Genomic DNA, 113,167 nt, shown 5'->3' on the forward strand with positions numbered 1-113,167 from the left:
GACCGAGACGACCAACAAGTTCTTCAACAACGCGCCGACCGGTGAGATCCTCGCCGACCGCGCCGAGGCCGTCGAGTTCATCCAGCACAAGGGCCCGCGCTACGCCGACGTCAACACCGCCTTCCAGCAGGCCATCCAGCGTGTGGACGAGGGCAAGGAGTCGCCGGACGAGGCGTGGGAGTCCTTCCTCGCCGACCTCGAGCGGATCCGCTGATCCCTCATGGCCACGGTCCTGCACGACACCCGCTCCGGGGGCCCCGACCAGGGGTCCCCGGGGCGGGGGCGGCGTAACGGCCGCTTCCTCTCCCCCGAACGACGCTCCCGCTGGGACGTCAAGTTCTCGCCCTACCTCTACATCTCGCCGTTCTTCATCCTCTTCGCCGTGGTGGGCGTCTTCCCGCTGCTCTACACGGCGTACGTCTCGGTCCACGACTGGGACCTGCTCGGCGGCCAGGGCGAGTTCGTCGGCTTCGGCAACTTCGCCACCGTGCTCGAGGACCGCTTCTTCTGGAGGGCCCTGCGCAACACCTTCAGCATCTTCCTGCTGTCGTCGGTCCCGCAGATCCTGATCGCGATCTGGCTGGCGTTCCTGCTCGACTCGCAGCTCCGCGCCCGCACGTTCTGGCGGATGAGCATCCTGGTCCCGTTCGTCGTGGCCCCCGTCGCCGTGTCGCTGATCTTCGGCAACCTCTTCGGCGACCGCTACGGCCTCGTCAACGAGGTCATCCAGCTCATCGGCCTCGACCCCATCGCCTGGCACGTGGACACGCTGCCGAGCCACCTGGCGATCGCGACCATGGTCAACTGGCGGTGGACCGGCTACAACGCCCTGATCTTCCTCGCCGCGATGCAGGCGATCCCGCGCGACCTGTACGAGGCCGCCGCCATCGACGGCGCCTCGAAGTTCCGCCAGTTCCTGCACATCACCGTGCCGATGCTGCGGCCCACGATCATCTTCGTCGTCATCACCTCGACGATCGGCGGCCTGCAGATCTTCGCGGAGCCCCGGCTCTTCGACAACCAGGGCCTCGGCGGCTCCGACCGGCAGTACCAGACCGTGACGATGTACCTCTGGGAGCTCGGCTGGCGGGTCCGTGACCTCGGCACCGCCGCGTCCGTGGCCTGGCTGCTGTTCCTCATCATCGTCGGCTTCGCAGTGATCAACCTGCTGCTCACCCGGCGCATCGCGAGCAGTGGAGGTGCCCGATGACCCGTCGCCCCGGCTTCCTGACCTACGGACTCCTCGCCGCGTTCGTCCTCGGCTCGGTGTTCCCGCTCTACTGGTCCTTCCTCGTCGGCTCGCACGACGCGGAGGTCATGACGCAGCGCCTGCCACCGCTGGTGCCCGGCGGCAACTTCTTCGAGAACGCCTCGCGCGTTTTCGAGACGGTGGCCTTCTGGAAGGCGCTGGCCAACAGCGTGATCGTGTCGTCGGTGGTGACCGCCTCGGTGGTCTTCTTCTCCACCCTGGCCGGCTTCGCGTTCGCCAAGCTCCGGTTCCGCGGGCGCGACCCGCTGATGATCTTCGTGGTGGCGACGCTCGCCGTCCCGACCCAGCTGGGCGTCATCCCGCTGTTCATCATGATGTCCAAGCTCGGCTGGACCGGGTCCCTGCTGGCGGTCATCGTCCCGGGCCTCGTGACGGCGTTCGGCGTGTTCTTCATGCGCCAGTACCTCGTCGACGCGCTGCCCTACGAGCTGATCGAGTCCGCCCGCGTGGACGGCTGCTCCATGATCCGGACCTTCTGGCACGTGGCCGTCCCGGCCGCGCGGCCGGCGGCCGCGGTGCTCGGCCTGTTCACCTTCATGTTCACCTGGACCGACTTCTTCTGGCCGCTGATCGTGCTGCCGGCCAGCAACCCGACCGTGCAGATCGCCCTGCAGCAGCTGCAGAGCGGCTACTACGTCGACTTCAGCCTGGTCCTCGCGGGGGCGGTGCTCTCCACCATCCCGCTGCTCGCCCTCTTCGTCGTCGCCGGCCGCCACCTCGTGGCCGGCATCATGCAAGGAGCTGTCAAGGGATGACCCCCGACCCCACGACCCCCCTCTCCCCTGCGGCCGCCCTGGCTGCCGGGACCCGGGAGCCGGTCACCTTCCCGTCCGGCTTCGTCTGGGGCGCCGCCACCGCGGCGTTCCAGATCGAGGGCGCCACGGACGCCGACGGCCGCACCGACAGCATCTGGGACGCGTTCTGCCGCATCCCCGGCGCCGTCATCGGTGGCGACACCGGCGAGCGCGCCTGCGACCACTACCACCGGGTCGACGAGGACGTGGAGCTCATGTCCTCGCTGAACCTCGGCTCCTACCGGTTCTCCGTCGCCTGGCCCCGGGTGCGCCCGGACGCCGGCCCGGTCAACGCGGCCGGCCTGGCGTTCTACGACCGCCTGGTCGACCGGCTGCTGGAGCGCGACATCATGCCGTGGGTCACGCTCTACCACTGGGACCTGCCGCAGGCGCTCGAGGACCGGGGCGGCTGGACCGACCGCGACACGGCGTACCGGTTCGCGGAGTACGCCGTGTCGGTCCACGACGCCCTCAGCGACCGGGTCGACCTGTGGACCACGCTCAACGAGCCGTGGTGCTCGGCCTTCCTCGGCTACACCGGCGGCCAGCACGCCCCGGGCCGGCAGGACGAGGCCGCCGGCCTGGTCGCCGCGCACCACCTGCTGCTGGCGCACGGGCTGGCGACCGAGGAGATCCGTCGCCGGCAGCCGGGCGCCCGCACCGGGATCACGCTGAACCTGTCCCCGGTCTCGGCCGCCGACCCGGACGACGCCGCCGACCTCGACGCCGCACGCCGCATCGACGGCTTCCAGAACCGGGTCTTCCTCGATCCGCTGCTGCGGGGCGCCTACCCCAAGGACCTGCTCGAGGACACCGCCCACCTGGACTGGCAGGACGCCGTGCACCCGGGCGACCTCGAGACGATCGCGGCTCCGATCGACGTCCTCGGCATCAACTACTACACGGGCGCCCACGTGTCGGGACGGCCGGACGCTGGCGAGCCCGCGCCGGCGGCGGCGGTACCCGAGCGGCCGACCCGGTCGCCGTTCCCGGTGTCCGACGACATCACCTTCCCGGGGCGTGGCCTGCCCACCACCGCCATGGGCTGGGAGGTGCAACCCTGGGGGCTGCGCGACCTGCTGGTCCGCCTCAAGGACGACTACCCGACCCTCCCGCAGATCTACATCACGGAGAACGGCGCCGCCTACGACGACACCGTCGACGAGGACGGCGAGGTGCGCGACCAGGACCGCATCGACTACGTCGACGCGCACCTGCGGGCCCTCAAGGAGGCCATGGACGAGGGTGTCGACGTCGGCGGCTACTTCGTCTGGTCGCTGCTCGACAACTTCGAGTGGGCGTACGGCTACGAGAAGCGCTTCGGCGTCGTCCACGTCGACTACGAGACGTTCCAGCGCACGCCGAAGTCGAGCGCCCTCTGGTACGCCCGCGTGGCAGCGAGCGGAACCCTCTCCGGCGAGTAGCGTGAGACCGATGACCAAGACCGATCGACGTCCCGCGGGGGCGGCGCCGACGCTGGAGGAGGTGGCGCGCGCGGCCGGGGTCTCGCGTGCCACCGCCTCCCGCGCGATCAACGGTGGGACCCGGGTGAGCCCACGGGCCCAGGCGGCCGTGGCCGCCGCCGTGCGGTCGCTGGGCTACTCGCCCAACCCGGCCGCGCGGTCGCTGGTCACCCGGCGCACCGACTCGGTCGCGGTCGTCGTCCCCGAGCCGGACGAGCGGGTCTTCTCCGACCCGTTCTTCTCGCTCACCCTGCGCAGCGTGCACCGGGTCCTCGACGAGCACGGCCTGCAGATGGTCCTGCTGCTCGCGCGTCGCGGCACCGCCGCCAAGCAGACCCTGCGCTACCTCAGCGGCCGACCGGTCGACGGCGCGCTCATCACGTCGCACCACCGCGACGACGGGCTGGCCGGCCACCTGGCCGACATCGGGCTCCCCTGCGTCTTCGGCGGCCGGCCGTGGGACCACGCCGACCGGGTGTCGTGGGTGGACGTGGACCAGGCCGAGGGTGGCCGGCTGGCCGCGGAGGCGCTGCTCCAGCGCGGGCGCCGGGTGCTGGCCACCATCAGCGGCCCCGACGACATGACCGCAGCGGCGGACCGTCTCGCCGGCTGGCAGCAGGCCCTGGCCACCGCGGGCGTCGACGCGAGCCGGGTCGCGAGCGGCGACTTCACCGAGGAGGGCGGCGAGGCGGCGGCCCGTCGCCTGCTCGCCGACCACCCCGACATCGACGGCATCTTCGCCGCCTCCGACCTGATGGCTGCGGGGGCGCTTCGAGTGCTGGCCGAGCTCGGCAGGCGGGTGCCGGAGGACGTCGCCGTGGTCGGCTTCGACGACGTCGGCGGCGCCGAGCACACGAGGCCGCCGCTCACCACGCTGCGCAATCCCGTGGCCGAGATGGCCGAGGAGGCGACCCGGATGCTGCTGCGCCAGATCAATGGTGAGGGACCCGAGACCCCGGTGCGCCTGGTGATGCCGACGCGACTGGTGCGGCGCGAGAGCTGCTGAACCCGGCTCAAACGGGTACACCCACGGCCCAGGGTCCGGACCGTGGCCACCGCGAGCGTCCGGGTGGACAATGGGACCGCCTACACATCCGATCAGCTGGGGGCAGCGTGGACTGGTACCTCACCCGGGAAGACCCGGCGGCCGTGACTGCCCTGCGCCACCAGGTCACCGACTACCTCACCCGCCACGCCGACCCCGGCAGCGACATCGGGGACGCGGAGCTGGTCTTCCAGGAGCTCGTGGTCAACGCGCTGCGGCACACGGACGGTCCGGCGTGGGTCCAGCTGACCTGGGTCGAGGAGCAGCCCGACGTGGTCATCCGCGACCTCGGGTCCGGCTTCGACCTCGACTCGGACCTCACCGGCCGCGCGGTGGCGGCTTCCGACCTCGACCCCTCGGACACCGGCGGCGCGCCGTACGACGAGGACCTGCCCGACCTGATGTCCGAGGGCGGCCGCGGTCTGTTCCTGGTCAGCCACCTCGCCGAGGAGCTGGCGGTCGCCGTCCGGGACGGCGGGGGCAGCCGGGTCCAGGCCCGGCTCCCGGTCCGCCGCGCCGCCTCGCGCAGCATCCACCCGCCCCGCCCGCTCACCGGTGCGCTCCCGGCCCTCGACGAGGCGCAGCCGAACGGCGGCTTCGACAAGGAGTCGTTCCTGCGGGCGCTGGTGGTGCAGCTCTCGCAAGCGGTCGAGCACGCCGGCGGGCCGGAGATGGGCGAGGAGACCGTGGCCGAGGTCGGGATCGCCGTCGGCGGCCAGATGGAGGCGGAGTTCCGCGCCGCACGCCAGGTGCTGGACCGGCTCTCCCCCGAGCAGATGGCCGAGTGCTTCGTGCGCCTGAAGCACGCCATCGACGGCCGCTTCTACGTGATCGAGGTCAGCGAGGACCGGATCGTCCTGGGCAACGAGCGCTGCCCGTTCGGCAACGCGGTTCGCAAGTCGCCGGCGTTGTGCCGGATGACCAGCGCGGTGTTCGGCGGCATCGCCGCCCGCAACCACCCCGAGGGCTCGGCGGTCGTGCTCGAGGAACGCATCGCGGTCGGGGACCCGGGCTGCCGGGTGGTCGTCCACCTCGGCGAGGCGCCGGAGTCGTCGAGACGGTTCGCCCACCGCTACCAGGCGCCGTCGTCGGAGCCTGCTGCCCCGTAGCCCGACGCGGTCAGCCCCCGGCCGCGAGATCCAGCTTCACGACGAGCATGGCGACGTCGTCCTCGGAGCGCTCCGGCAGCATCTTCTCGAGCAGCACGTCGCGGACCGTGTCCGCGTCACACCCGCGCAGCTCGCCGAGAGTTTGCTGCAACCGGTCGATGCCGTCCTCGGCCGCCTGGTCGCGGCGCTCGACGAGCCCGTCGGTGTAGAGCACCAGGACGGCGCCGTCCTCGAGCACGCACTCGTGGCGCTCGCGACCCTCGTGGCCGATGCCGAGCAGCGGGTCGACCGGGTCCGGCTCCAGCAGCTCGACCCAGCCGTCGGTGTGCAGCACCAGCGGCGGCGGGTGGCCGGCGACGGCGTAGGCCAGGGCCAGCCCCGAGGCCCCGGGACCGGTCGGGCGCAGGTGTCCGACGAAGACCGTGGCGATGGTGTCCAGATCGAGCTGGCGCATCACCCGCTCCGTGTCGTCCAGGGTGCGGGCCGGGTCGCCGTGGTGCTGGGCGGCGACGCTGCGCAGCAACGTCCGGGTCTCGCCCATGGCCGCCGCCGCGAGCAGGTCGTGGCCCATCACGTCGCCGATGATGAGCGTGGTCGAGCCGTCCGGCTGGTTGAAGGCGTCGTACCAGTCGCCCCCGACCTGGGCCACCTCCGCCGCGGGGACGTAGGCCACCGCCATGCTGACCCCGGCTCGGGCCTGCGGCTCCCGCAGCAGCGACCGCTGCAGCGTCTCGGCCACGGCCCGTTGCTGGCGGTAGAGCCGGGCCCGGTCGAGGACCAGGCCGGCCCGAGCCGCCATCTCGCGCAGCACGCGCAGGTCGTCATCGTCGAACGCACCGCGCGCTGAGCCGTTCACCACGGTGAGCATGCCGACTGGCTGCTCCTGCCCGGCCAGTGGCAGCACGACGGCGGAGTCGACGTCGAGCTCGCGCAGCAGCGCCAGATGCCGGGAGCCCGCCTCGTACATGCTCTCGGCGGTGGCCATCGCGGTCCCGTTGAGCACCTGCGGCTCGGCGATCTCGACCGCCCTCTGGACGACGGCGTGGTCGGTCATGTGCTCCAGGCGGTTCTCGGCGTACTGCTGGGTGAGCCCTCGCAACCGGGGGTCGCTGTGCCACCCGAGGGACTCACCGAGGCCCTTGCGCGTCCCCGCGCTCCGATCGTCCTCGATCAGGCTGACGACGCACCAGTCACAGATCGCCGGCACCACGATCTGCGCGAGCCTGCGCATCGCCTCGTGACGCTCCATGGTCCCGGCGAGCTCCTCCCCGACCCTCGCGAGGAGACCTGCCTGACGGATGGCCCGCTCCGCCACCTCCTGAGCGGCCTTGCGCTCGGTGATGTCGAGGAAGTAGACGGCCAGCCCGTCCGGCCCCGGCCAGGCCCGGACCTCGTACCAAGCGTTGAAGGGCGCCGGGTAGTACGCCTCGAAGTCGACGGGTTCGCCCGTCTCCATCGCGCGACGGTAGTTGCGCTCGAACTCGCTCCCCGCCGACTCCGGGAACTCGTCCCAGAAGGACCGACCCAGCAGGTCGGCGCGCGACCGGCCGGCGATGCGCTCCGCCTCGCCGTTGACGAACCTGAACCGCCACTCGGTGTCGACGAAGAAGAACCCGGTGGACAACGAGTCCAGGATCCGCGCGACCTGCGCCTGCGCGTCCCGCACGCTGGTCGTGTCCTGGGCGGCACCGAGCATCCGCGCCGCCGTGCCGGTCCGGTCGGTGACGCACCGGCCCCGCGCGGCCACCCAGCGCAGCCGGCCGTCGGGGAGGACGATGCGGTACTCCGCCTCGTAGCCGACCCCCTCCTCGACCGCGCGGTCGAGGAGCCCGCCCACGCGCTCGCGGTCGCCGGGGTGCACCGACGCGAAGAAGTCGTCGATGGTCATGGCCCGGTCCCGGTCCTCGATCCCGAAGATGTCCAGCAGCTGCTCGTCGTACACAAGCGCGCCAGTGCGCAGGTCCCAGTCCCACGTGCCGACACCGGCCGCGTCCACGGCGAGCTCGAGACCGAGCCGTCGCGCCGCCTCGTTCTGCAGGCGCAGGCCGAGGGCGTCGGCACGGCTCCGGTCGATGAGCAGCGCCACGGTCCCGGCCAGGACGTCGACCATCGCGAGATCTGCCGCGCTGGGCGAGTGCGGAGTGCGGTAGTAGAAGGCGAAGGTGCCGAGGAGCTCCCCGACGCTGCCGAGGATGGGGGTGGACCAGCAGGCCCGCACCCCCGCCTGGCGGGCGAGCTGGCGGAACGGCGCCCACAAGGGGTCCCGCTCGATGTCGGAGACCACGACGCGCGTGCGACGGTGCGCCGCCGTCCCGCACGACCCCGCCACCGGCCCGATCGGCAGCCCGTCGACCGCGGCGTTGTACTCCGGCGGCAGGCTGGGCGCCGCGCCGTGACGCAGGTGGGCACCGTCCTCGTCGAGCAGCAGGACCGACGCCAGCACGCCGTGCGGTGAGGCCTCCTCGACCGCGCGGAGCAGGGTCTCGAGAACACGGACCAGCGGCTCCCCGGAGATCACGGAGGCCAGGGCGTCGGCCTGCGCCGTGACGAGCGCGAGCTCGCGGCGCCGCTGCGTCTCGACCAGCGTGGTGGCCCGGTCCCGCTCGATGGCCTGAGCCAGGGTGTCCGCGATGGCGGTCACGAACTCGCGTTGCGCGGAGTCGGCGAGCGTTCCCGGCTCGAACGCGAGAGAAAGCAACCCGATCACGTTGTCCTGGATGCGCAGCGGGACGAGGTGCAGGCTCTGGTCGGACGGGTACGGCGCCACCGCCGCGTAGTCGGGGAAGCGCGCGTAGAGCTCGGCGAAGGCGACCGCGTGGATGGGCACTCCGGTCCGGATGGACTCCGCGGCCGGGAGGTCTGCGTCCAGCGGGAACTCCTCGAAGGCCTGGGTGACAGCCGGCGCGCCGTACCAGGCGACCGACCGCACCCGGTCGCTCTCACGCAGGAAGACCCGGGCGCTCGCGACACCGGGCTGGCTCATGGCGGTCGACGCGACCACGTCGGCCATCTCGTCGGCGCTGCGCAGCGACACGAGCTCGTGGGCGATCACCTGGAGCAGCCGCAGCCGGGAACCGCTGTCGGCCGCGGCCCGTATGCCGATGCTCTTGCCCACGTCTCGCGCGGTCACGGGCTCTCCTTCTCTGGTCGCGCCAGTGCGACCCCGCGCACGTCACCGGCGGAGACACCGGCCCCGAGCCCCTCCCGTGCGCGCACCACGGCCTCCTGGTTCCCCTGCATTGTGCACTGCTCGTCGCCCCTGCGACAGCAGAACTTTGGAGCCGGTTGCGACCCGCAACCGTACCGCCTCCGCGGCGAGTCGCAGGCCAGGACACTCGCCCCTGGGGCCGGCGAGAACTTCAGTCTTGATCGAGTCAAGAAAAGACGGCATAGTGCGCCGCGTGACCTCCACCCCGGACTTCGAGGGCATGCTGCGTGCGGCCACCCTCCGCGTGACGCGTCCGAGGCTGGCGGTGCTGGCTGCCGTGCACGGGCACGCGCACGCCGACACCGACGCGATCATCGGCGCCGTGCGCCGCGACCTGCCCACCGTCTCGCACCAGGCCGTCTACGACGTGCTACGCGCGCTGACGGAGGCGGGACTGGTCCGTCGCATCCAGCCGTCGGGCTCGGTAGCACGCTACGAGGCCCGGGTGGGCGACAACCACCACCACGTCGTCTGCCGGTCCTGCGGGACCATTGCCGACGTCGACTGCGCCGTCGGCGGGGCCCCCTGCCTGACGGCGTCCGAGGACCACGGCTTCGCCATCGACGAGGCCGAGGTCATCTACTGGGGCCGGTGCGCCCGCTGTGCCGCCACCCCGGTCAGCCCGTGAACTGCCCCCCCACCGAACAGGAGAAGCACCGACGTGTCCGCACCCGGCAGCGAGAGCGAAAACCCGGTCATCGACGCCCCCACGCCGACCGCTCACCGGCCCCGCACCAACCGTGACTGGTGGCCCAACCAGCTGAACCTGAACGTCCTGCACCAGAACTCCCCGCGCGGCAACCCGATGGGTGAGGACTTCGACTACGCCGAGGAGTTCGAGAAGCTCGACGTCGAGGAGCTCCGCAAGGACGTCCTCGCCCTCATGACGGACACCCAGGACTGGTGGCCGGCCGACTACGGCCACTACGGCCCGCTGTTCATCCGCATGAGCTGGCACGCCGCCGGCACCTACCGCATCGAGGACGGCCGCGGCGGCGGCAGCGACGGCTCGCAGCGGTTCGCCCCGCTCAACAGCTGGCCCGACAACGCCAACCTCGACAAGGCCCGCCGCCTGCTGTGGCCGATCAAGAAGAAGTACGGCAAGAAGATCTCGTGGGCCGACCTGCTGGTCTTCACCGGCAACGTCGCGCTGGAGTCGATGGGCTTCAAGACGTTCGGCTTCGGCTTCGGACGCCCGGACATCTACGAGCCCGAGGAGATCTTCTGGGGCACCGAGGAGACCTGGGTCGGCGACGAGCGCTACAGCGGCGACGCGCCGCTCGACCTCGAGGGCACGCCGTTCGGCAACGTCACGATGGGGCTCATCTACGTCAACCCGGAGGGCCCGCAGGGCAGGCCGGACCCGCTCGCCGCCGCCCACGACATCCGGCTCACCTTCGGCCGGATGGCGATGAACGACGAGGAGACCGTCGCGCTGATCGCCGGCGGCCACACCTTCGGCAAGGCCCACGGCGCCGGCAACCCGGACCTCGTCGGCCCCGAGCCCGAGGGCTGCCCGATCGACCACCAGGGCCTCGGCTGGATCAGCAGCCACGGCACCGGCAAGGGCAAGGACACCATCACCAGCGGCCTCGAGGGCGCCTGGACCCCGACCCCGATCGAGTGGGACAACTCCTACTTCGAGACCCTGTTCGCCTACGAGTGGGAGCTCACCGAGAGCCCTGCGGGCGCCAAGCAGTGGCGACCCAAGGACGGTGCCGGCGCGGACACCGTGCCGGACGCCCACGACCCGTCGGTGCGCCACGCGCCGATGATGGCGACCACCGACCTCGCACTGCTGGCCGACCCGGAGTACGCCAGGATCTCGCGCCGGTTCATGGAGAACCCCGACGAGCTGGCCGACGCCTTCGCCCGCGCGTGGTTCAAGCTGCTCCACCGCGACATGGGCCCGGTGGCCCGCTACCTCGGTCCCTGGGTCCCCGAGCCGCAGATCTGGATGGACCCGGTCCCGGCGGTCGACCACGAGCTGGTCAGCGACGACGACGTCGCGGCCCTCAAGGCGAAGGTCCTCGAGTCGGGCCTGTCCGTCCAGCAGTTGGTGACCACGGCATGGGCCTCGGCCTCCACCTTCCGCGGCACCGACAAGCGGGGCGGCGCCAACGGCGCCCGCATCCGCCTCGAGCCGCAGCGCGGCTGGGCGGCGAACGACCCGGAGACCCTCGCCACGGTCCTCGAGACCCTCGAGGGGATCCAGCGGGACTTCAACGACGCCCAGACCGGCGGCAGGAAGGTCTCGCTGGCCGACCTGATCGTCCTGGCCGGCGGCGCCGCGGTCGAGAAGGCCGCGAAGGACGCCGGGGTGGACGTCACCGTCCCGTTCACGCCGGGCCGGACCGACGCCACGCAGGAGCAGACCGACGTCGACTCGTTCGCGGTGCTCGAGCCGCGGGCCGACGGGTTCCGGAACTACGTGCGGCCGGGCGAGAAGCAGCACCTCGAGACGCTGCTCCTCGACAAGGCCAACCTGCTGACGCTGACGGCGCCGGAGATGACGGTGCTCGTGGGCGGCATGCGCGCCCTCGGCGCCAACGCCGGCGGCTCGCAGCACGGCGTCCTCACCGATCGGCCGGGCATCCTGACGAACGACTTCTTCGTCAACCTGCTCGCGCCGGGCGCCGAGTGGAAGGCCTCGGCCGACGTCGAGAACGTCTTCGACATCAAGGACGTGGCCTCCGGTGAGACCCGCTGGACCGCGACGGCAGCCGACCTCGTGTTCGGCGCCAACTCGCAGCTGCGAGGCATCGCGGAGGTCTACGCGGCCGACGACGCGCAGGAGAAGCTCGTGCGTGACTTCGTCGGCGCCTGGGTGAAGGTCATGGAGCTCGACCGCTTCGACCTCGCCTGAGCCCGACCCGGCAGCAAGCAGGCCCCGGCCGCCCACGAGGCGGCCGGGGCCTCGCCCATTTCGGGCCGATTGCCGGGCCGGCTCGGGACCGGCGCCGGGTGTCAGTCGGCCAGGGCCCCGAGCAGCTCGCCGATTCGGTGGTGGGCCTCCAGCGGATGGCGCAGGTGGCGCTCCGGGTCGATGTCGTAGCGGTTGCGCCGCCCGACCTTGGTCTTCTGGAGGTACCCGGCCTCGACGAGGTCGTTGAGGATGCTCTGGGTGGCGCGCTCGCCGATGCCCACCCGGTCGGCGATCTCGCTGATGCGGAGGTCGCCGTTGCCGGCGATGCAGATCAGCACGTGCGCGTGGTTGGTCAGGAACGTCCACCCGGGCTGCTCCACGGTCGTGGTCATCGACGCTCCTTTCTCTCGGTCGCAGTACGCGTCACCCAGCGTACAAAACATGCACTACAAACCATGCTTTGTCGGCCACGTCACATTGACAGCGGCCACCGGCGACCGGTGGAATGCATGCAGCGCAAACCATGCTTTCGGACGCAGGCTTCCTGAGCTGCCGACCCAGGGGCCTCCCCGGAACGGACTCCTCCATGTCAAGCATCGACCTGGCCCTGGCCAACCTCACCCACCCGGCGATCCTGGCTTTCCTGCTCGGCATCCTCGCCGTGCTGGTCCGCAGCGACCTGCACATCCCGACGAACGCGGCACGGCTGCTCTCGGCGTACCTGCTCCTCGCGATCGGCCTCAAGGGCGGGGCCGCCCTGGTGGATGCCTCCCCCGGCGAGCTGGCCGGTCCGATCGCCGCCACGCTCGCCCTCGGCGCCGTGATCCCCATCGTGGCCTTCCTGGTCCTCGAGCGGTGGGGCAAGTTCTCCGTCGTCGACGCCGCCGGGATCGCGGCCCACTACGGCTCGGTCTCCGCGGTGACCTTCGCCGCCGCGCTGGCCTTCGCCACCACGGTCGGGGTCGGCCCGGCCCCCGAGGCGTTCCTCCCGGCCCTGTTGGCCGTGCTCGAGGTGCCCGGCATCCTGATCGCGCTCGCCCTCGCCCAGCGGGCCCGCGAGGGCGGCGGCAGCCTCCGGGCAGCGGTGGGCGAGGTGCTGGCCGGCTCGAGCATGCTGCTGCTCCTCGGCGGGATCGTGATCGGCGCCGTGGCGGGCGACGCGAACCGCGCGCTGGTCGAGCCGGTCTTCGTCACCCCGTTCGCCGGCGTGCTGGTCATCTTCCTGCTGCACCTGGGCATCACCGCAGGTCACCGGCTGCGCGAGGTCCGGGAGTCCGGGGTCTTCCTGCTGGGCTTCGCCATCCTCATGCCGCTGGCGGCGGGAAGCCTGGGCGCCGTGATCGGCACGATGGCGGGACTGTCGGTGGGCGGAGCAGCGGTCTTCGGTGCGATGGCCGGCAGCGCGTCCTACATCGCGGCTCCGGCGGCGGTCGAGGTCTCGCTGCCGGAGGCCAACCTCGGCCACGCGCTGACGGCCTCCCTCGGGATCACCTTCCCGTTCAACCTCGCGCTGGGCATCCCGCTCTACCACTCGTTGGCGAGCGCGCTGGCCTGACGCCGGTCAGGCGCTGCCCCACCATCCCGGAAGGTCGGCGACCGAGTCGAGGACGGCGTCGGGCACGACGGCGCCGTCCAGGTCGGCGGACGAGAACTTGCCGGTCCGGACCAGGACGCCCACCAGGCCGGCCGCCTGGGCGCCACCGACGTCGCCGCGGACGTCGTCACCCACCATGACGGTGGCTGCGGCGGTGCCAGGGCCCTCGAGCCCGAGCGCGGACACCGCGGAGCGGTAGAACCCGGCGTCGGGCTTGCCCAGCACGACGGCCTCGCGACCGGTGGCGTACTCCAGCGCCCGGACGTAGGGGCCGGCGTCGAGCCGCAACCCGTCCTCGGCGCGCCAGTAGCGGGTGAGGCCCAGGGCGACCAGCGGCACGGCCGGGTCCGCCATCAGCAGCCGGAACGCCCGGTTGAGCGTGTCGAAGTCCCAGCCCCGGCCGAGGTCGCCGACGACGACCGCCCCAGCTCCCCCGGCGGTCCCGTCGAGACCGTCCGGCAGCGGCGACAGCATCGCGAACTCCGCCGCGGTCGCGCCGGGCACGAACAGCGCCGGCCGTTCGATCGCGCGCTCCCGCAGCCACGCCACGGCCGCGACCGCCGGGGTGATCACCTCGTCGGCCCCGACCTCGAGCCCCATGCTCGCCAGCTTCGCGACGATCGCCTCGCGCGGGCGGGAGGTCGTGTTGGTGAGGAACCGGTGCGGTACGTCGTGCTCGCGGAACCAGCCGACCGCCTGAGCGGCACCGGCGACCGGCTCGTCACCGACGTACAGCACGCCGTCGAGGTCCAGCAGCAGGCCGCGCACACGGTCCATGATGCCGCGGCGGGGCCACGCAGGTCAGCGGGCCAGCAGCCCCGCCTCCCGGTCGGCGACGATCTCCGTAGCGTCAGCCGCGAGGGCGTCCACGACGGCCTCCACCACGCGCGAGGCCGGCATGGGCGCCGGCAACCGCGGCGGCTCGCCACCGAGGGCGCGCTGGTCGAGGCCGGTGTCGAGGTGCGGCGGACGTACGTCGAGCACCCGCAGCCGCCGCCGGTTCTCGCGCCGCAGCACGCCGAGCCAGGTCGACAGCGCGGTCTTCGCCGCCGAGTAGTCGGCCATCCCCGCCGTGGGCAGGTCCGCCAGGACGGCGGACAGCACGCAGATCGTGGCGCCCTCCGAGAGGTGTGGCGCCGCGGCCCTCACCAGCGACATCGGGCCGAGCACGTTGACGGCGAACAGCTCCTCCGTCAGCGCGGCCGAGGTCTCGAGCGCCTTGCCGAAGCCGGCGGCGCCGACCGTGACGACCAGCAGGTCGAGCCCGTCGAGCTGCTCCACCGCCTGCTTCGTGGCGGCCTCGCAGGAGTCGACGTCGACGGCGTCGAACATGACCCCGGTGGTGCCGCAGCGCCCGGCGACCTCGGCGAGCCGGTCGGCGTCCCGCCCGCCCGGCACGACGCGGGCACCGCGCTCGAGCAGGGCGTCGGTCAGTGACCCGCCGAGGGCGCCCGTGGCGCCGGCGACGAAGGTGCGCGCTCCCTGGAGTTCCATTTCCCCATTGTCCGGGGCGACTCAACGTCCCGCCGTCGCTAGCGTGCGAGGAGGCGCACAGCGACCTGGGAGGCCTGATGACCAGGAGACACCTGCGACACCGCACGGCCGTGGTCTCGGGACTGGTGGTGGGGCTGTGTCTCACCGGGTGCGGCGGGGGCGACGGCACCGGCGACACCGGCGCCACCGCCGACGGCGGCGAGACCACTGCCTCGGAGGAGTCACCGCCGGCCGACCAGGCTGCGGGGGACGTCCGGGAGGGTGAGCCGACCCTGACGGCGGATCCGGCGACCGCTTGGGCCGACGTCGACGACGGCCGGCTCGACTACGAGGCGGCCGGGTCGGTGTCCCACGTGTGTGACATCGGCCCCGACCGGATCCAGGTCGGCTTCCAGACCGCCGAGGGGCAGGACCTGCTGCTGCAGGTCGTCCGCCAGGGCGACAGCTGGACCGGCAGGCTGGCCTTCCAGCAGGGCGGCGGCGCCAACCTGCAGTACTCCGCGACCCTGCCGGCGGACGCCGCACCGCTCGTGATCGGCGAGGACTCGCTCAGCTTCGAGGGCACCGTGAGCCGGGTCGAGGACTTCGACGCGGCCGGAGCCACGCGGGTCCCCGCCGCGGTCGCGGTGAGCTGCGCCCTGCCCGGAGGCGTGCCGACCGCGACGGTCGGCGGGACGACCTACTCCTTCGCTCCCGGCGGCGCGCAGAGCTTCGACTGCTCGGTGACGGACGACGCCATCGAGGTGCGGGTCAACCGGCTCGCCGTCGACGGACTGCAGCTCGAGCTGAGCGCCCGGCGGGAGGGTGGCGACTGGGTCGGCGCGGCGGTCGTCACCACCCCCGACGCGACGTTTACGTCGACGCTGCCCCCCGACGGCACCGGCCTCTCGCTCGACGGCACCGCCGTCGACTACGAGGGCACCTTCAGCAGCGAAGACGAGGAGCAGCCGGGCACGGTGTCGGTCACCTGCCCGTGACGCCGGCCGGGGTCTCCAGCAGGTGCTCGGCGAACCAGTCGGTGGCGTGTCCCGCCGCCTCGGAGAGGGTTCCGGGCTCCTCGAAGAGGTGCGTCGCCCCGGGGACCACCGCCAGCCGGCTCGGGCAGCGCAGCAGCGCCTGCGCCTCCCGGTTGAGGTCGAGGACCAGCTCGTCCCGGCCACCCACCACCAGCAGCGTCGGCGCCGTCACCTCGGCGAGGCGCTCGCGGGCGAGGTCGGGCCGGCCGCCGCGCGAGACGACCGCGGCGACCACCGGCCCCAGCTCGGCGGCAGCCACCAATGCGGCCGCGGCGCCGGTGCTGGCCCCGAAGTAGCCGACCCGGGCGCCCGCGACCTCCGGCCGCGAGCGCAGCCAGGCGGTCGCTGCGACCAGCCGCGACGCCAGCAGGTCGATGTCGAAGACGCGGCGTCGGTCGTGCTCCTCCTCGGGCGTGAGCAGGTCCATCTGCAGCGTGCCGCAGCCGGCCTGCTGCAGCACCGAGGCGACGTACCGGTTGCGGGGGCTGTGCCGGCTGCTGCCGCTCCCGTGCGCGAAGACGACGACCCCGCGCGCCCCGGCCGGCAGGTGCAGCCGCCCCGGCAGGACGACGCCGCCCGCGGGCACCTCGACCTCGAGGTCGTGCTCGAGCGTGAGCCGCTCCTCGGCCACGCGCCGGTCCGCCGCGTCCAGCAGGACGACCACCTCGTCGTCGCTGGTGGGAGCGAAGTCGTCGTAGTGCTGGCCCACCGAGCCGAACGGCTCCGGCGTCCCGACGCAGACGAAGCGGTCGACGTCCGCGAACATGCCCGACGCGTCCACGGGGGCGACCGGCACGGCGAGCACCACGCGGGCGGCCCCGAGGTGGCGCGCGACATCACAGGCGACGCGCGCGGTCGCTCCGGTCGCCACCCCGTCGTCGACGACCACCGCGACCCGACCGTGCAGGTCGACCCGGTCGCGGCCGCGCCGGAACCGGGCGACCCGTTTGGCCAGCTCCTGGCGCTCCCGCTCCTCGACGACCCGCCACTCGCCGGCATCGATGCCGGCCCTGTTCACCAGGTCGCGGTTCTCGACGGTGAAGCCGCCCTCGCCGATGGCGCCCATCGCCAGCTCCGGCTGGAAGGGCACCCCCAGCTTCCGGACGACGATGACGTCGAGCGGGGCGTGCAGGGCGGCGGCCACCTCGGCCGCCACCGGCACCCCGCCGCGCGGCAGGCCGAGGACGACGACGTCGTCGTTCCGCAGGTCCTCGAGTCGTCGGGCGAGCTGTCGACCCGCGTCGGGCCGGTCACGGAGCACCATCCACCCCACGATGGGCGTGCGCCGACCAGTGCGACAGGGACCTAGGGACCGGGCCGCACGGGCCGAGGGCCCGGCCCGTGCCGCGTCACCCGGCGTCGCAGCTGCGGGGCAGGCTCAGGGTCACCGTGGTCCCCTCCCCGGGTCGGCTGGTGATGTCCACGCAGCCGTGGTGCGCCGAGACGATGTCCTGCACCAGGGTCAGCCCGATCCCGAACCCCTGGATCGCCTCGCGGTGGGCCCGTTCGGAGCGCCAGAAGCTGTTGAAGGCCTGCGCCACCTCGTCCTCGGCCATGCCGACCCCCGTGTCGGTGACCAGGACCCCGATGGTGTCGCCCTTCGTGAGGACGGAGACCGTCACGTGCCCGCCGGACGGGGTGTACTTGAGCGCGTTCGACACGAGGTTCTCGAGGGCCTGCTCGATCCGGCGCGCGTCGACGACGGCCCAGTGGGGGTCGGCGGCCTCCACACGCAGCGCGACACCGGCGGTCCGCGCCTGCTTGCGGAAGGTCGACGCCAGCCGCTGCGCCAGCAGCGAGACGTCGGTCGAGCGCAGGTCGAGGTGCCTCCGCCGGTCTGCGGTGTCGAGCAGCTCCCCGATCCGCTCCTGCAGCTGGACGCCGCCGCGCCTCATCGTCTCCAGCGCCTTGGCCACGAGCGGACCCGGCGCCTCGAGCTCGTCCTCGAGCAGCTCGAGGTAGCCGAGGACCGAGGTGAGCGGCGTGCGCAGCTCGTGGGACACGGTGGCCACGAACTCGTCCTTGACCTGCAGGGACCTGGCGAGGTCCGTGACGTCGTGGGCCGCGACGAGTGTGCCCCACGGCACCCCGTCGGCCCGCACGACCTGCTGCGAGGACGCGACCACGGCTGTCTGACGCCCCGGCGGCCCGACCCACTCCATCTCGTGGCCCACCAGGTCGCCGCGCAGCGCCCGCGGGATGATCTGGTCCGGCGGCGGGATCGGGGTCCGGTTGTCCGCCCGGCGCACGTGCGCCCCGGCGTACGGCGGCTCGTCGAGCCGGAAGCCGGCCCGATCGGCGAGGCGCTCGGCCAGCTCGTTGGCGAGGACGAGGTCGTGCTTCTCGTCGTAGAAGATCATGGCCACGTCGACGGCGCCGAAGATGGTCCGGGCCAGCTGCTCGCTGTCCTCGCGCAGCCGCTGGGCCTGCCGGAGCTCGGCGGAGCAGGCGAGGGCGAGGTCCTGCAGCACCTGGAGGTCCTCGTCGGTCCACGCCCGCGGCTCGCTGTCGATCGCGCACAGCGAGCCGACCACCCGGCCCGTCCCGTCGCGGAGCGGCCAGCCGGCGTAGGCGATCACGTCGAGCTCGCTGACCGCGGGGCTGTCCGCCAGCCGGGTGTCGCACCGGGCGTCGGGGACGATCAGCGGCTGCTGGTCCCCCACGACGTGCTTGCAGAAGGAGTACGAGAGCGGGGTCTCCCGGGTCGCGGCGAACCGCTCGGCGAGCCCGACGGCGCCCGGGAAGACCTGCCGGTGCGTCTCGACGATGGAGACCAGCGCGGTCGGCACCTGCAGCAGGCGGCACACGAGGCGCGCGTAGTGGTCGAACGACCTGTCCTCGCCACACAGTCCACTCTCGACCATGCCATCCCCCCGAATGACTCCCCCGAGCCGATCCTTGAAGGGACTGTAGCTCCGGGTGGCCCCGGTTCTGCGGCTTTCGGACGAGCGCGCGCCCCCCACTCGAGCGACCGGGGTCGAGACGCAACCTTGTGACCGCGGTCACGCCTGTGCCAAGGTGGCCGCTCAGTGTGAGAGCGCTCTCATGCACGACTCGGCGACAGGAGAAGCCATGCCCCGCACCCCCCACGACCCGATGCCCGGACGCGCCCGGACACCGTTCGTCGGTGCCGCCGCCCTGGGAACCGCCGGCCTGCTGCTGGCGGCCCTCTCCCCCGCGACCGGCGCGACCGGCGGGACCGGCAGGTCCGCGCCACCGCCGTCCGGTGCGCCCGACCTCGGCGGCAACGTGGTCGTCTTCGACCCCTCGATGCCCACCAGCCGGATCCAGGCCGTCGCCGACGAGATCCATGCGCAGCAGGTCGACGCGGAGATGGGCTCCGACGGCTACAGCCTGCTCTTCCTGCCCGGCGAGTACGGCAGCCCGGCCGTGCCCCTGCAGATCAAGCTCGGCTACTACACCGAGGTCGCCGGGCTGGGGGCGTCGCCGGCCGACGTCCGGATCAACGGCAAGGTCGAGGTCTACAACCGCTGCTTCGACGGGGAGGGCCGGCCGGCGGAGCCGGGCGGCGAGAGCGTCGAGTGCTTCGCGCTGAACAACTTCTGGCGGAGCCTGTCCAACCTGACCATCGACGTGAACGGCGCCGGCCAGGACGGCTGCCGCGGCGGGAACAACTTCTGGGCGGTCTCGCAGGCCTCCTCGATGCGCCGGGTCGACGTCACCGGTGGCGGCCTCACCCTCATGGACTACTGCTCCAACCCCGCCTTCGCCAGCGGTGGCTTCATCGCCGACAGCCGGGCCGAGACCGTCATCAACGGCTCGCAGCAGCAGTGGCTGACCCGCAACAGCGAGGTCGGCACCTGGACCAACGCGGTGTGGAACCAGGTCTTCTCCGGCGTCGACGGCGCGCCCGACGACGCGACGTTCCCCGACCCGCCGTACACCACGCTGGAGCAGACGCCGCTGAGCCGGGAGAAGCCCTACCTGTACGTCGGCGACGACGACGGCTGGCAGGTCCGGGTCCCCGCCGCCCAGCGCGGGACGGCGGGCGTCAGCTGGGCCGACGGCCCCACCGCCGGCCGGTCGGTCTCGCTGGACCGCTTCTTCGTGGCGCGGCCCGGTGACTCGGTGGAGAAGATCAACGAGGCGCTCGCCCGGGGCCGGCACCTGCTCCTCACGCCCGGTGTCTACGACATCGGCGAGACGATCCACGTCGGCCGCCCGAACACGGTGGTGCTCGGGCTCGGCCACGCGACGCTGACCGCGACCGGCGGCGCCGTGCCGCTCGAGGTGGCCGACCGTCCGGGCATCGTGGTCGCCGGCGTGACCGTCGACGCCGGCCTCGAGGAGTCGCCGGTGCTGCTGCAGGTGGGCGGCGGCGACTCGGGCAAGGGCCGGTCCCGCTCGTCGGCGGGCAACCCGCTGACCCTGAGCGACGTCTACTTCCGGGTCGGCGGCCCCCACGTCGGCAAGGTCGACACCGCCCTCCGCGTCGAGAGCGACCACGTCCTCATCGACCACACCTGGGTGTGGCGGGCCGACCACGGAGTCGAGGACTTCGACCTCGAGGACGGGTTCCTCGGCGACAACGAGCGCTGGCGCACCAACGTCGGCCGCACCGGGGTCGTCGTCGACGGCGACGACGTCACGGCCACCGGCCTGTTCGTCGAGCACTTCCAGGAGCACAACACGATCTGGAACGGCGAGCGCGGCCGCGTCGTGCTCTACCAGAACGAGCTGCCCTACGACCCGCCCACGCAGGCCGAGTGGACGGCCTCGGACGGCAGCCTGGGCTGGGCGGCGTACGTCGTCGGCGAGGACGTCCGGCAGCACCGGCTGTGGGGCGGCGGGGTCTACGTCTACAACCGCAACAACCCCGACATCGTGACCGAGAACGGCTACCTGGTGCCGCGGCGGCCGGGGGTCCGGCTGGAGCACGTGATGACCAAGAACCTCAGTGGGCCGGGCACGATCCGCCACGTCGTCAACGGGGTCGGCGCGACCGTGGACGGCGTCCCGGACGAGGGCGACCCCGACAACTACGAGGACCCGAGCTACGTGGTCGGCTACCCCTGATCCCCAGGTGCGTGATGCGTGGGCCCCAGCGGCTGCCGGGGCCCACGGCGCTTACTCGGTGAGGATGCCGAGGCGGTAGCGCGATGCCGCCTCGAGCAGTCGCTCGACGTCGACCTCGCCCGGCGGCGGGATCACCAGCTCGGGCGCCGGCTCCCCCACTTCCCGTGCGAAGTGGTCGAACTGCCCGGGGGACGTGAGGTGGATGAATCGCGCCGGCGCCTCCCAGGGCACCACGAAGCCGTGCGGGATGCCCTTGGGCAGAAGCACGAAGTCCCCAGGTCCCACCACGCCCTGCACGTCACCAGCGGTCACGTGCATGGTGCCGTCGAGCATGTAGAAGGCCTCGGTCTCGTCGTAGTGGACGTGCGGTGGTGGGGCGAAGCCGGGCGGGCAGTGCTGCTCCATGAACGTGAATGCCCCCTCGGCCTCGTCGGCCCCGGCCTTCACCGTGAAGAGGGTGTTCAGGAACCAGATGCCCTCGCCCTCCCCCGCGCGGCGGATCAGCGGGCTCACCTTCAGGTCGGTCATGTCGTGCGTCCTCTCGCGTCTGGACCGGTTCGGAGGTGTCGACGCTAGGAACTCGGAGCCGTCCCTCCCAGACCAGAAAAGTGGGTAGCGCAGACCGGGGCAGGCGGGCGTACCGTCGAAGCGTGCTGATCGAGGACCGTCGCCGCCTGGTGCGGGACAAGGTCGAACACCTGGCGCGCGCCGGGCACTCCACCGAGCGGTTCTGGCAGGAGGCCGCGAACGCGCTCCGCCTCGTCGTGCCGTTCGACTTCCACCCCTGCTGGTTCACGCTCGACCCCGAGCACCTCGTGATCACGGGGCACTTCAATCCCGGGATGACCGAGACCCCGCACGAGATCGTGCGCAGCCAGTACGCAGAGACCGACGTCAACGCGTTCACCGACCTGGCCCGGCGACGGGTGCCGGCTGCCACGGTGACCGGCGAGACCGGAGGCGACCCGGCGGCGAGCTGGCGGTGGCAGCACCTCCTCGCACCCCGGGGCTTCGACGACGCGCTGGACGCCGTGCTGCGGGTCCGCGGGACGGCGTGGGGCGCCCTGTCCCTGCTCCGCGCCGCCGGCGAGCAGCCGTTCCGCGACGCCGACGTGCGGTTCGTCGCCCAGCTCTCCCCCGCACTCGCGGCCGGGACCAGGCTCGGGCTGATGCTCCACCCGGCCCAGTCCCCGGCCGACGACACCTCGCCGGCCGTCCTGCTGGTCGCGGGTGACCTGTCCCTGACCTCGGCGACCCCGGGCGCCGAGCGGTGGCTGGCCGACCTCCCCGACACCTCCCCCCACCGCCCCGGGCGGCTTCCCGTACCGGTGCAGGTGGCCGTGGTCCGGGCCGTGACCGCGGCGGACGGCGAGACCGCGCTGCGGCTGCGCGCCCGCAGCGGCACCTGGGTGCGGATCCACGCGGCCACGCTCACCGGCGACCAGGCCGGTCAGGTCGCGGTGGTCGTGGAGCCTGCCCAACCCGGGCTGGTGGCGCCACTGGTGCTCCGCGCGCACGGGCTGTCCGAGCGCGAGCGCGACGTCGTCACCCTCGTGCTCCGCGGGCTGTCGACCGAGCAGATCGCTCGCGCCCTCTTCGTGTCGCCCTACACCGTGCAGGACCGGCTGAAGTCGGTCTTCGAGAAGGTGGGCGTCCGCAGCCGACGGGACCTCGTCGCCCGCCTGCGTCTCGAGTGGGCCGGTCAGGCGCTGTCTACGTCGGAGCCCCGGGAGCCCTGACCTGGCGGATCGGGACGCCGAACGGGTCAGCTGATCCATGACGCTGGGACGCAGGGAGCCCTCCTCGGGTGACCACCCCGATCGCGTGACGGGCCTTGCCGTCGAGCGTGGCTCTGGACAGGGTGGAGTGACCATGCCTCCCACGTCGCCGGCCCTCCTGCTGCTCGCTGCCCTGAACCTCGCGGTTGCCGGCTGCTCGACGGGGACCGTATCGGCTGGACCGGACCCCTCGGCAGCGTCGACCTCGACCGCCCCGACTGTGGCCGCGTCACCGCCTGAGGCCGCCGGGGCACCGACCAGGAAGCCCGGCGGGAAGGACCAGTCCTTGCCTCCGAGGCTCACCGCGGCCGAGCAGGCCGCACTCGACGAGAAGCTCCGGGACGCTGCCTGGGCGAACCGCGTGCGGCGGGCCGCCGCACTCATCGAGCGCGGTGCGGACGTGAACGCGAAGGACGGGACCCAGCAGTCGGCGTACCTGATCGCCACCAGCGAGGGCTACCTCGACCTGCTCCGGCTCACCCTGGAGCGCGGCGCCGACGTCCGGTCCCGCGACAGCTTCGACGGCACCGGGCTCATCCGGGCCGCCGAGCGCGGGCACCACCTCGTCGTGGGCGAACTGCTGCAGGCCGGCGTCGAGCGGGACCACGTCAACCGGCTCGGCTGGACGGCGATCCACGAGGCCGTGTGGCTCGGCGAGGACACTCTCAGCTACGAGGACACGGTGCGCGTCCTGGTGGCCGGGGGCGTCGCCCTCGACCTCCCCTCGGTGCGGGAGGGGCTCACCCCGCTGCAGATGGCCCGCAGCAGAGGCTTCACCCGCCTCGAGACGGTCCTCGAACCAGCCCTGACCGCGCGTCGGCCCGCGGAGCCCGACGCCGCGTTGCTGCGGGCGGCGCGCACGGGAGACGCCGACCACGCCGCCCGCGCCCTGCGGGCAGGTGCTGACCTGGAGGCACGCAACGCGCGGGGCCAGACCGCGCTCCTGCTCGCCGCGACCCACGACCACCTCGCCGTCGCCCGGCTCCTGGTCGCCCTCGGCGCCGACCCCGACGCCCGCGACCACCAGCAGGACACCCCGTGGCTGGTCACGGGCGTGACCGGCAGTGTCGCGATGCTCGAGGCACTGCTGCCCGCCGACCCCGACCTCGCCCTGCTCAACCGGTTCGGCGGCACCTCCCTCATCCCGGCCAGCGAACGGGGCCACGTCGGCTACGTACGCCGCGTGCTCACCACCGGCATCGACGTCGACCACGTCAACCGGCTCGGCTGGACCGCCCTCCTCGAGGCGGTGATCCTCGGCGACGGCGGCCGCGACCACCAGCGGATCGTGCGGCTGCTCCTCGACGCCGGCGCCGACCCGTCGATCCCCGACGCTGACGGCGTGGCCGCCCTCGAGCACGCCCGGGCCAGGGGCCAGGACGAGGTGGCGCGGCTGCTCACCGGCTGACTCGGTCTCCAGGCGCCGTGCACAAGTGCCAGTTCGCCGGACACGTGTCGGCGGCGCCTGCGATCGTCGTTGCATGCGTTCCACCTGCTCCCTGTACGTCGATGCCGGCTACCTCCTCGCCTCCGCTGCAACCCGAGTGACGGGGACCTCGCTACGCAACGGAGTCCACGTCGAGTACGGACGGCTGATCGCCTCGCTCATCGCGGAGGCCGAGGAACGCACAGGACTTCCGGTCCTCCGAGTCCACTGGTACGACTCGGCCCGCAACGGTGTGCCCGACGCGCAGCAGGAGCGCATCGGCGAGCTTTCGAAGGTGAAGCTGCGGCTCGGCAGGTTCGGCGTGGACGGACAGCAGAAGGGCGTCGACCTACGCATTGGTCTCGATCTGGTCGCCCATGCACGCAACGGCGCAGCCGACGTCTTCTTCCTGGTGTCGGGCGACGACGACTTGACCGAGGCAGTCGAGGAAGCACAGGTCCACGGCGTCCAGGTGGTTGTCCTGGCCGTGCCGAGCGCCAACGGCAGGCCACACGGCGTCAGTCGACACCTGATCCGCGCAGCCGATGAGCTGGACGTACTCTCCCCTGGGGCGATCGACGACGCGGTCATGAAGATCGAGGTGCCACGCCAACCGGAGCCGGCCGTCGCCGTCAGCGTGCCCCAGCCGCCGACGCGCACGTCATCCGGCGCCAACGGGCTCCCCATGCCGTCGCCGCTCGACCTCGCCGCCATCCCCCGGCCCGGCCAGCCGACCGCCCCGGCCGCCGTGCTGGCCTATAGGGCGACGACAGGCGAGCAGCCGGTCGCCATGCCGGGCTACGAAGACCTGTCGGACCACGACGACCAGATCAGCGCGGTCGTCACCAAGGTGCTGTCCTCCTTCCGCCAGAGCGCGTCGCCAGAGGACCTCGCTGCGCTGAAGTCTGCGAGGCCGTCGATCCCGCGTGACATCGACCGCGCGCTGCTGGTCGACATGAGCGACGCACTCGGCGTCTACGACCTCAACGAGCAGATCCGCTACCGCCTTCGTGAGCGCTTCTGGGACCAGCTCGACTGAGCGTCCCCGGTTGACCCGGTCGCTGGCCCACTCTGCGCCAGTCCAACGTCGGCCCGGCTCGGGGCTCACCGCGAATAGACTGCCCACGTGAGCGGGACCGGCGCCTCGAGGCGGGTCCGGCAGCGGGTCGAGGCCGCGGCCGCGGCCCCCCTGGTCGGCCGGGCGGAGGAGCGGCAGCGGCTGCTCGATCTGGTCCGCGGCGACCCCGCCGTGGTCTTCGTGACGGGCCCCGGCGGCATCGGGAAGTCGGCGCTGGTGCACGGCACGCTCGGTGGCGCCGGGCTAGGTGCCGTCGTCGTACGGGGCCGCGAGACCGCGCCGACCGTGCCGGGCTTCCTGGCGGCGCTGGCCGAGGACCTGGGCGCGCCGGTGCCGAGCTCCCCGGACGAGGCGGCCGACCGGCTCGACCGGTCCGGCGCCGACGTCCTGGTGCTGGAGAGCTACGAGCGGCTGGCCCCCATCGACGACTGGGTGCGGGGATCGCTCGTCCCCGCCCTGCCCGACCGCGTGACCACGGTCGTGGCCAGCCGCCGCGCTCCCGAGCTCGGCTGGCGCACCGCTGCCGGGTGGCGGCACCTCGTCGGCGAGCTCGCCCTCGGCCCGATGTCAGCGGCCGACGTCGACGCCCTCCTGGCCCGGCGCGGAGCGACCGAGGTCGTGGCCGAGCGCGTGCGGGCCTTCGCACGCGGCCACCCGCTGGCGATCGAGCTCGCGGTGGAGGCGTTCGGACGTCGTCCGGGCCTGGCCGTCGGCCCGGGGCCGCTCCCCGACGTCGTCGAGGAGCTCTTCGAGGTGCTCCTCGACGACCTCACGCCCGCGGAGCGGGAGGTCGTGGAGGCGGCCTCGGTGCTGCCGGTCGTCACGCGACCGGGGCTCGCGGGGGTGCTCGGCGGGCTCGCAGGAGCCGCCGTGGAGGACGCGTGGCAGACGCTGCGCCGGCTCCCCTTCACCGAGGTCACGCCGCGAGGCCTCGAGCTGAACGGGATCGCCGGGACGGTGGTTCGCGAGGCCGTGGCGGCCCGCGACCCCGACCGGGTTGCCGCACCGCCCGGCGCGCAGGGCCCGTTGGCGTCGCTGACTCCTCGGGAGCGTGAGGTCCTGCTGCTGCTGGCAGAGGGCCGCACGAACCGGCAGCTCGCCGCCGAGCTGTTCATCAGCGAGCGGACGGCCAACCGGCACGTCACCAACATCTTCGCCAAGCTCGGGGTCGGGAGCCGGGCAGCGGCCGCCCGGACAGCGGCCGAGGCCGGGCTGTCCCGGGGCTGACCCGACCGCTCGCCACCCCGGCGCTCCATGATCCCGATGCCACGGATGGAGCGGCACGTGGAGCGTTCGCCCGATGAGGAGCGGCCGCCCCGCGCCTAGCGTCGGTTCCATGACCGAGACCCCCCTCGCCCGCCTCCTCGGCGACCCGAGCGGCCTCGTGGCACAGCAGCGTGCCCGCTTGCTGGCCCTGGGCATCGACGTCGCCGGGATGGCCGCGAGCCACCTCGCCTTCCGGACCTCGACGGCTGACGAGTACGTCGCGGTCCGCACGGCCCTGGAGCGCTTCAGCACCGCGAACGTCGAGAACGTCTGGAACGGGCGCCCCATCTCGAAGCTCCTGCTCACCGAGCCGCTCCGGGTCGCGGACGACCTGACCGTGCCGATGGTCGAGCTGATCCCGCCGCCGCACCAGAGCGTCTACCGGATGGGGCTCGAGCACGTCGGTTTCGTGGTCGGCCCGGGCTTCGACGAGTTCGCCTCCCGGCACCGGGAGGCCTTCACGGGTCGGCAGGACCAGGGGCCGTGGTGCCGGCCCTGGTACGTCACGTTCGACGACCACACCAACGTGAAGTTCTACCGGCGGTCCTTGCGCCGGGTCTGTGTCCTGGAGGGCCGACGCTTCGACGGCTTCCACCACGCCTCCGCCGCGGCCCGATGACCGCCACGACCGCCCTGACCGCCGTGACCGCCCTGACCACGCCGGCCGCGGACCGACTGCTGGACCTCAGCGGCGAGGTCGCCGTGGTCACCGGCGCCTCGCAGGGCATCGGAGCGGCCGTGGCCCGTCGACTGGCCGAGGCCGGCGCCGCGGTGGTCGTGCACCACCGGCGCAACCGCGCCGGTGCCGAGCGGGTGGTCCACGCGATCGACGCAGCCGGAGGCCGGGCCGTCGCCGCGCCCGCCGAGCTGACCGACCCCGACGCCGTCCGCACGCTGCTGACCGAGGCCCCCGACCGTCTCGGTGGGCTCAGCGTGCTCGTGAACTGCGCCGGCACCTACCCGAGCCGGGCGCTCGCGGACCTCGACCCGGACGCGTGGGTCGCCACGCTGTCCGACAGCCTCACCTCCACCTTCCTGACCACGCGTGCGGCGATCGCGCCGATGCGACGGCGAGGGGGCGGCTCGATCGTGAACGTCGCGTCCCTGTCCGCCCTGGTCCCCGGCCCGGCCCACAGCCACTACAACAGCGCCAAGGCGGCGGTCGTGATGCTCACCCGGTCGAGCGCGCAGGAGCTCGGCGCCGACGGCATCCGGGTCAATGCCGTCTCCCCCGGCCTCGTATCCCGCCCCGGCCTCGAGGACGAGTGGCCCGACGGCGTCGCCCGCTGGCGGGCGCGGGCTCCGCTGGTCCGGGTGGGCGACCCTGCCGACGTGGCCGACGCGGTCCTCTTCCTCGCCTCCCGGGCCGCCCGGTGGATCACCGGGCACAACCTCGTCGTCGACGGCGGGATGACCGCGGCGCCGCCGTACTGAGCAACCGGCGAGCCCGCGGCGTCCGTCAGCCGCGGCGGACGAGCCGGCGGACGGATCGCGTGGCGCTCGTCCGCACCAGCCGCGGATCGACGGAGAAGAGGATCGGCAGGCTGACCCCGTCGCGCCACTCGGGGTTGAGCTCCTCGTAGCGGCGGACGAGGGCCCGGGCGTCGGCCGAGCGCGGCAGCGACTCGCTGTCGGCGACGTTCCCGCCGCGCACGACGCCGCCCTCCGGGTCGAACGACATCGGGTAGAAGGTCTCGGCGAAGGCCACCAGCGCCTCCCGCGCCCAGGCCGGCGCGGCCTCGTCGCGCAGCGACCAGGTGCGGCCCGAGGTGCGGGTCAGGGAGACGTAGCTCTGCGGGTAGGCCGTGGTGACGAAGTGCAGGCTGCGCACCCCGAAGCGGCGTACGGCGACCGGCAGCAGCCGCCACGGCGCCAGGATGGTCTTCGGGTGGCCACGGTAGGCACGGCGGAAGTAGAAGTACTTCGAGAACATCAGGAGCATCCGCCGCCGGCCGAGGTCGACCGGCAGCATCGCGATGGTGAAGAAGCCCTGCGCCGTGTCCTGCGGGTCGACGAAGACGAACACGAAGCGGTCCGGTCCGACCACGGCGCTGCGGAACTCCTCCCAGTCCTGCTCCTCGGGACGGGTCAGGGTGAGCATCTCCAGGCGCAGTCGCCAGATCTCGCGCAGGCGCGCCTCGTCGAGCTCCTCGCTGGGGACCATCAGGGCGCGGAGGGGACGGCTCACGGTGGGGCTCCTGGGGCAGGAGGGGCGGGGCACCGGAATGTACCGACGACTCCCCTAGGCTCGTGCCCGTACCCGTGGCTGGAGGTGTCGGTGATGTCCGGGGTGACGGACAGGTGGCGTCCCACGCTCGCCTCGCTGAGCCGTCCGGACGTGCAGACCGACCTGCTCCAGGTCGCCAAGGCGTCGATCGCGACCGTGGTCGCCTGGCTGCTGGCGGCGCGGGTCCTCGGCCTCGAGCAGGGCTTCCTCGCGGCCTGGGCGGCCCTCCTCACCATCCACGCCACCGTCTACCGGACGTTCTGGCGGGGCGCCCAGTCGGTCGTGGCGACGCTGCTCGGCATCGTCCTGTCGTACGCCGCGACCTCCCTGATGGGGTACGGCGCGGCGAGCCTCGGGGTCGCCGTCCTCGTCGGCCTGCTGCTCGCCCGGACCCCGTTGATCAAGGCGGAGGGCGTCGCGGTCGCGACCACGGCGCTGTTCGTCATCACCTCCGGCTACCAGCGGGACGAGGTGCTGCTGGTGGACCGGTTCCTCGACACGCTGATCGGCGTCGCCGTGGGCGTCGTCGTCAACGTCGTCCTGCTCCCGCCGCTCGACGACCGGATCGCCGAGCGCGCCCTCGACCGGGCGACCGTCGACCTCGGACGCCTCCTGGAGGAGATGGCCGACGGCCTCGGCGAGGACCTGGAGCCGGAGACCCCGAAGCAATGGATCGAGCAGACCCGCGGCGTCGATGCCCGGCTCGACGCAGCCCAGGAGCAGCTCAGCTTCACCCAGGAGAGCCAGTGGGCCAACCTGCGCCGGCACCGGTCGTGGCGCACCGCCGACGTGGACCGGGAGACCGAGCTCCTGGTCCGGCTCGAGGAGGGCGTGGCCCAGGCCCGGGCGATCGCCCGCGTCGTCGACGAGTCCGTCGTGCAGTCGACGACGTGGGACGAGGAGTTCCGCGAGCGGTGGACCGACCTGCTGCGCCGCGTCGGCAGGCGCGTCGCCGACCCCGAAGGAGAGGTGGAGGACCTCGTGCCCGAGCTCGACCGGCTCGTCCACGACCTCTCCCACGAGGAGCTGCCCAGTCGGCACTGGCCGGTCTACGGCTCCCTCATCACCTCGCTGCGCCACATCACGACCGTGGTCGACGACGTCGCCTCCCACCGCGACGCGCTGCGCCCGGCCGCCGAGTGAGACACGAACCCGAACCACCGTTTGGTAACGGATGACCAATCGGTAGCATGCGGGCATGCCCAGGCCGCGGACCGTCGAGGACGATCAGATCCTCGTGGCTGCCGCACAGGCAGTCGGCGAGGTGGGCCCGGGCGGTCTGACGCTCGCCCAGGTAGGCGAGAAGGTCGGGCTGTCGCCAGCCACGCTGGTTCAGCGGTTCGGCTCCAAGCGCGGCCTGCTGCTGGCGCTGGCGGTGCACGACGCCGATGCCATGCCGAGCAGGATCCGGTCCGCCGCGCAGGCCGAGGAGCCCTTGACGGCGCTCGTCGAGGTCCTTGCCGGATTCGCCTCCTCGATCGGCTCCGCGCGTAGCTTCGCCAACCACCTGTCGTTCCTCCTCATGGACCTCTCGGACCCCGACTTCCAGGAGGTGAGCCGGAGGCACGCCACGGCGATCCAGCAGGCGACTGCCGAAGTTCTGGCAGCTGCGGTCGACCGCGGCACGGCGAACCTCCACCTCCCCGTGACCGAGACCGCCAGACTCGTGCACACGGTCTACAGCGGGGCGCTGGTGACCTGGGGCATGGATCCTCGAGGTTCTGCGCGGAGCGCCGTGTCCTCAGCCCTGTCCGCCGTGCTCGGCTCGCTGACGCGGTGAAGGCTGGTCTTCAGTACCCGACGGGCTCGTCGATGAGGATGATCTGCGTGCGACCCGGCGTCGGCTCACCGAAGACCGTGAGGACCTTGTTGACGGCGCTCCCCTGCCCGTACGCCGCACGGGCCCGGGCGTCCTCCAGGGGCAGGCAGTGCTCCCGGATCCTCAGCATGCCGTCGGCAAGGTCAGGGACGAGCTTCTGCATGCCCACCAGCCAGATGACCCGGTCCGCCCCGTAGCTGTAGCCGGCCAGCTGGCTTCCGCTCGAGGAGGCGACCAGTACCTCGCCGTCGTGCGTCACCGCGTTGACACTGCCGATGAGGACGGACGGCGCCCCCGCCAGCTCCTTCATCCGCCGCCGGTCACGCTCGTAGTCCATGGACCCGAATGCCTGCCGGACGGACCGGTGTCCAGCGGCGACCAGCCGATCCTCGAGGCCGGCCAGTCGCACCGTCTCCGAGGAGGCCGTGAAGAAGTCGGCGGGGTCAGGGAGGAGCTCGAGGGCGAGGTCGGCTCCCGCCCCGACCGTGGCGACGCGGTGCACCTCGTGCCCTCTCCTCCGCAGGGCCGTGACGGTCTTCGTGGCCGGATTGTCATGCTGGGCGAGCAGCGACGTAGCGGTCATTCTGGTTCCTCCTGAGGATCTGGGTGGTGGCGGCAGAGGACGGGCGGCAGCGCCCACAGGAGCGTGGGCGCCACCGCGTGCCGTGCACTCACTCGACGAGGTAGCGGGCCGCGGCGATCACGCGGCGGGGATCATGGCGTTCGACCACCGCCGTGAGCCGACGGAGGGTCTCAGGGCGATACGCCCGGGCCGCCGTGTCGCGGTCGTGGGGAGGCCCGAAGTTCGGCCAAACACCACCCGTGTCCCATGGGGCCAGAGCCTGACGAAGCCGCTCGTGGCTCTCCCGTACCCCGGGTTGTGCCAGCCCGACCGTCAGAAGGCTGTACCGCGCGGCGCGGTGGTCGAAGGCGTCGGGGACGTCGGGCGGGGCGGCGTAGGCGCCACCGAGGTGGCGGATCTCGACCATCACCTGCGGACAGTCGGCTCCGGGCCCGGCCTGGGCCAGAAGGCTCGCAGCCGCTTCATCCGTGAACTCGTGCAGCAATCCACCGAGGTCGATCATCGGCATGGGGTCCACCGGGTCGGCGTGCACCGAGTCGACGGCGGCGAACGGCTTCGGCCCGGCGTCGTCGAGGATCACCGGGGCGACGCCCCGGAGCTCGTCGAGCCAACGGCGTCCCTCGGCGGGGTCCCCCGCCCACAGGAAGCGCACGCCGAGCGTCAGCCTTCCGCGGAGCTCGTCCGGCACGCTGTCGAGCGGAGGGAGCCGCAGGAGCACGAATGAGGTGTTGCCACCGTCCGGCAGCCGGTCGGCCCAGCGTCGCCAGACGTCGATGACTCGCGGGGCATCGTCGCCGTCGAAGTAGAGCGCGCCACCGTAGAAGGAGGAGAGCCGGACGAGGTCGATGTCGACGGACGTGACGATGCCGGCGGCGCCCTTGCCGCCCCGGAGGGCCGTGAAGAGGTCCTGGCCCTCGACCGCGGAGACTCGCCGCAACCGACCGTCGCCCGTCACGACCTCGAATGCCCGGACGTGGTCGGACGCCAGACCGTAGGTACGCGCCAGAGGACCCGCGCCACCCCCGGTGATGAACCCCACCGCTCCCACGCCGCTCGAGGACCCGGTGAGCGGTGCCAACCCGTGTGGGGCGGCCTCGTCGATGACCCGGGCCCAGGATGCTCCCGCGCCGATCCGCGCCCATCCCTCGGGGTTCACCGACACCTCACGCAGTCGAGACGTGTTGACGAGCAGGTCCCCCGCGAGACCGGACTGCGTCCCGTGTCCGGTGGCCATCACTCCGACGGTGAGCCGGTGCTCGCCGGCGTACCGGACGGCCAGCGAGACGTCCTCGGCGGTCCTGGGATCGACCACGGCACGCGGGCGAAGGTCTGTGGCGAGGTTCCAGGCTTTCCGCAGGCGCTCGTGGTCCGAGTCGCCGGGGAGACAGGTGATGGCCGCGAGCTCGGGTGGCATCGGCGGGAGGGCGCCAGGTTGTGCAGTCCGTGCGGACGCTTCGGGGGCGGTGGTCATGTGGTGCAACCTTCGTTCTGGGATCGTCGTGCTGGCTGGCGGAGTCAGATGATGGGTCGGATGATGGAGTCGCACGGTCACTGCGGAACCAGTGCCGGCCCGCTGTCCTCGATGTCATCCGCATCGCGCCCCTCCTCGCTCCGGTCCGGGACACGGCCGAGCGCTCGAGGAACGCGTAGGGCCACCAGCAGGCCGGCGGCGGTGAGTGCGGCGGACACCAGTAGGCCGGTTCGGTAGCCCGCCACCAGGTCGCCGGCCGCCCCCACGCCTCCGACGAACGCCGTGGCCGTCGAGGCGATGGCGGCCAGCCCGATGGCCGGACCGAGCTCCTGGGAGGTGTTCAGCAGACCGGAGGCCGCGCCCTGGTCCTCGGGCCGGACCCCAGCGGTGGCGGCGATGTAGGTGGGTACGTAAGTCAGCGCACTTCCCACTGCCACGAGGAGGAGCGCCGGGAGCACGTCGCTCCAGTAGGACCCGTCGGTGGACATGCGGCTCAGCAGCAGCATCCCGAGCGCGCCGGTGGCCAGTCCCAGCAGCAACGGGTCGCGCGCGCCGCGACGACTGACGAGCTTCCCACTGAGCGGCGCCAGACCCATGATCAGCAGCGTGATGGGAGCGAAGGCCAGTCCGACCATCATCGCCGAGTGCCCCAGCACGAGCTGGAGGTAGAGGGTGGTGAAGAACAGGCTGGCGGTCACCGTGGCGGCCGACAGCGCGATCAGCGCGTTGGCCGGGCGAACACCGGCGGCGCCCAGCAGCGTGGGCGGCACGAGGCGATCGGTCGTCCGGCGCTGCTGGAGCATGAACACGGCGAGACAGCTGAGGGCGACACCGAGGCACCCGATGACGAATCCGCTCGTTCCGCGGTCCGGAAGCCAGGCCAGGGCCAGCACGGTCGGGGCGAGGGCCCCGACGAGCAGCAGGGAACCGAACGGGTCCAGCCTCCGCGCCTCACCGACGGACCGGTGAAGGGTGGCCGCCGCAGCCACCAGGGCGACGACCCCGATGGGCACGTTGAGGAGGAAGACCCAGCGCCAGCCGAGTGTGCTGACGACAACACCTCCCAGCACCTGACCCGCGATCGCTCCGCCTGCACCGACGGCACCCCACACACCCATCGCCCGGTTGCGCGTCACAGTGTCCTCGAAGCGGCTGAGCAGCAGCGCCAGGGCGTTGGGGCTGACCATGGCAGCACCGACTCCCTGCACGGCCCTGGCGGCGAAGAACTGCCACGGCTCCTGAGCCAGTCCGGCGACGAGGGAGGCGGCGGTGAAGACAGCGATTCCGGCGAGGAACACTGGTCGACGTCCCCAGACGTCACCAGCCCGGCCGGCGGTGATGAGAAGGGCACCGAAAGTGGCGGTGTACGCCACGGCTGTCAGGAAGAGCTGCGCGTCGGCGAGCCCGAGAGAGGCTCTCAGGGTGGGCAACGCGACGTTCACGATGACGACGTCGACGATCAGCATGAACTGTGCGACGCACAGCACCGCGACAGCGATCTTGTCCCCGGGGCCCATGCCCTGGGGTCGGGCGATACTCATGGAAGTCTCCTGGAGGTGAGTGATGGTCAGGCTTTCGTGGCGAAGCCCGCGATGTGGCGGCCCCAGTGGGGACGCCGACCGTCGACGTCGGTGAACCCGTACTCGTCGCTCAGGTCCCAGCTGGTGAGGACCGCTCCCGACTTCGAGAGCAGGTCGGGATCGGCGGCCAGGGCCGCCACGGCGCGGCCCACGAAGCGTGGTGTCTCCGAGGCGAGGAAGTGGGGGTCGCGCGACGCCCCGTCGCGCCAGTTGGCCTCGGTGACGCCGAAGATGTCGAGCATGGCCTCGGACCTGAGGAAGCCTGGCGTCACGGCGACCGAGGCGACGCCGTGGCTCCGCAGCTCGTGCGCCATGGCGTAGGCGAGGCGGCTCGTTGCGGTCTTGACCAGGTCGTAGCCCAGACTTCCGCGGTAGTGCTCACCGGTCCCGTCGGTCACTTCGACGACCAGTCCGCGGCCAGGGCGCTCGATCAGGAGGGGCACCAGGTGCCGGCTGGTCACGATGTGCGTGCGCACCGCCTGCTGCCACAGGCGGTCCAGTTTGCCTCCGTCCAGCTCCCAGAAGGGCGTGCCCCACTGCGTCAGGCGGTCGCCGCCCCAGATGTCGTTGACGAGGACGTCGAGTCCCCCGAGCTCTGCTCGTACCGTCTCGGCCAGACGCACGACCTGCGCGTCGTCCTCGTGGTCCGTCACGAGCGCCAGCCCTCGTCCGCCGGCTGCGGTGACGAGGTCGGCCGTCTGCTCGATGGTCTCCGGCCGGTCCATGTCGGACCGGCGGCCTCGATGCGACCTCCCGGTCACGACGACGGTGGCACCGGCAGCGCCGAGCTCGACCGCGATACCTCGCCCGGCGCCGCGCGTTGCTCCGGCGACCAGCGCGACGCTGTTGCGAAGAGGCAGTTCCTTGGACATGCCGTAAACATAAACGACTGTTCATTTATAGTCAAACGGATAGAGATGCCATGGGCACCGGTCCGCAGCGGGCGGCAAGCCCAGGGTCAGATCACCGCGCCCGAGTCCTCGGGGTCGCGCTGCGTGCGCCGCCTGACCGGAGCGGTCCTCGGCAGCGGCCAGCGCTCGTGGAGCAGCAGCGAGAGCGGCGCGGCGGTGAAGACGGACGAGTAGGTGCCGATCCCCAGCCCCAGCAGCAGCGCGATCGCGAAGTCGCGCAGCGAGTCGCCGCCGAGCACCGCCAGCGCGGCGAGGATGAACATCGCGCCGAGGCCGGTGTTGACGGTGCGGGGCAGGGTGTCGAGGACGGCCCGGTTGGCGACGGCGGTCATGTCCTCCTCGCGACTGGCGCGCCACTGCTCGCGGATGCGGTCGAAGACCACGACGGAGTCGTTGACCGAGAGGCCGATGATCGTCAGCGCGGCGGCGAGGAAGACGCCGTCGATGGGCTTGCCGAGCCACGCGAAGATGCCGACCACCAGCACGACGTCGTGGAACATCGCCAGGACGGCGGAGGCGCCGATCGTCCACTTGAACCTGATCGCCAGGTAGATCATCTGCATCAGCAGGGCGATGCCGAACGCGATCAGCGCCTTCTGCCGCAGCTCGTCGCCGAGGCTGGGGCCGATCAGCTCGTCGCGCTCCTTGGTGGCTCCCCCTGCCTCCTCGGCGAGCGCCTCCTCGATGGTGACGACGTCCTGGTTGCTGATGGTGCCGGTGCGCACGGCGATCTGGCCGCGGTCCGCCTCCTGCACGACGGCAGTGGGGAAGCCGGCGTCGGAGACCGCCTCGCGGGCCTGGTCCACGGTGATCGGCTGGCTGGTGGAGTACTGGATCAGCCGGCCGCCGGTGAACTCCACCCCGAGGTTGAGCCCGTTGACGACGATGCCGGTGATCGCCACGACCAGGGCGACGGCGGACACGGCCAGCCAGCGGCGGCTGCGGCCCAGGATGTCGGGGTTGGAGCGGCGCAGCCACTGCCGCACCCGGCCCTCGGTGGCCAGGCCGGTGATGGCGGGCCGACGGCGCAGCCACGTGGTGCGGGCGGCCTGCTCGGTGAGGACCCGGGCCACGATCAGCGCCGAGATCATCGAGGCGAGCACGCCGATCGACAGGGTCACACCGAAGCCCTTGACGGGCCCGGAGGCGAGGAAGAACAGCAGTGCCGCGGCGAGCAGCGTGGTGACGTTGGAGTCGATGATCGCCGACCAGGCCTTGTTGAAGCCGGTCCCGAGGGCGCGGACGAGCCCGGTGCGCTCGGAGCCGGTGAACTCCTCGCGGGCGCGCTCGAAGATGAGCACGTTGGCGTCGATCGCGAGGCCGATCGCGAGCACGAACCCGGCGAGGCCGGGCAGCGTCAGCGTGGCCCCCAACGCGGTGAGCGCCGCGTAGGAGATGACGGCGTACGTCGCCAGGGCGAACGTCGCGAGCAGGCCCATCAGCCGGTAGACGATCGCGATGAAGAGGCCGGTCAGGATCAGGCCGATCACGCCCGCCCGGGCGGAGGCGTCGATGGCGTCGGCGCCGAGGGTGGGGCCGACGGTGCGCTGCTCGATGATCTCCACGGGGACCGGCAGGGCGCCGCCCTCGATGAGGATGGCGAGGTTCTGCGCCTCCTCGAGGGTGAAGTCCCCGGTGATCTGGGTCGAGCCGCCCGAGATGCCGGCGCCGCAGCCGACGTCGGCGACGACCTGCGGCGAGGAGATGATCTCGTCGTCGAGCACGATGGCGATGCGGCGCGCGGGGTCGCCGAGCGGGGCGCACGCGGCCTCGGCGGTGAGGTCCCGCCAGGCGCTGCGGCCCTCGCTGCCCCGGAAGTCGACGGTGACGAACCAGCCCGTGCCGCGGGACGGGTCGTTGCCGGGGTCGGACCCGGACACGAGGTCGCCGGGGACCGCTACGGGTCCCAGCCGCAGTCGCTGGCCGTCCTCGTCCGTCAGGATCCGTTCGCCCTGCTCCGGCTCGGCCCGCTGCCCCACCGCCTCGATGACGGGGTGGAAGCTGAGCTGGGCCGTGCGGCCGATGACACGCGCCGCCTCCCGCGGGTCCTGCAGGTCGGGGAGCTCGACGATGATGCGGTTCTCCCCCGCGCGGGCGAGCGTGGGCTCGGCGACGCCGAGGGCGTCCACCCGGCCGCGGAGGATCTCCAGCGTCCGGTCCGTGGCCTCGGCGTCGGCCTTCACCGTGGGCGAGTCCTGCGTCTCGAGGACGATCTGCGTGCCGCCCCGCAGGTCGAGGCCGAGCCGCGGCTCGGCGGTGAGCGCCAGCGCGGCGGACCCGCCGAGGATGAGCAGGGCGAGGACCAGACGGACGAGAGCAGCACGGGGCACGCGCCCATCCTCGCAGCGTCGTCCGCGGGAATGCGGAGAGGCCCTCACAGGCGATCCTGTGAGGGCCTCTCCATCAGTAGCGGGGGCAGGATTTGAACCTGCGACCTCTGGGTTATGAGCCCAGCGAGCTACCGAGCTGCTCCACCCCGCGCCGGTGACTCAACCGTCACACACGAGGCCCGCCGGACACAAACCGGGGGCGCTGTCGGCGCTGTGGTGGGGGTGTCCGCCTACGCTCGACGCGTGGCTCCTGACGTGCTCCTTGTCGGCTGCGGTGACCTCGGGTCCCGGATCGGGCTCCGGCTGGCCGAGCAGGGGCACCGGGTGCTCGCGCTGCGGCGCCGCGCCGACCTCGTGCCCCCACCCCTGCAGGGCCTGTCGGTCGACCTCACCCGGGAGACTCCCGAGTTTCCCTCGCTCGACCTGCGCTACCTCGTCGTTGCCCTCACCGCGCGACCGCGCACCGAGGACGTCTACCGGGCGACGTACGTCGAGGGTATGCGGCGGGCGCTCGACGCCGTGGAGGCGACCGGACAGCGCCCGGACCGGGCGGTACTGGTCTCCTCCACCGGCGTGCACGGCGACGTGCCGGACGGCATCCTCGTCGACGAGGACCTGCCGCCCTCCCCCGCCGACGGGCCGGCGCGGGTGCTGCTCGAGGCGGAGCAGCTCTTCGCTGGGCGGGTGCCCGGCGGGACGGTGCTGCGCTGCTCCGGCCTGTACGACGGTGAGGGTGGGCGGCTCGTGGCCAAGGTGAGGTCAGGCGAGGTGGGCGACCCGGACCGCTGGACCAACCGCATCCACCGCGACGACGCCGCGGCCGCGGTGGTGCACCTGCTCACCCGCCCGGACCCCCCCGAGCCCGTCTACCTCGGCACCGACGACGAGCCGGCGCTGATGGGCGACGTCGCGGCCCACCTCGCGCACCGCTTGGGCGCCCCCGCGCCGCCTCCGGCTGACCGGGCGCGGGCGCACGGCAAGCGGATCTCCAACGTCCGGCTGCGGGCGACCGGCTGGGTGCCGGCGTACCCGACCTACCGCGAGGGGTACGCCGCGTCGCTCACCGACCGGTGACCGCGTCCGCCGAGGCGTGACCGAGACGGCGCAGGACCAGGGTGGTCACCCCGCACACCGTGGCCGACAGCACCGCACCCCACGTCAGGTCGATCGGGACCAGCGCGGCCGGGAACCCCTCGAGCACGGCCAGGCTGGTGAGGTCCCAGGTGGCGTAGGTGACCAGGCCGAAGAAGGCCCCTGACCCGAGCGCCCAACGCACGCTGTCGCGGGCGAGCGCGGGCAGGACCACGAAGTGCACCAGCCCGGCCACGAACAGCGCGTAGAACAGCACCGCCGCCCCAGGGCGCGGCGACTCGGCCATCAGCGGCCCCAGCTGGTCGGCGTACAGGTCGTCCGCCACGACCGTCAGCCACACCAGGTCGACGGCGAGGAAGACGACCGCGGCGACGGCATAGGACAGGAGCGCACGACGCACGGAGGGGCCCATGACCGCGAGCCTACGCAGGCGGTGGCCGAGTCACAGGCCGAGCTGCCTCATGATCAGGCCGGGGTCGAAGTAGTCGCGTTCCTCCACGATCTGACCAGTCCCGGGATCGATGTCGAGCGCCCACACCATGGGCACCTCGATCCGTCGGCCGGTCGCCTCGACCGTGCCCTGGCCAAGATCCAGGGGACCGTCGTTCACGGCGGTCATCACGACCTCGGCGAGCACCTGGTCGATCGTGGAGACGACGTTCCTGACGCGGACCTCGATGTCGCCGAAGGCTGCGAGCAGGGCGCTCTCGCCCGCGATGATCGCGGTCCGGCCACGCGCCGGCTCGGGGCGCATCGGCTCGTGCATGACCGCCGCGTCGGCGAAGAGCCTGCCGAACGCCTCGAGGTCCTGTTCCTGGATGGCGTGGACCAGGTCCGCCAGCACCGCCGTGACCACCGGCATCAGGCCTCCCTCGCTCGCAGTCGCCGTGGTGGACGCCCCGGCACGAGACGTCGTGACCGACGCTACGCCGCGTCGGCGCGGGACGGGAGGGGTCCGAGAGGCGCTGCCCGACGGGAGGGCCGCCCCGGCGCACGGCCGCCGGAACGACAGAAGGCCCGGACCTGATGGTCCGGGCCTTCTGTGACTGGTAGCGGGGGCAGGATTTGAACCTGCGACCTCTGGGTTATGAGCCCAGCGAGCTACCGAGCTGCTCCACCCCGCGTCGGTGAACACAACCTTACGGGATCGCTCTGGGGGCACCAAATCCGGGTCGGGGCCCTGCCTTCGCTCACGGGGTTTCGAGGCTCGGCGCTGACGCGCCCCACACCTCAACCGCCGGCGCCGGCGGCTTCCTCCCCTTCGGCCTCCTGCTCCTCCTGCTGCTGCTCGGCGAGGGCGACCGCGCGCTCGATGAGCCGCTGGGCCTCCTCGGTCTTCTCGGCCCAGGTGACGGTGTCGCCGGAGCGCTGTGCCGCCTCGGCGTCGTCGAACGCCCGCTGCGCCTGGATGAGCAGGCGGCGGATCTGCTCGTCGACCGTGCCCGTCGGCTCCTCGTCGTCCGGCCCGCCGTCACCGGGCCGCGGGGGCTCGGGGCTCGGCGGTGCGCTGGTGTCGACGCCGAGGACGTCACCGAGCGCGGCGGTGAGGGTGTCGCCGATGCCGACGCGGTCGCCGTACGACACGATCACGAACTGCAGCTCGGGATAGCTGGCGTCGGAGAGCTCCCGGATCGCGTAGACCGGCTGGACGTACATCAGGCCGTCGCCGACCGGCAGCGTCAGCAGGTTGCCGTAGACCGGCCGCGAGCCACCCGACTGGAAGGCCAGCAGCTCGTTGCGGACCTCCTCGTCGGTGGTCATCTGGTTCTTGATGAGGCCCGGGCCCGGCGTCTGCTCGTTGGGCAGCTGCAGCACGCGGATCTTGCCGTAGTCCTCGTCCGTGGCGTCGGCGTTGACCGACACGAACGACGCGAGGTTGTTCTTGTTGAACGGCACGTAGACCGACGTCATCGAGAAGGTCTGGCCCTCGCCGTCCTCGTCGTTGATGAAGAGCCGGTACGGCGGCTGGAAGTTGCCCGGCGCCTCCGGGTCCTCCGGGACCGCCCAGCGGTCGTTGCCCTGGTACCAGTCGCGCTCGTCGGTGACGTGGTAGCGCGCGAACTGGTAGCGCTGCACCTTGAACATGTCCTCGGGGTAGCGCAGGTGCTCGAGCACCGAGTCCGGGATCGCGTCACGGTCCTGCACGACGTCGGGGAAGGCACCGCGCCAGGCCTGCAGGATCGGGTCCTCCTCGTCCCAGGCGTAGATGTTGACGGTGCCGTCGTAGGCGTCGAGGGTCACCTTCACTGCGTTGCGCATGTAGTTGATCTCGTCGGTCGGCAGCGCCCCGAAGGCGGTGCCCTCGTCGAGCGAGTCGCTGGTCATCTCCTCGAAGGACTCGCGCTGCGACAGCGGGTAGCGGTCCGTCGTGGTGTAGCCGTCGACGATCCACAGGATCCGGCCGTCGACCACCGCGGGGTACGGGTCCTTGTCCAGCGTCAGCCAGGGCGCGAGCTTCTCGACCCGCTCCAGCGGCTGGCGGTAGTAGAGGACCTTGCTGTTCTCGTTGACCCGCTCCGACAGGATGAAGTTCGGGTCGCCGAACCGCACGGCGTAGAGCAGCTGGCGCATGAGGCTGCCGACCTCGACGCCGCCCTTGCCGTCGTACGTCGTGGTCTGCCCCTCCTCAGGGTCGGAGGCGGCGTTGCCGAGGTCGAGCTCGACGTCGGGACCGCCCTCGACCTTGCCGACGATGGAGTACTCGGGGCTGGTCTCGCCGAAGTAGACCCGGCTCTCGTAGCCGTCGGGGAAGAGCCGGTAGAGCACGTCCTGGTTGGACTGCTGGCCCTCGGCCCACTGGATGGTGCGGCTGCGCTCGGAGCCGTTGTCCTCGGGACGCTGGTTGGCGAAGGCGGCGATGACGCCGTTGCCGTGGGTGTAGACGGTGTGGAGGTTCGTCCAGTTGCGGTCGCCCTGGTTGAGACCCGACTGGTCGAGCTCGCGGACGCCGAGCACGAGCGCCCGCTCCTCGCCCTGGATGGTGTAGCGGTCGACGTCGAGGACGTCGGCCACGGAGTAGTAGGCGCGGACCTGCTGCTGCTGCTCGAAGAGCTGGCGCACCAGGTTGGGGTCGACCAGCGGCACCTTCTCGGTCTCCGAGGTCACGCGGGCCGGCTTGGCGTCATCGAGGCTCACCGAGCTGACGAAGGGCTGTTTCTCGACGCCGTCGAGCTCGTAGGCCTCCCGGGTCGCCGAGATGTTCGCCGCGATGTACGGCGCCTCCTTGTCCGCCTCGGTCGGGTCGACCTGGAACTGCTGCACGATGCCGGGCCAGATCAGGCCCAGCAGGATCGCCGACAGCACCAGCAGCGCCAGACCGACGGAGGGCAGCATCCAGGTGCGGCGCCACACGTTGAGGAAGAACAGCACCGCGCAGATGATCGCGATGCCCATCAGGATGTTCTTGGCCGGGATGACGGCCTTGTCGTCGGTGAACGTGATGCCGGTGATCAGCCGCCCGCCCTGGTGGACCAGGTCGAACCGGTCGAGCCAGTAGTCGGCCGCCTTCGCGAGCACGAACACGCCGAGCAGCACCGACAGCTGCACCTGCGCCGCCCCGGAGAGCCGGTCGTGCTGCGTCTGCAGCCGGATGCCGCCGTACAGGTAGTGGACGAGGCCGGCCATCAGCAGCGCGACGACGCTGAACGCCATCACCGAGTCGGTGAGGTAGTGCAGCCACGGCAGGTCGAAGACGTAGAAGCCGATGTCGCGGTCGAAGTACTGGTCCTGCTGGCCGAACTCCTGGCCGTTGCGCCACAGCATGTACTCGCGCCACTGGCCGGCGGCCGAGCCGCCGGCGAAGAGGCCGAGGAGCACCGAGACGCCCACCAGCAGCCAGGTCCGGATCGGGGTCACGGCGTCGCGGTAGCGGTCGAGCCCGGTCTGCTCGGGCGAGCTGGGCCGGAACAGCGGCCGGAACCGGTAGGCCAGCCACATGTTGGCGCCCACGACCAGCGCCATCAGCGCGGCGAAGACGAGGAAGAGCCCGGTGCGGGTCCAGAACAGCGTGCTGAACACCGACGAGTAGCCGATGGCGCCGAACCAGAGCCGGTCGGTCAGGAAGGACGCGATCGTGGTCAGCGAGAAGAAGCCCACCACCAGCACGGCGCCGGTGATGATCAGCGCGCGCGACCTCCGGGTCGGCGGGGCGGGCGGCATCGGGCGTGGCTGCCGCGACCCCTCGTCGAACAGGTCGCTCACCGCTCGGCTCCGTTCACTGCTGGGCTCACTGCTGGTACTCCCCCAGGTCTGTCGGGTGGGTGCTTGCTTCGATCATGCCTCGCCACCCGTGGGACCGCCGTCGGACGAGTCGTCCTCGAGGGTCGCGGCGAGCATCTGCAGGAGGGCCGGCACGAGGTCGCCGCCGCCCACGACCGACTGGTCGTCGTCGTGGGCGCGCAGCCGCAGCGCGCAGTACGTCGCGCCCGCGCGGGTGGCGCCGGCGACGATGCGGACCTCCTGGCGGTCGGGGTGCTCGCGGGCGAACGCCTCGGCGGCCGAGGCGTCCTCCGGGAGCTCGTCGTCGGCCCCGGGCGGCAGCACGAGCCGCTCGACCACCGCCGCGCAGCCGGCCACGCCCTCGGGCCAGGAGATCGACTCCAGCACCTGCTCCAGCGGGCGGTCCGGCGACAGCTGGTCCTGCTCGATCGGGGTGAGCGAGCCCTCCGCGGCCGCGTCGTCGAGCCCCATGGCCCGGGCCAGCGCCGGCTCGTGCGCGACGAGGCTGGCGGTCTCGACCAGGGCGTAGAGCCGGGCTGGCTGGTCCCAGCCGTGCGCCGCGACGTGGCTCTCGATCTCGAGCACCGCCGACGCCAGGGCCGGGTCGACGTCCAGCTCGTCGAGCCGGTCGGACAGCTCGGGCTGGTCAGGCTGGTCGGGCTGGGCAGGCTGCTCGGGGGCTGGGCCGGTGGTCACGTCCGGTTCTCCTCGCATCGGGGCAGGTCGGCGTCCTCGTCGTCCACCCACGCCTCGAGGGCGTCGACGGCGTCGGGCATGGTGTCGGCACGGACCAGCTGCATGTCGCCGGGCGACGCGCCCAGCGCCTCGGCGCAGTTGTCGGGCGGCACGAGGAAGAGGTCGGCGCCAACGTCGCGGGCGGCGGCGATCTTCTGCTGGATGCCGCCGATCGGCAGCACCCGGCCCTCCGGGTCGATCGAGCCGGAGCCGGCGACGCTGCGGCCGCCGGTCAGCGAGCCGGGGGTGAGCGTGTCGTAGATGCCGAGCGAGAACATCAGGCCGGCGCTCGGGCCGCCGATGTTCGGGTCGATGTCGACGGTGACGTCGAACGGGAAGCGGTAGCCGGGCGTCATCTCGATGCCGATGTACGGGGTGCCGTCCCGGTCGCGGGGGGTGACGGTGACGGTGCGCTCGGTGCCGTCGCGCACCACGGTGATCTCGAGCGGCTCCCCCGCCGCGGCCGACCGCACGGCGCCTCCGACGGCGTCCATGCTGTCGACCTCCTCGCCGCCGACGGCGACGATCGTGTCGCGGGGCTCGAGCCGGCCGTCGGCGGGCGCGTCCTCGGTGACCCGGAAGACCTGCGGCGCGACCTCGACGTCGTACCCGAGCTCGGTCAGCGCGACCGCGACCGCGGCGTCCTGGGAGGACACCATCTCCAGCGCGCCCTCCTGCTCGTTGGACTCCCTCGTCTCCTCCGGCTGGTAGACGGCCCGGTAGGGGTAGACGGCGTCGTCGGGGCTGAGCCAGCCGGCCATCAGGCTGAAGAGGTTGACCTCGGCGCCGGGCTGGGTCACGTAGACGGTCGTCATCCGCAGCTCGCCGTCGTCGCGGTAGGTCTCGGCACCGCTGATCTGGATGGTCTCCCGGCCGTCCGGGGCCGCCAGCACGTCGACGGTCATGCCGGGCTGGTAGGTGACGTAGGGCAGCGGCTGGGTGACCGCCACCGCCCAGAGCGCCAGGAGCAGCGGAACAGCCAGCGCACCGGCCAGGGTTCGCTGCGTCATGGGGCCAAGACTCTCACCCGGCGAAAGTCAGGCGGAGCGGCGGGGGCTGTGGCCGCCCGAGGGCGGCTGCGGGGTGACCCGGGACGGCCGGACCGCGATGCCGGTGCTTCGGTCGCGCGCCGGACGGGGCCGGTGGGACGCGTGGGACGGCGGCTCCTGCTGCAGGGCCTGGGCGAGCCGGCGCACCGCGACCTCGCGGTCGACCTGGCCGCGGCCCTCCCGGCCGAGCCAGGACACCCACACCATCGCCACCAGCGTGACGACGGCCGGGGGCACCAGCCACAGCAGGATCTCCACGGGCCGAGCCTAGGCGCGCCGGGCGCGATGGCCGCGGAGGCACGCGGGACTCCCGCCGGGATGCCCGGGACGGTGAGGCGCCTCAGGGTGTCCCGACCCACTCGTCGGAGCCGTCGGCGAAGCGCTGGTGCTTCCAGATCGGCACCTCGGCCTTGAGGGTGTCGATGAGGGCGCGCGAGGCGTCGAACGCCTCGCCGCGGTGGGCGGCGGCGGTGGCGACCACGACCGCGGCATCGCCGATGGCGAGCGTGCCGACCCGGTGCACCGCGGCGACGCCGTGCACGTCGTGCTGCTGGGCGATGCGCTCGCACACGTCGCGCAGCCGGTCGAGGGCCGAGGGGTGCGCGGAGTAGTCGAGGCCGTCGACGCCGCGGCCGCCGTCGTGGTCGCGGACCCGGCCGACGAACAGCGTCACCCCGCCGGAGGTGTCGTCCTCGACGGCGGCGAGCACCTCGGCCACGTCGAGCGGCTCCTCGCGCAGGTCGACCAGACGGACGACCTGGCCGGCCACCCGGTCGGGCGCCTCGGGGCGGGGATCTCGGGACTCGCTCACCCCCCTGACCCTACTTGCCGGTCACGCGTACGGTTTTCCCATGAGCAACAACCCCGGCGACGGCGACGATCAGAACCCGTTCAAGGGCACGCCCTTCGAGCAGCTCTTCGGCGCGGGCGGCCTCGGGGGCCTCGGCGGTCCTGGCGGCCCCGACCTGGGCGCCCTCTTCAGCCAGATCCAGTCGATGATGCAGCCCCACGAGGGCGCGCTGAACTGGGACGTCGTGCTCGACCAGGCCCGCCGGCAGGTGGCCCAGTCCCCCGACCCGTCCCCGACGCAGCGTCAGAAGGACGCTGTCGCGGACGCCGTTCGGCTGGCCGACCACTGGCTCGACGAGGCCACCGCCTTCCCATCGGGCGTCTCCTCGGCGACGGCGTGGAGCCGGGCCGAGTGGGTCGTCGGCACCATCGACGTGTGGAAGGTGCTCGTGGAGCCGGTCGCCGAGCGGTCGGTCTCCTCGCTGGGCAACGCCCTGCCCGAGGACGCCAAGGCGATGGCCGGCCCGATCATGGGGATCCTCGGCCGCGCCGTCGGCGCGATGCTCGGCTCCCAGGTGGCCGCGGGCATCGGCGGCCTCGCCGGCGAGGTGCTCACCGCCTCCGACATCGGGCTGCCGCTCGGCCCCGCCGGCCGTGCCGCGCTCGTCCCGGCCAACGTCGCCGCCTTCGCCGAGGGCCTCGACGTCAGCGACGACGACGTGCTGCTCTACCTCGCGCTGCGCGAGGCCGCCCACCAGCGGCTCTTCGGCCACGTGCCGTGGCTGCGCGAGCACCTCCTCGGCGCGGTCACCGACTTCGCCAGGGGCCTCGAGATCAACACCGAGGCGATCCAGGAGCGGGTCGAGGAGCAGATGCGCAACCTCGACCCGACCAACATGAACCCCGAGGCGCTCCAGGAGCTGCTCGAGGGCGGCCTGTTCGACCTCCCCCGCTCGCCGCAGCAGGAGGCCGCGCTGCAGCGGCTCGAGATCACCCTGGCGCTGGTCGAGGGCTGGGTGGACGAGGTCGTCGGCCAGGCCACCGCCGAGCGGATGCCGTCGGCCGGAAAGCTCCAGGAGGCCGTACGCCGCCGCCGCGCCGCGGGCGGTCCCGCGGAGCAGACCTTTGCCTCGCTCGTGGGCCTCGAGCTGCGGCCGCGACGGCTTCGCGACGCCTCGACGCTCTGGGGCTCGCTGCGCACCCGCCAGGGCACCGAGGCCCGCGACGGCGTGTGGATGCACCCCGACCTGCTGCCGACCGCCGCCGACCTCGACGACCCGCTGGGCTTCCGCGAGTCCGCGGGCGCGCCGTCGGAGATGAGCGAGGAGGACTTCGACGCGGCGCTGCGGGACCTGCTCGAGGGCCGGTCCGGCGGGCCCACCGACGACTCCGCCGGCGAGCAGCCGGACGAGGGTCCCTCGGGCGGCCCCTCCGGCGACCGCGACGAGGAGTGAGCCTCCACGCCGACGCGCTGCGCAGCCTGACCGACTGGCAGCCGCCCGACGCCGACCAGGAGCGACTGCGCGACCGGTACGTCGCACACCTCCGCGACCACGCCGACGGTCAGGAGCGCGGGTGCTTCCCGACCCACCTGACCGCCGGCACGCTGGTGCTCGACGCGTCCCTGGACCGGGTGCTGCTCAACCTGCACCGCAAGGCGGGCCGCTGGTTCGCCTTCGGCGGCCACCTCGAGCCGGGCGACCGGACGCTGGCCGGCGCCGCGCGGCGCGAGGCCCGCGAGGAGTCGGGCATCGCCGACCTCGAGGTGGACCCGGAGCCGCTGCACCTCGACCAGCACGCGGTCGACTTCTGCGACCCCCGCGGCACCGTCCACCACCTCGACGTGCGCTACGGGGCGGTGGCGCCCGAGGGTGCCGCGCACGCGGCCAGCGAGGAGTCGCTGGCGGTGCGCTGGTGGCCGGTCTCGGCGCTGCCGGACCTCGAGCCGGAGATGCACCGGCTCATCGGGCTGGCCCGGGAGCGGTTCGGGACGCGGCAGCCCGGCTGAGGCTGCTGGCACAGGGCGGGGGCTGTCGGCGGCCCTCAGGCCTGACCGTCCTCCGGGTCCTCGTCGCCCTGGCTCGGCGGGACCTCCATCCGGGCCGAGGCCGACCAGCCCAGCAGGTAGCCCTGCGCGCGCTCGGCCTTGGGGTAGCGCTCCACCCACGACCAGAACTTGTCGTCGTGGCCGGGCTCGAGCAGGTGCGCGAGCTCGTGGACGAGTACGTAGTCGACGACCCACTGCGGCATGCCCTGCAGCCGGTCGGAGAGCCGGATGGTGCGGTCGCCGGGTGTGCAGGAGCCCCAGCGGGACTGCTGGTTGTCGACCCAGCGCACCGTCTCCGGGTCGGCGAGCCCGCCGAGGTAGCGGTCGCTGAGGTCGCGGGCCCGGGCGAGCAGCGCCTCGTCGGAGGGGCGGCGCCGCTTCTCGGAGCGCTCGAGCCGGTCGACCATCTTCTCGATCCAGCCGGCCTCCTCGGCCGCGCTCAGCGAGGCGGGGACGAGCACGACGATCCGGTCGCCGTCGCGGTACGCCGAGACCGTGCGGCGGCGTCGCCGCGAGCGGCGTACCTCCACCTCCGGCGCGATCGACATGCCCCCACGCTAGCGGGTCAGAGCCGCGCGGCGGCCCAATCGAGCAGTCGGGCGCGCGCCCAGGTGTTGACGATGCGGTCCGGGTCGATGCCCGCCGCCTCGGCCCGCTCGCAGCCGTAGTCGAGGAAGCCGAGCTGGCCCGGGGCGTGGGCGTCGCTGTCGATCGAGAACAGGCAGCCGGCGTCCCGGGCGAGCTCGAGCAGCTTCGTCGGCGGGTCGCGCCGCTCGGGACGGCTGTTGATCTCGACGGCCACGCCCTGCTCGGCGCACGCCTCGAAGACCGCGCGGGCGTCGAACCGGCTGCCGGGGCGGGTGCCCCGGTTGCCGGTGACCAGCCGACCGGTGCAGTGCCCGAGGACGTTCACGAACGGGTTGTGGATCGCGGCGACCATGCGGCGGGTCATCGCGTCCGGCTCCATCTTCAGCTTGGAGTGGACGCTGGCGACGCGGACGTCGAGCCGGCCGAGCATCTGGTCGGTCTGGTCGAGGCCGCCGTCGTCGAGGATGTCGACCTCGATCCCCTTGAGCAGCGTGAACCCGCCCTCCGCGTGGCCGCCGGCCTGCCCGCCGCCGCGGCCGGCAGCGAGGTGCTCGTTGACCGCGTCGACGACGTCGAGCTGGCGCGCGAGCCGCTCGGCGGAGAGGCCGTGGGCGACGGTGAGCCGCGGCGAGTGGTCGGTGAGGACGAGGTAGTCGTGGCCGAGCTCCATGGCGGTGAAGGCCATCTCCTCGATGGGCGAGCCGCCGTCGGACCAGTCCGAGTGGGAGTGCAGGTCGCCTCGCAGCCGGGAGCGCAGCTCGCGGCCCCCGGTGGTCAGCGGGCCGCCGTGCTCGCGTTCGAGGACGGCGAGCCGGTCGGGCAGCTCGCCGCGGACCGCGGCGGCGATCACCTTCGCGGTGCTCGCCCCCACCCCGGGCAGCTCGGTGAGCGTGCCCTCGTCGACGCGCCGGCGCAGCTCCTCCTCGGGAAGCGGCAGGATCGCCGCGGCCGCCGCGCGCCAGGCCTTGATCTTGAAGGTGTCCTCGCGGGCGCGCTCGAGCAGGAACGCGATCCGGCGCAGCGCCGCGACCGGCCCGCCGTCGTACGGCTCCTGCATGTCTCCCCTTCCGGAGCCGGTCCGACACGCGCGCGGCGGACCGGATTTCTTTCGTCCACACCCGGTGGACAGCCATTCTGGCTGGTCAGCGCTCCGACGGGCCCGGAGGCCGGCGGCTCGTCCACAACGTCGTCCCGGCCGGGGCCGCCGCCGTGCACAGCCTCCCAGCCCTCCTGCACAGACTTGTCCACAGCGTTGTCCACAGTAGGGGACGGCGGCGGTGGCGGAGGCGTTGACCGAGGTCCCAGGAGGCTCCTACGGTTCTCGGCAGACGAGGCCCCGCGGGCCGGACCGTCGTTCGCAAGGGGAAGGCGTGCGGCGTGACGGTTCCGCGGGGCCTCTTCTACTGCCCTCCTCCTAGCGCCCCGTGAACCGCGGGGGCCGCTTCTCCTGCGCCGCGCGGATCCCCTCCTGCAGGTCCTCGGTCGCGAGCGTGAGCGGCTGGGCGAGCGCCTCCCACTGCAGCCCGGCCTCGAAGTCGGCGTGGCCGCCGTCGCGCAGCGCGAGCTTGGTGAGCCGGCTCGCCACCGGGGCGGTCGCCGCCACCTGGTCGGCGGTGGCGAGCACCTCGTCGAGGAGCCCTTCCGGCTCGATCACCCGCGAGACCATCCCGAGCCGCAGCGCCTCGTCGGCGTCGACGACCCGGCCGGTCAGCAGCAGGTCGCGCGCCGCCGCCGGCCCCACCACCTCGGGCAGCAGGTAGGTGCCGGCCATGCCGGCGTGCATGCCGAGCCGCACGAACGGCACTCCCAGCCTGGCCCCCGCGGCGGCGTACCGGATGTCGCAGGCGAGCGCGAGGCACAGGCCGGCGCCGATCGCCGGCCCGTTGATCGCCGCGATCGTCGGGACCTCGAGCCGCCGGACCGACAGCCAGGCACGGTAGAAGGGCAGCATCCGCTCACGGAGGTGGTCGACGGTGGCGTCGGGCTCGCTGGCGATCCAGGAGGTGTTGCCGCCGGAGCAGAACGCCGACCCCTCCCCCGTGACCACGACGGCGCGGACCGAGCGGTCGGCGGCGAGCTCGTCGATCGCCGCGACCCACGACGAGGTCATCTGGTCGGACATGGCGTTGCGCTGGTCGGGGTTGTCGAGGGTGAGCAGCGCGACGCCCTCGGAGGGGCGCTCGAGGCGGAGGTGGGTGTAGTCAGCCATGCGCGCAGGCTACTGACCGGTTACCGGGCGGTATGGACGGGCCCGGTGCGCCTACCACGCCTGAGGCTCGGCGTGTCGTAGGGTCGAAGTGGTCCGAAAGGCTCGCCCCGAGGACCTCCGACGGGTCTTCCCCACCACTCCCCGTCGCGGCTACCGAGAGAACCAGACAAGGAGGCCGTCATGGCGGAGACCTGGAGCGGCGAGTTCTACTGCGTCAAGTGCAAGGAGAAGCGCGAGGCGGAGGGCGAGGTCAAGGTGAACGACAAGGGCACCCGCATGGCCAAGGCCACCTGCCCCGTCTGCGGCACCAACCTCAACCGGATCCTCGGGAAGGCCTGACCCCCAGAGACGCCACACCGCGACGGCGGCGCCACCCGGACGGGGGCGCCGCCGTCGCCGTTTCCTGCCGCTGCGCCGGGGCTGTGGACGGCCGGCGCCGGCGGCGCCCGCCGCGGGGCAGGCTGTCGCCATGACCGCCGCCGCTGTCCCACCCCGCCTGGTGCTGCGCCCCGGCCTGCGAGTCGCGCGCCGGGCCGACGGCCTGCTGCAGGTCGGCACCGAGCCCGGGCTGCGCGTGACCCTGCCCGACCGGCCCGAGGTCCGGTCCGGCCTGGCCGCACTGGCCACCGGCCACCCCGGGCCGGCGCCGGCCGGGCCGTGGGTCGACCTGCTGCGGGACCGCGGGCTGCTGCTGGACGCCGACCGGGTCGCGGCCGACATGGCCGGGCCGGTCCCCCGCGACGCGGTCGCCGCGGCGTACGCCGCCCACGGCGCTGCCGCGACCCGGCGACTGGCCCGACGGGCCCAGGCCAGGGTCGGGATCGACGTGCCCGCGGACTGGCTGGCGTCGGTGGACCGGTTGCTGGCGCGCGCCGGCCTCGCCCCGGCCGATCCGGGGGCTGGCGGGTCCGGGGCGCAGCCCTGCGCCGTCGTGCTGCTGGTCGAGCCCGGCGGCGAGCCCGACCGCGAGTGCTTCGACCGCTGGCTGCGGAGCGGCCAGCCGCACCTTCCGGTCCGCAACCTCGCCGGACGCGTGGAGGTGGGACCGTTCGTGGTCCCCGGCGAGACGGCGTGCGTGCGCTGCGTCGACGCCCGCCGCTGCGAGGCCGAGCCCGGGCGGGCGCTCCTGCTCGAGCAGCACCAACCGCGGGCCGGCGAGCCGCTCGACCCCCTGCTGCTGGAGCTCGCGTTGGCGTGGGCGGTGCGTGACCTCGTCACCTACGTCGAGGGTGGCGCCCCCGCGACCTGGTCCGCGTCGGTGGAGCTGACCGACACACTCGTCGCCACCCGCCGCGAGTGGCCCCGCCATCCCCGGTGTGGCTGCTGCTGGGGCGACGCCGTGGCCTGAGGTGGCGCTTCGCCCGGGCCCGGTGGCGTGGTGCCGCGCGTCGTTGGGCAGGGTGGGGCCGTGGACGAGTGCGGGGACACCCTGTCGGCGCGAGCGATGGACTTCGAGAGCTGGGACCGGGTGCAGCCGCTCGCGGGAGGCAGGGGCGACAGCGCCCGCCTGGCGTGGAAGGACGGCCGTCCCCACGTGGTGAAGTCCTACGGACCCGGCCGCCTCGACGGCGTGCGCGAGCGGGCGGCGTTGGAGGCACTGGCCGGCAGGGCCGGTACACCCACCCTGCTGGCGGAGTCGGACGAGCCGCCGTTCGTGGTGATGTCCTACCTCGACGGCTCGGGCAGCCTCGCGGACGCGCTGCTCGGCACCGACGAGGACGACGCGGTCACCGCCCTGCTGCGCTGGGCGGAGGCGCTGGCCGACCTGCACTCTGCTGGAACGACGGACCGGCGCGAGGCCTTCGTCGAGGGGCTGGCCAGGCGGGCCCCGGACCTGAGCCCGCGGTCCCTGGCCGGTGACTTCGAGGTCGCGGCACAGAGGTACAGCGAGGTCCTGGTCGAGCTGGGACTCCCTCCGCACTACCGCGCCCTCGAGGACCTGCGCGCGCTGCCCGCAGCGCTGGGCGACCCGGCCGACGAGGTGCTGAGCCCGGCCGACACGTGCCCGGACAACAACGTGCGGGCCACCGACCGCCTCCACCTCATCGACTTCGAGTACGCCGAGCTGCGCCACCCTGCTTGGGACGTGGCCTACCTGCGCGCCCCCTGGCCCAGCTGCTGGTGCGCGTGGCGGCTCCCGGACGAGTCCGCCGAGACCGCCGTGGCCGGCTACCGGCGGGCGGCCGGCACGGCGTGCGGCACCGACTTCGAGACCGACCTGGCCGTGGCCACGCTGGGCTGGCAGGCGATGACGCCCGCCCTGTTCCTGGCGGGCGCCCTGACCAGCGACGACGCCGCGGCAGCCCCGGGGCGGCCGACTCGCCGGGCGTTCGTGCTCCACCGCCTCGCAGCGGTCGCGGCCAACGAGTCCCATCCCGCGCTCGGGGCCATGGCCGCCGACCTGCACGGCGCCCTGCGCCAGCGCTGGGGTGACGTGCCGCTCGAGCTGGCGCCGGCGTTCCGTCCGCCCCGCTGAGTCCGGGGTCGGGCCGACACCGTGTCGGGTCAGGTCACCAGAACTCGCTGTCGAGCTTGCCCTCCATCGCCCGCAGGTTGGAGCGGGAGCACTGCTCGCAGAAGACCCGCTGCCGGCCGTTCTCGACGGCGGTGCTCCAGGTGAGCGTCTTCGCGGGATCGGACTCCTGGCGACCGCAGAAGTCGCACGTGGTCGGCTCGTCCGTCATGGGCCCACGCTAGCGCCGGACATGGGACGAGCCGGGTACGACGACCCTGGGGTCGTCGTACCCGGCTCGGGATTCCCCTCGCGATCAGGTCATCGGTAGGGGCCACCGGAGAGGTCCGGACGGCGCCGCCCGGTGCGGGCCACCCGGCCTGTCACGGATCAGAGCGCGCGGGCGAGGGCCAGCCGCGCCTGCTGCGCGGCCTGCTCGGCCTTGCGGCTCAGGCGGCGGACCTGGGCCAGCTGGTGTCCACGCCGCAGCTGCTGCGCCTCTCCCAGGCGCGCGGCCATTTGTGCGCGGGCCAGGTTTTCGTGCATGAGTTCCATCTCGAGGCTCCGAATCGGGTTGTTGTTCATGGGTGTGTGGTGTCTTTCCGTGTCGAGTCAGGCGCTCAGAGCGCGCCGGCGAGGGCGGTACGGGCCTGCCGTGCGGCCTGCTCGGCCTTGCGGCTGATGCGGTGCGCCCGGGCCACCTGGTGCCCCAGTCGCCGCTGCTGCGCCTCTCCCAGGCGCGCGCTCATCTGAGCGCGGGCGAGACTCTCGTGCATCGTGTGCAACGTCTTCTCCTTGTTCTCCGGTGGTTGGTGCTGCTGGTGGTTGGTGCTGCTGTCAGGACGTGCTGCCGGCCGGCTGGGTTGCTCAGGCGGCGACCTCGTTCTTGCGCGGACGGCCGCGGGGCCGCTTGCGGGGGATCACCACTCCCTGGAGGAAGAGCTCCCCGCCCCAGACGCCCCAGGGCTCACGCCGCTCGAGCGCGCCGTCGAGGCACAGGGTGCGGACCGGGCATTCCACGCACAGCGTCTTGGCGTACTCCACGTCCGAGGGGGATTCGGCGAACCAGAGCTCCGGGTCGTTCACCCGGCACGGCAGCTGGTCGGCCGCCACCTTGCTGGCCTGGTCGTGGAGCTGTCCGAGACCGACCTCGGGGGTAGTCCCCTCGACGCTGTCGAGAACGCTGATGGTCATTCGTGTCACCTCCTTCTGACCTGATCGCTTGGATGAAGCTCGGGAAACAGAAAGGCCGCGGATCCCGGTGAGGGTCCGCGGCCTGGAGGCGCCGAATGCTGGGTGTCAGCTGATCGGTGGTCTCCAGGCAGAGGTCCCCGGGAAGAAGCCCTGGACGAGCGTCCGGACGTCGGCAACGCGGCCATCACGCACCACGGCACCGAGGGCGCACTTCGCCTGAGAGGCGACGGTGGCGCCGAAGGTGTAGCCGTCGATGGGCATGCCGAAGCGCACGACGTCGGTCGCGTTGCGGATCGTGTTGCTGAACATCAGGCCACCTCCTTCAGGTGCTCGGGCGCGGGCCTTGCCAGGGCCTTCTGCGCGGGACAGTGAGAGGAAACTACTCCGCCGCATAGGTAATGGGCAAACGATTTTGTGGGTATTTCGAGATTTTTCCTGCTTTCGTCTAGTCCACCAGCGCGATGACCTCGTCGCCGTAGCGCTCGAGCTTGCTCCGGCCGATGCCGTTCACCCGCAGCAGCGCCTCCGCGCTGCGCGGCTTGTGCTCGGCGATCAGCTGCAGCGTGGCGTCGGTGAAGACGACGAACGCCGGAACGTTCTCCTCCTCGGCGCGGGTACGCCGCCACTCGCGCAGCCGCTCGAAGAGCTCCTCGTCGTAGGAGGCCGGGCAGTCGTGGCAGCGGCCGCGCTTCTTCTCGGCGCCGCTCATCAGCGGCTTGCCGCACTCGCGGCAGCTCGCGAGGCCGCGTCGGGGCTTCGGCGCGGGCGCCCGCTTCTCCGCCGGCAACAGCGGGTCGAGGAACCGCGACGGCTTGCGTCCCGCGCGCCCGCCGGGGTTGCGGGCGAGGCTCCACGAGCCGTGCAGCTCGAGCCGGGCCCGGGTGAGGCCGACGTAGAGCAGCCGCCGCTCCTCCTCGATCTCGGCGGGCGACTCGGCGTAGGAGAAGGGCATGGTGCCCTCCTGCAGACCGACGAGGAAGACGGTGTCCCACTCGAGGCCCTTGGCGGCGTGGAGCGTCGCGAGCGTGACGCCGTCGGCGACCGGGGCGTGCTGCTCGGCGGCCCGGCGGTCGAGGTCGTCGACGAAGCCGCCGAGGTCGGCCGGCCCCGAGCCGCCCGAGGCTTCCGCGGAGGTGCGGGCGAAGTCGACCGCCTGGTCGACCAGCGCCTGCCACGACTCCCATCGGTCGCGGGTCTGGCCGCGAGCCGAGGGCGCCTCGGGGCTCCAGCCGAGCCCGGCGAGGGTGGCGCGCACGGTCTCGACGAGGTCGTCGCCGCCGGTCCCGGACCGGGCGGTGCCGCGCAGCAGGGTCACGGCCTGCCGGACCTCCGGTCGGTCGAAGAACCGCGCCGCGCCGCGGACGACGTACGGGACGCCGCGGCTCGCCAGCGCCTCCTCGAAGCTCTCCGACTGGGCGTTGATGCGGAACAGCACCGCCATCTCTCCCGGCGACCGGCCCTGGCGCACGAGCGCGGCGATCTGGTCGGCCACGCCGTCGGCCTCGGCGACCTCGTCGGGATACGGCGTCCACGTCACCTCGGCGCCGGAGGGGCGCTGCGCCCGCAGGTCCACGCCCCGGCTCGGCGACCCGGCCAGCAGCGTGTTGGCGGCGGCGACCACCTCGGGGGTGGAGCGGTAGTTGCGGACCAGCTCGATCGAGGTCGTGCCGGGGTAGCGCCGCGGGAAGTCGCGGAGGTAGTCGGCCTTCGCGCCGGCGAAGGAGTAGATCGTCTGAGCGGGGTCGCCGACCACGCACAGCTCGTCGCGGCCGCCGAGCCACAGGTCGAGCAGCGCCGACTGCAGCGGCGACACGTCCTGGAACTCGTCGACGACGAACCGCTTGTACTGGCGGCGGACCTGGGCGGCGACCCGCTCGTCGTCGGCGAGCAGGCCGGCGGTGAAGAGCAGGACGTCCTCCATGTCCATCCGGCCCTGACCACGCTTCACGTCCTCGTAGGTGCTGAAGACGCGGGCGACGGTGTCGAGGTCGTGGCCGGCGACCGAGCGGCCCCGCCGTGCGGCGATCCGGGCGTAGTCGTCGGGGTGGACGTTGCTGACCTTGGCCCACTCGATCTCGGAGGCGAGGTCGCGCAACAGGGCCTGGTCGGGCTCGAGGCGGGTGCGCCGGGCGGCCGTCGCGAGGATGCCGAGCTTGGACTCGGTGAGGGTGGGCAGCTCGGTGCCGTGGACGCGCGGCCAGAAGAAGCGCAGCTGGCGCAGCGCCGCCGAGTGGAACGTCCGCGCCTGCACCCCGCCGGCGCCGAGGCCGCGCAGCCGGACACGCATCTCGCCGGCGGCGCGGGTGGTGAAGGTCACCGCGAGCACCTCGGTGGGCTCGTAGACGCCGGTGGCGACGCCGAGGGCGATCCGGTGGGTGATGGCCCGGGTCTTGCCGGTGCCGGCGCCCGCGAGCACGCGCACCGGGCCGCGGAGGGTCTCGGCGACCCGGCGCTGCTCGGGGTCGAGCCCGGCGAGGAGGTCGTCGGGACGCGGGGAGCCGGGGACGGGCCCGGGACGGGACATCGGGAAGAAACTCCTGGGTGGCGGGTGTTACGGGTGTGTCGCTGCAATCCTTGCGCCTGCGCCGACGCGCGCGAACGAAGCGACCGACTGCCGTTTCACCCTAGATGCCGAAGGGGACACTCCTGCCCATGACCTCGTTCACGATGTACACCACGCCCTGGTGCGGCTACTGCCACCGGCTCAAGAGCCAGCTCGACCGCGAGGGCATCCGCTACGAGATCGTCGACATCGAGCAGGACCCGAAGGCCGCCCGCATCGTCGAGGCCGCCAACCGGGGCAACCAGACCGTGCCCACGCTGGTCTACAGCGACGGCAGCGCGCAGACGAACCCGTCGCTGCGCCAGGTGAAGGCCAAGCTCGAGGAGCTGGAGGAGCTCGCCTCCTGACCCGCGACCTGCCACCAGTTCCCCACGCGTGAGGCGCGAGCTGCCACCAGTTCCCCACGCGTGAGGCGCGAGCTGCCACCAGTTGCCCGCTCTTGAGGCAAGTGGTGGCAGCTCGGCTCCGTTGAGGGGGTAACTGGTGGCAGCTCGGCTCCGTTGAGGGGGTAACTGGTGGCAGCTCGTCACCAGCCGCCGGCCGGGAGCTCCTCGCCGTACCAGTGCTCCACGAGCGAGCTGGAGATCGACAGGCCGCGCGGCAGCACCAGCGAGCCCGCATCGAGCTCGGCGCGCATCTCGGCCCGGGTGAACCACCGGGCCACCTCGATCTCGTCGCCGTCGACGTCGATGTCGGTGGTCTCGGCGCGGCCGAGGAAGCCGATCATCAGGCTGGCCGGGAGCGGCCAGGGCTGGTTGCCGAAGTAGGTGACCTCGCCGACCCGCAGCCCCACCTCCTCGGCGACCTCGCGGCGTACGGCGTCCTCGAGGGTCTCCCCCGGCTCGCAGAAGCCGGCGAGGGTGGAGTAGCGGCCCTCCGGCCAGGCCCGCTGCCGCCCCAGCAGGCAGCGCTCGTCGTCGGCGCCCGGCTCGCCGTGGGTGATCAACATGATCACGGCCGGGTCGGTGCGCGGGAACTGCGGCTTGCCGCACTCCGTGCAGACGAGCTCGTGGCCGGCCTTGCGCGGCTCGAGCCGGCCCGCGCAGCGCGGGCAGAACCGGGTGGCCCAGTGCCACTCGGCCAGCCCGATGGCGTGGAAGAGCATCGGCGCGCCGTCGGGGTCCGCGGCCAGCGCCGGCAGCGCGCCGCGCAGGCTGAACCACTCCGACTTCTCCCCCGTCGCGGTCGCCGGGTCCACGATCACCGCGAACCAGGCCGCGCCCTCGCGCTCGCCCAGCAGCACCCGCGTCCCCTCCGGGGCCTTCGCCGGGCTGACCCAGGACAGCCGACCGTCGACCGGACGGATCCGGGTGCCGGACACGACGAGGACCCGGGTGCGCGGGTCACGCCACCGCTCCTCGAGCCAGGTCTCGTCGTCGCGGTGCAGGCCGTGCCGCATGTGAGGGTTGGCCGCGAGCCGCAGGTGGGGGAACGTCACGGGGGTCACGCTAGCGCCGCCCCGGGCACTAGGCTGCCGGGCGATGAGCACCCACATCGGCGCCGCACCCGGCGACATCGCCCCCGTCGTCCTCATGCCCGGCGACCCGCTTCGCGCGAAGTGGATCGCGGAGACGTTCCTCGAGGACGCGAAGGTCTACAACGAGGTCCGCGGGATGCTCGGCTACACCGGTACCTGGCGCGGCCACCGCGTCTCGGTGCAGGGGTCCGGCATGGGCCAGCCGTCGTTCGCGATCTACGCCAACGAGCTGTTCGACTCCTACGACGTGCAGACCATCGTGCGGGTCGGCTCGTGCGGTGCCCTGACCGAGAAGCTCGCCGTGCGCGACCTCGTCATCGCCTCCGGTGCCTGCACCGACTCGTCGATGAACCGCATCCGGTTCGAGGGCCTCGACTACGCGCCGGTCGCCGACTTCGGCCTGCTGCGCGCGGCGTACGACGCCTCCGAGGAGCTCGCCGACGGGGCCGGGGTCCACGTGGGGCTGATCTTCAGCAGCGACTCGTTCTACAGCCCGCGGCCCGAGCTGACCGCGCGGATGGTCGACTACGGCGTGCTCGCGGTCGAGATGGAGGCGAGCGCGCTCTACACGCTGGCCGCGAAGTTCGGCCGCCGGGCGCTGGCGATCTGCACCGTCTCCGACCACGTCGTCACCGGCGAGGAGACCTCGTCGCAGGAGCGCGAGCAGAGCTTCGGCGCGATGGTCGAGATCGCGCTGCAGGCAGCCCTCACCGGGGACTGACGGCACGGGTTTAGTCCCCCGGTGGACTAAACCCGGCGCCACCGGCGTTGGGGCAGCGTGGAGATCCTCGACGCGGTGGTCATCGGGGCCGGCCAGGCCGGCCTCTCCGCGTCCTACCACCTGCGACGACGCGGGATCGACCACGTCGTGCTGGACTCCGAGGAGGCGGCCGGCGGCGCCTGGCAGCACCGCTGGGACTCGCTGACGATGACCGACGTCCACGGCGTCGCCGCGCTGCCGGACTCCCCCGCCCCCACCCGGAGCGAGGACCGGGCCAACGTCGTGGTGCCGGCGTACTTCTCCGACTACGAGCGGCAGCACGCCCTCCCGGTCCTCCGGCCGGTCAAGGTCGACCGGGTCACCGACGACGGCGGGCTCCTCGTCGTCCACGCCGGCGACCGGGGGTGGCGCACCCGCACCCTCGTCAACGCCACCGGCACCTGGTCACAACCCCACATCCCGGCCTACCCCGGGATGTGGACCTTCCGGGGCGAGCAGCTCCACACCGCGAGCTACCGCGGACCCGAGCCCTTCCGGGACCGTCGAGTGGTCGTGGTCGGCGGCGGCCTCTCCGCCGTCCAGCACCTCGGCGAGCTCGCCCCCGTGGCCGAGACCCTGTGGGTCACCCGCCGGGACCCGGTCTGGCGCACCGACGACTTCACGGCCGAGCGCGGCCGGGCGGCGGTGGCGCTCGTCGAGGACCGCGTCCGCCGCGGCCTGCCGCCGCGCAGCGTGGTGAGCGTGACCGGGCTGATGCTGCGACCGCAGGAGCGCGAGGCGGCGGCGCTCGGCGCCTACCAGCGGCAGCCGATGTTCACCCGGGTCGAGCCGGACGGGGTCCGGCTCGCCGACGGCACGCTGTGGCGGGCCGACGTCATCCTGTGGGCCACCGGCTTCCGGCCGGCGCTGGGCCACCTCGCGCCGCTGCGGCTGCGCACCCGCACCGGCGGAATCGTGCTCGACGGGACCACGGCGGTCGCGGACCCGCGGGTCCAGCTCGTCGGCTACGGGCCGTCGGCGAGCACCATCGGCGCCAACCGTGCCGGACGGGTCGCCGCACGCAGCGTGGCGGCCCGGCTCGGCGGCACCCTCGGGGGCCCGACCGCGGGCCACGGCCCGTCCGGTGCCGCCGCGCCGAACATGATGGCCGAGAGCGCCTGACGGGCCGGCCGGCTCGACGAGCCGTCCGGTGGCGGCTGACTCAGCGGCGCGCCTGCCCACGGAGCTCGTCGAGGAGCTCGACGAGGCAGGGGACGTCGGCGGCCAGCGGCCACGGCAACGTCAACCACCGCCTGCTGCGCCGCAGGCGGGTGTGCCACGGGACCGGCCGCTCCCGGAGCACGTGGTCGCGGAAGGCGGCCTCGAGCCGCACCTCGACAACGACGACGTGGTAGCCGTAGCGGCGCGCCGTGACGTCGCTGATCCCCGACCACGGGACACGGAGCTTCAGCCTGGTGAGCTCCAGCCCGTCGGGGCGGACCACGAGCACCGGCCCGGGCCGCAGGCAGTGGGCCAGCAGCCGCAGGCCACTCAGGGCCAGCAGTGCACCGGAGCAGGCGCACACTCCGGCGACGAGCACGCCCTCGGAGTCGGCGAACCCGAGGACGGCGGCCCAGACCATCAGCGGTCCGAGCGACGCACCGAAGAGTCCCAGCAGCAGCGCCGGCCAGCGCCGCACCGCGATCTCGAACCGACCCTCAACCGCCAGCCGGGTCCGCCAGTCGTCGAGGTCGAGCAGGCCCTGCCAGCTCACGGCCCGACCGCCATCAGCCGGGTGAGCTCGTCCCGGCCGGGCAGGTCGGCCGGCTCGACGAGCTGCCCGGTGCGGACGTAGTAGAACGCGGCCCGGACACGCTCGAGCGGCACCTCGGCGAGCTCCGCCCAGGCCAGCCGGTAGAGGGCGAGCTGCAGCGGGTCGGCGCTGGCGGTCCGGTTGGTCTTCCAGTCGACGACGAGGAAGTGCACCTCGCCGTCGACGCGCTCGGCATAGACGGCGTCGATGCGGCCGCGGACGACCTGCCCGTCGAGCACCAGCGCGAACGGTGCCTCGACCTGGTGGGGCACCCGGTGGGCGAACGGACCCTGCTCGAAGGTTGCGATCAGCTCCTTGAGGTCGGTGTCGTCGTCGATCCCGGCGTCGGCCCGGCCGGGCAGCTCGTCGTAGTCGAAGAGGTCCTGCTGGCCGAAGCGGGCCTCCACCCAGGCGTGGAAGCGGGTGCCGAAGCGGGCCGCGGACGACGGCGTCCGCGGCATCGGCCGGGCCAGCTCGCGGGCGAAGCCGTCGGGGTCGTCGCGCAGCCGGGCCACGGCGGTCGCGGACAGGCTGCTGGGGAGCTCGACCGCCACGTCGCCGCTGCGGTCGCGCCGCGCCTCCTCGAGCAGCCGGTCGAGCTCGGTGTCCCACTCGGACACCACGGCCGTCTCGATCATGTCGAGGCCGGTGTCACCGGCGTCCGGGTCGGCCTCCGCCACGCGCCGGGCCGCCTCGATCCGCAGCTCGGCCTCGCGGCCGGTGCCGGTGGCCGGCCACGGCTTCGACGGGTCGACCGCTGCGTAGGGGTTGGGGTCGCCCTTGGCCGGCTTGTCGAGCCAGTGCTCGCACGGCTCGCCCCACTCGGCGAGCTGGTCGCGGACCACCGCCTGGTAGGCGGAGGGGCCGAACGGCGTGGCGCGCGGCGTCCAGCAGTAGGAGGTGACCGACAGCCGGTGGGCGGCCCGCGTGAAGGCGACGTACCCGAGGCGGAGCTCCTCCTCGGCGTCGTGGGCGCGGGTGTCCTGGCGGTAGGTCTCGAGGGCGTCCTTGTCGAAGCCGTGCAGCTGGGGCAGGTCGTGGGCGTCGCCGCGCAGCGGTGCGGGGAGGATCGACGGCGAGGAGACCCACAGCGTGCGGGAGCGGCCGGAGGGGAACCGGCTCTCGCAGACGCCGACCAGGAAGACGCCGTCCCACTCGAGGCCCTTGGAGCGGTGGACCGTCAGCAGCTTCACCGAGTCGGCCTCGGTCGGGGTGGCGACGTCGAGGCCGTTGCCCTGGTCGTCCTCGGCGGTGAGGTAGGCCAGCAGCGCCGGCAGCGTCACGTCGCCGTCGACGGCCTGGAACTCCGCGACTGCCTTCACGAAGAGGTCGAGGTTGTCGCGGCGGGCGGCGGCGGCCGGGCTGACGGCGGAGGCCAGCTCGACGTCGGCGCCGGTGGTGTCGATGATGCGCCGGACCGTGTCGAGAAGCGGCTCGCCGACGTAGCCGCGCAGCATCCGCAGCTCGCCGGCCAGCAGGCCGAACCGCTCCAGCGCCTCCGGGGAGTACGGCGCGTCGCCGGGGTCGGCGAGCGCGTCGTCGAGGCAGGCGATCTCGGCGGGGTCGACGCCGTCGGCCACCGCCAGCAGGTGGTCGTCGACGGAGCCGAGGTCGGTGCCGCGGACCTGGTGGCCCGCGATCTCCGCGGCGCGGCGGCTCAGCAGCCGCAGGTCGCGGGGGCCGATCGCCCACCGCGGCCCGGACAGCAGCGTGAGCAGCGCGGCGTTGGCGGTGACGTCGTGGAGCAGGTGGAGGACCGCGACGACCTCGGCTACCTCGGGCAGCCGCAGCAGGCCGGAGAGGCCGACGATCTCCACCGGGATCCCGGCGCCGGTCAGGGCGTCGAAGACGTCCTCGGCGTGGGCGTTGTCGCGGGTCAGCACGCCGATCTTCGACCAGGCGGGCTTGTCGGGGTCGGCGGCGGCGAGCCGGGTGCGGGTCGCCCTCACCTCCTCGGCCAGCCAGGCGAGCTCGTCGGCGTGGGTCTCGAAGACCCGCGCGGTGACCGCGCCGGCCTCGGCGCCGGGCGCGGGCTCGAGCGGGGCGACCTGGTCGTACTTCTCCAGCAGCGGCGCCGCCAGCCGGTTGGCGACCTCGAGGATCCGCCGGTCGGAGCGGCGGTTGACGGTGAGGGGGTGGATGGGGACCGGACCGCCGTCGGCGGCCGGGAAGGTCTCGGAGAAGTTGAGGATGTTGGAGACCGACGCCCCGCGCCAGCCGTAGATCGCCTGGTTGGGGTCGCCGACGGCGGTGACCGCGTGGCCGCGGCCGCGCGCCGGGTCGGGGCCGGAGAAGAGCCGCGACAGCATGATGGCCTGCGCGACGGAGGTGTCCTGGTACTCGTCGAGGAGGACGACCCGGAACCGCTCCCGCTCCACCGCGCCGACGTCGGGCTGCTCGTCGGCGAGCCGGGCGCCGAGCTCGATCTGGTCGGAGAAGTCCATCAGGCCGAGGTCGCGCTTGAGGCGGCGGTAGGCCTCGACCAGGCCGAGCAGCTCCGCGCGGCGGTCGATCGCGGAGATGGCCTTCTCGACGGCGTCGCGGTGCCCCTTGCGGTTCTTGCCGGCGACCTCCTCGGCGAGCGCCCACTCGAACCCGCGCCGCGCCTCGTCGTCGACCCGGCGCACGTCGGCGGCGGAGACGAGGTGCTCGGACATGGCGCTGTCGAGCGCGAGGAGGTTCTGGATGGCGGTCTCGGGGTGGTCGGTGAGGTGGCGGACCTCGCCGGTGTAGCGGTCGACCGCGCGGGCGCCGAGCTGGTAGCGGGCGGCGTCGGTGATCACGCGGGTGTCGGGCTCGTGGCCGATCCGCAGGCCGTGGTCGGTGAGCAGGCCGGCCGCGTAGGCGTTGTAGGTGGCGACGGTCGGCTCGAGCACGTCGTCGTCGGCGTCGCGCGCCTCGAGCGCCCCGGCAGTGCGCAGCGCCTCGCGGATCCGCTGCCGCAGCTCGCTGGCGGCCTTCGTGGTGAAGGTCAGCCCGAGCACCTGGTCGGGGCGGACCTGGCCGGTGACGACGAGGTAGACGACCCGGGCGGCCATCAGCGTGGTCTTGCCGGAGCCGGCGCCGGCGATCACGACGGCCGGCGACAGCGGCGCCGAGATGGCGGCCCACTGCTGCTCGCTGGGGGCGTAGGGGGTCCGCATCACCCGGGCGAGGTCCTCGGGGGTGTCGAGGCGCACCGCCGGCCGGCCGTCGGTGGCCTGGCCGGTCGCGGCTGCGGGGCTGGTCGTCTCTGTCACTGGCTGGGTCACTGGCTGATCACCGGTCCGGCGCTCTTGACGGGGCAGAGGGGCACGAAGCTGCAGTCGCGGCAGTGCTGGCCGGCGACGGCGGGGAAGGACTCGGCACGCAGCAGCGAGGCGGTGCGGGCGAGCTGCTCGCGCAGCGCCTCGCGGCCGGTGCCGTCGTCGGGCTGCGGCGGCTGCGGCTGCACCACCGCCGAGTCGGGACCGTCGACCAGGCCGAGCTGCACCAGCTCGGCGCCGCCGGCGGCCGCGGGCTCGCCGGTCACCGGGGTGGCGACCTCGTCGACGGCGCCACGGTCGACGGCGTACTGGTAGAGGCCGAGCTGGAGGTGGCCCTCGACCGACTTGTGGGAGGGCGCCCGGCGGCCGGTCTTGAGGTCGACGACCACCACCCGGCCCTCGGCGTCGAGCTCGAGCCGGTCGGCGTACCCGGTGAGCGTCACCCGCTCGCCGTCCTCCAGCTCGATGACGGTGCTGAACCGCTGCTCGGTGGCCAGCACGCGGCGGGGGTTGGCGTGGTGCCAGCGGAGGAAGCGGTCGAGCGCCTCGCGGACCCGCTCGTGCTCGCGGGCCTTCGACCACGGCGTGCGGAACTCCAGCCGGTCCCAGACCCGGTCGACGTGCTCCATGAGCCGGTCGACGTCGTCGGGGCCCGCGTCGAGCTCGCCCTCGGCGACCCGCTGCGCGAGGGCGTGGACGAGCTCGCCGAGGTTGGCGGACTGGTGGGCCCGGGAGGCGCCGCCGGCCTCGCGCTCGAGGAACCACTGGGTCGGGCAGACCTGCATCTGGTCGAGCACGCTCGCCGAGACCGGGACCGGCTGGTCGGGGTCGCGCAGCGGCTGCAGGGAGCGGCTGGCCGCGCGGGTCCCCCACCAGGTGGACGGGTCGGCGGCCGGGACCAGCGCCCGCTGACCGGCGGTCTCGCGCGCCAGCCGGGCCAGCCGGCGGGCCGCCGCGTCGCGCAGCGGCTCGCTCGTGGCCGGGTCGGCGAGGGTGCGCCGCAGCTCGGCGACGAGGCCGGGCATGGAGAGCGGCCGGAGCGGCCGGCCGACGACGTGCTCGACGCTGACGCCGAGCTCGTCGAGGAACCGGGACGGCTGCTCGCCCTCGTCGTCGGCGGACTTGACCGCGGTGACGACCAGCCGCTGCCGGGCGCGGGTGCAGGCGACGTAGAAGAGCCGCCGCTCCTCGAGCAGCAGCTCGCGGCTGCTGACCGGCGGCACGACGCCGTCGGTGCCGATGCGGTCGGCCTGGAGCAGCGTGGACCGCCGGCGCAGGTCCGGCCAGGCGTCCTGCTGGACGTGGGCGACGACCACGAGCCGCCACTCGAGGCCCTTGGAGCGGTGGGCGGTGAGCAGCCGCACCGCCGCACCGCGGGCGCCCCGGTCGGCGAGCGTGTCGGCCGGGATCTGCTGGGCGACGAGGCCGGCAAGGAAGGTGCGGACGCCGAGGTGGTCGCGCTGCTCCTCGGCGCGGGCGGCCACGTCGAACAGCGCGCAGACGGCGTCGAGGTCGCGGTGGGCCCGGCGGGCCGCTCCCCCGCCGGCGTCGACGGCGCGGCGCAGCCGCTCGGGCCACGAGGTGCGCGACCACAGCAGCCACAGTGCCTCCTCGGCGGTGGCGCCGGACGCCAGCTCGGCGCGGGTGTCGCGAAGCAGCTGCACCAGGGCCCGGGCGCGACCGGCCTCAGGCCCGTCGAGGCCGTCGAGGAAGCCGTCCTCGGTCACCGCCCGGCGCACCAGGTCGCGGGAGGACCGGGGGCTGCGCCCCTCCGCCTGCGCCGCAGCCTTCTCGCGGGCACGCAGCAGCCGCGACAGCCGGCGCAGGTCGCCGGCGTCGAGCCCGCCGAGCGGGCTCAGCAGCAGCGCCTCGACCCGGCCCGCGTCGAGGTGGTCGACGTGGTCGGGGTCGTGGTTGTCGAGGTTGAGCACCGCGCGCAGCCCCTCGAGCAGCGGCAGCACCGCCGGGTCGCGCACCAGCGGCACCTCGTCGCGGGCCACCTCGACCGGCACGCCGGCGGCGCCCAGCGCCCGGCGCAGGGGCGGGATCGAGCCGCGGCCCGAGCGGACCAGCACGGCCATCTCGTCCCACGCGATGCCGTCCTCGAGGTGGGCGCGGCGCAGCAGGTCGGCGAGGTGCTCGGCCTCGGCCCGCTCGGTGTCGAAGGTGCGGACGTGGACGCGGCCCTCCCCCAGCCCGCCGGCGTCGGCGACCGGGTCGAGGAACGCAGCGCGCGCCTCGGCCGGAATCGAGCCGGGCAGGGCGAGCCGGCCCGCGATCCGCTGCGAGGCCACCAGCAGCCGGGGACCGAACCGCCGGGTGGTGCGCAGCGCCACGACGTCGGCCGGCCGGCCGTCGAGGTGTCGGAAGGCGGCGGGGAAGTCGAGGATGCCGCGCACGTCGGCGCCCCGGAAGCCGTAGATCGACTGGTGGGGGTCGCCGACCACCGTGAGGTCGCGGCCGTCGCCCGCCAGCGCCCGCAGCAGCGCGACCTGGCCGGGGTCGGTGTCCTGGTACTCGTCGACGAAGACGTGGCGGAACCGGGCACGCACCTCGTCGCGGTGGGCCTCGGCCTCGAGGGTGGCCCGGCGGATCAGGTCGGCGTAGTCGGTGGCGCCCTGGGAGTCGAGGTTGGTGAGGTACTGGTCGAGGAAGACGCCGGCGGCGACCAGCTCCGGCAGCCCCTCCTCCTCGCCGAGGGCGCGCAGCGCGCCGCCGTCGAGCCCCTTCTCGCGGGCGCGCGACAGCACGGCGTGGACCTCACGGGCGAAGCCGCGGGTGCCGAGGGCGCGGGCCAGCGAGTCGGGCCACGTGACCGCCTCGGGGTGGTCGTGGAGCAGCTCGCGCAGCACGACGTCCTGCTCGGGGGCGCTCAGCAGCCGCAGCGGCGCCTCGTAGAGCTCGGCCGGGGCGTAGCGCCGGATCAGGGCGTAGGCGAAGGAGTGGAACGTCGAGCACATCGCCGTGGACATGGTCCGGCCGACCCGCGCGGTGACCCGGTCGCGCAGCTGCTCGGCGGCCTTGCGGGAGAAGGTCAGCGCCAGCACCTGGTCGGGCCGCGAGCCGCGGCCCTCGATGCGCTCGGCGATCGCCTCGACCAGGGTCGTGGTCTTGCCGGTGCCGGGCCCGGCGAGCACGAGCAGCGGCCCGCCCGGGTGGTCCACCACCTGCTGCTGGTGCTCGTCGAGCACCGGCACCCCCGGACCGGCGGCGTGCGGCACGAGGCGGTACGTCGTCGCGGTCATGGCGGACATTCGATCATCAGCCGCCGACACCCCGGCCGAGGCGCCCTCGGCGAGCCGGCGTCCGACCGGGAGCGGGTCCCGGCAGCTAGGGCCTAGCGTCCCTTCTCGCGCCACCGGCGCCGACCTACGGTGGCGGTGAGGAGGACGTCATGAGCACCCAGACCGACACCCACCAGTCCGTGGTCCTGCTGTCCAGGGCCCTCGACCAGGCCGGCGACGTCATCGCCGCCGTCCACGAGGACCAGCTCGACCAGCCCACGCCGTGCGCCGACTGGGACGTCGGCCGGCTCGTCTCCCACCTGGTCGCCGACCCGCGCCACTTCCTCGAGATGGCCAGGGGCGGGCGGCCGGCGTGGACCGGGGAGCCGGAGCGGGTCCTCTACCCCGCAGCCACGTTCCGGTCCGCCGGCGACGACCTCATCCACCACTGGCACCAGCAGGGCGACCCGGAGGACCCGGGCGCGGTCGACTGGCAGACGGCCGAGTTCGCGGTCCACACGTGGGACCTCGCCACAGCCGTCGGCTACCCGGTCGGTCAGCTCGACGCCGAGGTCGCCGAGCGGGCCCTCGCGTTCATGACGGCGACGCTGACGGCCGAGAACCGCGGCGACGCGTTCGGCCCGGAGCAGCGCCCGCCGCACGGCGCGGACGCCTACGCCCGGCTGGCGTCGTACACCGGCCGGACCGTGTCCTGACAGCACGACCGGCCCGGGACCAGCTGGTCCCGGGCCGGCCGCCCGGACTGAACCCTCCGGGGGTGGGTCAGCCCAGGTCCACGATCGCCGCGACCGGGCCGCCGCCCTCGGGGCCCTGGTGGGCGGCGGAGACCGACACGAACACGGCCGGGTCGCCGGTCACGGCTGCGGTGACGCCGCCGACGCACGCCTTGATCTGGCGGTGCCAGTGGACGTCGGAGTCGTCGAGCATCGCGTTGCGGCGGCCCCGGACCTCGCCGTCCTGCGACGCCTCGCACTTGAGGAAGACGTTGACGAGCCGGCCGTCGAGGTCGCTGGTGTGCGGCCGCTCGGGCAGGTCGAGGCCTGCGGAGCGGATGGCGTCCCAGATGCCGTCCTGGTCGAGCGCGTCCTTCATGACCGAGTGGCCGATCCGGTAACGGCCGCCGACGCCGGTCGCGTTGCCGACCACGACGACCTGCGCCTGGTCGAGCTCGACGCCCGAGGAGCAGGACGCGACGGCGGAGTACAGGTCGCGGTTGTGCATGACGTCCTCGTCGGAGGGCATCTCGATCTCGCCCAGCGCGACGGCGATGCCGAGCGCGGTGACGCCGTTGGAGAGGTCCATCGACTCGTGGGTGTGCTCGGTCCACACGGTCTTGCCGCGCGACTTGGCGTCGCGGATGGTGTGGATCGTGAGCAGCGGGGTCTTGGTCTGCACGTAGTGGACGTCGGCGGGGTCGGTGATGCCGGCGCGCTCCATCGCCACCTTCACCGCGTCGGCGACCTTGGAGATCATCGGGGTGCGGCCGATCTCCTCGGGCAGCAGCTGCTCACTCATGGCGAAGCCGACGGTGAGCCGCGGGTCGTCGGTGGGCTCGGCGTCGGTGGTCGCGAAGATCGTGGCGTGGGGGCTGATGACGCCGTCCGTGCCGCCCGACCACACGATCGGGATCTCCTTGACCTGGTCGGCCGGGGCGCCCTTCTCGATGAGGACCTCGCGGAACGCGCGGTCGGCGATGATCCGCGTGTAGTCGTTGACCCCGCCGTTGCCCTCGGTCTTGCCGATGATGGCGATGACCCGGTGGGCCTCCATGACGCCGTCGTCGATGAGCTTCGCGAGCTCCGAGGCGTCGGCGACCGAGTGGATCGGGACCTTGCGGACTTCGATGGCTGAGGGCACTGCGGCTCCTTTCGGTGGGACCCGGTCCGGTTGGACTGACCGGGTCGGGTGTTCGGGTCGGGTGTTCGCGTCGGGTGTTCGGGTCGGGTGTCAGTCGGGGACGACGACGGTGCCGGAGTCGCCGGTGACCGCGGCCTTGATCTGGTCGAGGCTGGTGATGACGGACCGGCTGCCACCCTGCTCGACGAAACGACAGGCGGCGTCGACCTTGGGGCCCATCGAGCCGCTGGCGAAGTGGCCCTCGTCGGCGTACCGGCGCAGCTGGCCGACGGTGACCGTGCCGAGCGGCTCGGCCTCGGGCGTGCCGAAGCGGAGGACCGCCTGCGGGACGTCGGTCGCGACCACGAGCACGTCGGCGTCGACGGACGCCGCCAGCAGCGCCGCGCCGAGGTCCTTGTCGATGACGGCCTCCACGCCGCGCAGCGTCCCGTCGGCGCCGCGGACGACGGGGATGCCGCCGCCGCCGTTGGCGACCACCACGAAGCCGGCCTCGACGAGGGCGCGCACGGCGGGTGCGTCGACGATCTCGAGCGGCTCCGGGGAGGCGACCAGCCGGCGCCAGCCCTTCTCGCCGCGGTCCTCCCAGGTCTCGCCGTGCTCGACGAGGACGGCCGCCTCCTCGGCCGGCAGGAACCGGCCGATCGGCTTGGTCGGCTCGGTGAAGCCGGGGTCGTCGGCGTCGACGCGGGTGCGGGTCACCACGGTCGCCGTACGCCGGTCGAGGCCGCGGGCCGCGAGCGCCTCGTCCAGCGCGTTCATCAGCGTGAAGCCGAGCGTCCCCTGCGTCTGGGCGCCGCACCAGTCGAGCGGCACCGGCGGGACGACGTTGGCGGCGAGCTCGTTCTTGACGAGGAGGTTGCCGACCTGGGGGCCGTTGCCGTGGGTGAGCACCACGTCGACCTGCTGCTGCAGCAGGTCGGCGACGGCGGCCATCGCCACCTTGGCCGCGGCGACCTGGTCCTCGACGCGGGCGCGGCCTTCGGCATTGGTCATGGCGTTTCCGCCGAGCGCGAGCAGCACCTTCATGCGTCGAACCTAGTGACCTGCGCTACACCCTGGGCACCGCCAGATCCGCCCAAGGCGACCCGGATGTGCTGGCAGGAGTTGCCAACCCGGGGGTCTCGACGAGCTCGACCACCGTTGGGTCGCTGCCCTGCCTTCCCTCGCCGGGTCTCGACGGGCTCGACCGGCGGGCGGCGTCCAGTTGTGCGCATCCGCAGGTCGGGAGCCGCGCGAGGGCTGCGTTTGCGCACAAGTGGGGCGCGGATCGCTGCCCGGCCTTCCCTCGCCGGGTCTCGACGTGCTCGACCACCGTGGGTCGCCGCCGTACCGCCGTGAGAGGGGTCAGCGGGCGACGGAGTCCTCCTCCTCGTCGAAGCGGGGGTCGGCGAGGAAGTACTGCGCGACGAGGCCCGGCTTCTTGCGCTTCGGGCGCGCCGGGCTCGGCGCCATCCGGCCCTCGACGGTGTCCCAGAAGGCGTCGACGACGTGCAGCACCTTGCGGGCCACCAGGCCGGGGAAGCCGGTGTGCGGGGCGTAGGGGTGGGGCCGGGTAGGCGCGTGGGACTCCGCGGCGTGCAGCCGCTCGGTCAGCTCGTCGAGCTCGCGGTCGTCGAGGACGCCCGAGAGCTGATCGGCGAGGTGGGCCTCGCTGTCCTGCTGGTGGTCCAGGGCGGTCTCGACGTCCGCCCAGACGTCGTCCCAGTGGAAGCCGGTCTCGAACACCGAGCCGTACGCGCGGGCCTTCACGTGCGCCAGCACGACCTCGAGGTCGCGGGCGGCGGCCAGGTAGTCGTGGACCGCAGCGGCCCCTCCGGGAAGCTGCTTGCGCGCCACCGGCAGCAGCACCTCGTCGACCGCGGAGAGGTGCTTGCTCGCGATCGCCAGGAAGGTGTCGATCGCCTCGTAGCCCTTGCGCGGCTGTCCCGGCGTCACCACCCGGGTGCTCGCGTCGGCGAGCCGGTCCGAGAGGTTCTCGTGGGTGTGCTGCACGGTGCCGCGCAGCGCGTCGACGGTGGTCATGGGCCTCACCTCGGTGGATTCAGGGCCCCGTCTTCCATCGTGCGCGGGCGTGTCGTCCGGTTCAAGGACCGGGCCGGACCGCCTGGCCCAGACCCGTCGGCGGGCGCCCGAGCAGGGCCGCCATCGGGAGCGTGCCGACGGGGAGCCCGTGGCGGTCGTAGTAGTCGAACATCGCGCGCAGCCAGTCGCGCTCGCGCGGCTCGAGGGCGGCGCCGGCGGTCGCGGCCCACTCCTCCGGACTGACGACCTGCACCTCCGCCCCGGCAGCGGCCGCCACCTCAGCGACGGTGGCGCGGAGCGAGGCCAGCTCGTACGTCGCCCCGTCGTGCTCCCCGTCCAGCAGCCCGAGCAGCACCCTCGCCGCGGCCTCGCCGAGGTCGGGCAGGTGGGCGAACCCGAACGGCGCGTCCGCCCGGTAGGCGACGGTCATCGGCGACCCGTCGAGCGGCAGGTTCCGCAGGTAGGCGCCGGGCTGCAGCACCGCCCAGACGAGCCCGGAGCGGCGCACCAGGTCCTCCGCCCGCGCCTTGCCGAGGTGGTGCGGCATGTCCGGCGCGTACGGCGACGCCACCGAGTGCAGGACCACCCGTGGTACGCCGGCGGCGCGGAGGGCCTCGAGCACCTCCGAGACGTACGCCGGCTCGTCGGGGTGCAGGTTGGGTGCGATGACGTACGCCGCGTCGCAGCCGGCGACCGCACCGGCCAGGTCGGCCCAGTCGGCCCGCCCCAGCGGCCGCGGGGACGCGCCGAGGTCGGCCAGCGCCGCGGAGACCGCCCGGCCGGTCTTGCCGGACCCGCCGACGACGGCCACCCGCGCGCTCATGCCCGGGACCGTTCGACGAGCCGGCGGTGCAGCTCGCGCACCTCGGCGGCCAGCTCCGGGACCGGACCGTCGACCGGCACGCCGGGCGCCACCTCGGTCACCGGCAGCGGCGCCACCCGGCCGGGGTCGACGCCCCAGTCGTCGAGCCAGCCGCGCAGCTGCGCCGTGGAGGCGGCGTACACGATGCGGCCGAGGCCTACCCAGCCGTGGGCGGCCGCGCACATCGGGCAGTGCTCGCCCGAGGTGTAGACCGTGGCCGCCGCCCGCTCCCCGGGGTCGAGGTGGGCGGCAGCCCAGCGGGCGATCGCGAGCTCGGGGTGGCGGGTGTGGTCACCGTCCTTCACCCGGTTGCGGTCCTCGAACCGCACCCGGCCGTCGGCGTCGACGAGCACCGACCCGAACGGCTCGTCGCCGTCCTCCAGCGCCTCTCGCGCCAGGTCGACGCAGCGCCGCAGGTGGACCAGGTCCGTCCCGGTGACCGTCACGCGCTCAGCCCCGATCCACCCAGGTCACAGCACGTCGACGCCGGCGTAGAGGGCCCCGTCGGCGAGCCGGGCGTAGCCCGGGCCGCGGTGGAAGAACGCCTCGGCCGACCGCTCACGGGAGCCCCGCTCGGCCACGGTCGCGGCCTCGTCGAAGCCCAGCGAGTCGTCGTCGAGCGACCCGGTGAGGACCACGCCGTAGTCGGCGAGCGCCGCCTCCGGGGAGACCTTGCGCCACACGACGTCGCGCACCACGAGCGCCGGGTCGCGGTCGAGCGGGTCGCCCCAGCCGCCGCCACCGGTCGTCCGGATCCGGATCACCTCGCCGGCCTTCACGGGCTCGGCGTCGGCGAGGGCGTCGACCTCGCGCTTGTTCGGCCCGCCCGGGTCGATGGTGACCTCGAACGGCTTGCCGGCGTGGCCGCCCTTGACGCCCCAGCACGCCAGGATCGACCGGTCGGCGATCGACATGAAGTGGCCGTCCTTGAGCATCCGGATGTGCTTCTCGTAGCCGAGTCCGCCGCGGAACTGGCCGGGGCCGCCGGAGTCCATCGCGAGCGAGAGCGACTCGACCCGGAACGGGAAGCGCGCCTCGGTGAACTCGGTGGGCAGGTTCCGGGAGTCCGGCACGACGTGGATGGTGTCCTCGCCGTCGGCGTAGTAGCGGCCGCCGGAGCCGCCGCCGAGCACCTCGCGCATGAGGTACGGGCGACCGTCCATGTCCTCGCCGTAGACGCCGGTGTAGCGGATCGTCTCCTGGTCGGCGGGCATCCGGCCGTCGACCGCCTTGGCGACCACGCCGGCGAGCACGCCGAGCAGCCGCAGGATGACGAACGTGCGGGCGTTGGTGGGCGCCGGGAAGACCGGCGTCAGCAGTGTGCCCGGCGGCGGGAACCGCATCTCGATCAACGGCACGATGCCCTCGTTGACGTCGAGCTCGGCCATCCGCTCGGGGGTGTCGGCGAGGTTGCGCAGGATCGGCGCCAGCCACTTCTTGAGGAAGACGCCGTCGCTGTAGTCGCCGCAGTGGTTGATCGGGCCCTTCGCCTGCGGCGAGGTGCCGTCGAAGTCCAGGATCAGCCGCTCGCCCTCCGGGTCGTCGGCGGGCGTGCGGGTGAGCGTGATCCGCTGCGTGTGCAGCTTGGGGTCGTCGACGCCGTCGTGCTCGGCGTAGTCCTCCCAGGTCCACGAGCCGACGGGGATCTTGGAGAGGATCTCGCGCCGGTACGTCGTGGTGGTGCGGTCGATGATCGCGTCGAAGCAGGACTCGACGGTCTCCACGCCGTACCGGTCGAACAGCTCGCCGAGCCGGCGCGCACCCATCAGGCAGGCGGAGCACTCGGCGTCGAGGTCGGCGGCGAGGCTCTCGGGCATCCGGGAGTTGCGGGTCATGATCGCCAGCGCCGCGCGGTTGGGCTCGCCGGCGTCCCAGAGCCGGATCGGGGGGACCATCAGGCCCTCCTCGAAGACGCTGGTGGCGTTGGAGGGCATCGAGCCGGGGACGGCGCCGCCGATGTCGTCGTGGTGGCCGAAGGCCTGGACGAACGCGACGACCCGCCGCTCCCCCTCGGGGCCGGCGAAGACCGGCACCGTGACGCACAGGTCGGGCAGGTGCCCGATGCCGCCCTCGGAGCGGTAGACGTCGTTGTGGAAGAAGACGTCGCCCTCGCGCATCTCCTCGATCGGGAAGTCGCGCGCGATCGGGTGCACCAGCGCCGAGTAGGAGCGGCCGGTGAGCTTGCGCAGCAGCCGGTCGTGGATGCCGGCGCGGAAGTCGTGCGCGTCGCGGATCATCGGGCTCCGCGAGGTGCGGGCGATGGCGGTCTCGACCTCCATCTCGACGCTCGCGAGCGAGCCCTGCACGATCTCCACGAGCACCGGGTCGGCGCTGGCGCCCGCGTCGGCGGTGAGGCTGCCGAAGGGGAACTGGGTGGGGGCGCGCCGGCTCCCACCGTCGTTCGCCTCCGGCGCAGCGGTCACCGTCACGCCGGTGGATGAGGTGCACATCAGTTGGTCTCCCTCGTGACGATGATGTTGAGGTACTGGTCGATGCGGGCGCTGAAGCCCGGGTGCAGCGGCACCGTGGAGCCGAACTCCTCGATGATCGCCGGGCCCTCGACGACGGTGCCGGGGGCGAGGTCCGGCCGCCACAGCACGGGGGTGTCGACGTAGCCGTCGCCCGCGTCGAAGCAGACCCGGCGCACCGTCGAATCGGTAGTTGTGACGGTCGAATCTGCCGAATCGACCACAGCAGGTCCCGACTCGACGTCGTGGCGCTTGATGTCGGGGCGCTGGATCGGGCCGATGCCCGAGACCCGCAGGTTGACCCACTCGACCTGCTGCGAGTCGTCGCCGGCGAAGTCGTAGCCGTAGAGCGCGCGGTGCTCGGCGTGGAAGCGGCGGGCCACCTCGTCGAGGACGTCCGCGTCGACCGGGCCGTCGGGCACGGCGACCCGCACCTCGAACGCCTGGCCGAAGTAGCGCAGGTCGGCGGTGCGGACGAAGGTGTGCTCCTCGGGCTCGAAGCCCTCCGTCGCGAGGGCCCGCGCGGCCTGCTCGGTGAGGCCGTCGTACACCTCGGCGACGCCGGCCGGGTCGAGGTTCTCCGCGAGCGAGACGTGGGTCTGCACGTAGTCGTTCTTGACGTCGACGGTGAGCAGGCCGAACGCCGAGACGTTGCCGGGGTTCGGCGGGACCAGCACGGTCGGCAGGCCGAGCACGTCGACCAGGCGGCACAGCAGCAGCGAGCCGGAGCCGCCGAACGTCGTCAGCGTGAAGTCGCGGACGTCGAGGCCTCGCTTGACGGTGACCTGGCGCAGCGCGTTGGCCTGGTTCCACGCGGAGATCTCGAGGATGCCGGTGGCGCACGCCTCGGGGCTCAGCCCCAGCTTGGAGGCGAGCTGCTCGATGCCGTCCTTCGCCGCCTGCACGTCGAGCGGGATCTCGCCGCCGAGCAGGTGGGGAGGGATCCGGCCGAGGTAGACGTGGGCGTCGGTGATGGTGACCTCGGTGCCGCCCTTGCCATAGCAGAGCGGGCCGGGGTCGGCGCCCGCCGACTGCGGGCCGACCTTGAGGGTGCCCTCCGGGGACAGCCAGGCGATCGAGCCGCCGCCCGCGCCGACGGTGACGACGTCGATCATCGGGATCTTGGACGGGAACGCACCCACCGAGCCCTCGGTGGTGAGCGTCGGCTCGCCGTCGATGACGACGCTGACGTCGGTGGAGGTGCCGCCGCCGTCGCTGGTCAGCACCTTGTCGAAGCCGGCGACCTTCGCGATCAGCGCGGCACCGAGCGCGCCGGCGGCCGGGCCGGACAGCACGGTGGTGATCGGCTGGTGGACCACCTCGTCGGCCGAGAGCACGCCGCCGTTGGACTTCATGACGTAGAACGGCAGCGGCTTCTCGCCGTACTCGGCGAGGCGGGTCTTGATGTTGTTGACGTACGCCGAGAGGCGCGGCTTGACGGCCGCGTCGACGAGGGTGGTCATCGCCCGCTCGTACTCGCGGTACTCGCGCAGCACCTCGCTGGACAGCGACACGACGGCGGCGGGGTGTTCCTCGGCGAGGATCTCGCGCATCCGCTGCTCGTGGTCGGGGTTGGCGTAGGCGTGGAGGAAGCAGACGCCCAGCGTGGTGATGCCGCGGTCGCGGAACCAGCGGGCGACGGTGCGGGCGCCGTCCTCGTCGAACGGGCGCACCTCCGCACCGGTGAAGTCGAGCCGGCCGCCGACGCCCTTGACGAGGTCGCGCGGGACGATCCGGTCGGGCTTCACCCAGAAGTAGGAGTTGCCGTAGCCGTCCGGCACGGACTGCCGGGCGATCTCCAGCATCGCCTCGTAGCCCTCGGTCGTGATGAAGCCGAGCCGGTCGACCTTGCCCTCGAGCAGCTGGTTGGTGGCGACGGTCGTGCCGTGGCTGACGGCGTCGATGAGCTCGCCCTGTGCGGGCCGCTCGAGGTCGCCGAGGCCCATCAGGCCGAGGACCTTGTCGATGCCCGCCAGGAAGCCGTCGGCCGGGTTCGAGGGGGTGGAGGGGGTCTTGGTGGTGACGAGCTCGCCCGTCGCCTCGTCGAAGGCCACGACGTCGGTGAACGTGCCGCCGGTGTCGATGCCGATGCGGATTGCCATGGCCTTGATTCAAGCGGTCCGCGCGTGGCCCGGGCCACGGCAGATCCTGCCGACGGAACCGCAATCCGTCGGCAACCTCTGCCAGTCCCTCGCTGACTGTCGACGATCGTTGGTCGAGTAGCTTGCGCAGCAAGCGTGTCGAGACCTGGGCGGGTCGGCGTTCAGGCGTCGGGCGCCCTCTCGTTGTAGACGCCGGCGGGCTCCTGCCCGGACAGCTCCTGGATGGCGGCCATGATCTCGTCGGTGACCTCGCGCCGGGCCCGGCCGGGCGGTACGCCGTCGTACCGTCCGGCGACCTCGATGGGCTGCCCGAACGCCACCGAGATCGGCACGACCCGCGGGCGGTTGGACCCGACCGGCTGGACCTTCTCGGTGCCGCGCAGCCCGACGGGGACCACGGGGCACCCGGCGGTCAGCGCGAGGTGGGCGACGCCGGTGCGGCCGCGGTAGAGCCGGCCGTCGCGGGAGCGGGTCCCCTCGGGGTAGATGCCGAACGCCTCACCCCGGCCGAGCACCTCGAGCGCGGTGTCGAGGCTGGCGAGGGCGGCCTTCCGGTCGTCGCGGTCGACGGGCAGCATGCCGAGGCCCTCGAACCAGGCCCGCGACAGCGCGCCCTTGACGCCGGTGCCGGTGAAGTAGTCCGACTTCGCGAGGAAGACCACCTTGCGGGGCACCACGACCGGGATGACCACGCTGTCGACGAAGCTCAGGTGGTTGCTGGCCAGGATCACCGGGCCCGTCGCGGGCACGTTCTCCAGGCCGGTGACCGTCGGACGCCAGATCGCCCGAGCCACCGGCGGCACGACCCGGTGCAGGACGCCGTACATCACCGACACCTGCCACATCCTGTCGGATCCCGCGCCGGGCTGCGACGACCGGCCCGATGCGTGGGCGCGTCGGCCGCGAGCCCCGGCTCCGGCCCTCAGGTCCAGCCGAGCATCCTGGAGACCTCGTCGGCGAGGGTCATCGGGTCGAACGGCTTGGGGATCACGCCCGCGATCGCCAGCCCGTCCCAGACCGGCCGCGGCCCCGACTGGACCTTCGCGGTCACCAGCACGACGGGGATGTCGCGCGTGGTCTCGGACTCCTGGAGCCGGCGGAAGGTGGTGAGACCGTCCATGTCCGGCATCATCACGTCGAGCAGGATCGCGTCGGGACGGTGCTCCTCCGCGATCACGAGCGCCGTCGAGCCCCCGTCGGCCTGGAGCACCTCCCAGCCGGCCACCGCCTCGAGCGCCATCTGGGAGACCTCGCGGATCATCGCGTCGTCGTCGACGACCAGCACCCTGCGCGACCCCTGCGGCATGTCACTCTCCTCCCCCGTCGGCGGTGGCCGAAACCCCGGCAGCCCGTGACTTCTGCAGCAGCCGGGAGACCGCCGCCACCAGCCGCTCCTCCGACACCGGCTTGACCAGCCAGTCGTCCACCTCGTCGGCGAGGCCGGGCTCCACCTCGGGCCCGTTCGCGGAGACGAGCACCACCGGGACCCGGGCCGTGCTCTCGTCGCCCCGCATGCTCGCCAGGACCTCGGCGCCGGTGCAGCCGGGCATGTGCAGGTCCAGGACCACCGCCTCGACGGGTCGCGACCGGACCCGGGCCAGCGCATCGGCGCCGTTGCTCACGCCGACCGCGCGGAAGCCGTGCCGGCGCAGGAACGTGCTGAAGACGTCGACGACGGTGGCGTCGTCGTCGCAGACCAGCACGGTCGGCCCGTCGACCGGGCCGGCGTCGGGGACCCGGACGGCGGTCGGCGCGGCGGGGATCGTGAAGTGGACCGTCGTGCCGCGGCCGAGCTGGCTCTCCGCCCAGATCCGGCCGCCGTGCCGCTCGACGATCCCCTTGCTGATCGCGAGGCCCAGCCCGGTGCCCTCCTGGCGGCGGGTGTCGGAGGAGTCGACCTGCTGGAAGCGCTCGAAGATGGTGTCGAGCATGTCCGGCGGGATTCCGCCGCCCTCGTCGCGCACGCTGAAGTGGACGTGGCCGTTCCGCTCCTCGGCCTCGGCGAGCACGCGGCCGTTCGCCGGGGAGTACTTCACCGCGTTGCCGAGCAGGTTGATGAGCACCTGCATCACCCGGTCCTCGTCGGCCAGCGCGCGGCCGCGACAGGAGCCGGCGACCACCTCGACCCTGGCCGGTGACGCCATGCCCTGGATCTGGCCGACCGCGGTGGCCACGAGGTGGCGGGCCTCGACGGTGGCGATCTCCATCGGCCGGGCGCCGCTGCCGATGCGCTCGAGGTCGAGCAGGTCGTTGATCAGGCGGGTGAGCCGGTCGCTGCTCTGGACGGCGATCGAGACCATCGAGGTGGCGCGCGGGCTCAGCTCACCCAGAGCGCCACCGGCCAGCAGGCCGAGCGAGCCGCGGATGGACGTCAGCGGCGTGCGCAGCTCGTGGCTGACCACCGAGAGGAACTCGCCCTTCATCCGCTCGACCTCGCGGCGCTGGGTCACGTCACGGAAGGCGACCACGGCGCCGCGGGACTCGCCGTCCTCGATCAGCGGGCTGGCGGTGACCTCGACGGGGAACGTCGCGCCGTCGCCGCGGGAGTAGACGTCCTCGAGGCTGCTGGCGACGGCGCCGGACCGGATCGCCTGGACGACGTAGCAGGCCTCCGGGCCGCCGGGGTGGCCGCCCTCGGCGTCGGAGTGGAAGGTCGCGCAGGCGTGCCGGCCCAGCAGGTCCGCGGTCGGCCGGCCGAGGGCGTCCGCGGCCGACGGATTGACGAAGGTGACGTTGCCGTGCGGGTCGACGCCGTAGATGCCGTCGCGCACCGAGGTCAGCAGCGCGTCCGTCTCGCGTGCGAGGCGCCTGAGGTCGGCCGTCTGGGCGCGGACCCGGCGCTCGAGGCCCCGCCGGAGCGACTCGTTGTCGGTGGTCAGCAGGACCTGGCGCAGGCCGAAGGCCGCCATGACGACCAGCCAGATGAGCACCAGGCCGAGCGACGGCGAGTCCCTGAAGGCCATCTGCACCCCGGCGGCGCCGATGAGCATCCCGAAGACCAGCAGCGTGCCGCGGGCGTCGGAGCCGCCGTGGCTGCGGGGGGTCGCCGGGCCGTCGGCCAACGTGCTGGGCAACCACGCCGCCAGGCTGATCGTGAGGTACCCACCGATCCAGCCCAGGTCGTGGAGCGTGCCGTACTGGAACCGCTCCTGCACCACGAGCACGGCGTAGACGAGGTCGGCGCTGGCGTAGGCGACGAACCCGACGGTGAGGAGCCCGAGGACGGCCCGGTCGCGGCCGGACGTCCGCTGGAGCATGATCAGCGCGACCGTGGCCAGCACGACGTCGAGCACGGGGAAGGCGAAGGTCGCGATGCGGGCTCCGGCCCGCGCCGTGGCCGTGCCCTCGGCGAGCTCCGGGAACACGAGCACGCTGGCCACGACCAGGACGCACCCCGCGGTGACAACGCCGTCGAGCGTCATCAGCGCGGCGTCGATGCCGCGCCGGCGCACCACGGGGTAGCGCAGCACCCCGACCACTGCCAGAAAGAGCGCCGTGCCGATCCCCAGCTCGGCCACGGGGTTGGGCGAGATGCCGTCCCAGCCGGTCGCCGCCGCGTAAAGGTTCGAGGTCACGGCGACGGCCCCTGCCGAGGCCAGCAGGGTCCACATCTGGCGCCGGCGACCCCTGGTCTGGGCCCTGCGGTACAGGGCGCTGCCGGTCGCCATCAGCCCGACCGTGAGGAAACCGACGCTGCTGGCGGTGTGGCCGGTCGCCGGCGACGTGAGGCCGCTGAGGAGGTAGGCGAAGAGCGCGAGGAGGACGGCGACGAGCGCCACCATCGCGGCGAACGCGCGCCGCTGCTGTCGCACAGGCGCAGGCTCCCCCATGGGCCGAACCTACTTGAGTTCGGGCCTGTACCGGGGGATGTCCGCAGAACGCGACAGCGCGGTGGCCCGGCGGGTCAGGAGCCGCGGACGGCCTCGAACGCCGCGGCGACCTCGAGGAGCCTCCGGTCGGCGCCGTGCGGCGCGACCACCTGGATCCCGACCGGCAGGCCCTCCGGGGTCGTGCCGGAGGGCACGGAGATCGCCGGGCAGCCGGTGACGGTGATGAAGTACGCCGACCGCATCCAGTCGAGGTACGTCGTCATCGCGCGGCCGTTGATCTCGTGCGGGAACTCCTGGTCGGCCGGGAACGGCGGCACCTGGGAGACCGGCAGCACCAGCACGTCGTACTGCTGGAAGAAGATCCGCATCGTCTCCGCCAGCGCGGTGCGCTGCGCGTAGGCGCGCGCGACGTCGGCGCCGGTGAGGCCCTCCCCCGCGCGGATGTTGTCGGCCAGCGAGGGCTTGAAGGCGTCAGGGTGCTCGGCGAGCAGCCGCCCGAGCTTCGCCTGGAAGTGCCAGGCGCGCAGGGTGCGGAAGGTGTCGTCGGCGAGCGACAGGTCGGGGTGCGCGCCGGCCACGTCGGCGCCGGCGCCGGTGAACGTGGCAGCCGAGGCCTCGACCACCGCGGCCACGTCGTGGTCGACGTCGAGCGCACCGCCGAGGTCGACCGAGAGCGCCACCCGCAGCCCGGCCAGCGAGCCGCGCAGCGGCGGGGCGAACGCCGCGCCCGGGTCGGCCAGGGCGTGCGGCGCGCGCGGGTCGGGGCCGGCCTGCACGGACAGCAGCAGCGCGAGGTCACCCACGTTGCGGGCCATCGGCCCGCCCACCGAGGTGGTCTCCCACTGGTTGTAGAGCGGCCACTCGGGCACCCGGCCCAGGCTCGGCCGCAGCCCGACGACGCCGCAGAAGCTGGCGGGGTTGCGCAGCGAGCCGCCCATGTCGGAGCCGTCGGCCAGCGGCACCATGCCGGCGGCGAGGGCGCACGCGGCGCCGCCCGAGGAGCCGCCCGCGCTGCGGGACGGGTCGACCGGGTTGCGGGTGGTGCCGAAGACCCTGTTGAAGGTGTGGGAGCCGGCGGCGAACTCGGGCACGTTCGTCTTGCCGATCACGACCGCGCCGGCGCCACGGACCCGCTCGACCAGGAGCTCGTCGGCCTCCGGCACGTGGTCGGCGTACAGCGGGGAGCCGTAGGTGGTGCGCCAGCCGGCGACGGCGTGGGTGTCCTTGAAGGCGTGGGGCAGGCCGTGCAGCGGGCCGAGCTCGTCCCCGCGCGCGGTGGCCTCGTCGGCGGCCGCGGCTCCCTCGCGGGCCCGCTCCTCGTCCAGCGAGACGATCGCGCTGAGCTCGGGGTTGCGCTCGGCGATGCGGGCCAGGTGGAGGTCGAGCAGCTCGCGCGCGGAGATGGCGCGGCCGCGGATCGCGGCCGCCATCTCGCGGGCGGTGGAGTCGACGGTCAGCTCTCCCATCGGCCCCTCCCGTCACAGCGCTCGGCCACTCGCTGCACTTCCAAGGCACTCCGGTGGCCGAGAAGCGAGGCGATCCCCGGATATCCGGGGATCGCTACCGACCTCACCGCCGGCGCCCGAACAGGCCGCCGACGATGACACCCACCAGCACCAGCCCGGCGCCGACGGCGACGCCCTTGAGGAAGTCGTCCTGGGAGGAGACGCCGGCCCTGGCGGGGGCGGTGAAGACCTGGCCGGGGGCGGCGGGGGCGCCGGCCTCGACACCCGCGGCCGGGGCGGCGGCGCCGGCGGCAGGAGCCGCGGCGACCGGGCCACCGCTGATCGCGCGGCCCACGTTGTCGAAGAACTCGCCGGCCATCCGCTTCGAGACCGAGGAGAGCATCCGCTGGCCCACGCCGCCGACCATGCCGCCGACGACGGCGTCGGCGTCCCAGGAGATCCGGGTCTCGCCGGGGGCGACCTCCTCGAACTGCACCTGGACGGTGGCGTCGACGGTGCCGGGGGCGCCGGCACCCTGGAGCTTCATCACCAGCGACTTGTGCTCCTCGAGGTCCAAGAGCGCGCAGGCGCCGTTGTAGGTGCCCTTGATCGCGGCGACGCCGGCGGTGACGGTCATGGCGTACTGGTGCTCACCGGTCGCCTCGAGCCGCTCGCAACCCGGGATGGTGCGGACCAGGACGGCCGGGTCGAGCAGCGAGTCCCAGACGGTGGCGACGGGGTGGGACAGGGTGTTGGCGCCGGCGATCTTCACGAGGATTCCTTGTCACGTCGGAGGTCGAACAGTTCGGACGGGGAGATCGGCATGGCCCGGATCGGGATGCCCTCGGCGTCCTCGATCGCGGCGGCGAACACGGCGGCGGACGGGATGACCCCGGCCTCGCCGGCGCCCTTGATGCCGAGCGGGTTGAGCGGCGAGGGCGTCTCGAGGTGGTCGATGTCGATCGACTCCGGCACCTCGGTGACGTAGGGCATCAGGAAGTCCATGAACGACGCGTTGAGCAGCTGCCCGGACTCGTCGTAGGCCATCCGCTCGTACAGCGCGCCGCCGACGCCCTGCGCGACGCCGCCGTGGATCTGGCCCTCCACGATCATCGGGTTGATGAGGTGGCCGCAGTCGTGGACGACGGCGTACTTGAGGATCTTGATCTCGGCGGTGTCGGGGTCGGTCTCGACGATCGCCGCGTGCATGCCGGAGGCGAACGTCGACCGCTCGGGGCTGTAGAAGTCCTTGCCCTCCAGGCCGGGCTCGTCGTCCTCGGCGACCGGCGGCTTGCCGGGGTCGCCGACGCTGAACTGCGTCGCCGCCTTGGACGCCTCGTCGAAGGCGTAGCGCAGCGGGTTGGAGAGCACCGCGACGGTGCCGAGGTCGATCGAGGAGTCGGTGCCCTTGACCGACACCACGCCGTCGACGATCTCGAGGTCGGACTCGTCCGCCTCCAGCGCGTCGGCGGCGATCCGCAGCGCCTTCTCCTTGGCGCGCAGCGCGGCGAGGTGGATGGCGGAGCCGCTCATCACCGCGGCGCGGGAGGCGAAGGTGCCGACGGCGTACGGCATCCGGCGGGTGTCGCCGGTGGTGATCTCGACGTCCTCGAACCGGACGCCGAGGGTGTCGGCCACGACCTGGGCGAACGCGGTCTGGTGCCCCTGTCCCTGCGAGGTCAGGCCGGTGGCGACCTTCACCTTGCCGGAGGTCTCGATGTGGACGTGGGCGCCCTCGTAGGGGCCGACGCCGGTGCCCTCGACGTAGCAGGCCAGGCCGATGCCGACCCGGCGGCCCTGCGCCGCCATCTCCTCGCGGAACGCGGGGAACTCGTCCCAGCCGACGAGCTTCTTGAGCTTCTCCAGCGACGCCGGGTAGTCGCCGGAGTCGTACTCGAGCTCGCGGCCGTCCTGGAAGATCAGCCCGTGGTCGTAGGGGAACTCGTCCGGCTGGATGAAGTTCGCCGAGCGGACCTCCGTGCGGTCCTTGCCGAGGTACGCCGCGATGGCGTCCATCGTCCGCTCCATGACGTAGCAGCCCTGCGGGCGGCCGGCGCCCCGGTAGGGGGTGACGATCACGGTGTTGGTGTAGAGCGACTCGAAGACCACCCGGTAGTTCTGCGGCTTGTAGGGGCCGAGCAGCTGGGTGGAGGTGATGATCGGGACGATCAGGCCGTACGGCGTGTAGGCGCCGTGGTCGTGCCAGAACTGCACGTCGAGCCCGAGCAGCCGGCCCTCGTCGTCGAAGCCGACCTCGACGTGGTGGACCTGGCCGCGCTCGTGCGCGGAGGAGATGAAGTGCTCGCGGCGGTCCTCGGTGAACTTCACCGGCCGACCGAGGGCCTTGGCCGCGAGCGGCACGAGCAGCTCCTCGGGCCACGGATGGTTGATCTTGACGCCGAAGCCGCCGCCCACGTCGGGGGTGACCACGTCGACCTGGCCGAGATCGAGGCCGAGCTTGGCCGCGACGGCGGCGCGGACACCGGTGGAGGTCTGCGTCGAGGTCCACACGGTCAGCCGCGAGACGTCGGGGTCCCAGCGGGCGACGGTGCCGCGGCCCTCCATCGGCATGCAGGCAGACCGCTCGATGGTGAGGTCGAGCGAGAGCGTGTGGGGAGCCTTGGCGATCGCGGCACGCGCGTCGCCGTTCTCCTGCTCCAGTCGGGCGCCGACGTTCCCGGGGACGTCGTCGTGCACGAGCGCCGACGCCCCGCGGGCACGGTCGATGCCGACGACCGGCTCGAGCATCTCGTAGGAGACCCGGATCCGGGAGACGGCGTCCTCGGCGAGGTAGCGGTCGTCGGCCACCACGAACGCGATGGCCTCGCCGACGTAGTTGACCTCGTCGCGGGCGAGGGCGTACTGGGTGCGGCCGTGGACGAGCGCGGGGTGCGGGATGAGCAGCGGCAGCGGCTCCCCCATGGCCGGCGCCAGCGGCGCGAGGTCGTCGTACGTCCACACGGCGTGGACGCCCTCGAGGTCCAGCACGTCGGCGACGTCGATGTCGGTGATCCGGGCGTGGGCGTGCGGCGAGCGCAGCACCGCGGCGTGCAGCGTCTGGCCGACCGCGACGTCGTCGACGTAGCGGCCCTTGCCGGTGACGAGCCGGTCGTCCTCGACGCGACGGACGCCGGAGCCCATGAGCTTGGTGGTCACGACGCCTCCCCCGCCCCGGACTGGTCGGTCGCCGGGCTGCCGGCCTGCTCGCCGGCCTGCTCGCCGGTCTCCCTGGCGATCTCGGCCGCACGGCACACCGCGGAGACGATGTTCTGGTAGCCGGTGCAGCGGCACAGGTTGCCGGCGATCATGTCGCGGGCCTCCTCGCGCGTCGGCGAGGGGTTCTCCTGCAGGCCGGCGGTGATGGTGGTGAGGAACCCGGGGGTGCAGAAGCCGCACTGCAGGCCGTGGCAGTCCTTGAAGGCCTGCTGCACCGGGCCCAGCGAGCCGTCGGGGTTCCCCAGCCCCTCGACGGTCGTGATCTCGGTGTCGACGGCCGAGACCGCGAACATCAGGCAGGCGCGGACCGGCCGGCCGTCGACCAGGATCGTGCAGGCGCCGCAGACGCCGTGCTCGCAGCCGACGTGGGTGCCGGTGAGGCCGAGGTCGTGGCGCAGCGCGTCGGACAGCAGCCGCCGCGCGGGCACCTCGAGGTCGTGGGCCTGGCCGTTGACGGTGAGCCGGATCCGGTGCTGCGCCTCGGCAGCGGGGGTGGTCATGCGACGTGTCCTCTGGGGTCGGGGTCGTCTGTCAGGCGGTGCGGACGGCGCTCAGCTGGTCCGGGCGCGGGCGTCGTCGTACGCCGCGCGGAGCACGCGGGTGGTCAGCACCCGGGCGAGCTGGGCGCGGTAGTCGGCGGTGGCGTGGATGTCGCCGGCCGGGTCGAGGTGGCGCAGCGCCTCCTCGCCGGCGGCCGCCAGCGCGGTGTCCTCGATCCCGTCCGCGAGCTGTGCCGTCAGGTCGACGACCGTGGGCAGGTCGCTGACGGAGAGGTAGCCGGCCCGGGCCTCGACGACGCGGTCGCCGTCGAGCCGGACGGTCGCGGCCACACCACACAGGGCGTAGTCGCCGTGGCGGCGGGCGATCTCGTCGAAGGCGACGCCGGTGCCGGCCGGCAGCGCCGGGAAGAACGCCGAGACGGCGATCTCGTCGGCCTCGAGCGACGACTCGAGCGGGCCGATGTACAGGTCGTCGGCGGCGATGGTGCGGCGGCCGCGCAGCGAGGCGACCTCGACCGAGCCGCCGAGCAGCCGGAGCACGACCGGCATCTCGGCCGCCGCATCCGCGTGGACGAGCGAGCCGACGGTGGTGCCGCGGTTGCGGATGGTGCCGTGGGCGACGTGCGCCAGCGCGAGCGCCAGCAGCGGCTGGACCTCGCGCGCCTCCGCCGAGGCGAGCACGTCGGCGTGACGGGCCAGCGCGCCGACCCGGACGCCGTCACCGGTCACGGTGACGGCGTCCAGGTCCGGCACGCCGTTGATGTCGACCAGGGTGGTCGGGGCCGCGAGCCGCATCGACAGCAGCGGCACGAGGCTCTGGCCACCGGCCAGCACCTTCGCCCCGTCGGCTCCGGCGAGCGCGGTGAGCGCCTCGTCGAGCGAGTCCGGGCGGACGTAGGCGAAGGGTGCTGGCTTCACTGGTCTCCTCAGCCCTTGTGGCGGGGGTCGTTCGTGTCGTCCTCGTGGGCGCCGGGGGTCCCGACCGACATCATCGTTCCCTCGACGTCCGCCGGAGCGATCGCGCGGGCGAGGTGGTAGCCGAAGACAATGATCAGCGTGCCCATGGCGATGCCGCCGAGCGGGAAGTCCTCGGTGACGTTGAAGAAGCCGGTCGTGTCGAGACCGATGCCCATCGTGAGGCCCGCGGCGACCGGAACGAGGTTCACGGGGTTGCCGAAGTTCACGTGGTTCTCGATCCAGATCTTGGCGCCGAGGAGGCCGATCATGCCGTACAGCACCAAGGTGATGCCGCCGAGGACGCCGGCGGGGGTCGCGCTGACCAGGGCGCCGAACTTGGGGACCAGGCCGAGCAGGATCGCCACAGCCGCGGCGACGTAGTAGGCCGCGGTGGAGTAGACCCGGGTGGCGGCCATGACGCCGATGTTCTCGGCGTACGTCGTGGTCGGCGAGCCGCCGACCGAGGTGGCGATGACGGTGCCGACGCCGTCGGCGGCGACGGCCTTGCCCATGACCGGGTCGAGGTCGGCGCCGGTCATGCCGGAGACGGCCTTGACGTGGCCCATGTTCTCGGCGACCAGCGCGATGACGGCCGGCATGGCGAGCAGGGCGAAGGTGATCGAGAAGTTCGGCAGGTGCCATCCGACCTCGGCGAGGTTGCCGAGCTCGTTCTGGTTGCCCACGAGGCCTTCGGCCGTCTGGCGCGGGAAGCCGAACCAGGCGGCGTCTCGCACGCCGTCCCAGTTGACGCGGTCGCCCTCGACGCCGCCGACGCCGATGACATCGAGCACGGCCGAGAGGACGTAGCCGAACAGCAGGCCCAGGAAGATCGCGATCCGACCGAGGAAGCCGCGCAGGCCCACGGCCATCGCGATGACCACGAGCATCGTGACGATGCCGACCCAGCGGTCCGCGGGCAGGTAGATGTCGGTGGCGACGCCGGCGAGGTTGAAGCCGATGAGCATGACCACACCACCGGTGACCACCGGAGGCAGCAGGCGGTTGACGAAGTCCGCGCCGGCGAAGTGGATCAGCATGCCGACGACGGCGAGGACGACACCGGAGACCAGGATCGCACCGGTGACGTCGGCGGGGCCGCCGCCCTGCGCGTAGATGGCACCCGCGCCACCGACGAACGAGGCGGAGGTGCCGAGGTAGCTGGGGACCTTGCCCTTGACGATGAGCAGGAAGCACACCGTCGCGATGCCGCTCATCATGATCGCGAGGTTGGGGTTGAGGCCCATGATGATCGGGAAGACGAACGTCGCCCCGAACATCGCGATCACGTGCTGGGCACCGAGACCCGTGGTCTTGCCCCAGGCGAGGCGCTGGTGAGGAGCGACTGCCTGGCCGGGGGCCGGGTCGACTACCTCCCACTTGAACATCGACATGACGTTCCTTTCTTGGATGACGCGTCGTGCGCTGACCCCCGAGAGGCCTCACGCTAGTGGGCCGGATCACACACCCTCATCGTCAGACGATGCCGAAGGAACCCCCTCCGCACTGGCACACCTTCACGGCGCGTCGCCCACAATGACCCGACCGGGCCATGTCAACGGGGGCCAACCGGGGGCCACCCCGGGACGCGCTCCCGGAGCCTCAGGCGCCGATCTCGAGCACCCGGAGCGCCACGGCCACGTCGAGCCGCAGGTGCGGGTCGGACGACAGCGGGCCGAGCAGCTTCTCGAGCTTGCCCACCCGGTAGCGCATCGTGTTGTAGTGGAAGAACTGGGCGCGCGCCGCCTCCGCCACGTTGAAGTTGGTGTCGAGCAGCACCCTCAGCGTCTCCCGGAGGTCGGCCGTCTCGGGGGTCTGCTCTGCCAGCGGGCCCAGCACGTCCCGGGCGAAGGCGCGCAGCTCGGCCGGGTCGGGCACCAGCGCGATCAGCCGGTGCACGCCGAGCTGGTCGAAGAAGGTGGTCGAGGCGCCACCGTGGACCCGGCGGCCTACGTCGACCGCCCGGCGGGCCTGGGCGTACGCCTCGGGAAGCGCGTCGAGGTCGGCGGCGACGCGACTCACGCCCACCGAGAACGGCCTGCGCCCGCCGCCCCGGTCGCCGCGCACGGCGGCGACCACCCGGTGCACGACCTCGGCAGCGAGGTCGTCCATCTGCTCACCGGAGTCGCCGTCGGGGACCGGCAGCAGCGCGACCACCTCCGACGAGAAGTCGACACACGGGACGCCGGGGTCCACGGTCGCGGTGACCTGGCGCCAGGCCGCCGAGAACCGCTCCTGCCACAGCCGGCGCTGCTCCCCGGTCGGCGGGCCGTCCTCCCCGTCGGTCGGGTCGAGCTCGGCGACCGCGACGACGACCGGCCGGTCCAGCCGCCAGCCGAACGTGGCGGCGTGCTCCTCGACGTACTCCGGGGTGCCGGCACGGCGCAGGAACACGTCGCGCAGGAAGTCGCCGCGGTACTTGTTCTCCACGGCGGTGACCGCGGCCTCGCGGGTGATGAGCAGCGCGGCGACCGCCGCGGCCCGCTCCAGGGCGTGGACGTCGGCCTCGTCGATCGTCGAGCCGGTGCGGCACGACACGAGCCGGGCGAGGTCCTCGCCCCCGGCCGCGATGCGCAGCGACCGGACCTCCCCTGCCCCTAGGGGCGTGCCCTCGGCGCGGACCCGCTCGACGCGGAGCCGCCCGGTCGGGTCGAGCAGGTCGTGCTCGGCGAGCGCGGCGCGGTGGTCGTCGCCGAGGTGGGCGGCGCGCTCGCGGCCGTCGCTGGAGGTGACCAGCACCCCGACGTCGAGGACCCGGCCGACCTCCTCGGCGATCCGGCCGAGGTCGCCTCCCTCGAGCACGATGTCGGTCAGGGCGGTGTGCAGCGCGTCGACCCGAGCCAGGGCGGCGCTGGCGCCCGCCTCGCGGTCACCTGTCAACTCTTGCACCCCCAGGGGCGGATCGCTGGCACAACCTCACATCGGCAAACCTATCCCGGGGCCACTAGCGTCGAGGACATGAGCCGGTCGCAGCGGGTGCCCCAGACGGTGCCCGACCGGGTGCCCGCGAGCGCTCCGCGCCGGGTGCTGGAGCGGCTGCGCGCCGCGCCTGAGGGCCCCGTGCCGGTGGTCCACCGTGGCCCGGCCGCGGTGTACGCCGACCTCGGTGGCTGGTGCGTGGGCGTGCTGGCGACCGGCGCGGTGCAGGTGCCCAACGCGGTGCGCACCCGGCTGCCCCACCTCGGCGCGAGCGCCCCGGTGGTCCACGTGGCGGCCGGGGTCCTGCACCTCGACGGTAGTCCGCTGGTGGTCGGCCGCGTCGAGGACGTCGCGGTCCGCGCGCTCGGACCGGACGCCGCCCGCCGACTCGCAGACGTGCCGGTCCCGGCCCACGACGGCTGGAGCGAGGCCCTCGACCTGCTCGCGACGCGGGCGCCGCACGGGATCGACCCTGCGGCCGTCGCCCGGCTCGTCGGCCACGGCAGCGGCCTCACCCCGCTCGGTGACGACCTCGTCGCCGGCTTCCTCGCGACCTCGCGGGCCCTGGGGACCGCCACCCCCGACGTCGACCGGGCCGTCCGCGACCACCTGTCCCGCACCACCCTGCTCTCGGCCACGCTGCTCGACTGCGCCCTGCACGGCGAGGCGCTCCCCGAGCTGCGCGCGTGGCTCACCACCCCCGGGCCCGCGGCGGCCGAGCGCACCGCCGCGCTGCTCGCCGTCGGCCACACCTCGGGCGCCGGGCTCCTCGCCGGAGCCCGCCACGCCCTCACCCGGACCCCCACGGAAGGAGCCCACGCGGCATGAAGGACCACGTCGAGGTCAGGAGCGGCGCCTACGCCGACTCCGTGGCACTGCTCCAGGTCAGCCGGTCCGTGCAGGACACCCCCGGCGTCGAGGCCGCCCAGGTCGCCATGGCCACCCCGCTCAACGTCGACGTGCTGACGTCGATGGGGTTCGCGGTGCCGGCCGAGGCCGGGCCCAACGACCTCGTCGTCGCGCTGCGGCTCGCCCCCGACGGCGACCTCGGCCAGGCGCTGTCCGCCGTGGACGCCGCGCTGGCCGCCACCACCCGGCGTACGACCGGGGCGGCGGAGGTGGCGCCGCCGCGCACCTCCGGCGCGGCGCTGCGCGGGGCCGGTGACGCCGTCGTGCTGGTCTCCGTCCCGGGCGCCAGCGCCCTCGTCGAGGCGATGGACGCCCTCGACGCCGGCCGCGACGTCATGGTGTTCAGCGACAACGTGCCCGTCGAGCAGGAGCTCGCACTGAAGCGGACCGCGAGCGAGCGAGGGCTGCTCGTGATGGGCCCCGACTGCGGCACCGCCGTCGTCGGGGGCGTCGGGCTCGGCTTCGCCAACGCCACCTCCCCCGGTCCGGTCGGCATCGTCGCCGCGTCCGGCACGGGCTGCCAGCAGCTGCTCTCGCTGCTCGACCACGCCGGCGTCGGCGTCGGCTCCGCCCTCGGGGTCGGCGGCCGCGACCTGTCCGCCGACGTGCGCGGGCTGTCCACCCGGGAGGCGCTGCGCCGGCTCGACGAGGACCCGTCGGTCGAGCTCGCCGTGCTCGTCTCCAAGCCGCCGGCCGACGACGTCGCCGCGGAGATCCGCGAGTACGCCGCGTCGCTGTCCACCCCGGTCGAGCTCGCGCTGCTCGGCGAGGGCCAGCCGGACCTGACCACGGCCGCCGAGGCGGTGCTGCGTCGGCTCGGCCGCGAAGTGCCGGAGTGGCCGGTGACCGGCGCCGCGAAGCCCAAGGGGCGCGGCCACCTGCGCGGTCTCTTCGTCGGCGGCACCCTCTGCGACGAGGCGATGCTGATCGCCGCGGAGTCCCTGGGTCCCATCCGCAGCAACATCCCGCTCTCCCCCGACCTCGCGCTCGGCCCCGAGCTGCTGGCCGACGGCCACACGATGGTCGACTTCGGCGACGACACGCTCACCCGGGGCCGCGCCCACCCGATGATCGACCCGACGCTGCGGCTCGAGCACCTCGCCCGCGCCGCCGCCGACCCCGCGACCGGCGTGCTGCTGCTCGACGTGGTGCTCGGCCACGGCGCCGAGGCCGACCCCGCGGGCGGGCTCGCCCCGGCGCTCGCCGGCATCGACGTGCCCGTGGTCGTCGCCGTCGTCGGGACCCGCCTCGACCCCCAGGACCTCGACCGGCAGGTCCGCACCCTGGCCGAGGCCGGGGCCGAGGTCCACCTGTCCAACGCCGCGGCCACCCGCCGCGCGATCGAGCTCGTCGGAGGTGCCGCATGACCGCCGCTCCCACCCACGTCGTCGGCGTCGGCGCCGACCTGTTCGCCGACGCGGTCACCGCGCAGGCCGTCGACGTCACCCGCGTCGACTGGCGCCCGCCGATGCCCGGCACCGAGGACGACCTCGCCCGGGTCGCCGCGGACCCGCGCCGCCGGGCGGCGAACGAGCAGGCGCTCGCGCAGATGCTCGACGTCCAGGCCCGCCTCGTCGACGTCGCGCCCGCCTCCGAGCTGCTCGGCCTCGAGCCCGGCCAGTTCCTGCACGCCGGCCCCCCGATCACCTGGGACCGCGCCTCCGGCCCCCTGCGCGGCGCGCTGATGGGTGGCGCCGCGCTCGAGGGGCTGGTCGACGACCCCGAGGACGCGGTCGCGCTGTTCGAGTCCGGGTCGTCCGTCTCGCTCGAGCCGTGCCACCACCGCGACTCGGTCGGCCCGATGGCCGGCGTGGTCACCCCGTCGATGTGGATGTGGGTCCTGGAGGACCCCGCCACCGGCCGTCGTACCCACTGCACGCTCAACGAGGGCCTCGGCAAGGTGCTGCGCTACGGCGCCTACGGCCCGGAGGTGCTGACCCGGCTGCGTTGGATGGGCGACGTGCTCGGCCCGCTGCTGCAGGGGGCGGTGCGCGACACCGCCGAGCAGCACGGCCCGGTCGACGTCACGGGGATCCTGACCCAGATGCTGCAGATGGGCGACGAGGCCCACAACCGCAACCGCGCCGGGACGCTCATGCTGCTGCGTGACCTGTCCCCCGCGATGGTCGCCGGGGGCGCCGACGCCAAGGACGCGGCCGAGGCGCTGCGCTTCATCGGTGGCAACGACCACTTCTTCCTCAACCTCGCGATGCCCGCCTGCAAGCTCGCGCTGGACGCGGGCCGCGACGTGCCGGGCTCGACGATGGTCGTGGCGATGGCCCGCAACGGCACCGACTTCGGCATCCAGGTCTCCGGCACCGGCGACGAGTGGTTCACCGGGCCCGCCCAGCTCGCCGACGGCCTCTTCCTCGGCGACTACGGCCCCGACGACGCCAACCCCGACATCGGCGACTCCGCCATCACCGAGACCGCCGGCATCGGCGGCTTCGCGATGGCCACCGCTCCCGCGATCGTCCGCTTCGTCGGCGGCAGCGTCCCCGACGCGCTGGCGACCACCCGTCGGATGCACGAGATCACCCTCGGCGAGAACCCCCGCTGGGCGGTCCCGGTGCTGGAGTTCCAGGGCGTCCCGAGCGGCGTCGACGTCACGAAGGTCTGCCGGACCGGCATCCTGCCGCAGATCAACACCGGCATGGCCGGCAAGGTCGCCGGCGTCGGCCAGGTCGGCGCCGGCCTGGTCACCCCGCCCGCGGAGATCTTCCCGAAGGCGCTGGCCCGGCTCGCCGAGCTCGCTCCCCCGTTGAGTCGGTAGTTCTGACGCCCGAGTCCGGACTTGTGGTCATGCAAGTCCGGACTCAACGGTCACAACCCCCAACTCGACGGTCGGAAGTCCCGACTCAACGTGATGGGAGGGTGGGGCGGACGAAGGCGCGCGCCAGGTCGACGTTGCCCGAGGGTCTCAGCGGGGTGCCCTCCTCGAGGTAGGCCTGGCGCGCCTCGCCCTGGTGGCTGGGCGGCAGCGACCCGTCTGCCCGCACCACCCGCCACCACGGCACCGGTCCGCCGTGGGCGGCCATGACGGAGCCGACCTGGCGCGGCCCGCCGCCGCCGGCGACCTCACCGATGACCTCGGCCACGGCGCCGTACGTCGTGACCCGGCCGCGCGGGACGGACTCGACGCACTGCAGCACGAGCTCGACGTAGTCCTCGTGGTCCACGGTCCCGGCACCCATGGCGCCGCAACCTAGCGGTTCAGGCTGCGGGAGAGAACGGCTCGGTGCCGCGGACCAGCCGGAGGCCTGGGAGGTCGGAGTGCTTCCGGGCGAACCGCAGCTCGCGGCGGAGGTTGCCGAGCCCGTTGGATCCGGCGCGCGGGGCGATCGCCACGGTGCTCAGCGTGCCGGCGGCCCGGCCCTGCGGGTCGAGGAAACCACTGCCGGAGTCGCCGGGGATGCCCGGCGTGGCCGTGTAGACCTCCCAGCCCCAGCCGCCGTACGACCGGCCCAGCGAGGAACCGGTCTTCGGCGACAGCGCGGTGCCGGGCCGCAGGCTGGAGTGGCCGTAGGTGTAGACCTGCTCCCCCGACGCCGCGGGGCCGCCCAGCCCGGTCGGGCCGCCCCAGAACGGGACGGTCGGGTTGACCTTGCGGACGTCGCGGCGGTCGACCCTCACGAGCGCGAAGTCGTTGGCCTCGCAGGCGTTGGCAGGGGTGACGCCCAGCCGCATCTCGCGCCAGGCCGAGTAGACGAGCGTCCCCTTGCCGAGGGCCTCGCCCCGGGTGGCGACGCTGGCGTCCTCCACGAAGCGGACCCGTGTGCCGTAGTCGAGGGAGCCGACACGGCAACCGTTGGTGTCGGTGGCCTCGCCCTTGCCCGCGCAGTGCGCGGCGTAGCCGACGTAGACCCGGCCGGCCCGGTCGCTGAAGACGAAGTTGGCCGTGCACTGAGCACCCTTGGTGACCATCTGCACGCCGGGCCGGATCGCCGCCCGGTCCGCCGCTACCCACCGGGTGACCCGGTCACCACTCGCTGCCTCGACCGCCGGGGCCGGGCCGGCCGCGGTCAGCAGGCCGGCCAGCAGGAGCGGAGTGGCGGCGAGTGACAGGCGGGCCGAGACGATCCGTGGCAGTCGCATGCCCCCACAACGAGCGACCGCCCCGTCCGGTCACGGACGGGGCGGTCGTGAGTCGTGTCGCACCCGGGCCGGGCCCGGGCGACCGTCAGAGGACGGGCGAGAACGGCTCGGTGCCGGCGACCAGCTGCAGGCCGGCGATGCCGCTGTGCTGCTGGGCGTAGGCGAGCTCGCTCGCGAGGTCGCTCACGCCGTTGGAGCCCGCGAGCGGGGCGATCGCCAGCGTCGACAGGGTGCCGAGGGCGTTGCCGTCGGCGTCGAGGAAGGCGCTGCCGGAGTCACCGGGGACCCCCGGGGACACGGTGTAGACCGGGTGGGTCCAGCCGCCGCCGGAGGTGCCGAGGCTGGTGCCCTGCTTGGGCGAGAGCGCCTCGACGCCGCCCCGCAGGCTGGAGTTGCCGTAGGAGTAGACGTCCTCGCCGGCGGCCGTGCCCGCGGTCTCGAGGCCGACCGGGCCGCCCCAGAACGGGACGCTCGGGTTGACCTTGGACACGTCGGCGGCGTCGACCTTCACCAGCGCGAAGTCGTTGTAGTCGCAGGCGTCCGCGTCGGTCTCGCCCGCCTTCTGCATCGCCAGCCACGACGAGTAGGCCAGGGTGCCGGTGCCGACGGTCGTGCCGCGGGTGACCAGCGAGCCACCCTCGCGGAACTCCACCTTGGTGCCCAGCGGCAGCGAGCCGGCGTCGCAGCCGTTGGTGTCGGTCGCCGCGCCGGTGCCGGCGCAGTGCGCGGCGTAGCCGACGTACGTCGCGCCCGAGCCGTCGCTGAAGACGAAGTTGCCGGTGCACTGGGCGCCGTCGGTGTACATCTGCACACCCGGGTGGATCTTCGCGGTGTCGGCCGGCGCCCAGGTGGGGGCGGCGGCGGCCGGCGGCGCGGCGACCAGCGCGGTCCCGAGGGCGGCGCTGGCGAGGACGGACGCGGCGGCGGCGGCCTTGTGGGCCGACGTCGTGGCGAGCTTCATGGGTTGGGGTCCCTCCGTGTCGCGGCGTCGGGCCGAATCCCGACGCACTGGTCACGGACCGAGAACGAGGCGCCACCCGCTCAGGTCACGCCTCGAGGTCCGACCACACCCTGCCCGACGGTGGTCTGGACCAACCGCTGGTCCAGACCACCGTCCGGGGCCCGTCGGGGGCTCAGTACGACGGCTGGCTGGGGTCGATCTGGTTGACCCACGCGACCACGCCGCCGCCGACGTGGACGGCGTCGGAGTAGCCGGCGCCCTTGACGACCGCGAGCGTCTCGGCCGAGCGCACCCCGCTCTTGCAGTGCATGACGACCTGCGTCCCGGAGTCGACCGCCGGCAGCTTCTCGAGGGCGCTGCCGTTGAGGAAGTCGCCCTTCGGGATCAGCACCGAGCCGGGGATCCGGTTGATCTCGAACTCGTTGGGCTCGCGCACGTCGACGAGGACGAAGTCGCGGCTGCCCTCCTCGCGCTCCTTGAGCATGGACTGGAGCTGAGTCACCGAGATGGTGGAGCCCGCGGCCGCGTCGGCGGCCTCCTCCGAGACGGCGCCGCAGAAGGCGTCGTAGTCGATGAGGCCGGTGACGGTGGGGTTCTCGCCGCAGAGCGCGCAGCTCGGGTCCTTGCGCACCTTGAGCTTGCGGTACTCCATCTCGAGGGCGTCGTAGATCATCAGCTTGCCGACGAGCGGCTCGCCGATGCCGGTCAGCAGCTTGATGCCCTCGTTGACCTGGATCGACCCGATGCTGGCGCACAGCACGCCGAGCACGCCGCCCTCGGCGCAGCTGGGGACCATGCCCGGCGGCGGGGGCTCCGGGTAGAGGCAGCGGTAGCACGGAGCATCCTCGGAGAGGGTGGGCGCGAAGACGGAGGCCTGGCCGTCGAAGCGGTAGATCGAGCCCCACACGTAGGGGATCCCGAGGAAGTACGCCGCGTCGTTGACCATGTAGCGGGTCGCGAAGTTGTCGGTGCCGTCGACGATCAGGTCGTAGCCCTCGAACACCTGCATCACGTTGTCGTTGTCGAGCCGGCCCTCGTGCAGCACGACCTCGACGAGCGGGTTGGTCTCACGGATGGCGTCGCGCGCCGACTCCGCCTTGGACCGCCCCACGTCGGACTGGCCATGGATGATCTGACGCTGCAGGTTGGACTCGTCGACCTCGTCGAACTCGGCGATGCCGAGCGTGCCGACGCCGGCGGCGGCCAGGTAGAGCAGCGCCGGGCTGCCGAGCCCGCCCGCGCCGATGACGAGCACCTTGGCGTTCTTCAGGCGCTTCTGGCCGGCCATGCCCACGTCGGGGATGATCAGGTGGCGGCTGTAGCGGCGCACCTCGTCGACGGTCAGCTCGGCTGCCGGCTCCACGAGCGGGGGAAAGGACACGGGCACTCCTCGGTCGGTCGGAATGGTGGGGCGTGCCGGTGCAACACGCGCCGCGCCCACCGTGTTCCCCACCAGGTCCCCCCATGGTCCCCGCGGCCCGGGACACGAGCGGCGAGCGGTCCGTCATCCGGACGGGGGCTACGGACCGGTAGGCTCCGGAGCGCGGACGAGTCGCCGCGCCGCTAGACGAGGAGCCGACGTGAGCACCGACCAGTACGACACCGGGACGCGCCCGCGGGGTGGGCGCATGCCGCGCCGAGAGCGCCGCGCTCAGCTGCTCGAGTCCGCGCTCGAGGTCTTCGTCGCCCAGGGCTACCACGCCGCCGCGATGGACGACATCGCCGAGCGCGCCGGGGTCTCCAAGCCCGTGCTCTACCAGCACTTCCCGGGCAAGCTCGACCTCTACCTCGCGCTGCTCGACGTCTCCTGCGACACGATCATCGACAACTGCCGCAAGGCGCTGGAGTCCACCGCGGACAACAAGCAGCGCGTGGGCGCGACGATGACCGCGTTCTACGAGTACGTCGCCGGCGACTCCGGCGCGTTCCGCCTCGTCTTCGAGTCGGACCTGACCAACGAGCCGGCCGTGCGCGACCGGGTCGACCGGGTCACGATCGAGTGCGCGAGGATGATCGCCGAGGTCATCCACGACGACACCGGCCTGCCCGACGAGGCCTCCCGGCTGCTCGCCGTCTCGCTGGTGGGAATGGCGCAGGTCAGCGCCCGGTTCTGGCTGTCGGAGGCGGCCGGGATCACTCGCGACGATGCCGCGGCCCTCGTGGCCGGACTCGCGTGGCGCGGCATCCGCGGCTACCCCCGCACCGACGAGAACTGACACCCGACCAGCCCCCAGAAGGAGAACCGACCGTGGAGGTCAAGATCGGCGTCCAGCACGCCCAGCGCGAGCTCACCCTCGAGTCCGCGGAGTCCCCCGAGACGATCGAGAAGCTGGTGGCCGAGGCCATCGCCGGCGGCGGGGTGCTCACCCTCGTCGACACCAAGGGCCGTCGGGTCATGGTGCCTGCCGACCGGCTCGCCTACGTCGAGCTCGGCGGTGGCACGGTCGGCGCCGTCGGCTTCCGCAGCTGACCCGTGCCCGGGCTGGGGCTCGACGTCAGGCGTCGAGCCCCAGCTCCGTCATCCGGGCGGCGTGCCGCTCGGTGATCCGCGCGAACATCCGGCCGATCGCGGCCAGATCGAGGCCAGGCCGGTCGATGCCGCCGGCCAGCAGCGCGGACAGCGCGTCGCGCTCCCCCGCCACCCGCTGGGCCTGCGTGAGCGCCTCGCCCATCAGTCGGCGGCCCCACAGCGCCAGCCGGCCGCCGAGCCTGGGGTCCTGTTCGATCGCGGCCCGCACCCGGTCCACCACGAACGACGAGTGGCCGGAGTCCTCGAGCGAGGCGACCACGACGTCGCGGGTCCGCACGTCGAGGTACGCCGCGATCTCGCGGTAGAAGTCCGCGGCCAGGCCGTCCCCGACGAACGCCTTGACGAGGCCCTCGTACCAGTCGGACGGGGCCGTGTGGGCGTGGAAGAGCTCGATCGGCTCCTGGAACGGCGCCATCGCGGCGTAGGGGTCGGCGCCCAGCTCGGTCAGCCGGTCGCGCAGCAGCGTCACGTGGCCGAGCTCCGCGGCCGCCATCGAGGCGATCGCCAGCTTGTCCTCGAGCGACGGCGCCAGCTTCGCGTCCTCGGCGAGCCGCTCGAACGCCGATATCTCGCCGTACGCGATGGCGCCGAGCAGGTCGACCACGGCGGCGCGGTACTCGACGTCCTCGAGGGCGAGCGAGGGGTCCCCTGCGGGAGGTGAGGACGGGGAGGCGGACGGGGCTCCGGAATCGTCTGCCGACTCGGTCTCGCGTGGGGATTCAGACACGGTCGCACCCTACCGATAGACTCGCGGCGTTCGAGTGCCGCCGCCCGAGTGCACCGAGTGCCTCAACTGCCTCAGCGCCCGGTGGCGGCCCGCGACCGGCGGGCTCCCTGCCCGCCCCGAATGTGCGCGGCTGACACTGTCGAGAGATCGAGGCGACGAGTCCGCCGCCGGGACACTCACGAAAGCGACAGACCACTGACCACGTTCCGAGAGCTCGGGGTCCTCCCCGAGATTTGCGACGCGCTCGAGCGCGCCGGCATCACCACTCCGTTCGCCATCCAGGAGATGACCCTCTCCGTCGCCCTCATGGGCACCGACCTGATCGGCCAGGCCCGCACGGGCACCGGCAAGACCCTCGCCTTCGGCATCCCGGTGCTGCAGCGCAGCGTCGCCCCGAAGGACCCCGACTACGCCGAGCTGCCCCAGGGCAAGCCGCAGGCGCTCATCGTGGCGCCGACCCGCGAGCTGGCCCTGCAGGTCTCCGGCGACCTCGCGCTCGCCGGCGCCGACCGCGGGCTGCGGGTGCTCACCGTCTACGGCGGCGTCGGCTACGAGCCGCAGCTCGAGGCGCTCGAGACCGGCGTCGACATCGTCGTCGGCACGCCCGGCCGGCTGATCGACCTGGCCAACCGCAAGGCGCTCGACCTCTCCCACGTGCACGCCCTGGTCCTGGACGAGGCCGACGAGATGCTCGACCTCGGCTTCCTGCCCGACGTGGAGAAGCTGCTGCGGATGACCCCGGAGACCCGGCAGACGATGCTGTTCTCCGCGACCATGCCGTCGGCGATCGTCGCGCTGGCCCGCATGCACATGCGCCACCCGATGAACATCCGTGCCGAGTCGTCCTACGACAACCAGACCGTGCCGGCGACCGCGCAGTTCATCTACCAGGTCCACGACCTCGACAAGCCCGAGATCATCGGCCGGCTGCTGCAGGCCGAGGACGCCGACAAGTTCATCGTCTTCACGCGCACCAAGCGCGCCGCCCAGCGCGTCGCCGACGACCTCGTCGAGCGCGGTTTCAGCGCGAGCGCACTGCACGGCGACATGGCGCAGGTCGCCCGCGAGAAGGCGCTCGCGAAGTTCCGCGAGGACAAGCTGCGGGTGCTCGTCGCCACCGACGTCGCCGCCCGCGGCATCGACGTCGCCGGCGTCTCCCACGTCATCAACTACAGCTGCCCCGAGGACGACAAGACCTACGTCCACCGGATCGGGCGCACCGGCCGGGCGGGCGCCTCCGGCACCGCCATCACCTTCGTCGACTGGGCGGACCTGCACCGCTGGAAGATGATCAACAAGGCGCTCGACCTGCCGTTCGACGAGCCGCAGGAGACCTACTCCACCTCCGAGCACCTCTTCCACGACCAGGGCATCGCACCGGGCACCAAGGGCCGGGTCGCCGCCCCGAAGCCGGCGGGCCGCTCCGACGACGCCGAGGACGGCGAGCGCAAGCCCCGCCCGCGCAACCGCAACCGCAGCCGGACCCGCACCCGCGGGGGCCAGCCCGTCGCGGAGGGCGCCGACGGCAGCCAGTCGGCCCAGGGCGGCGAGCAGTCGTCCGCGAAGCCGGAGGGCGACAAGCCGTCCGGCAGCCGCAATCGCCGCCGGCGCCGCCGGTCGTCGGGGTCCTCGCGGCCGTCGGGCTCGTCCAGCGCCCCCAGCGGCTCCGGCACCGGGAACTGATGGTCCGGCGCCCCTCCGAGCCGACCAGCCTCCGCTCGTTACGATGCCCGGCGTGAGTCCCAGCGTGAGCCCGCGAACCGCCTACCTCCACGTGGGCGCCAGCAAGACCGGCACGTCGTCCCTGCAGCGGGGGCTGTTCGGCTCCGCGGCCGCGCTCGAGCAGCAGGGCGTCGGCGTCCCGCTGGGCGGCCGGCCCGCCCACGTCGAGCAGGTGCTCCGCCCGCTCGGCTGGCAGACCTCGCGCGGGTTCGTCGACCCCGTCGACCCTCGCGCGCTGTCCCGGCTCTCGCGCCGCCTCCGGCGTCACGAGGGCGAGCGGCTGCTGCTGACCTGCGAGGACCTCTGCGAGGCCGACCAGGCCCGCATCCAGATCCTCGAGGACGTCCTCGGCTCAGCGGGGGTCCGGCCCCACGTCGTGCTGACGCTGCGGGGGCTGGCCTCGGTGGTCCCGTCGGAGTGGCAGCAGTTCCTCAAGCACCGGATGGACCTGTCCTACCCGACGTTCCTCGAGCGCGTCCGCGACCGGAAGGGCCGCTGGGCGCGGCACTTCTGGCAGCGCCAGGACGTCGTCGAGATCTGCGAGCGCTGGTCCGAGGTCGTGGGCGCCGACCGCCTCGACGTGATCGTCACGCCGTCGCGCTCCCGCGATCCCGAGGGCCTCTACCGCCTGTTCGGCGCCGTCGTCGGCTTCGACCCCGCGACGATGGCGTGGCCGCAGCGCGACGTCAACGCCTCGTGGGGCTACGTCGAGGCCGAGGTCTACCGGCGCGTCAACGCCGCGCTCGACGGCCGGCTGCGCAACTACGAGCGGGCCTACCAGCCGGCCGTGCGCTGGCCGCTCGTCAAGGGCGTGCTCCCCCGTGGGGCGAGCGCCCGGATCCCGCTGCCGCCGGAGCACCTGCCCTGGGTGCAGGAGACCGCCGAGGCGCACGTCGCCTTCCTGGAGGGATCCGGCATCCGTGTCCACGGCGACGCCAAGGACCTGCTGCCCGGCCCGGACCTCGCCGCCCCGCTGCCCGAGGTCTCGGAGGAGCAGGTCGCCGCCGCCGCCGTCGAGGCGCTGGCGAGCTTCGCCGTTCACGCCCACCGGCGCGACCGGCACGGGCCGACGCCCCACCAGGACGACTGAGGCCCCGGACGACCGGGGCCTCAGGCCACCACGACGACCGTGGTGCCGAGCGGTGCGAACTCCCACAGCGCCCGGGCGTCCCGGGGCCGCTGCCGGATGCAGCCGTGGGACGTCGGCGTGCCGAGCTCGTCGACGGTCTGCACCTTCCGGCCGTCGTCGACGGGGATGTCGTGGAAGCCGATCGCGGCGTTCTCGCCCTGCGTGAACCGCACGAACCACCGCATCGTCCCCGAGTCGTCGATGCCCCAGGCCTGCTCGGAGCGGGAGTAGACCCGGTAGGTGCCGGGGTCGAGGTTGTCGTAGATGCTGCCGGAGACGAGGTAGCTGCGCTGCACCCGGCCGGCTCCTCCGACCAGCCAGACCCGCTGCTGGCCCTCGCTGAACACCACCCGGCGTCCCTCCCCCGCGCCCACGGGCACGGGCGGCACCCAGCCGGGTCCGCGGTCGCGGCTCGGCGACGGGCCGGGGACACCCTCGCCGCCGGCGGGGGCGGACAACGCAGCCGGGGCGTACGCCCCGCCCGACGACGCTGACGACCCGGCGGGACCGGAGGCGGCGGAGGGCAGCGCCCCCGCCCCACCGAGGACGGCGACGGCCGTGACCGCCACCGAGCTCCCCGCCGCGGCCAGACGACCGTAGCGCGGCCGCACCGTCCCCGAAGGCCGCGCGGGCCCGTGGGTGGTGCGGCCGCCGCGGGTCATCCCTGCGACTTCCCCGCGGGCTTGCGCGGCGCCTTGGGGCGCTTGCTGCGGGCGACGAGGTTGGCGGCCACCTCCCGGTAGGCGACCGCGCCCTTGCTGCTGCGGCTCGTGGCGAGGATCGAGCGGCCCGCGGCCGGCGCCTCGGCGAACTTGATGGTCTTGGGGATCGGCGGCTCGACGACCTCGAGGCCGTAGGTCTCGGAGATGGTGTCGAGCACCGTCCGCGAGTGGTTGGTGCGACCGTCGTACAGCGTCGGCAGCACGCCCCACACCTCGAGGCCACGGTTGGTGAAGCGGCGCACGTCGTGCACGGTGTCGAGCAGCTGCCCCACGCCGCGGTGGGAGAGCGTCTCGCACTGCAGCGGGACGAGCACGCCCTTGGCCGCGGTGAGCGCGGCGACGGTCAGCACGCCCAGCGACGGCGGGCAGTCGAGGAGCACCCAGTCGTAGGCGTCCTCGCCCTGGCTGTCGGCGAGCTCCTCGAGGGCCGACTTGATGACGTGCTCGCGCCCGGTCCTCGTGAGGAGGTCCGCCTCGGCGCGGGCGAGCTCGATGGTGGCGGGGAGCAGGTCGACGCCGTCCTCCGTCGTGAGGATCACCTCGGTGGGGTCGAGCCCCTTGGTGAGGACGTGGTGCACCGACAGCTCGAGGTCCTCGGGGTCGATCCCCAGCGAGAACGTCAGGCAGGCCTGCGGGTCGAGGTCGACGAGCAGGACCCGGTGGCCGAGCTCGGCGAGGGCGGCCCCGAGCGAGGCGACGGACGTGGTCTTGGCGACGCCGCCCTTCTGGTTGGCGATCGCGAGTGTCGTGGTCATCGCACCACATGATGCACGACGCGGTTGCCCGGATCGCGACGACACCTGTTCGATGGGCCCATGACTTCTTCGGGAGGGACGGCGCTGGTGACCGGCGCGACCGCGGGGATCGGCCGCGTCTTCGCCGACCGGCTGGCCGCGCGCGGCCAGGACCTGGTGCTGGTGGCCCGCGACCGCGAGCGCCTCGAGACCGCGGCGAAGGAGCTGCGGACGGCGTACGGCGTGGCCGTCGAGGTGCTTCCCGCCGACCTCGCCGACCGGGACGAGCTCGCGACCGTCGAGGCCCGGCTGCGCGACCCCGACCGCCCGGTCGACCTGCTGGTCAACAACGCGGGGTTCGGGCTCAGGGGCCGGTTCCTTGACAACGACGTCGAGCGGGAGCAGGCGATGCTCGACGTGCTGGTCACGGCGGTGATGCGGCTCAGTCACGCCGCGCTCGGCCCCATGGCGGAGCGCGGCCGGGGCGGGGTCGTCAACGTCTCGAGCGTCGCCGCCTGGCTGCCGCGCGGCACCTACTCCGCGGCCAAGGCGTGGGTGAACAGCTTCAGCGCCTGGGCGGCCCGCGAGTACGCACCGCGCGGGGTCACCGTCACCGCGCTGTGCCCCGGCTTCACGAAGACCGAGTTCCACCAACGGATGGGCGTGCGCCGTGGCACCGGGCTGCTCTGGATGGACGCGGGCTTCGTGGTCGACCGAGCGCTCGCCGACCACGACCGCGGCCGTGCCCTGTCGGTGCCGGGCGCGCAGTACCGCTTCATCGTGGGCGTGACCCGACTGGTCCCGGACCGGGTTCTGCAGGCGTTCCAGTCGATGGGCCGCCGCTGACCGCTCGCGCGCCGGCTCAGCCCTCGCCGGCGATGAAGGCGCGGATCGCGTCGGCGACGAGCTGGACCGCGATCGCCGAGAGCAGCAGGCCGGCGATCCGGGTGACGAGCAGGACGCCGCTCTCCCGGATCAGCTTGAGGATCGGCAGGGAGTAGCGCATCGCCGCCCACAGGCAGAGGTGGACGCCGACGATGCCCAGGGACACGGCCGTCAGGTCTGCGGCACCGTCGACCTGCTGCACGAAGAGCATCGTGGCGACGATCGCCCCCGGCCCGGCGAGCAGCGGTGTGCCGAGCGGCACCAGCGCGACGTTGGCGCCCGCGGTGGCGCTGGGTTCCTGCTCGTTGTCGGTGAGCAGCTGCAGCGCCACCAACAGGAGCAGCAGGCCTCCTGCGCACTGCAGCGCCGGCAGCGAGATGTGCAGGTAGGACAGGATCTGCTGGCCGAAGACCGCGAAGGCCGTGATGACGAAGAAGGCGACCACCACCGCCTGCCACGCGGCCCGCCGTGCGGTGGCCGCGGACCGGCCGCTCGTCAGCGACAGGAAGATCGGGATCGTGCCGACGGGGTCCATGATCACGAAGAGGGTCACGAAGACCTCGATGAGCAGCACGGTGTTGAGCAGCTCGCTCATCGGTTCACCACCTCGGGGGTCGTGCGGCCGGATCGCTCCGCCGCGGCACGGGCCAGGTCCAGCAGGCGCTCCAGCTCCCCGGGAGCGGTCGTGTTGCACCCGAGGTCGTGACCGGTCTTTCCGGTGCCGTGGTGGTCGCTGGAGCCGGTGACGACCAGACCGAGCTCGCGGGCCAGGCCGCGCAGGTCCTCGCGCTCGTCGGGGTCGTGGTCCTCGTGGTCGACCTCGAGCCCGGCCAGCCCGCGCTCCGCGAGACTCGCGATGGTCTCGGGGTCGAGCGTCGACCGGTCGTGGCGGCCCCACGGGTGCGCGACCACGGCCACTCCCCCGGCGGCCTCGACCAGCGCGAGCATCTCCACCAGCGGCGAGGCGTAGCGATCGACGTACGCCGGCCGGCCGGCGCTCAGGTAGCGGGCGAACGCCTCCGTGCGGTCGCGGACCGCGCCGAGCGTGACCAGGGCGTCAGCGACGTGGGGTCGCCCGGTGGCCACGGCGTGGCCGGCGGCGCGGGCCACGTCGTCGTGACCGATCTCGATCCCGAGGGCCTGCAGCGCCGCGACCATGGCCGGCACCCGGGAGTCACGACCGGCGAGGATGCGCTCGAGCTCGGCGACCAGCGGAGGGTAGGTCGGGTCGGGCAGGTACGCGAGGAGGTGCACGCCGCGGCCGGCGTGCCGGCAGCTGATCTCGAGCCCGCGGACGAGCCGGATGCCGCACCCGGCCGCCACCTCGGCGGCCTCGGTCCAGCCCTCGGTGGTGTCGTGGTCGGTGAGGGCCACCGCGTCGAGCCCGGCGCGCGCCGCGGCCAGCACGAGATCACCGGGGCTGTCGGTGCCGTCGCTGGCGCGCGAGTGGGTGTGGAGGTCGATGCGCACGTCGGCAGCGTAGGGGCTGCTCGGGCGGCTGCCGCTCTCCGCGCGGCTGTCACCTTGGTCACCTGCGCGACCGCCCTCGAGCCGGTCGCGGGAGCCCGTCACCAGACGGGTCGCTGACCCCCGAACGGCACCTCGAGGAGCTGGGGACCGGCCCCGCTGACGTCGCGCAGGATCCAGTCGTCGCGCAGCAGCAGCATGGCCGACGCCGGCCGCAGCACGATCCACAGCCAGCGGCCCTGCGCCTCGCCGGCGAAGACGGAGCGGTCGAGCTCGGGGAACGAGTGGCTCGTCGACACCGGCCACAGCGCCACGGACTGGCTCCCGACGCGCACCTTGACCGTCGGCGGCCCGTCGCCGATGTCTGCGCCCGGGTCGTCGTGCAGCAGGCCGGCGCAGCGCGCGCCGAGACCGACCCCGGCCTCCTCGCTGACCACGAAGACGTCGACCGGGCCGTCGAGCGCGCTCGTGCCCGAGGAGCAGGTCAGCGTCGCCACGCCACGTCCGCGGTCCTGGCCTGTGCCCGTGGGGCCGGTCGTACCGGTCGGGCGGGTCACGACCCCGAACTCCGTGACCGACCACCCCGGCCCCAGGGGCCACGGGAGGTACGTCGGGAAGTCGCCGGCCAGCCGCAGGTGCTCGGCGAAGTCCTCGTAGGAGACCTCGTCGGGCAGCCACAGCGGCGGCCGGGCTCCGTGCTGCGGGCAGTCCCCCTCGTCCACGGCGGTCGCCGGGTCCACCCGGCACCGCGGACACCACGCGGTCAGCGACATGCCGCCACAGTGTGGGCGACCGACCCGCCCCGTCAAGGGCCGGTCGGCCACGGATCCCCGCGCAGCTCCTGCCTCAGTGCACCCCGGCCATCAGCCGCTGCACGGGGCGCCGGGCGAGGAACAGCAGCACGCCGACGCCCAGCGAGAGGGCACCCAGCACGCCGAAGTACGCCGTCTCGCGCTCGGCCGCGTAGAACTTGCCGAGCCAGCCCGCCGCCACCGAGCCGAGCGCCACGGAGAGGAAGAACAGCGAGACCATCTGCGTCCGGAACGCCTGCGGTGCCAGCTTGGTCGCCATGGACAGGCCGACGGGCGAGAGGAACAGCTCCGCCAGCGTGAAGACGAGCAGGATGCCGATCAGGCCGAGCAGCGGCGCGCTACCGGGGCCACCGCCCGCCATGGGCAGGAACAGCAGGAACGCCACGCCCATGAGCGCCGTGCCGATCGCGAACTTCGCCGGCGTCGACGGCTGGCGCGAGCCGAGCCGGGTCCACATGGCGGCGAAGACGCCCGCGAGCAGGATGATGAAGACCGGGTTGATCGACTGGATCCAGGTCGGCGGCATCTCCCAGCCGAGGACGTCGCGGTCGAGGCGCTGGTCGGAGAAGATCGTGACCACCGTGAACTGCTGCTGGAACAGCGACCAGAAAGCCGTGCTCGCGAGGAACATCGGCAGGAAGGCCCAGACCCGGCTGCGCTCGGTGGCATCGATCCGCTTGCTGGTGACGATCCGCGCGAACAGCGCGACAGCGCCGATGCCGATGGTCCACATCGTCCAGGTGGCGAGGTTCTCGGCGGCGACCAGGCCGGTCAGCACGAGCGCGGCGACGGCGGCGGCGGCACCCAGCGTCAGCACGACGAGACGGGGCGCGGCGCCTGCGGGGAGCGGGTTGCTGACCTCGTGGGCCGAGGCGGGGAGCCGGCGCCGGCCGACGGTGTACTGGACGAGGCCGAGGAACATGCCGACCGCGGCGGCGAGGAAGCCGACGTGGAAGCCCTTCTCCTGGGCCAGGAGACCCGTGACGAGCGGGCCGAGCAGACCGCCGATGTTGATGCCGAGGTAGAAGATCGAGAAGCCTGCGTCGCGGCGCTCGTCGCCCTCGGCGTAGAGCGCACCCACGAGCGCGGTGGCGTTCGCCTTGAGGCCGCCGGAGCCGGCGCCCACGAGCAGCAGGCCGAGGACAACCCCGGTGACGCCGGGGACGGCGCCCAGCGCGATGTGGCCGGCCATGATCATCACGGCGCTGTAGAACAGCGTCCGCTCCGAGCCCAGGACGCGGTCCGCGAGCCAGGCGCCGGGGATGGTCGAGAGGTAGACCAGGCCCCCGTACGCGCCGATCAGGGCGGCGGCGGTGCCCTCGTCGAGGCCGAGACCACCGCGCGAGGCCGGGTAGTACAGGTAGAGCAGGACGATGGCCTGCATGCCGTAGAAGCTGAAGCGCTCCCACATCTCGATGCCGAAGATGTTCGCGAGCACCTTCGGCTGGCCCAGGAAGCCCCGGTCCTGGTCCGTGGGCGCGGCCCCGGGGAGCCGGTCCTGCTGGTGGTTCTCGGTCTGCGCGGTCACCCGCGGGACCCTGCCAAACCGGCCCCCGGCGGCCCAAACCGGCGGCGGTGTGAGGTCCGCCGCAGGCCTCGGTCAGGCTGTCGGTCGGGTTGTCACTCCGACTGGGGGCCGGGCCAGTTCTTGTCCGGCTGCGGCACCGGCCGGCCGGGCTGCTCGCCGCCGCGGGCCTCGAGGTAGTTCGCCTTGGGCACCATCACCTTGCGACGGAAGATGCACACCACCTTGCCGTCCTGGTTGTAGCCGATCGTCTCGACGTGCACGACGCCGCGGTCGTCCTTGGACGTCGACTCCCACTTGTCGAGCACCGTCGTCTCGCCGTACAGCGTGTCGCCGTGGAAGGTCGGCGCCACGTGGCGCAGCGACTCGATCTCGAGGTTCGCGATGGCCTTGCCGGAGATGTCCGGGACGCTCATGCCGAGCAGGATCGAGTAGACGTAGTTGCCGACCACGACGTTCTTGCCGAACTGCGTGGTCTCCTCCGCGTAGTGGGAGTCCATGTGCAGCGGGTGGTGGTTCATCGTGAGCAGGCAGAAGAGGTGGTCGTCGTACTCGGTGACCGTCTTGCCGGGCCAGTGCTTGTAGGTGGCACCGACCTCGAACTCCTCGTAACTGCGACCGAACTGCATCCCACACACTCCTCACGCCCCGCGCGACCCTCGCGCCGGACGCCGCTCAGCATGCCGAACCGCCCCCGCCGAAGCGAGGGCGGCCCGGATGGGATTGCTCACAGTGTCGCTGTCACGGTCGTGCGCCTGACGCGGCGAGGGTCGGGTCAGGCGCCTCCCCCGCCGGCCTTGCGCCGGTGCACCTTGGGCGCGGCACCGCCGGCGACCTCGGGGCCGCGGGCCTTGCCCTGCCTGTCGGCGGAGTCGTCCGGGTGGTCGTGGGCCTGCTTGCGGTCGAGGGCCTCGCGCATCTTGGCCTTCAGGTCTTCGTTGCTCATGGGCAGCCTCCTCGACTGCCACTGTGCCAGCCGCCGGCCGGCAGGTCGACGGAGTTACGACCCGCCCTCCCGGGCAGGAGGACCCTGCAGGGTCCCTCAGCGCCCCAGGCGCGAGCGCAACCGGGCGAGCACCGATCGCGCCCGCTCGGCGCCCGCGGCCCCTGCGGGACCGGCGCCGCGGCCCCGGGCGCGCCGGTGCGTGCGCGGGTCGGCCTGGCCGCTGAGCACGAGCGGCACCAGCAGGTCGAGCGCGAGCCCGAGCAGCTGGTCGTCGCCGACCTCGTCCGGGAGGGTGCCGTCGCGGAAGCCCGGCTCGAGGTCGGCGAGGTCGCCCACGATGCGGTAGCCCCCGCTGCGCAGCTCCTCGACCATCTCGGCGGCCAGCCGGCGGGTGTCGTCGCGCCGGTCCTCGGGGACGGTCAGCGAGCCGGCGGTGCGGTGGGCGACGAGGTTGCGCTGGGCGAACCCCTTCTTGACGGTGCGCGACTGCTGCGGCCACGGCACGTCGTCGGGGAGCCGCTCGGTGAGCCGGCGCAGCAGCTCGGTCTCGACGGTGCCGAGGGACGGGTTGCCGGGCGTGTCCGCGGGCGCGACGTCGACGTCCGGGAGCGAGACCGCCTCGCTGAAGCGGTCCCACAGGTCACCGGTCCCCGAGCTCGGGGGCGGCACGGTCACGAAGCAGACGTTCTCCGGCCCGACCACGCTCCCCCAGCGCCGGCCCATCCCCGCGAGGTTCTGGCCGCTCCAGATGCCCTTGCGGGTGTCGGGGCCGCTCCACACCTCGAAGTTGTGGGCCAGGAAGTCGGCGTAGCGGATCGTGTCGCCGTTCTTGACCCCCTCCTGCCAGACGGCCGGGAGCTGCCGACCGAGGTCGCGACAGGTGACGACAACCCGGACCGTGCGGTCGGGGAACGAGTCGGCGGCGCGCTGGATGGTCTCCACGTCGGAGCCGCCGAGGATCTCGTGGGAGATCAGCGCCGGCCCGTCGAAGTCGTTGACGGCGGCGGCGACGCGGTCCCAGGCGCCCTCGGCACCGTCGTACTGGTGGCCGCGGAAGCCGCGCTCGCGCAGGCTCAGCGCCTCGACGAAGTGGCCGGCGCGCTTGCCCGGGTAGAGGAATCCGCGCTCACGCAGCGCGGAGCGGCGGTGGGCGAGCTCGCGCTGCAGGAACGTGGTGCCGCTCTTGGGCGTCCCGACGTGGAGGGTGACCACCCGGTCGTCACCGGTCGCCCGGCTCATCGGCCGGCCCCGCCGAAGCGGTCGGCCAGCCGCCGACCGAGCTCGTCGCCGAGCTCGTCGAGCCCGCCGGCCGGGGCGGGCTCGCCCGGGAACGCCGCGCCCCACGCCGCCTCGAGCGCCCGCCGCACCTGGTCGGGGTCGGGCGGCGCGATCGAGGTGGGTGCCTCGCGCTCGGTCACGGGCAGCTCCGCCGTGTCACCGACGAGCCGTACGTCGTCGCGCGAGACCGCCTCGACGATCGCCCGGTTGAAGCCGCGGGCGAGGGCGGTGCCGGCGAGGTCGAGCTCCGGGCGGCCCTCCTCCGGCCGCAGCGGCAGCAGCACCTCGAGCAGCACCTCGCGAGCCGCCTTGTACTGCTTCTTGTCGAGCTGGTCGAGGTGCGGGTTGAGTCGGCGCAGCACGTCGCAGGAGGCGTAGCCGAGCGACTCGTTGGCCTTGGAAGCCGCGACGGGCGGCGGCTCCTCGATCTCGAGCCGGGAGGCTGCGCAGAACCGGTCCCACAGCTCCGTCGGCGCCGCCCCGGCCTTGGGCACGGTCACCACCGTCACCGAGGCGACCTCGGGGTGGCCCGACCAGCGGGCGATCATGCCGGGGACGTCCTGCGCCCGCCGGAAGCTCTGCACGGCCTTGGAGCGACCGCGGCCGCCCCCGCCGGCCAGCCGCTCGAGGCGACGGACGTAGGTCTCCCAGGCGTCGCCGCCGCGGTTGCGGGTGAAGCTCTGCCACTGGGCAGGCATCGCGCTGTGCTGGTCGCGAACGGTGAGCACCACGTCGACGGGGGTCCCGCCGAAGGACTCGACGAGCTCCTTGACCCGGGGCCGGCGCGCGAAGCTCAGGAACTCCTGCGAGTAGACCGCGACGCCCTCGCTCCGGCGCACCTCGGCGGCGAGGTCGTGCCAGACCTGCGGCTGCCGGTTCTGCGGGGCGCCGAGCATCGCCTGCACGGCGCGCGTCTGCTTGCCGAACTTCCCCCCGGCGAAGAAGGCGTTCGTGCCCTCCAGGATCCCGCTGCCGAGGACGCCCTGCAGGTAGGTGGTGCCGGTCTTCATGGTCCCGATGTGCAGGACGACGCGCTCAGCCACCCCTGGGTCTCCTTCTCCGTCGGCTTGCGGCACCGCCGGTGCGGTGCGCCCCCAATCGTAGGGAGCGCACGCGCCCGGTCCGGCATCAGCACCGGCACCACCGCCGGCACCACCACCGAAGCAGCGGTCAGCGGGCGGCGTAGTCCTCCAGCAGCCGGCGGCCGATGATCATCTTCTGGATGTCGGAGGTGCCCTCGCCGATGAGCATGAACGCGGCCTCGCGGTAGAGCCGCTCGATCTCGTACTCCTTGGAGTAGCCGTAGCCGCCATGGATCCGGAACGAGTCCTGCACGACCTCGTTGCAGTACTCCGAGGCGAGCATCTTGGCCATGCCGGCCTCGACGTCGCTGCGAGCTCCGGCGTCCTTGAGCCGCGCGGCCCGGACCATCATCGCGTGGGCCGTCTCGACCTTGGTCGCCATCTCCGCGAGTCGGAAGAGGATGGCCTGGTGCTGCGCGATCGGCTTGCCGAAGGTCTCGCGCTGCTGGGAGTAGGCGATGCCGAGCTCGAACGCCCGGTTGGCGATGCCGCAGGCACGCGCCGCGACGTTGACGCGGCCGACCTCGACGCCGTCCATCATCTGGTAGAAGCCCTTGCCGGGCTCGCCACCCAGCACCTGGTCGGCCGAGATGCGGTGGCCCTCGAACACCATCTCGGTGGTGTCGATGCCCTTGTAGCCCATCTTGTCGATCTTGCCGGGCACGGTGACGCCCTGCGCCACCTCGCCGAAGCCCGGCTCCTTCTCGACGAGGAAGGTGGTCATGTTCTTGTAGACCGACTCGGCACCTTCATCGGTCTTCGTCAGCACCGCGACCAGGGTGGACGAGCCGCCGTTGGTCAGCCACATCTTCTGGCCGGTGATCTCGTAGCCGTCGTCGGTCCGCTTGGCCTTCGTCGTGATGGCCGAGACGTCCGAGCCCAGGCCGGGCTCCGACATCGAGAAGGCGCCCCGCACCTCGCCGGTGGCCATCCGCGGGAGGTACTTGCGCTTCTGCTCCTCGGTGCCGTGCTGCATCAGCATGTACGCCACGATGAAGTGGGTGTTGATGACACCGGACACGCTCATCCAGCCGCGCGCGATCTCCTCCACGCACAGCGCGTAGGTCAGCAGCGACTCGCCGAGGCCGTCGTACTCCTCGGGGATCATGAGACCGAAGATGCCGAGCTCCTTGAGGCCCTCGACGATCTCCGTGGGGTACTCGTCCGCGTGCTCCAGCTCGGTGGCGACGGGGAGGATCTTCTCCTCCACGAACGTGCGCACGGCCTTGAGGATCTCGGTCTGGTCCTCGGTGAGGCCCTCGGTCTGGCACAAACGGCCCATGGGTACGGCTCCCTTCGCTGCAGGTCGCTCGCAGCCTACCGACGGGTAGGTCACCCCGGCAGGGGCTGTGAGACTTCGCACTCAGCGACGGCCGAGCAACGACCGGGCCCACTGGCGACGGCTGGTGGCCTCCTCGAGCCGGCCCGTGAGGGCGGCGACCTCGTCGATGAGCCGGTCGCGCTCGGCGGTGACCCGGCTGACCTCGGCCTGCAGGTCGCGGTTGCGCAGCAGCATCTCTGCCACGACCTCGGGCAGCCCGGCCAGCATCTCGGCGTCGGTTGCGTCGTCGGGGTGCCGGGCGTCGCCGGCGGGCTCGGGCATCAGGTCCTCGAGGTCGCCGTGCACCTGGTAGCCACCCTCGCGGATGACGTCGATCCACGCGGCCGAGACCCGGGCGAGGGGATCGACCACCGACGTGGGTGCCTGCGGCTTTCCGGAGCGGGTCCGGCTCAGCAGCGTCTGGGCGAACCAGCGCTTGGCCACCCGGGAGTACCACGGCTGCTCCAGACGGCCGTCGAGCGCGTCGACCACGCGGCGCAGGAAGGCGATCTGTGCGGTGCCGAGCGACTCGTTGCGCTGCGGCGCCTCCGCGAGGTCGACCGCCTCGGGGTCGAGGCCGATGGCCTCGGCGAAGCGGCGCCACAGCAGGTCCGGCGCTGCGCCGCTGCGCGGGCAGGCGACGACGTGCATCCGCTCGGGCGGGACCATGAGCCCCCACCTCTCGAGGATCCGCAGCAGGTTCTGCGGCGGCCAGAAGTCGCCCGGGTCGCGCGGGTCGTCGGGCAGCCGCGCGAGCAGCTCGTCGGTGAACTCGGCGAAGGAGCGCGAGCTGCCGTTCTTCACCTGCTCCTGCCACCCCGCGGTGACGGTGCGGCCGAGGTCGCGGGCGGTGACGACGAGGTGCACCTCGAAGTCCTCGAGGAGGGCGGCCATGGTCTCGACCTGGTCGTCGTCGGCGGCGCCGAAGATCTCGTGGCTGATGACCACCGTGCCGCCGAGGCGGCGCCCGCGCCGGAGCAGGTGGGCGAAGGTGCCGCTGATGTCGTCGGGGTCCAGTCCCCAGCGCGCCGGCGACCCGGCCATCTCGACCGCGGCGTGGAACATGCCCTCCTGCCGGACGAACGGGTAGACGAAGCCCGCCTCCTTGAGCGCGGACCGGTTGCCGCCGAGCACGGCCTGGAGGTACGTCGAGCCGCTCTTGGGCAGCCCGATGTGGAAGTAGAGCCGCTGCGGCTCGCTGGGGGCCTCTGGGGTGGCGGGTCCCTCGGGGACGGGGTCCGGCGACGGGGACGTCGGCTCAGCCGGGGCGGTCACGCGTCTCTCCTTCGGCGCGGCGACGTGGCGGGCACAGTCTAGGACTCGGGGGCCTCGGCCCCACGCGCCGGACGTCGGCGCACCCGGTCCC

At 73.2% G+C, this 113,167-nt stretch carries 105 protein-coding genes and 2 tRNA genes (2 of these 107 only partly in view); 37 read left to right on the forward strand and 70 right to left on the reverse strand.

The genetic code is table 11. The features are described 5' to 3' along the window. The 6 genes from ACFP2E_RS12575 to ACFP2E_RS12600 all read left to right on the forward strand — a co-directional run. Positions 1-214 carry the 3' portion of an extracellular solute-binding protein gene (locus ACFP2E_RS12575; RefSeq protein ID WP_378523500.1) on the forward strand. The gene continues 1,058 nt to the left of window position 1, outside the view, so the window shows 214 of its 1,272 coding nt (coding positions 1,059-1,272); its start codon lies off the left edge, out of view; its stop codon occupies positions 212-214. Between the two features lie 6 nt (positions 215-220). Then, positions 221-1,210 carry a carbohydrate ABC transporter permease gene (locus tag ACFP2E_RS12580; protein WP_378523501.1) on the forward strand — a complete coding sequence of 330 codons (990 nt, stop codon included), beginning with the start codon at positions 221-223 and terminating at the stop codon, positions 1,208-1,210. Then, positions 1,207-2,025 (forward strand): carbohydrate ABC transporter permease, encoded by an 819-nt coding sequence (locus ACFP2E_RS12585; protein WP_378523502.1) that lies wholly within the window; start codon positions 1,207-1,209, stop codon positions 2,023-2,025. The genes ACFP2E_RS12580 and ACFP2E_RS12585 overlap by 4 nt, the downstream gene beginning before the upstream one ends. Continuing rightward, on the forward strand, positions 2,022-3,488 hold the full coding sequence (locus tag ACFP2E_RS12590; protein WP_378523503.1) for a GH1 family beta-glucosidase: 1,467 nt from the start codon (positions 2,022-2,024) through the stop codon (positions 3,486-3,488). Before ACFP2E_RS12585 ends, ACFP2E_RS12590 begins: the two co-directional genes overlap by 4 nt. Before the next feature lie 10 nt (positions 3,489-3,498). Continuing rightward, complete coding sequence (locus tag ACFP2E_RS12595) at positions 3,499-4,533, forward strand: LacI family DNA-binding transcriptional regulator (RefSeq protein WP_378523504.1); 1,035 nt, start codon at positions 3,499-3,501, stop codon at positions 4,531-4,533. Positions 4,534-4,640: 107 nt separating this feature from the next. After that, positions 4,641-5,681: an ATP-binding protein gene (locus ACFP2E_RS12600; RefSeq protein WP_378523505.1), complete on the forward strand. Its 1,041-nt coding sequence runs from the start codon at positions 4,641-4,643 to the stop codon at positions 5,679-5,681. A 10-nt stretch (positions 5,682-5,691) separates the two neighbouring features. Here ACFP2E_RS12600 and ACFP2E_RS12605 read toward each other — a convergent pair whose 3' ends face one another. Next, a complete protein-coding gene (locus ACFP2E_RS12605) occupies positions 5,692-8,811 on the reverse strand; it encodes a GAF domain-containing protein (RefSeq protein WP_378523506.1) in 3,120 nt (1,039 codons plus the stop codon). A 298-nt stretch (positions 8,812-9,109) separates the two neighbouring features. Between ACFP2E_RS12605 and ACFP2E_RS12610 the strand changes: the two genes are divergently transcribed. Both ACFP2E_RS12610 and katG read left to right on the forward strand, forming a co-directional pair. After that, positions 9,110-9,517: a Fur family transcriptional regulator gene (locus ACFP2E_RS12610; protein ID WP_378523642.1), complete on the forward strand. Its 408-nt coding sequence runs from the start codon at positions 9,110-9,112 to the stop codon at positions 9,515-9,517. Between the two features lie 33 nt (positions 9,518-9,550). Next, complete coding sequence (gene katG / locus ACFP2E_RS12615) at positions 9,551-11,755, forward strand: catalase/peroxidase HPI (RefSeq protein ID WP_378523507.1); 2,205 nt, start codon at positions 9,551-9,553, stop codon at positions 11,753-11,755. Between the two features lie 101 nt (positions 11,756-11,856). Here katG and ACFP2E_RS12620 read toward each other — a convergent pair whose 3' ends face one another. Then, a complete protein-coding gene (locus tag ACFP2E_RS12620) occupies positions 11,857-12,147 on the reverse strand; it encodes a helix-turn-helix transcriptional regulator (RefSeq protein WP_378523508.1) in 291 nt (96 codons plus the stop codon). A 194-nt stretch (positions 12,148-12,341) separates the two neighbouring features. Here ACFP2E_RS12620 and ACFP2E_RS12625 point away from each other — a divergent pair, with 194 nt between their 5' ends. Beyond that, entirely contained in the window at positions 12,342-13,310 is a 969-nt protein-coding gene (locus ACFP2E_RS12625; RefSeq protein ID WP_378523509.1) for a sodium-dependent bicarbonate transport family permease, read from the forward strand. A 6-nt stretch (positions 13,311-13,316) separates the two neighbouring features. On the opposite strand, the gene ACFP2E_RS12630 is transcribed toward ACFP2E_RS12625, so the two are convergent. Both ACFP2E_RS12630 and ACFP2E_RS12635 read right to left on the reverse strand, forming a co-directional pair. Continuing rightward, the gene (locus tag ACFP2E_RS12630; RefSeq protein ID WP_378523510.1) at positions 13,317-14,117 is read right to left on the reverse strand and encodes a TIGR01458 family HAD-type hydrolase; all 801 of its coding nucleotides are present in this window, start codon (positions 14,115-14,117) and stop codon (positions 13,317-13,319) included. 33 nt (positions 14,118-14,150) lie between these two features. Then, positions 14,151-14,843 carry an SDR family NAD(P)-dependent oxidoreductase gene (locus tag ACFP2E_RS12635; RefSeq protein ID WP_378523511.1) on the reverse strand — a complete coding sequence of 231 codons (693 nt, stop codon included), beginning with the start codon at positions 14,841-14,843 and terminating at the stop codon, positions 14,151-14,153. Positions 14,844-14,920: 77 nt separating this feature from the next. On the opposite strand from ACFP2E_RS12635, the gene ACFP2E_RS12640 reads away from it, so the two are divergent. Beyond that, entirely contained in the window at positions 14,921-15,820 is a 900-nt protein-coding gene (locus ACFP2E_RS12640) for a hypothetical protein (protein ID WP_378523512.1), read from the forward strand. Here the strand turns inward: ACFP2E_RS12640 and ACFP2E_RS12645 are convergent. Both ACFP2E_RS12645 and ACFP2E_RS12650 read right to left on the reverse strand, forming a co-directional pair. Continuing rightward, on the reverse strand, positions 15,807-17,123 hold the full coding sequence (locus tag ACFP2E_RS12645; RefSeq protein WP_378523513.1) for a phosphoribosyltransferase family protein: 1,317 nt from the start codon (positions 17,121-17,123) through the stop codon (positions 15,807-15,809). The two genes, ACFP2E_RS12640 and ACFP2E_RS12645, sit on opposite strands and share 14 nt — an antisense overlap. Before the next feature lie 85 nt (positions 17,124-17,208). After that, positions 17,209-18,723, reverse strand: a complete 1,515-nt coding sequence (locus ACFP2E_RS12650) for an ATP-binding protein (RefSeq protein ID WP_378523514.1) — start codon at positions 18,721-18,723, stop codon at positions 17,209-17,211. A gap of 208 nt (positions 18,724-18,931) precedes the next feature. Here ACFP2E_RS12650 and ACFP2E_RS12655 point away from each other — a divergent pair, with 208 nt between their 5' ends. Then, positions 18,932-20,896 carry a hypothetical protein gene (locus ACFP2E_RS12655; protein ID WP_378523515.1) on the forward strand — a complete coding sequence of 655 codons (1,965 nt, stop codon included), beginning with the start codon at positions 18,932-18,934 and terminating at the stop codon, positions 20,894-20,896. Between the two features lie 51 nt (positions 20,897-20,947). On the opposite strand, the gene ACFP2E_RS12660 is transcribed toward ACFP2E_RS12655, so the two are convergent. Beyond that, entirely contained in the window at positions 20,948-21,424 is a 477-nt protein-coding gene (locus tag ACFP2E_RS12660; protein WP_378523516.1) for a quercetin 2,3-dioxygenase, read from the reverse strand. Positions 21,425-21,546: 122 nt separating this feature from the next. Here ACFP2E_RS12660 and ACFP2E_RS12665 point away from each other — a divergent pair, with 122 nt between their 5' ends. From ACFP2E_RS12665 to ACFP2E_RS12690, 6 genes are all read left to right on the forward strand, one after another. After that, on the forward strand, positions 21,547-22,635 hold the full coding sequence (locus tag ACFP2E_RS12665) for a LuxR C-terminal-related transcriptional regulator (RefSeq protein WP_378523517.1): 1,089 nt from the start codon (positions 21,547-21,549) through the stop codon (positions 22,633-22,635). A 325-nt stretch (positions 22,636-22,960) separates the two neighbouring features. After that, positions 22,961-24,082, forward strand: a complete 1,122-nt coding sequence (locus tag ACFP2E_RS12670; protein WP_378523518.1) for an ankyrin repeat domain-containing protein — start codon at positions 22,961-22,963, stop codon at positions 24,080-24,082. Positions 24,083-24,155: 73 nt separating this feature from the next. Further along, a complete protein-coding gene (locus ACFP2E_RS12675; protein ID WP_378523519.1) occupies positions 24,156-25,139 on the forward strand; it encodes an NYN domain-containing protein in 984 nt (327 codons plus the stop codon). 87 nt (positions 25,140-25,226) lie between these two features. Beyond that, entirely contained in the window at positions 25,227-26,405 is a 1,179-nt protein-coding gene (locus ACFP2E_RS12680) for a LuxR C-terminal-related transcriptional regulator (protein ID WP_378523520.1), read from the forward strand. Between the two features lie 109 nt (positions 26,406-26,514). Further along, positions 26,515-27,063, forward strand: coding sequence for a VOC family protein (locus ACFP2E_RS12685; protein ID WP_378523521.1), 549 nt, complete (start codon positions 26,515-26,517; stop codon positions 27,061-27,063). Beyond that, positions 27,060-27,878 carry an SDR family NAD(P)-dependent oxidoreductase gene (locus ACFP2E_RS12690; protein WP_378523522.1) on the forward strand — a complete coding sequence of 273 codons (819 nt, stop codon included), beginning with the start codon at positions 27,060-27,062 and terminating at the stop codon, positions 27,876-27,878. Before ACFP2E_RS12685 ends, ACFP2E_RS12690 begins: the two co-directional genes overlap by 4 nt. A 25-nt stretch (positions 27,879-27,903) precedes the next feature. Here ACFP2E_RS12690 and ACFP2E_RS12695 read toward each other — a convergent pair whose 3' ends face one another. Beyond that, positions 27,904-28,632 (reverse strand): hypothetical protein, encoded by a 729-nt coding sequence (locus ACFP2E_RS12695; protein WP_378523523.1) that lies wholly within the window; start codon positions 28,630-28,632, stop codon positions 27,904-27,906. Positions 28,633-28,725: 93 nt separating this feature from the next. On the opposite strand from ACFP2E_RS12695, the gene ACFP2E_RS12700 reads away from it, so the two are divergent. Continuing rightward, positions 28,726-29,814: an aromatic acid exporter family protein gene (locus tag ACFP2E_RS12700; protein WP_378523525.1), complete on the forward strand. Its 1,089-nt coding sequence runs from the start codon at positions 28,726-28,728 to the stop codon at positions 29,812-29,814. A gap of 55 nt (positions 29,815-29,869) precedes the next feature. Then, positions 29,870-30,451, forward strand: coding sequence for a TetR/AcrR family transcriptional regulator (locus tag ACFP2E_RS12705; RefSeq protein ID WP_378523526.1), 582 nt, complete (start codon positions 29,870-29,872; stop codon positions 30,449-30,451). 10 nt (positions 30,452-30,461) lie between these two features. Here ACFP2E_RS12705 and ACFP2E_RS12710 read toward each other — a convergent pair whose 3' ends face one another. The 6 genes from ACFP2E_RS12710 to ACFP2E_RS12735 form a co-directional block, all read right to left on the reverse strand. Then, complete coding sequence (locus tag ACFP2E_RS12710) at positions 30,462-31,073, reverse strand: LUD domain-containing protein (RefSeq protein ID WP_378523527.1); 612 nt, start codon at positions 31,071-31,073, stop codon at positions 30,462-30,464. Between the two features lie 88 nt (positions 31,074-31,161). Further along, the gene (locus tag ACFP2E_RS12715) at positions 31,162-32,385 is read right to left on the reverse strand and encodes an FAD-binding oxidoreductase (protein ID WP_378523528.1); all 1,224 of its coding nucleotides are present in this window, start codon (positions 32,383-32,385) and stop codon (positions 31,162-31,164) included. 236 nt (positions 32,386-32,621) lie between these two features. Continuing rightward, entirely contained in the window at positions 32,622-34,085 is a 1,464-nt protein-coding gene (locus ACFP2E_RS12720) for an MFS transporter (RefSeq protein ID WP_378523529.1), read from the reverse strand. Between the two features lie 26 nt (positions 34,086-34,111). After that, the gene (locus ACFP2E_RS12725; protein ID WP_378523530.1) at positions 34,112-34,996 is read right to left on the reverse strand and encodes an SDR family oxidoreductase; all 885 of its coding nucleotides are present in this window, start codon (positions 34,994-34,996) and stop codon (positions 34,112-34,114) included. A gap of 86 nt (positions 34,997-35,082) precedes the next feature. Then, a complete protein-coding gene (gene secD / locus ACFP2E_RS12730; RefSeq protein ID WP_378523531.1) occupies positions 35,083-37,365 on the reverse strand; it encodes a protein translocase subunit SecD in 2,283 nt (760 codons plus the stop codon). A gap of 77 nt (positions 37,366-37,442) precedes the next feature. Then, positions 37,443-37,516: transfer RNA gene (locus tag ACFP2E_RS12735), tRNA-Met, on the reverse strand. A gap of 92 nt (positions 37,517-37,608) precedes the next feature. On the opposite strand from ACFP2E_RS12735, the gene ACFP2E_RS12740 reads away from it, so the two are divergent. Further along, entirely contained in the window at positions 37,609-38,439 is an 831-nt protein-coding gene (locus tag ACFP2E_RS12740; RefSeq protein ID WP_378523532.1) for a hypothetical protein, read from the forward strand. On the opposite strand, the gene ACFP2E_RS12745 is transcribed toward ACFP2E_RS12740, so the two are convergent. From ACFP2E_RS12745 to ACFP2E_RS12780, 8 genes are all read right to left on the reverse strand, one after another. Continuing rightward, complete coding sequence (locus ACFP2E_RS12745; protein ID WP_378523534.1) at positions 38,426-38,869, reverse strand: DUF2177 family protein; 444 nt, start codon at positions 38,867-38,869, stop codon at positions 38,426-38,428. The genes ACFP2E_RS12740 and ACFP2E_RS12745 overlap by 14 nt on opposite strands. Positions 38,870-38,899: 30 nt before the next feature. Next, positions 38,900-39,319, reverse strand: a complete 420-nt coding sequence (locus ACFP2E_RS12750) for a nuclear transport factor 2 family protein (protein WP_378523535.1) — start codon at positions 39,317-39,319, stop codon at positions 38,900-38,902. A 185-nt stretch (positions 39,320-39,504) separates the two neighbouring features. Next, a tRNA-Met gene (locus ACFP2E_RS12755) sits at positions 39,505-39,581 on the reverse strand. A 106-nt stretch (positions 39,582-39,687) separates the two neighbouring features. After that, the gene (locus ACFP2E_RS12760; protein WP_378523536.1) at positions 39,688-42,657 is read right to left on the reverse strand and encodes a UPF0182 family protein; all 2,970 of its coding nucleotides are present in this window, start codon (positions 42,655-42,657) and stop codon (positions 39,688-39,690) included. A 72-nt stretch (positions 42,658-42,729) separates the two neighbouring features. After that, entirely contained in the window at positions 42,730-43,371 is a 642-nt protein-coding gene (locus ACFP2E_RS12765; RefSeq protein WP_378523537.1) for a PPA1309 family protein, read from the reverse strand. Continuing rightward, positions 43,368-44,420 carry a PDZ domain-containing protein gene (locus tag ACFP2E_RS12770; RefSeq protein WP_378523538.1) on the reverse strand — a complete coding sequence of 351 codons (1,053 nt, stop codon included), beginning with the start codon at positions 44,418-44,420 and terminating at the stop codon, positions 43,368-43,370. The genes ACFP2E_RS12765 and ACFP2E_RS12770 overlap by 4 nt, the downstream gene beginning before the upstream one ends. A gap of 27 nt (positions 44,421-44,447) precedes the next feature. Then, positions 44,448-44,717, reverse strand: a complete 270-nt coding sequence (locus ACFP2E_RS12775; RefSeq protein ID WP_378523539.1) for a hypothetical protein — start codon at positions 44,715-44,717, stop codon at positions 44,448-44,450. An 82-nt stretch (positions 44,718-44,799) separates the two neighbouring features. Further along, positions 44,800-45,270 (reverse strand): molybdenum cofactor biosynthesis protein MoaE, encoded by a 471-nt coding sequence (locus ACFP2E_RS12780; protein WP_378523540.1) that lies wholly within the window; start codon positions 45,268-45,270, stop codon positions 44,800-44,802. Positions 45,271-45,310: 40 nt separating this feature from the next. Here ACFP2E_RS12780 and ACFP2E_RS12785 point away from each other — a divergent pair, with 40 nt between their 5' ends. Together ACFP2E_RS12785 and ACFP2E_RS12790 are read left to right on the forward strand one after the other, a co-directional pair. Beyond that, positions 45,311-46,702 (forward strand): zinc-dependent metalloprotease, encoded by a 1,392-nt coding sequence (locus ACFP2E_RS12785; protein WP_378523541.1) that lies wholly within the window; start codon positions 45,311-45,313, stop codon positions 46,700-46,702. Continuing rightward, positions 46,699-47,256 carry an NUDIX hydrolase gene (locus tag ACFP2E_RS12790; protein ID WP_378523542.1) on the forward strand — a complete coding sequence of 186 codons (558 nt, stop codon included), beginning with the start codon at positions 46,699-46,701 and terminating at the stop codon, positions 47,254-47,256. The genes ACFP2E_RS12785 and ACFP2E_RS12790 overlap by 4 nt, the downstream gene beginning before the upstream one ends. 35 nt (positions 47,257-47,291) lie before the next feature. Here the strand turns inward: ACFP2E_RS12790 and ACFP2E_RS12795 are convergent, their stop codons facing one another. From ACFP2E_RS12795 to ACFP2E_RS12805, 3 genes are all read right to left on the reverse strand, one after another. Next, positions 47,292-47,843 carry a M48 family metallopeptidase gene (locus ACFP2E_RS12795; protein WP_378523543.1) on the reverse strand — a complete coding sequence of 184 codons (552 nt, stop codon included), beginning with the start codon at positions 47,841-47,843 and terminating at the stop codon, positions 47,292-47,294. A 17-nt stretch (positions 47,844-47,860) separates the two neighbouring features. Continuing rightward, entirely contained in the window at positions 47,861-48,940 is a 1,080-nt protein-coding gene (locus ACFP2E_RS12800) for a PHP domain-containing protein (protein ID WP_378523544.1), read from the reverse strand. Positions 48,941-49,297: 357 nt separating this feature from the next. Continuing rightward, positions 49,298-50,092, reverse strand: coding sequence for an enoyl-CoA hydratase/isomerase family protein (locus ACFP2E_RS12805; protein ID WP_378523545.1), 795 nt, complete (start codon positions 50,090-50,092; stop codon positions 49,298-49,300). Between the two features lie 180 nt (positions 50,093-50,272). Between ACFP2E_RS12805 and ACFP2E_RS12810 the strand changes: the two genes are divergently transcribed. The 3 genes from ACFP2E_RS12810 to ACFP2E_RS12820 all read left to right on the forward strand — a co-directional run bounded on the left by ACFP2E_RS12810 (position 50,273) and on the right by ACFP2E_RS12820 (position 52,568). Further along, entirely contained in the window at positions 50,273-50,431 is a 159-nt protein-coding gene (locus tag ACFP2E_RS12810; protein WP_378523546.1) for a DUF5679 domain-containing protein, read from the forward strand. A gap of 130 nt (positions 50,432-50,561) precedes the next feature. Beyond that, the gene (locus ACFP2E_RS12815; RefSeq protein WP_378523547.1) at positions 50,562-51,440 is read left to right on the forward strand and encodes a TOMM precursor leader peptide-binding protein; all 879 of its coding nucleotides are present in this window, start codon (positions 50,562-50,564) and stop codon (positions 51,438-51,440) included. Positions 51,441-51,500: 60 nt separating this feature from the next. Beyond that, positions 51,501-52,568, forward strand: coding sequence for a phosphotransferase family protein (locus tag ACFP2E_RS12820; protein WP_378523548.1), 1,068 nt, complete (start codon positions 51,501-51,503; stop codon positions 52,566-52,568). Positions 52,569-52,602: 34 nt separating this feature from the next. Here ACFP2E_RS12820 and ACFP2E_RS12825 read toward each other — a convergent pair whose 3' ends face one another. The 6 genes from ACFP2E_RS12825 to ACFP2E_RS12850 form a co-directional block, all read right to left on the reverse strand. Next, positions 52,603-52,776: a hypothetical protein gene (locus tag ACFP2E_RS12825; protein WP_378523549.1), complete on the reverse strand. Its 174-nt coding sequence runs from the start codon at positions 52,774-52,776 to the stop codon at positions 52,603-52,605. A 158-nt stretch (positions 52,777-52,934) separates the two neighbouring features. Beyond that, positions 52,935-53,129, reverse strand: a complete 195-nt coding sequence (locus ACFP2E_RS12830) for a hypothetical protein (RefSeq protein WP_378523550.1) — start codon at positions 53,127-53,129, stop codon at positions 52,935-52,937. Positions 53,130-53,164: 35 nt separating this feature from the next. Further along, positions 53,165-53,293, reverse strand: a complete 129-nt coding sequence (locus tag ACFP2E_RS12835) for a hypothetical protein (RefSeq protein ID WP_378523551.1) — start codon at positions 53,291-53,293, stop codon at positions 53,165-53,167. A gap of 118 nt (positions 53,294-53,411) precedes the next feature. Next, positions 53,412-53,738, reverse strand: a complete 327-nt coding sequence (locus ACFP2E_RS12840; protein WP_378523552.1) for a WhiB family transcriptional regulator — start codon at positions 53,736-53,738, stop codon at positions 53,412-53,414. 105 nt (positions 53,739-53,843) lie between these two features. Next, positions 53,844-54,047, reverse strand: a complete 204-nt coding sequence (locus tag ACFP2E_RS12845) for a hypothetical protein (protein WP_378523553.1) — start codon at positions 54,045-54,047, stop codon at positions 53,844-53,846. 136 nt (positions 54,048-54,183) lie between these two features. Further along, positions 54,184-56,262, reverse strand: coding sequence for an ATP-dependent DNA helicase UvrD2 (locus ACFP2E_RS12850; protein ID WP_378523554.1), 2,079 nt, complete (start codon positions 56,260-56,262; stop codon positions 54,184-54,186). A gap of 128 nt (positions 56,263-56,390) precedes the next feature. On the opposite strand from ACFP2E_RS12850, the gene ACFP2E_RS12855 reads away from it, so the two are divergent. Beyond that, positions 56,391-56,648, forward strand: coding sequence for a mycoredoxin (locus tag ACFP2E_RS12855; RefSeq protein ID WP_378523555.1), 258 nt, complete (start codon positions 56,391-56,393; stop codon positions 56,646-56,648). Positions 56,649-56,827: 179 nt separating this feature from the next. Here the strand turns inward: ACFP2E_RS12855 and nudC are convergent, their stop codons facing one another. After that, on the reverse strand, positions 56,828-57,739 hold the full coding sequence (gene nudC, locus ACFP2E_RS12860; RefSeq protein ID WP_378523556.1) for an NAD(+) diphosphatase: 912 nt from the start codon (positions 57,737-57,739) through the stop codon (positions 56,828-56,830). Between the two features lie 43 nt (positions 57,740-57,782). Here nudC and deoD point away from each other — a divergent pair, with 43 nt between their 5' ends. Both deoD and ACFP2E_RS12870 read left to right on the forward strand, forming a co-directional pair. Then, positions 57,783-58,499: a purine-nucleoside phosphorylase gene (gene deoD / locus ACFP2E_RS12865; RefSeq protein WP_378523557.1), complete on the forward strand. Its 717-nt coding sequence runs from the start codon at positions 57,783-57,785 to the stop codon at positions 58,497-58,499. Between the two features lie 57 nt (positions 58,500-58,556). Next, positions 58,557-59,660 (forward strand): NAD(P)-binding domain-containing protein, encoded by a 1,104-nt coding sequence (locus ACFP2E_RS12870; protein ID WP_378523558.1) that lies wholly within the window; start codon positions 58,557-58,559, stop codon positions 59,658-59,660. Between the two features lie 40 nt (positions 59,661-59,700). On the opposite strand, the gene ACFP2E_RS12875 is transcribed toward ACFP2E_RS12870, so the two are convergent. The 3 genes from ACFP2E_RS12875 to ACFP2E_RS12885 are packed head-to-tail and all read right to left on the reverse strand — an operon-like array spanning position 59,701 to position 66,781. Beyond that, positions 59,701-60,252, reverse strand: coding sequence for a hypothetical protein (locus tag ACFP2E_RS12875; protein ID WP_378523559.1), 552 nt, complete (start codon positions 60,250-60,252; stop codon positions 59,701-59,703). Then, a complete protein-coding gene (locus tag ACFP2E_RS12880; RefSeq protein ID WP_378523560.1) occupies positions 60,249-63,542 on the reverse strand; it encodes a UvrD-helicase domain-containing protein in 3,294 nt (1,097 codons plus the stop codon). Before ACFP2E_RS12880 ends, ACFP2E_RS12875 begins: the two co-directional genes overlap by 4 nt. Continuing rightward, a complete protein-coding gene (locus ACFP2E_RS12885) occupies positions 63,539-66,781 on the reverse strand; it encodes an ATP-dependent helicase (RefSeq protein ID WP_378523561.1) in 3,243 nt (1,080 codons plus the stop codon). Before ACFP2E_RS12885 ends, ACFP2E_RS12880 begins: the two co-directional genes overlap by 4 nt. 149 nt (positions 66,782-66,930) lie before the next feature. On the opposite strand from ACFP2E_RS12885, the gene ACFP2E_RS12890 reads away from it, so the two are divergent. Beyond that, on the forward strand, positions 66,931-67,476 hold the full coding sequence (locus ACFP2E_RS12890; RefSeq protein WP_378523562.1) for a TIGR03086 family metal-binding protein: 546 nt from the start codon (positions 66,931-66,933) through the stop codon (positions 67,474-67,476). A 67-nt stretch (positions 67,477-67,543) separates the two neighbouring features. Here the strand turns inward: ACFP2E_RS12890 and ACFP2E_RS12895 are convergent, their stop codons facing one another. From ACFP2E_RS12895 to ACFP2E_RS12975, 17 genes are all read right to left on the reverse strand, one after another. Then, positions 67,544-68,638, reverse strand: coding sequence for a ring-opening amidohydrolase (locus tag ACFP2E_RS12895; RefSeq protein WP_378523563.1), 1,095 nt, complete (start codon positions 68,636-68,638; stop codon positions 67,544-67,546). A gap of 90 nt (positions 68,639-68,728) precedes the next feature. After that, positions 68,729-69,664, reverse strand: a complete 936-nt coding sequence (locus ACFP2E_RS12900; RefSeq protein WP_378523564.1) for a carbamate kinase — start codon at positions 69,662-69,664, stop codon at positions 68,729-68,731. 318 nt (positions 69,665-69,982) lie between these two features. Beyond that, positions 69,983-70,660 (reverse strand): hypothetical protein, encoded by a 678-nt coding sequence (locus ACFP2E_RS12905; RefSeq protein WP_378523565.1) that lies wholly within the window; start codon positions 70,658-70,660, stop codon positions 69,983-69,985. 61 nt (positions 70,661-70,721) lie between these two features. Then, positions 70,722-71,483, reverse strand: coding sequence for an SDR family oxidoreductase (locus ACFP2E_RS12910; protein ID WP_378523566.1), 762 nt, complete (start codon positions 71,481-71,483; stop codon positions 70,722-70,724). Beyond that, complete coding sequence (locus tag ACFP2E_RS12915) at positions 71,480-71,968, reverse strand: nucleoside deaminase (protein ID WP_378523567.1); 489 nt, start codon at positions 71,966-71,968, stop codon at positions 71,480-71,482. The genes ACFP2E_RS12910 and ACFP2E_RS12915 overlap by 4 nt, the downstream gene beginning before the upstream one ends. Positions 71,969-71,992: 24 nt before the next feature. Continuing rightward, the gene (locus ACFP2E_RS12920) at positions 71,993-73,972 is read right to left on the reverse strand and encodes a hydantoinase B/oxoprolinase family protein (RefSeq protein WP_378523568.1); all 1,980 of its coding nucleotides are present in this window, start codon (positions 73,970-73,972) and stop codon (positions 71,993-71,995) included. Continuing rightward, complete coding sequence (locus ACFP2E_RS12925) at positions 73,972-76,092, reverse strand: hydantoinase/oxoprolinase family protein (protein WP_378523569.1); 2,121 nt, start codon at positions 76,090-76,092, stop codon at positions 73,972-73,974. The genes ACFP2E_RS12920 and ACFP2E_RS12925 overlap by 1 nt, the downstream gene beginning before the upstream one ends. Positions 76,093-76,253: 161 nt before the next feature. Further along, positions 76,254-76,919, reverse strand: a complete 666-nt coding sequence (locus ACFP2E_RS12930) for a lysophospholipid acyltransferase family protein (RefSeq protein WP_378523643.1) — start codon at positions 76,917-76,919, stop codon at positions 76,254-76,256. Positions 76,920-77,014: 95 nt separating this feature from the next. Continuing rightward, complete coding sequence (locus tag ACFP2E_RS12935; RefSeq protein WP_378523570.1) at positions 77,015-77,398, reverse strand: response regulator; 384 nt, start codon at positions 77,396-77,398, stop codon at positions 77,015-77,017. Between the two features lies 1 nt (position 77,399). Further along, positions 77,400-79,904 carry an ATP-binding protein gene (locus ACFP2E_RS12940; RefSeq protein WP_378523571.1) on the reverse strand — a complete coding sequence of 835 codons (2,505 nt, stop codon included), beginning with the start codon at positions 79,902-79,904 and terminating at the stop codon, positions 77,400-77,402. Positions 79,905-79,996: 92 nt separating this feature from the next. Continuing rightward, positions 79,997-81,388 (reverse strand): amidase, encoded by a 1,392-nt coding sequence (locus tag ACFP2E_RS12945; RefSeq protein ID WP_378523572.1) that lies wholly within the window; start codon positions 81,386-81,388, stop codon positions 79,997-79,999. Between the two features lie 103 nt (positions 81,389-81,491). Continuing rightward, a complete protein-coding gene (locus ACFP2E_RS12950) occupies positions 81,492-82,139 on the reverse strand; it encodes a carbon monoxide dehydrogenase subunit G (protein ID WP_378523573.1) in 648 nt (215 codons plus the stop codon). Further along, complete coding sequence (gene cutA, locus ACFP2E_RS12955; RefSeq protein ID WP_378523574.1) at positions 82,136-84,523, reverse strand: aerobic carbon-monoxide dehydrogenase large subunit; 2,388 nt, start codon at positions 84,521-84,523, stop codon at positions 82,136-82,138. The genes ACFP2E_RS12950 and cutA overlap by 4 nt, the downstream gene beginning before the upstream one ends. After that, on the reverse strand, positions 84,520-85,083 hold the full coding sequence (locus tag ACFP2E_RS12960; protein ID WP_378523575.1) for a (2Fe-2S)-binding protein: 564 nt from the start codon (positions 85,081-85,083) through the stop codon (positions 84,520-84,522). Before ACFP2E_RS12960 ends, cutA begins: the two co-directional genes overlap by 4 nt. A gap of 51 nt (positions 85,084-85,134) precedes the next feature. Beyond that, positions 85,135-86,001: an FAD binding domain-containing protein gene (locus ACFP2E_RS12965; protein WP_378523576.1), complete on the reverse strand. Its 867-nt coding sequence runs from the start codon at positions 85,999-86,001 to the stop codon at positions 85,135-85,137. Positions 86,002-86,009: 8 nt separating this feature from the next. Continuing rightward, positions 86,010-87,431, reverse strand: coding sequence for a uracil-xanthine permease family protein (locus tag ACFP2E_RS12970; RefSeq protein ID WP_378523577.1), 1,422 nt, complete (start codon positions 87,429-87,431; stop codon positions 86,010-86,012). A gap of 208 nt (positions 87,432-87,639) precedes the next feature. Further along, positions 87,640-88,917, reverse strand: a complete 1,278-nt coding sequence (locus ACFP2E_RS12975) for a PucR family transcriptional regulator (protein ID WP_378523578.1) — start codon at positions 88,915-88,917, stop codon at positions 87,640-87,642. 78 nt (positions 88,918-88,995) lie between these two features. Here ACFP2E_RS12975 and ACFP2E_RS12980 point away from each other — a divergent pair, with 78 nt between their 5' ends. The 3 genes from ACFP2E_RS12980 to ACFP2E_RS12990 are packed head-to-tail and all read left to right on the forward strand — an operon-like array spanning position 88,996 to position 92,638. Then, a complete protein-coding gene (locus tag ACFP2E_RS12980; RefSeq protein ID WP_378523579.1) occupies positions 88,996-89,784 on the forward strand; it encodes a DUF2877 domain-containing protein in 789 nt (262 codons plus the stop codon). Next, positions 89,781-91,232, forward strand: a complete 1,452-nt coding sequence (locus tag ACFP2E_RS12985) for an FdrA family protein (RefSeq protein WP_378523580.1) — start codon at positions 89,781-89,783, stop codon at positions 91,230-91,232. Before ACFP2E_RS12980 ends, ACFP2E_RS12985 begins: the two co-directional genes overlap by 4 nt. Next, complete coding sequence (locus ACFP2E_RS12990) at positions 91,229-92,638, forward strand: DUF1116 domain-containing protein (RefSeq protein ID WP_378523581.1); 1,410 nt, start codon at positions 91,229-91,231, stop codon at positions 92,636-92,638. Before ACFP2E_RS12985 ends, ACFP2E_RS12990 begins: the two co-directional genes overlap by 4 nt. Before the next feature lie 85 nt (positions 92,639-92,723). On the opposite strand, the gene ACFP2E_RS12995 is transcribed toward ACFP2E_RS12990, so the two are convergent. The 4 genes from ACFP2E_RS12995 to moeZ form a co-directional block, all read right to left on the reverse strand. Continuing rightward, positions 92,724-93,059, reverse strand: coding sequence for an MGMT family protein (locus tag ACFP2E_RS12995; RefSeq protein ID WP_378523582.1), 336 nt, complete (start codon positions 93,057-93,059; stop codon positions 92,724-92,726). A 19-nt stretch (positions 93,060-93,078) separates the two neighbouring features. Then, positions 93,079-93,960 (reverse strand): trypsin-like peptidase domain-containing protein, encoded by an 882-nt coding sequence (locus tag ACFP2E_RS13000; protein ID WP_378523583.1) that lies wholly within the window; start codon positions 93,958-93,960, stop codon positions 93,079-93,081. An 85-nt stretch (positions 93,961-94,045) separates the two neighbouring features. Further along, positions 94,046-94,921: a hypothetical protein gene (locus ACFP2E_RS13005; protein WP_378523584.1), complete on the reverse strand. Its 876-nt coding sequence runs from the start codon at positions 94,919-94,921 to the stop codon at positions 94,046-94,048. Between the two features lie 172 nt (positions 94,922-95,093). Next, positions 95,094-96,302 carry an adenylyltransferase/sulfurtransferase MoeZ gene (gene moeZ / locus ACFP2E_RS13010; RefSeq protein WP_378523586.1) on the reverse strand — a complete coding sequence of 403 codons (1,209 nt, stop codon included), beginning with the start codon at positions 96,300-96,302 and terminating at the stop codon, positions 95,094-95,096. Between the two features lie 247 nt (positions 96,303-96,549). Here moeZ and ACFP2E_RS13015 point away from each other — a divergent pair, with 247 nt between their 5' ends. Together ACFP2E_RS13015 and ACFP2E_RS13020 are read left to right on the forward strand one after the other, a co-directional pair. Next, a complete protein-coding gene (locus ACFP2E_RS13015; RefSeq protein ID WP_378523644.1) occupies positions 96,550-97,137 on the forward strand; it encodes a TetR/AcrR family transcriptional regulator in 588 nt (195 codons plus the stop codon). Positions 97,138-97,169: 32 nt separating this feature from the next. Beyond that, positions 97,170-97,391 (forward strand): DUF3107 domain-containing protein, encoded by a 222-nt coding sequence (locus ACFP2E_RS13020; RefSeq protein WP_378523587.1) that lies wholly within the window; start codon positions 97,170-97,172, stop codon positions 97,389-97,391. A 25-nt stretch (positions 97,392-97,416) separates the two neighbouring features. On the opposite strand, the gene ACFP2E_RS13025 is transcribed toward ACFP2E_RS13020, so the two are convergent. Beyond that, the gene (locus ACFP2E_RS13025; protein WP_378523588.1) at positions 97,417-98,178 is read right to left on the reverse strand and encodes a ferritin-like fold-containing protein; all 762 of its coding nucleotides are present in this window, start codon (positions 98,176-98,178) and stop codon (positions 97,417-97,419) included. Between the two features lie 285 nt (positions 98,179-98,463). On the opposite strand from ACFP2E_RS13025, the gene ACFP2E_RS13030 reads away from it, so the two are divergent. Further along, positions 98,464-99,861, forward strand: coding sequence for a DEAD/DEAH box helicase (locus ACFP2E_RS13030; RefSeq protein WP_378523589.1), 1,398 nt, complete (start codon positions 98,464-98,466; stop codon positions 99,859-99,861). Positions 99,862-99,913: 52 nt separating this feature from the next. Then, on the forward strand, positions 99,914-100,990 hold the full coding sequence (locus ACFP2E_RS13035) for a hypothetical protein (protein WP_378523590.1): 1,077 nt from the start codon (positions 99,914-99,916) through the stop codon (positions 100,988-100,990). Positions 100,991-101,010: 20 nt separating this feature from the next. On the opposite strand, the gene ACFP2E_RS13040 is transcribed toward ACFP2E_RS13035, so the two are convergent. Further along, positions 101,011-101,598, reverse strand: coding sequence for a L,D-transpeptidase (locus ACFP2E_RS13040; RefSeq protein ID WP_378523591.1), 588 nt, complete (start codon positions 101,596-101,598; stop codon positions 101,011-101,013). A gap of 89 nt (positions 101,599-101,687) precedes the next feature. Then, entirely contained in the window at positions 101,688-102,506 is an 819-nt protein-coding gene (locus tag ACFP2E_RS13045; protein WP_378523592.1) for a ParA family protein, read from the reverse strand. 60 nt (positions 102,507-102,566) lie between these two features. Here ACFP2E_RS13045 and ACFP2E_RS13050 point away from each other — a divergent pair, with 60 nt between their 5' ends. Further along, complete coding sequence (locus ACFP2E_RS13050) at positions 102,567-103,331, forward strand: SDR family NAD(P)-dependent oxidoreductase (protein WP_378523593.1); 765 nt, start codon at positions 102,567-102,569, stop codon at positions 103,329-103,331. Positions 103,332-103,347: 16 nt separating this feature from the next. Here the strand turns inward: ACFP2E_RS13050 and ACFP2E_RS13055 are convergent, their stop codons facing one another. From ACFP2E_RS13055 to ACFP2E_RS13105, 11 genes are all read right to left on the reverse strand, one after another. Continuing rightward, entirely contained in the window at positions 103,348-103,965 is a 618-nt protein-coding gene (locus ACFP2E_RS13055) for a MarC family protein (protein ID WP_378523594.1), read from the reverse strand. Continuing rightward, positions 103,962-104,840 carry a PHP domain-containing protein gene (locus tag ACFP2E_RS13060; protein ID WP_378523595.1) on the reverse strand — a complete coding sequence of 293 codons (879 nt, stop codon included), beginning with the start codon at positions 104,838-104,840 and terminating at the stop codon, positions 103,962-103,964. The genes ACFP2E_RS13055 and ACFP2E_RS13060 overlap by 4 nt, the downstream gene beginning before the upstream one ends. Before the next feature lie 98 nt (positions 104,841-104,938). Further along, a complete protein-coding gene (locus ACFP2E_RS13065) occupies positions 104,939-105,610 on the reverse strand; it encodes a DUF6758 family protein (protein WP_378523596.1) in 672 nt (223 codons plus the stop codon). A gap of 73 nt (positions 105,611-105,683) precedes the next feature. Continuing rightward, positions 105,684-107,177, reverse strand: coding sequence for a peptide MFS transporter (locus ACFP2E_RS13070; protein WP_378523597.1), 1,494 nt, complete (start codon positions 107,175-107,177; stop codon positions 105,684-105,686). 92 nt (positions 107,178-107,269) lie between these two features. Beyond that, positions 107,270-107,803, reverse strand: a complete 534-nt coding sequence (locus ACFP2E_RS13075) for a MaoC family dehydratase (protein ID WP_378523598.1) — start codon at positions 107,801-107,803, stop codon at positions 107,270-107,272. A 146-nt stretch (positions 107,804-107,949) separates the two neighbouring features. Next, a complete protein-coding gene (locus ACFP2E_RS13080; protein ID WP_378523599.1) occupies positions 107,950-108,120 on the reverse strand; it encodes a DUF5302 family protein in 171 nt (56 codons plus the stop codon). A 96-nt stretch (positions 108,121-108,216) separates the two neighbouring features. Then, the gene (locus ACFP2E_RS13085) at positions 108,217-109,359 is read right to left on the reverse strand and encodes a hypothetical protein (RefSeq protein WP_378523600.1); all 1,143 of its coding nucleotides are present in this window, start codon (positions 109,357-109,359) and stop codon (positions 108,217-108,219) included. After that, a complete protein-coding gene (locus ACFP2E_RS13090) occupies positions 109,356-110,441 on the reverse strand; it encodes a hypothetical protein (RefSeq protein ID WP_378523601.1) in 1,086 nt (361 codons plus the stop codon). The genes ACFP2E_RS13085 and ACFP2E_RS13090 overlap by 4 nt, the downstream gene beginning before the upstream one ends. A gap of 127 nt (positions 110,442-110,568) precedes the next feature. Then, positions 110,569-111,762 (reverse strand): acyl-CoA dehydrogenase family protein, encoded by a 1,194-nt coding sequence (locus ACFP2E_RS13095; protein ID WP_378523602.1) that lies wholly within the window; start codon positions 111,760-111,762, stop codon positions 110,569-110,571. 81 nt (positions 111,763-111,843) lie between these two features. Next, positions 111,844-113,076, reverse strand: coding sequence for a hypothetical protein (locus ACFP2E_RS13100; RefSeq protein ID WP_378523603.1), 1,233 nt, complete (start codon positions 113,074-113,076; stop codon positions 111,844-111,846). A gap of 38 nt (positions 113,077-113,114) precedes the next feature. Next, positions 113,115-113,167, reverse strand: the 3' portion of a protein-coding gene (locus ACFP2E_RS13105; RefSeq protein ID WP_378523604.1) for a hypothetical protein. Its footprint extends 1,123 nt past the window's final position; the window shows 53 of its 1,176 coding nt (coding positions 1,124-1,176); its start codon lies off the right edge, out of view — the gene reads right to left on this strand; the stop codon is at positions 113,115-113,117.

It is taken from the genome of Nocardioides sp. GCM10027114 (assembly GCF_042659625.1).
GTDB lineage: Bacteria > Actinomycetota > Actinomycetes > Propionibacteriales > Nocardioidaceae > Nocardioides.

What these genes read in the sequence shown, in the direction of transcription:
- ACFP2E_RS12580 (WP_378523501.1), top strand. Translation starts at nt 221, where the DNA reads ATGGCCACGGTCCTGCACGACACCCGCTCCGGGGGCCCCGACCAGGGG.
- ACFP2E_RS12585 (WP_378523502.1), top strand. Translation starts at nt 1,207, where the DNA reads ATGACCCGTCGCCCCGGCTTCCTGACCTACGGACTCCTCGCCGCGTTC.
- ACFP2E_RS12590 (WP_378523503.1), top strand. Translation starts at nt 2,022, where the DNA reads ATGACCCCCGACCCCACGACCCCCCTCTCCCCTGCGGCCGCCCTGGCT.
- ACFP2E_RS12595 (WP_378523504.1), top strand. Translation starts at nt 3,499, where the DNA reads ATGACCAAGACCGATCGACGTCCCGCGGGGGCGGCGCCGACGCTGGAG.
- ACFP2E_RS12610 (WP_378523642.1), top strand. Translation starts at nt 9,110, where the DNA reads ATGCTGCGTGCGGCCACCCTCCGCGTGACGCGTCCGAGGCTGGCGGTG.
- ACFP2E_RS12620 (WP_378523508.1), bottom strand. Translation starts at nt 12,147, where the DNA reads ATGACCACGACCGTGGAGCAGCCCGGGTGGACGTTCCTGACCAACCAC.
- ACFP2E_RS12625 (WP_378523509.1), top strand. Translation starts at nt 12,342, where the DNA reads ATGTCAAGCATCGACCTGGCCCTGGCCAACCTCACCCACCCGGCGATC.
- ACFP2E_RS12635 (WP_378523511.1), bottom strand. Translation starts at nt 14,843, where the DNA reads ATGGAACTCCAGGGAGCGCGCACCTTCGTCGCCGGCGCCACGGGCGCC.
- ACFP2E_RS12640 (WP_378523512.1), top strand. Translation starts at nt 14,921, where the DNA reads ATGACCAGGAGACACCTGCGACACCGCACGGCCGTGGTCTCGGGACTG.
- ACFP2E_RS12645 (WP_378523513.1), bottom strand. Translation starts at nt 17,123, where the DNA reads ATGGTGCTCCGTGACCGGCCCGACGCGGGTCGACAGCTCGCCCGACGA.
- ACFP2E_RS12650 (WP_378523514.1), bottom strand. Translation starts at nt 18,723, where the DNA reads ATGGTCGAGAGTGGACTGTGTGGCGAGGACAGGTCGTTCGACCACTAC.
- ACFP2E_RS12655 (WP_378523515.1), top strand. Translation starts at nt 18,932, where the DNA reads ATGCCCCGCACCCCCCACGACCCGATGCCCGGACGCGCCCGGACACCG.
- ACFP2E_RS12660 (WP_378523516.1), bottom strand. Translation starts at nt 21,424, where the DNA reads ATGACCGACCTGAAGGTGAGCCCGCTGATCCGCCGCGCGGGGGAGGGC.
- ACFP2E_RS12675 (WP_378523519.1), top strand. Translation starts at nt 24,156, where the DNA reads ATGCGTTCCACCTGCTCCCTGTACGTCGATGCCGGCTACCTCCTCGCC.
- ACFP2E_RS12685 (WP_378523521.1), top strand. Translation starts at nt 26,515, where the DNA reads ATGACCGAGACCCCCCTCGCCCGCCTCCTCGGCGACCCGAGCGGCCTC.
- ACFP2E_RS12690 (WP_378523522.1), top strand. Translation starts at nt 27,060, where the DNA reads ATGACCGCCACGACCGCCCTGACCGCCGTGACCGCCCTGACCACGCCG.
- ACFP2E_RS12700 (WP_378523525.1), top strand. Translation starts at nt 28,726, where the DNA reads ATGTCCGGGGTGACGGACAGGTGGCGTCCCACGCTCGCCTCGCTGAGC.
- ACFP2E_RS12705 (WP_378523526.1), top strand. Translation starts at nt 29,870, where the DNA reads ATGCCCAGGCCGCGGACCGTCGAGGACGATCAGATCCTCGTGGCTGCC.
- ACFP2E_RS12710 (WP_378523527.1), bottom strand. Translation starts at nt 31,073, where the DNA reads ATGACCGCTACGTCGCTGCTCGCCCAGCATGACAATCCGGCCACGAAG.
- ACFP2E_RS12720 (WP_378523529.1), bottom strand. Translation starts at nt 34,085, where the DNA reads ATGAGTATCGCCCGACCCCAGGGCATGGGCCCCGGGGACAAGATCGCT.
- ACFP2E_RS12725 (WP_378523530.1), bottom strand. Translation starts at nt 34,996, where the DNA reads ATGTCCAAGGAACTGCCTCTTCGCAACAGCGTCGCGCTGGTCGCCGGA.
- ACFP2E_RS12745 (WP_378523534.1), bottom strand. Translation starts at nt 38,869, where the DNA reads ATGGGCCCCTCCGTGCGTCGTGCGCTCCTGTCCTATGCCGTCGCCGCG.
- ACFP2E_RS12750 (WP_378523535.1), bottom strand. Translation starts at nt 39,319, where the DNA reads ATGCCGGTGGTCACGGCGGTGCTGGCGGACCTGGTCCACGCCATCCAG.
- ACFP2E_RS12770 (WP_378523538.1), bottom strand. Translation starts at nt 44,420, where the DNA reads ATGACGCAGCGAACCCTGGCCGGTGCGCTGGCTGTTCCGCTGCTCCTG.
- ACFP2E_RS12785 (WP_378523541.1), top strand. Translation starts at nt 45,311, where the DNA reads ATGAGCAACAACCCCGGCGACGGCGACGATCAGAACCCGTTCAAGGGC.
- ACFP2E_RS12795 (WP_378523543.1), bottom strand. Translation starts at nt 47,843, where the DNA reads ATGTCGATCGCGCCGGAGGTGGAGGTACGCCGCTCGCGGCGACGCCGC.
- ACFP2E_RS12800 (WP_378523544.1), bottom strand. Translation starts at nt 48,940, where the DNA reads ATGCAGGAGCCGTACGACGGCGGGCCGGTCGCGGCGCTGCGCCGGATC.
- ACFP2E_RS12805 (WP_378523545.1), bottom strand. Translation starts at nt 50,092, where the DNA reads ATGGCTGACTACACCCACCTCCGCCTCGAGCGCCCCTCCGAGGGCGTC.
- ACFP2E_RS12810 (WP_378523546.1), top strand. Translation starts at nt 50,273, where the DNA reads ATGGCGGAGACCTGGAGCGGCGAGTTCTACTGCGTCAAGTGCAAGGAG.
- ACFP2E_RS12815 (WP_378523547.1), top strand. Translation starts at nt 50,562, where the DNA reads ATGACCGCCGCCGCTGTCCCACCCCGCCTGGTGCTGCGCCCCGGCCTG.
- ACFP2E_RS12825 (WP_378523549.1), bottom strand. Translation starts at nt 52,776, where the DNA reads ATGACGGACGAGCCGACCACGTGCGACTTCTGCGGTCGCCAGGAGTCC.
- ACFP2E_RS12830 (WP_378523550.1), bottom strand. Translation starts at nt 53,129, where the DNA reads ATGAACAACAACCCGATTCGGAGCCTCGAGATGGAACTCATGCACGAA.
- ACFP2E_RS12835 (WP_378523551.1), bottom strand. Translation starts at nt 53,293, where the DNA reads ATGAGCGCGCGCCTGGGAGAGGCGCAGCAGCGGCGACTGGGGCACCAG.
- ACFP2E_RS12840 (WP_378523552.1), bottom strand. Translation starts at nt 53,738, where the DNA reads ATGACCATCAGCGTTCTCGACAGCGTCGAGGGGACTACCCCCGAGGTC.
- ACFP2E_RS12845 (WP_378523553.1), bottom strand. Translation starts at nt 54,047, where the DNA reads ATGTTCAGCAACACGATCCGCAACGCGACCGACGTCGTGCGCTTCGGC.
- ACFP2E_RS12850 (WP_378523554.1), bottom strand. Translation starts at nt 56,262, where the DNA reads ATGTCCCGTCCCGGGCCCGTCCCCGGCTCCCCGCGTCCCGACGACCTC.
- ACFP2E_RS12855 (WP_378523555.1), top strand. Translation starts at nt 56,391, where the DNA reads ATGACCTCGTTCACGATGTACACCACGCCCTGGTGCGGCTACTGCCAC.
- deoD (WP_378523557.1), top strand. Translation starts at nt 57,783, where the DNA reads ATGAGCACCCACATCGGCGCCGCACCCGGCGACATCGCCCCCGTCGTC.
- ACFP2E_RS12885 (WP_378523561.1), bottom strand. Translation starts at nt 66,781, where the DNA reads ATGACCGCGACGACGTACCGCCTCGTGCCGCACGCCGCCGGTCCGGGG.
- ACFP2E_RS12890 (WP_378523562.1), top strand. Translation starts at nt 66,931, where the DNA reads ATGAGCACCCAGACCGACACCCACCAGTCCGTGGTCCTGCTGTCCAGG.
- ACFP2E_RS12900 (WP_378523564.1), bottom strand. Translation starts at nt 69,664, where the DNA reads ATGAAGGTGCTGCTCGCGCTCGGCGGAAACGCCATGACCAATGCCGAA.
- ACFP2E_RS12905 (WP_378523565.1), bottom strand. Translation starts at nt 70,660, where the DNA reads ATGACCACCGTCGACGCGCTGCGCGGCACCGTGCAGCACACCCACGAG.
- ACFP2E_RS12910 (WP_378523566.1), bottom strand. Translation starts at nt 71,483, where the DNA reads ATGAGCGCGCGGGTGGCCGTCGTCGGCGGGTCCGGCAAGACCGGCCGG.
- ACFP2E_RS12920 (WP_378523568.1), bottom strand. Translation starts at nt 73,972, where the DNA reads ATGTGCACCTCATCCACCGGCGTGACGGTGACCGCTGCGCCGGAGGCG.
- ACFP2E_RS12925 (WP_378523569.1), bottom strand. Translation starts at nt 76,092, where the DNA reads ATGGCAATCCGCATCGGCATCGACACCGGCGGCACGTTCACCGACGTC.
- ACFP2E_RS12930 (WP_378523643.1), bottom strand. Translation starts at nt 76,919, where the DNA reads ATGTACGGCGTCCTGCACCGGGTCGTGCCGCCGGTGGCTCGGGCGATC.
- ACFP2E_RS12935 (WP_378523570.1), bottom strand. Translation starts at nt 77,398, where the DNA reads ATGCCGCAGGGGTCGCGCAGGGTGCTGGTCGTCGACGACGACGCGATG.
- ACFP2E_RS12945 (WP_378523572.1), bottom strand. Translation starts at nt 81,388, where the DNA reads ATGGGAGAGCTGACCGTCGACTCCACCGCCCGCGAGATGGCGGCCGCG.
- ACFP2E_RS12960 (WP_378523575.1), bottom strand. Translation starts at nt 85,083, where the DNA reads ATGACCACCCCCGCTGCCGAGGCGCAGCACCGGATCCGGCTCACCGTC.
- ACFP2E_RS12970 (WP_378523577.1), bottom strand. Translation starts at nt 87,431, where the DNA reads ATGTCGATGTTCAAGTGGGAGGTAGTCGACCCGGCCCCCGGCCAGGCA.
- ACFP2E_RS12980 (WP_378523579.1), top strand. Translation starts at nt 88,996, where the DNA reads ATGAGCCGGTCGCAGCGGGTGCCCCAGACGGTGCCCGACCGGGTGCCC.
- ACFP2E_RS12985 (WP_378523580.1), top strand. Translation starts at nt 89,781, where the DNA reads ATGAAGGACCACGTCGAGGTCAGGAGCGGCGCCTACGCCGACTCCGTG.
- ACFP2E_RS12990 (WP_378523581.1), top strand. Translation starts at nt 91,229, where the DNA reads ATGACCGCCGCTCCCACCCACGTCGTCGGCGTCGGCGCCGACCTGTTC.
- ACFP2E_RS12995 (WP_378523582.1), bottom strand. Translation starts at nt 93,059, where the DNA reads ATGGGTGCCGGGACCGTGGACCACGAGGACTACGTCGAGCTCGTGCTG.
- ACFP2E_RS13000 (WP_378523583.1), bottom strand. Translation starts at nt 93,960, where the DNA reads ATGCGACTGCCACGGATCGTCTCGGCCCGCCTGTCACTCGCCGCCACT.
- ACFP2E_RS13005 (WP_378523584.1), bottom strand. Translation starts at nt 94,921, where the DNA reads ATGAAGCTCGCCACGACGTCGGCCCACAAGGCCGCCGCCGCCGCGTCC.
- ACFP2E_RS13015 (WP_378523644.1), top strand. Translation starts at nt 96,550, where the DNA reads ATGCCGCGCCGAGAGCGCCGCGCTCAGCTGCTCGAGTCCGCGCTCGAG.
- ACFP2E_RS13030 (WP_378523589.1), top strand. Translation starts at nt 98,464, where the DNA reads ATGACCCTCTCCGTCGCCCTCATGGGCACCGACCTGATCGGCCAGGCC.
- ACFP2E_RS13045 (WP_378523592.1), bottom strand. Translation starts at nt 102,506, where the DNA reads ATGACCACGACACTCGCGATCGCCAACCAGAAGGGCGGCGTCGCCAAG.
- ACFP2E_RS13050 (WP_378523593.1), top strand. Translation starts at nt 102,567, where the DNA reads ATGACTTCTTCGGGAGGGACGGCGCTGGTGACCGGCGCGACCGCGGGG.
- ACFP2E_RS13055 (WP_378523594.1), bottom strand. Translation starts at nt 103,965, where the DNA reads ATGAGCGAGCTGCTCAACACCGTGCTGCTCATCGAGGTCTTCGTGACC.
- ACFP2E_RS13065 (WP_378523596.1), bottom strand. Translation starts at nt 105,610, where the DNA reads ATGTCGCTGACCGCGTGGTGTCCGCGGTGCCGGGTGGACCCGGCGACC.
- ACFP2E_RS13075 (WP_378523598.1), bottom strand. Translation starts at nt 107,803, where the DNA reads ATGCAGTTCGGTCGCAGTTACGAGGAGTTCGAGGTCGGTGCCACCTAC.
- ACFP2E_RS13080 (WP_378523599.1), bottom strand. Translation starts at nt 108,120, where the DNA reads ATGAGCAACGAAGACCTGAAGGCCAAGATGCGCGAGGCCCTCGACCGC.
- ACFP2E_RS13085 (WP_378523600.1), bottom strand. Translation starts at nt 109,359, where the DNA reads ATGAGCCGGGCGACCGGTGACGACCGGGTGGTCACCCTCCACGTCGGG.
- ACFP2E_RS13095 (WP_378523602.1), bottom strand. Translation starts at nt 111,762, where the DNA reads ATGGGCCGTTTGTGCCAGACCGAGGGCCTCACCGAGGACCAGACCGAG.